The organism is Demequina litoralis, assembly GCF_030418455.1.
Lineage (GTDB): Bacteria > Actinomycetota > Actinomycetes > Actinomycetales > Demequinaceae > Demequina > Demequina litoralis.
The window spans coordinates 113,740-227,022 of the sequence record NZ_JAUHPW010000004.1 but is presented as its reverse complement, the minus strand read 5'-3'; the positions used below and the strand labels follow the sequence as shown (position 1 = coordinate 227,022).

Below are 113,283 nucleotides of genomic sequence, written 5' to 3'. Positions count from 1 at the left end.
CGCGCGCGAGCCGGACTCGATGGCCTCGACGAGCTCGTGGGCCTCCTCGAGGGCGTACGGCGCGAGCGACTCGTGGGTCTGCTCGGCGTCCCACTCGCAGCCGCCGGGAGAGCGGAGGCGATCCATCACCTCCACGAGACGGGCGATGCCGTCCGTCATTCGCCGCCTTCGGTGACGGCCCAGTCACCCGAGGCGCCCTCGAAGGCCGAGACGTCGATGAACGCGGTGAACGAGTAGTTGCCCAGCCCGGCCACCTCGGCGGCGCCGACGGCGGCCTGGGCCGAGTCGACGAGCGCGTCCCCTGACAGCTCGCCCAGGCGCGGGGACACCGCCAGGTCCTCCGGGAGCGCGTCGACCGCGTCGCGCAGGACCGCGCCGGTGGTGTCGATGTAGGTCATGACGTAGAGCGCGAGCACGTTCTGGGTGGACTCGATCACCTCGTCGCTCGGCTCGGGGTTCTCGACGCCGGCGAACTCGAGCCAGGCCGTGGCGAAGGTGCGGGCGACGCCCTCGTTGATGGGCGCATCGTTCTCCGCGGCCACCTCGGCCAGGTCGGGGCCCAGCAGCGTCGCGGTCGCGAGCGCCTGACGGTTCGGCATGATCGCGCCGTCGCTGTCGGCCTCCCATGCCGCGGCGACGGCGTCGAGGTCGGCGATGGTGACCGTCTGGTCCTCGGTCGCGAGCGCGACGCCCGGCGCGGCGGGCTGGCCGGGGACGGCGCAGCCGGCGAGGAGAAGGGACGATGCGGCGAGGACGGCGAGGCGTCGGCGGAACGTCATGCCGGTCATCCTAGTGCGGGCGCGCGGGTGGCCTGGATGACGGTCCTCGCCCAGTCGAGCACCTCGAGCCCCTCGACGGGCCTGCCGCCGATGCGGGCCGTCATCGGCGCCGGGACGAGGACCTGGCGCACCGCCGGCTTGATGAGCGTGCCGGGGAACAGCCGCGTGACGCGCATCGCGGCGGAGTCGGGCAGCTCGAGCGGGCTGAAGCGGATGTACTTGCCCTGCGCGACCACGTCGTGGATCCCGACGGCGCGCAGCTCGAGCCGTAGTCGCGCCACGGCGAGGAGGTTCGCGACCGGCTCGGGCAGCGTGCCGTAGCGGTCGTCCAGCTCCTCCTCGATCGCGGCCAGCACCTCCTCGGTGTCCGCGTCGGCGATCTTGCGGTAGGCCTCGAGGCGTAGCCGCTCGTGCTCGATGTACGTGGTGGGGATGTGCGCGTCGATGGGCACGTCGACCGTCATCGGGGCGCGCTCCTCGACCTCCTCGCCGCGGAAGCCGGCGACGGCCTCGCCGACCATGCGGATGTAGAGGTCGAAGCCGACGCCCTCGATGTGGCCCGACTGCTCGGCGCCGAGCAGGTTGCCGGCACCGCGGATCTCGAGGTCCTTCATGGCGACCGCCATGCCCGAGCCCAGGTCGGTGTTGGCGGCGATGGTCTGGAGGCGGTCGTGCGCGGTCTCGGTGAGCGTGCGGTCCGGCGGGTAGAGGAAGTACGCGTAGGCGCGCTCGCGGCCGCGGCCGACGCGGCCGCGCAGCTGGTGGAGCTGGGACAGGCCGAACGTGTCCGCACGCTCGACGATGAGGGTGTTCGCGTTGGAGATGTCGAGGCCGGTCTCGACGATCGTGGTGCAGACCAGGACGTCGTACTTCTTGTCGTAGTAGTCGACGATGACCTGCTCGAGCTGCTTCTCGCTCATCTGGCCGTGGGCGACGGCGATGCGCGCCTCGGGCACCAGCTCGCCGAGCTTGAGCGCCGCACGCGCGATGGTCTTGACGGAGTTGTGGATGTAGAAGACCTGGCCGTCGCGCAGCAGCTCGCGGCGGATCGCGGCGGTCACCTGCGCGTCCTCGTGCGGGCCCACGTAGGTGAGGATCGGGTGGCGTTCCTCGGGCGGCGTCGCGAGGGTCGACATCTCGCGGATGCCGGTGACGGCCATCTCGAGCGTGCGCGGGATCGGGGTCGCGGACATCGCGAGCACGTCGACGTCGGTGCGAAGCGCCTTGAGGGTCTCCTTGTGCTCGACGCCGAAGCGCTGCTCCTCGTCGATCACGATGAGGCCCAGGTTCTTGAAGCGGACCTGGCCGGTGATGAGGCGGTGCGTGCCGACGACGAGGTCGATGGTGCCTTCGGACAGGCCCTGGATGATCTCCTTGGCCTCCTTGTCCGTCTGGAAGCGCGACAGCGCCGCGACCTTGACGGGGAACTGCGCGAAGCGCTCGGAGAACGTGTCGACGTGCTGCTTCACCAGCAGCGTCGTGGGGCACAGGATCGCGACCTGGGTGCCGTCCTGGATGGCCTTGAAGGCGGCGCGGACCGCGATCTCGGTCTTGCCGAAGCCGACGTCGCCGCACACGAGGCGGTCCATCGGCACGCCCTTCTCCATGTCGCCCTTGACCTCGTCGATGGTCGACAGCTGGTCGGGCGTCTCGACGAACGCGAAGGATTCCTCGAGCTCGCGCTGCCACGGGGTGTCCGGGCCGAACTCGCGGCCCTTCGTCGCCATGCGCGCGCTGTAGAGGCGGATGAGCTCGGCGGCGATCTCCTTGACCGCCTTGCGCGCCTTGCCCTTGGTCTTGGCCCAGTCCGCGCCGCCCATCTTGTTGACCGAGGGGGTCTCGCCGCCCACGTACTTGGTGATGAGGTCGAGCTGGTCGGTGGGGACCGACAGCCGGTCGCCCGGTCCGCCGCGCTTCGAGGGCGCGTACTCGATGACCAGGTACTCGCGCTCGACGCCGCGCACCACGCGCTTGGTGAGCTCGACGAAGCGGCCGACGCCGTGCGCGGAGTGGACCACGAAGTCGCCGGGGCGCAGCTGCAGCGGGTCGACCGCGGTGCGGCGCCGGCTCGGCACCTTGACCTTGGGGCCGGCGGCGGACACCGAGCGGCCGGTGAGGTCGCTCTCGTGGAGCACCATGAGGCGGGCCTCGGGCACCTGGAAGCCGCCGCCGTCGATGCCGGCGAGGACCGCGACCACCCCGGCGTCCGCATCGTCCCCGTGGGCGGCGACGCGGGCGGGCAGGTCGTGCTCGCCGCACTGCTCGACGATGCGGTGCGCGCTGCCGACGCCGGCCGCCGCGATGACGACGCGCCAGCCGTCGCCGAGGCGCGCGCGAACCGCGTCGAGCGCCGCGGCGAGGCGGCCGCGGTGGTCCTCGACCTCGCCGATGGCGGTCTCCACCGCATCGTGCGCGCCGAACGGACCCACGGAGGTCCAGCCGAGATCGCGGTCGGCCGCGGACTCCTGGACGTCCTCGAGGGAGAGGAAGGCGCCCTGCGCCTCAAGGGGCGAGTCGGCGCCGGCGGCGGCGCTCACCCAGGCGGCGGCGAGGAACTCCTGGACGGTGCGCTGGAGGTCCTCGGCGCGGCGGGCGAGGCGCTCGGGCTCGAGGGCGACGATGCGGGTGCCGGCGGGGAGCACGTCCGTCACCGGTTGCAGGCGGGTGAGGAGGGCGGGGATGAGGGACTCCATGCCCTCGACGGCGTGGCCGTCGGCGATGCGGGCGAGCATGTCCGAGGCGGACGGGATCTGGTCCACGAGGCTGGCGGCGCGGGCGCGCACGTCCTCGGTGAGGAGCAGCTCGCGGCACGGGGGCGCCCACAGCCGGTCGACGGGCTGCAGCGAGCGCTGGTCCGCGACGGAGAACGAGCGCAGCGACTCGACCTCGTCGCCGAAGAACTCGACGCGGACCGGGTGCGGCTCGGTGGGCGGGAAGACGTCGACGATGCCGCCGCGCACCGCGAACTCGCCGCGGCGCTCGACCATGTCGACGCGCGTGTACGCGGCGGCCCCGAGCGCGTCGGTGAGGTCGGTGAGGTCGCGCATGTCGCCCACGCGCAGCAGGACGGGCTCGAGGTCGGCGATGCCGGGCACGAGCGGCTGGAGCAGCGCGCGCAGGGGCGCGACGACGACCCGCAGCTCCGGCAGGCCGCTCTCCTCCGCGGCGCGCTCGGGGTGGACCAGGCGGCGCAGCGTCGCGAGGCGGCGCGCGACGGTGTCGGAGCGGGGGCTGAGGCGCTCGTGCGGGAGGGTCTCCCAGCTGGGGAACACGCCCACGGTGCGCGGGTCGAGGTACGCGGAGAGGGCGGCCTCGAGCTTCTCGGCGTCGCCGCCGGTCGCCGTGATCGCCAGCACCGGGCCGCCGTCCTGCTGCGCGGCGCGGGCCAGCAGCGGGGGCGCCGCCACGGACGGCGCGTGGACGTGCGCGACGTCGCCGAGGCGCGCATCGGCCCACTCGCCGAGGACGGTGGACAGCGGCGGGACGGTGCTCACGAGGGGGCCTCCAGGGCATGACGAACGACCGGGAAATCCGGCGGAACCATCCTAGGCACGGGGTGAGACCTCGCCCGCTTCTAGACTTTCCCCCATGATCGACCCCCGCGCGACCGCGGAGCGCATCCTCCGCCGCTTCGCCCGCGACACCAACCTCCTCATCGCCGGACGGCCGGTGCGCGTGAGCGCCGAGGCCGAGGACACCGACACCGCGATCGCCGTCGCGGGCATGGCCCGCGCGCTCGGCGCGATCCTCGTCGAGGACGATGCGACCGGCCCGGACGTCCTCGACATCGAGGTGCGCGGGGACGATGCGGCGCTCGCCCTCGGCGGGCGGCCCCTGGGCCCGCGCGGCGACGCCGGCGGGCGCCTGGACTTCGCGCGCGCGCACATGCCCGTCTCGACGGCGCTCGCGGAGGAGCTCGCCGCGGCGGGCACCGTGCGCGGCCTCCGCATCGGCGTCTCGATGACGCTCGAGCCGAAGACCGCGAACCTCGCGCTGCTGCTCAAGGACGCCGGAGCGGACGTCGCCGTCTACGCGCACCCCGACGAGACCGACCCCGAGGTCGCGGCGGCGCTGCGCGCGCGCGGCGTGCCCGTCGACGCCGACCCGACGCTCTCCGGAGACGCGGAGCGGGAGGCGGCCCTCGCGTGGCTCGACCGGGGCTTCGACGTGGTGGTCGACGACGGCTCGCACCTGGTGCGCCTGGCCCACGAGGCGGCGCCGCACCTCATCGAGCGGTGGATCGGCGTGACCGAGGAGACCACGTCGGGACTGACGCCGCTGCGGCTCATGGCGGCGCAGGGCGTGCTCCGCACCCCCGTGGTCGCGGTGAACGATGCGGCCACCAAGACCGGATTCGACAACCGCTACGGCACCGGGCAGAGCTGCGTGTTCGCGATCGCCGACCTCATCGAGCACGCCGACGCGACCGTGCGCGATCTGCCGGTGCTGGTGATCGGCTACGGCCCGGTGGGCGTGGGCGTGGCGGCGCACCTGCGCGCGCTGGGCGCGCACGTCGCCGTCGCGGAGGTCGACCCGCTGCGCGCGCTGCTCGCCGCGCACGACGGCTACGAGGTGGGACGCGCCGAGGACCTCGCGCAGGGCGCGCTCGTCGTCTCCTGCACCGGCGTGGAGGGCACCGTCACCCGCGAGCTGCTCGAGCTCGGCACGATCGTCGCCGTCGCCGGCGGCGTGCCCGGCGAGGTGGACCTCGACGAGGCGGCGCTCGCCCCCGTGGTCGTGGCGGAGGCGCCGATCCCCCACCTCGACATCGACACCGAGCACGGCACGTTGGTCCTCGACCGCGGCGGCTGCATCAACGTGACCGCAGCCGAGGGCAACCCGATCGAGATCATGGACCTGTCCTTCGCGACCCAGCTCGCCGCCGTCCGCCACCTCGTCGAGACGCGCCCCGGCGTGGGCGTGCACCCGCTGGCCGACGAGGCCGTGGCCCACGTCGCGGAGGTCGCCGCGACCTCCCGGCGCCTCGCGCTCGACCCCGCCGCCGCATCGTCCCCCGCGGACGCGGACTGGCGCTCGCGCCGCTACCGGGGAGCGCGATGACCGGCGTCACGCTCTACTCCGCCGCGCTCGTGGTGCCGGTGACGGCGCCGCCCATCGTCGATGGTGCGATCGCGGTCCAGGACGGCCGGATCCTGCACGTGGGCGAGCGCCGCTGGGTCGCCGGCTCGCTCGCGGAGCGCGGCCTCGACGCGCACCACGTGCACTGGCCCGGCGTCCTCACGCCGGGCCTCGTCAACGCGCACACGCACCTCCAGTACACGGGCATGGCCGAGGTCGGGAGCGGCAGCTACCAGGGATTCCGCGACTGGGTCGCGGCCTTCAACCCGGTCTACGCGCAGCCCCACGACTGGGCGCTGGACTCCGCCGCGGGCGCCCGCATGATGCTCGAGGCGGGCACGACCGCCGTCGCGGACATCGTCACCGACCTCGAGGCGATGCGCGCCCTCCACGACGCGGGGCTGCACGGCATCACGTACTGGGAGGTCATCGACTGGACCAACGAGGCGTGGGTCGAGCGGGGCCGCGCGCAGGTGGAGGCGGCGCTCGACGCGCTCCCCTCCCCGCCCGGCACGGGGCTGTCCCCGCATGCGCCGTACTCGCTCGAGATCGCGCCGCTGCTGGAGATCCCCGACATCGTCCGCGAGCGCGGCAGCCGCATCCACATCCACCTGGGCGAGTCCGCGATCGAGCGCGAGTTCGCGCACGCCTCGACCGAGCCGTGGCAGCTGCGTGGCCTGGCCTCGCTGCACGACCTGCGCCAGGCCGGCTACGGCACCTCCGCGACGGACTACGTCGACCACCTGGGCGTGCTCGGCCCGGACTGCCACATCGCGCACGGCGTGTACATGACCGAGAAGGACCGCGCGATCCTGCGCGCCCGCGGCACCTCGGTCGCGCTGTGCCCGCGCTCGAACGCGGTGATCGGGCTCGACGAGCCGCCCGTCGCGGCCTACCTCGACGAGGGCAGCCCGATCGCGGTGGGCACGGACTCGCTGTCGAGCGCGCCGAGCCTCGACCTCATGGACGACGTCGCCGAGCTCCACCGCATCGCCCGCGCCCAGGGCTACGCGAAGGACGACCTCGCGGAGCGGCTGCTGTCCGCCGCCACCCTGGGCGGGGCGCACGCGATGGGCCTCGACGTGGGGCCCGACCGCACCGGCTACCTGGCGGTCGGCGCGCGCGCCGACCTCGCGTTCTTCGACCTCCCCGTCACGGACGTCGCCGAGACCCTCGCCACGCTCGTCACCGCGGGCGCCGGACGCGCCGCCGCGACGGTCGTGTCGGGCCAGGTCCGCGTCGCACGCCCCTCGTTCACCGAGCACACCGGAGTCACCTCATGACCGACGCCCCCGCGACCCCCGCGACCCCCGCGACCGCCCGCCTGCTGGACCTCGCGCCGCACCCCGAGGGCGGCTGGTTCCGACGCACGTACACGTCGCAGCTGCCGGTCGAGACGCCGGGCGGCCCGCGCCCCGCGGCCACGTGCATCCACTACCTCCTCACCCCCGGCGAGGAGAGCGCGTGGCACGTGGTCACGTCGGACGAGCTGTGGCTGTGGCACGGCCCCGGGACGCTCGAGCTGCGGCTCGGCGGCGAGGGCGAGGCGCCGGACGATGCGCCGGTCACCGTGACGCTGGGCCCCGACCTGGCCGCGGGCCACGTGGCGCAGTGCCTGGTGCCCGCCGGGACGTGGCAGGCGGGGCGGCTCGGGGGCGATGCCGAGGTGCTCGTCAGCTGCATGGTGTCGCCGGGCTTCGACTTCGCCGACTGGCGTCTCGCCTGATGAGACGGCCTGTCTCAGGGCCGCCGCTACACTGTGGCCTCACGGCCATCGTCGGCCGTTCTCCCACCCCCCTTTCTTCTTCCAAGGAGCACCCATGACCAGCACACGTGTGCGCGCCGGCCTGATCGCGACGACCGCCCTCTCCGCGCTGATGATGGCGGGCTGCTCCTCCTCGTCCGAGCCCGAGGCCAGCGAGTCCGCGTCGAGCGCCCCCGAGGCGAGCGAGACCGCGGTCGCGCTCGAGACCCTCACCGAGGGCAAGCTCACCATCGCGACCGGCGAGCCCGCCTACGAGCCGTGGGTCGTGGGCGACGACCCGGAGTCGGGCGAGGGCTTCGAGGCCGCCGTCGCGTACGCGGTCGCCGAGCAGATGGGCTTCGCGGCCGAGGACGTCGTGTGGGTCCGCTCGAGCTTCGACTCGGCCATCGCGCCCGGCGCGAAGGACTGGGACATGAACATCCAGCAGTTCTCCATCACCGAGGAGCGCAAGAACGCGGTCGACTTCTCCTCGCCGTACTACACGACCACCCAGGCGGTCGTGACGGTCGAGGGCTCCGCCGCCGCGGACGCCGCCTCGGTCGCGGACCTCGCGGACCTCCAGGTGGGCGTGCCCTCCGGCACCACCTCGTACACGGTGGCGGCCGAGGTCCTGGGCGACCAGAACCTCGCGGTCTTCAACTCCTCGGAGGACACCGTGGCCGCGCTGACGTCGGGCCAGATCGACGCGTTCGTGATCGACCTCCCGTCGGCCTTCTACCTGGCCGCCGCGGTGCTCGACGGCGGCGTCATCCTCGGCCAGTTCGAGGACGCGACCGGTGGCGACGAGTTCGGCTTCGTGCTCCCCAAGGGCTCGACGCTCACCGAGGCCGTGACGGAGGCGGTCGACGCGCTCCGCGAGGACGGCACGCTCGCCGCGATCGAGACCGAGTGGCTGTCGGACGCCGTCGACGTCCCGGTCCTCAAGTAGCCCTGAGATAGACGGACGATGATGGACCGAGCGGCGGAGACCTGGGCTCCCAGCGAGCTCGAGCTGGAGCGCCGCCTCAGCCGCAAGCGCGCCTCCCGCCGCTCGGTCCTCGTCGCGCTCGCCTCGACGGTCGTCTTCGCGGGTGTCGCGGGCTGGCTGGTCCTCAGCTCTCCCGGCTGGGCGGACGTCCAGCAGTCGTTCTTCAACCCCGAGATCGCACGGGACTCGTTCCCGAAGATCCTCGAGGGCCTGTGGCTCAACATCCGCGTGCTGTTCTTCGCGACGATCGCGGTCGCCGTGGTCGCCACGCTGCTCGCGGTGATGCGGTCCCTGCGCGGGCCCGTGTGGTTCCCGCTGCGCGCCCTCGCCACCGGCTACACGGACCTGTTCCGCGGCCTGCCCGTGCTCATCGTGCTGTACCTCGTGGGCTTCGGCATCCCGGCCCTCAACCCCGAGAGCCGCATCTCCGTCGCGGTGCTCGGCACCATCGCGATCACGCTCTGCTACTCCGCCTACGTGGCCGAGGTGCTGCGCGCCGGCATGGAGGCGGTCCACCCGTCGCAGCGCATCGCCGCCCGGTCGCTCGGCCTGTCGCACGCCAAGACGCTGCGCCTCGTGGTGATCCCGCAGGCGCTGCGCAAGGTGGTGCCGGCCCTCATGAACGACTTCGTGTCGATGCAGAAGGACGTGGGCCTCATCTCCGTGCTCGGCGCCGTCGACGCGGTGCGCGCCGCGCAGATCGCGACGGCGAGCACCTACAACTTCACCCCGTACGTGGTGGCGGGCCTCCTCTTCGTGCTCATGAGCTTCCCGATGATCCGCCTCACCGACCACGTCTCGGCCCGCATGGCCAAGCGCGAGCAGATCGGAGGCACGGTGTGAGCGTCCTCGAGCTGCACGGCGTCCACAAGCTCTTCGGCGACAACCACGTCCTCAAGGGGGTCGACCTCGAGGTCGACGAGCACGAGGTCGTCGTCGTCATCGGCGCCTCGGGGTCCGGCAAGTCCACGCTCATGAGGACCATCAACCTCATCGAGCGCGTCGACGACGGCCGGATCCTGCTGAGCGGCGACGACATCACCGACCCGGCGGTCGACGTCGACAAGGTGCGTGCCCGCATCGGCGTGGTCTTCCAGCACTTCAACCTGTTCCCCCACATGCGCGTGATCGACAACGTCACGCTCGCGGCCCGCAAGGTGCACGGCACCCCCGCCGATGTGGCACGGGACCGGGCCGTGGGGCTGCTCGAGAAGTTCGGCCTCGGCGAGAAGGTCGAGGACTACCCGGACCGCCTCTCCGGCGGGCAGCAGCAGCGCGTCGCGATCGTGCGCGCGATCCTCACGGACCCGGAGCTGCTCCTCCTCGACGAGATCACGTCGGCCCTCGACCCGATGCTCGTGGGCGAGGTGCTCGACCTGGTGCGGGACCTCAAGGCGCAGGGCTCGACCATGCTCATGGCGACGCACGAGATGTCCTTCGCGCGCTCGGTCGCCGACCGCATCGTGTTCATGCACGGCGGCCGTCCGCTCGAGGTGGGCACGCCGGAGCAGATCTTCGAGGACCCTCAGCAGCCGGAGACGCGCGAGTTCCTCGCCCGCATCACGCACCGCTGACGCGCGGCGCGTCAGGGTGGTCCGGCGCGGCTCGCCTCGACCAGTTCCGCCGGGTCGAGCCTGATGCGTACCTGATAGCCGGGTCGGGGTCGCTGGTCGGGGTCGATCGAGGCCGGTGGGATGAACTCGGGGCTGCCCTGGCGGAACCGGATGGCCCACCGGTCGCGATGGATCCAGTGGTGGCAGGTCACGCACAGCATGATGCCGTTGTCGAGGTCGGTCCTGCCGCCGTCGACCCAGTAGCGGATGTGGTGGACGTCGCAGAAGCTCGGCGGCGCTCCGCACCACGCGCAGCCCCGGTCGCGTTGCGCGATCGCCCGCCGTTGGGCGGGCGTGAACAGGCGCTGCGCGTGCCCGTGGTCGAGGACCTCGCCGCACGTGCCCAGCACGGTGGGGATGAGCTCCGCATCCGCCGCATACCAGCCCAACAGAGCCCCCGGCAGTGGACGCCGGATCCCGTCGAGCTCGCCGTAGCCGTCGCCGGTCCGAAGGTCCGCCAGCGAGATGCGGATGTTGACGGCGGTCTTGACGGCGTCGTGGGGCTTGCGGCATCCGTTCGCGTGCCGCCCGAGCCAGCCCAGGGCGTCCGCACGCATCTGGCCCACAGTCGGCTGATCCTCGCCGCCGTCCTCGCGTGCCTCACGGAACTGCTTCTTCATGTACCCGTCCAGCGCCGCGAGCAGCGGGGCGGCGGTCAGCGGGTCCAGCATCGCGACCAGGCGGACCATGCCGTTGGCCTCCTCACGCAACGTCGCCAGCCGTGCCCGGTACAGCTCCTCGTACTGCTCCTCGCCCGTCGACGGCGGCGTCAGCCCCGCCTCGAGCTGCGCGACCAGCGACCGCACCGTCCTCAGCGGTGAGATCACCGCCTTGCCGACCGCCATCTTCTCCACCCGCGCCAACGGCAGCCGCCCCACCGGGGTGGCCCGCACCGCATCGTCCACCGGCAGCCCATCCATGTCACGCGCGTCCGGATGCGTCATCAGCACCTCACGCAGCAGCACGAACTTGTCCGCGCTCAGCCGACCCTCCCTGGCCTCGTACGCGAGATGAGGCAGCACCGACGCACCGCCCGGCGCATCGTCCGGCGTCCCGTACAGCGCCGTGCCCAGGATCCGCAGCCGCTCGGCCTCGGCCACCGTGCCGCCGGTCTCCGACGCGATCAGCTGATCGATCCCCCGGAACCCCTGCCGGCTCGCGATCCCCGCACGCCCCGGCCCGGACCGCACCGCGAGCCTCGCGGCCATCTGCGCGACCACCAGATCCGTCTCACGCCGCCGACCCACCGCCTCCCGCATCAACGCCACCGCATCCCAGTCAGGCAGCCCGCCCGACGCCTCGACACGCACACGCAGCCCGTCGAGGGGATCGGCGACGGTCGACTCGGCCATGTGACAAGTCCACCACCGCCCTCAGACAACGAACCCGACAATCCGGACAGTTGTCCACAGGGGTGGCGGCGCGGGGTGAGCGGGAACGGCGCGCCGCGGGCACCAGGCCGCGGGACGACCCGTCAGTCGATCTCCCCGTCCGCGTCGACCACCGCGGGCAGCGAAGCCGTGACGACCGAGCCGTCCGAGCGCATCGTCCCGTGGAAGGCCGATGCGTCGGGAGCGCCCGGCAGCCGCGGCCCCTGGCCGTCGAGCGGCACGGTGACGTCCTCGCCGCGCAGCACGCTGACGCGCTCGCCGCGCACCATCACGGTGAGACCCTGCCCCTCCTCGACGGTGAAGGCGACCTCGTCCTCGCGCAGCGTCACCAGCAGGCGTGTGCCACGCTGCGTGACCCGGAAGCGCATCTCGGGCCACGAGGGGGGCAGGCGCGGGTCGAAGGACAGCACGCCGCCGTAGTCGCGCATGCCGCCGAAGCCGTGCACGAGGGCCGACCACACGCCGCCCGCGGAGGCGACGTGCACGCCGTCCGCGGTGTTGGCGTGGAGGTTCGCGATGTCGACGCACAGCCCGTCCCAGAAGTACCGCAGCGCGAGCTCGTGGTACCCGACCTCCGCCGCCATGATCGACTGCACCACGCCCGAGAGCGTCGAGTCGCCGGTGGTGATGGGATCGTAGTAGTCGAAGTCGGCCTTCTTCTCCTCCGAGGAGAACTGGTCGCCCTGGAGGAACAGCGCGAGCACCACGTCCGCCTGCTTGAGCACCTGGAAGCGGTAGATCACCAGCGGGTGGAAGTGCAGCAGCAGCGGCCGCTGCTCGGGCGGCGTGTTCTCGAGGTCCCACAGCTCGCGCTCGTGGAACAGCGCGTCCTGCGGGTGGATGCCGAGGTCCTCGTCCCACAGGATCGCCATCGCCTCGGCGGCGGACTCCCACTCGATGACCTCGGCGTCCTCGAGGCCCAGCCGTGCGACCATCTTGCGGTACTGGTCGGGCCACATCGACGCGAGCTTGCGCACCGCGGCCGCCGCGGCGCGCAGGTTGAAGCGCGCCATGACGTTCGTGTAGAGGTTGTCGTTCACGACGGTGGTGTACTCGTCCGGCCCGGTGACGCCGTGGATGCGGAAGCTGGACCCGTCGCCCTTGATGTTGCGCCAGAACCCCAGGTCCGCCCACATGCGCGCCGTCTGCACCAGGATGTCGATGCCCTCGCGTGCGAGGAACTCGTCGTCGCCCGTGGCCTTGACGTACTTGTCGATCGCGAAGGAGATGTCCGCATCGATGTGGTACTGCGCGGTGCCGGCCGCGTAGTACGCGGACGCCTCCTCGCCGTTGATGGTGCGCCACGGGAACAGCGCGCCGTGCTGGGCCAGCTCCCCTGCGCGCTCGATCGCCTTGGGCAGCATCCGGAAGCGGTACCTCAGCGCGTTCCGCGCGATCCCCGGCGACGTGTAGACGAAGAAGGGCACCACGTAGATCTCGGTGTCCCAGAAGTAGTGGCCGCTGTAGCCGGAGCCCGTCACGCCCTTGGCGGCCACGCCCTGACCGTCGCCCCGCGCGGCGGCCTGCGCGAGCTGGAAGAGGTTCCAGCGGATCGCCTGCTGCACGCGGTCGTCGCCGTCGACCTCGACGTCCGAGCGCTTCCAGAAGTCGCCCAGCCACTCCTCCTGGTCCGCGAACTGCTTCTCGACGGTCTCGCTGCGCACGCGCGAGAGCGTGCGGTGGCAGCGGTCGCCGAGCTCGCGCGCGGGCACCATGCGGGACGTGTGATAGGTCACGACCTTGGTGAGGCTGAACGTGCGCCCGGGCTGCGCGTGGAAGCGGAACACCTGCTTCGCGTAGTCCGGCTGGATCTCGGTCTCGGTCTGCACGTCGCCGTCGAAGTCGTACTGGTGCTCCATCGCGACGGCGAGCGTCATCCCGGAGTTGACGCACTGGTAGCCGAGCATGAGGTGGGAGTCGTGCGCGCGGTGGAGGCGGGGCTCGAGCACGCGCTCGTTGAAGTTCTCCGACTTGCGGGGGTCGAAGCCCACGCCGCCGCCGGGTGAGGACCGGTACTCGTCGGCACCCGCCTGGCGGTTGAGCAGCTGCGAGGACACCGCGATGGGGGCCTCCTTGTCGAGCAGCGTCACCTCGAACTGCATGATCGCGAGGTGGCGCTGCTGGAACGACACCATGCGCCGCGAGCGCACGCGGACGCGGTTGCCCGCGGGCGTGCGCCACAGCAGGTCGCGCGTGAGCACGCCGGTGCGCATGTCGAGCGTGCGCGAGTACTCGGGCAGGTCCGCGACGGACAGCAGCAGCGGCTCGTCGTCGACGTAGAGCCGGATGATCTTAGGGTCCGGCACGTTGACGATGGTCTGGCCGGTGCGCGCGAAACCGTACGCCTCCTCGGCGTGCCGGATCCGCCACGTCTCGTGGAAGCCGTTGATGAAGGCGCCGTGCGCGTACGCATCGTGCCCCTCCTCGATGTTGCCGCGCAGGCCCAGGTACCCGTTGCCGAGCGAGAACAGCGTCTCGGTGGTGCCCATGTCCTCGGAGCCGAACTCGGTCTCGACGAGCCGCCATGGGTCGGCCGGGAACCTCAACCGGTCCACGTAGTCCGGCGCGGTCGTGTCGCCGAGCGCGCGCTGCGCCGCCTTCATGCCTGCACCAGCTCCTTCAGGTCCTCGACCACGATGTCCGCGCCGCCCTCGCGCAGCTCGTCCGCCCCCGCGCCGCGGTCCACGCCGACGACCAGCCCGAACGCGCCCGCGCGTCCCGCCTCGACGCCGGACATGGCGTCCTCGACCACGACCGCGCTCTCCTTCGGGATCCCCAGCAGCTCCGCGGCATAGAGATAGGTGTCGGGGGCGGGCTTGCCCGCGATGCCGTGGTCGGCGGCGACCTGGCCGCTCACCACGATCTCGAACCGGTGCGCGAGCCCCGCGGCCTCGAGGACCGCCGGCGCGTTCCTCGACGAGGACACGACCGCCATCGCGCACCCGATGCTCTCGAGGTGGTCGATGAGCGCGACCGACCCCGCGTAGGGCGTCACGCCCTCCTCGCGCAGGATCGCGGCGAAGGCCTCGTTCTTGGTGTTGCCCACGCCGCACACGGTCTCGGTGCCCGGCGCATCGTCCGGCGCGCCCTCCGGGAGGGTGACGCCGCGCGATGCGAGGCAGGAGCGCACGCCGTCGTAGCGCGGCTTGCCGTCGACGTACTGGAAGTAGTCGGCGTCCGTGTACGCCGGGGTGATGCCGTGCGACTCGAAGTAGTCCGTGAACATCCGCCGCCACGCGTCCATGTGCACGTCCGCGGTGGGCGTGAGCACGCCGTCCAGGTCGAACAGTGCGGCTGCGAAGCTCGCGTCGGGCACCTGGGGCAGGTGCCAGGGGGCGGTCTCGATCGTCACGGGGTCTCCCTCCAGCTCGGGGTTCGGTCGGATGCCGTGCACCCGGTCGAACGCGTCCGCCCCGCTGGATGTTTCCTCAGGGGGGCGACGGCCGCGTCCCCTCGATAGTAGCCACCGGCCGGGCGCGGGTGTCGAGGAAGTTCCGGCGCGACCGGGGACGATGCGTGCGCCGGGACATTCCGTAGAGTGGACAGCGTGGATACACAGGCGTTGGAGCCGATGCGGGCCGAGGATCTCGTCCGGGGTGCGGTGCTCGAGCAGCGGCACCTCGACGGCGGCGTGCTGGAGGACCTCGAGGCGCCCGACGTCGAGCTCATGGAGTGCATGTTCAGCGACTGTCAGGGTGGCGAGTGCCGGCTGCCGAACCTGCGCGTGACGGGCAGCACGATGCTCGGCTCGTCGTTCGCGACGCTCGCGCTGCCGGGAGCGACGGTGTTCTCGGGCCGGCTCGAGGGGGTGCGCATCGGCGCGCTGCTGCTCGACGGGTCCGACGTGTCGGTGCACAAGATCGTGGCCTCGCGGATCGACGTGCTGTCGCTGCGCGACGCCAAGGTGCGTCGGCTCGAGATCATCGACTCGCAGATCGGCCTGCTCGACCTGTCCGGGTCGCGGCTGCGCGAGGTGTCGGTGGTGGGCGGCTCGATCGAGGAGCTGGTGCCGTCGCGCGCGGACGTCGACGGCTTCGACGTGTCGCGGACCTCGCTGGGCCGCGTGGTCGAGGCCGCCGGGCTGCGCGGCGTGACCCTCTCGGTGCAGCAGGCGCTCGAGCTGGGGCCCGATCTCGCCCGCCACCTCGGCGCGCACCTCGTGGACTGAGCGGGCTCAGCCCTTCGTGTGGAACCTCATCTGGGCCGCCTCGACGCCGTGCTCGAGGACCGCCTCGACGGCGTCCGCCGCATCGTCCACGAGGAACGGCAGCTCCTTGCGCTCGGCCGCGGAGAACGGCTTGAGCACGAACGTGGCCGCCTCCATGCGGCCAGGCGGGCGGCCGACGCCCACACGCACGCGCACGTAGTCGGGCGTGCCGAGCGCCTTGGTGACGTCCTTGAGGCCGTTGTGGCCGGCGGAGCCGCCGCCGCGCTTGATCTTCACGGTGCCGAAGGGGATGTCGAGCTCGTCGTGGACCACGATCACCTCGGTGGGCGGCACGGAGTGGTACTTCGCGAGCGACGAGGTGGGGCCGCCGGACACGTTCATGTACGACATCGGGCAGCCGATGACGACGGGCCCGCCCGCGAGCCGCACGGTCGCGTTGCGGGTGTGGGTCTTCTTGGAGACGGAGAGGGACGATGCGCCGCGGCGCGCGAGCTCGTCGATCACCATCTGACCGACGTTGTGGCGCGTCTCCGCGTACTCGGGGCCCGGGTTCCCCAGGCCGATGACCAGGCTCGACACTCGCTCCTCCTCCGACTACTCGTGAGACGACGACGCCCGGCCCGCCCACAGTCGGGCGAGCCGGGCGAGCATCGGTGTGAGACTACTCCGCGGCGGTCTCGGCGGCCTCGGCGGCGGGGGCCTCCTCGGCCTCCTCCTCGGCGCCGGCGCCACGCGGGACGGAGATGGTGACGACGGTGATGTCACCGTCGGTCACGAGCGTCGCGCCCTTGGGGAGCTCGACGTCCTTGGCGTGCACGACCGCGCCCTCCTCGAGGCCCTCGATCGAGACCTCGACCGACTCGGGGAGGTGCGTGGCCTCGGCCTCGAGCTGCAGCGACGCGTGCTCGACGACGTGGATGGTGCCCGCGAAGGATTCGCCGGTGACGTGCACGGGCACGTCCACGGTGATCTTCTCGCCCTTCTTCACGAGGAGGAGGTCGACGTGCTCGATGATGCGGCGGACGGGCTCGACCTGCACGTCCTTGGCGATCGCGAGCTCCGACGAGCCGTCGAGCTCGATGGTGAGGAGGGCGTTCGAGTGCTTGAGCGCCATCATGGTCTCGTGGCCCGGGAGGAGCACGTGGACCGGGTCGGTGCCGTGGCCGTAGAGGACCGCGGGGATCTGGTGGGCGGCGCGGGCGCGACGGGCGGCACCCTTGCCGAACTCGGTGCGCGTGGTGGCGGCGAGCGTGAGCTGGTCGGACATTCGATTCTCCTCTGACGTCAGATGGGGCCACGGCAAGGCAGGGCATCTCGCATCTGCCGCGTCGATCACGGAGAGCCCGAGAGCCTCCCTCGCCGAGGAACCGGACAACTATACCTGGCCGGGGGGACGATGCGCCAGCCGAGGAATGCGGCCGCACCGAGGGCGGTTGTGCCTGGCATGACGTCGACATCGAGCAGTCCCCGCTCCGGCACGACAGGCGACATCTGGGAGAAGGCGGCCCGCGCGGGCTACGCGGTCTCCGGAGTCCTCCACGTGATCCTCGGCTTCCTCATCGTGAGGATCGGCCTGGGCGCGAACGCGGAGGCGGACCAGGGTCACGCGCTCGCCAGCCTGGGCCACCAACCCCTCGGCACCGTGGTCCTGTGGGCGGCCGCCGCCGCGTTCCTCGCGCTCGGGCTGTGGCAGGCCGCCGATGCGCTGCGGTCGGACGAGGAGGCGATGGACAGGGCGAAGGCGGCAGGCAAGACGGTGCTGTACGCGGCCCTCGCCTTCACCTCCGCGTCGATCGCCATGGGCTCCGCGGCGGGCAACGGCGACCAGAAGGCGCAGGGCTTCGCCGGCACGCTCATGCAGGCCCCCGCCGGCCGGCTGCTCGTCGGCGCGGTGGGGCTCGGCATCATCGCCGGCGCCGGCTACCACGTGGTCAAGGGAGCGCGTCAGAGATTCCTCGACGACCTGCGGGCGCTGCCCGGCCACGACCACCTCGGCACCGGTGTGAAGGGCCTGGGCACGGTCGGCTACGTCGCCAAGGGCGTCGCGCTCCTCATCGTCGGCGTCCTGTTCGTCTCGGCGGCGATGACCGCGGACCCCGACAAGGCCAAGGGCGTCGATGGCGCGGTCGAGTGGCTGCTCGGCGCGCCCGGCGGCCCGGTGGTCGTGGTGCTCGTGGGGCTCGGCTTCGCCGCGTACGGCCTGTACTCGTTCGCCCGCGCCCGCTACGCGAGGATGTGACGTGGGCCGCGGACCGGGCGCGACGGCGCCCTCACCTCGAGACGTCCCGGGCGGCCTCGCGCGCCGCGTGCTCCTGCCCACCGCGCTGCTGTGGGCCGCCGTCGTCGGCGTCGGATTCCTTCTCGCCGAGGTCCCCGAGAACGGCGTCAACGAGCGCCTCGTCGAGCTGCGCATCCCCGCGCTCGACACGGTCACCGCGTTCGTCTCGGGCTCCGCGTCGACGATGGTCGTGATCGCCACCGCTCTCGTGGTGGCGGCCCTCGTGTGGTGGACGTCGCGGCAGTGGTGGCTCGCGACGGTGCCCCTCGTCGCCCTGGCGCTCGAGGCGGCGGTCTTCCTCACGAGCTCGGCGGTCGTGGGCCGCGACCGTCCCGACGTCGACCAGCTGGACCACGCTCCCCCGACCTCGAGCTTCCCCAGCGGCCACACCGGTGCCTCGACCGCGGTCTACGTCTCGTTCGCGCTGCTCGCCACGCGCATCCGGCACGGGGCCCTGCGTGTCACGGTGATCGTCGTGTGCGCGCTCATGCCGGTCGCGGTGGCGCTCAGCCGCGTCTACCGCGGCATGCATCACCCCACCGACGTCGTCGCGGGCCTCGCGGTGGGCGCGACCTGCGCGCTGATCGCCTGGACCTGGATGCCGGACGGGGCCCGCGCATCGTCCGATGCACAGGCCCCGCGCGGTGTGGAGACCGACCTCACCCGAAGGTGACGACCACCTTCTCGGCGGCGCCGGGCGTCGCCGCCAGCTCGAGCGCCTCGAGCGCCTGGTCGGCGGGCAGCGTGTGGCTCACGATCGGGGCGAAGCGCTCCCAGTGGTTCACGATGTCCTCGGTGACCTCGAAGATCTCGGTCGGGTAGCCCATCGACAGCGCGATCGTGAGCTCGGTGGTGAGCAGTCCGCCGAGGTCGAGCTCGACGGGATTCTTGTGCACCGCGACGATCGACAGGCGGGCGCCCGCCTTGGCCGAGGCCGCGACGGTCGCGATCACCGGCGCCGCACCCGCGGCGTCGATGTAGACGTCCGTGTCGGGGCGGGTGCCGCGCACGAAGCTGCGCGGCGCCTCGCCGTGGAGCTCGATCAGCCGCGCGGTGACGTCCTCGGTGGACGAGTCGATGACCGCGTCGACGCCGATCCTCAGCGCGGTCTCGAGACGGTGCGCCTGGATGTCGACCACGACGACGTGGGCGACGCCCCGCAGCTTGAGGCTGAGCGCGGCACCGAGACCGATGGGGCCGGCGCCGAACACGACGGCCTTCTCCCCCGCCTTCGCGCCCGAGCGGTTGACCGCGTGACGCGCGACGGCCATCGGCTCGTTGAGGGCCGCCACCTCCCACGGGATGTGGTCGGGGATCACCTTGAGCTGCACGCCCTCGCGGGCGCCGGCGACGAGCAGGTAGCCCGACAGCGCGCCTTGGGCGCCGCCCGAGCCGATGATGCCGTCGGCCGAGGCCATCGGGTTGACCACGACGTGGTCGCCCACGGCCAGGCCCTCGACGTCGGCGCCGGCTGCGACGACGACACCCGCGGGCTCGTGGCCGAGCGGCGTCGCTCCCTGGCGCGGCGGGATGCCGCCGTACTGCGTGTACATCGCATCCGAGCCGCAGATGCCGCAGGCCTTGACCTGGACGAGCACGTCCCCGGGACCCGGCTGCGGCACGTCGACCTCGACGAGGCCGAGCTGGCCCGGAGCGGTGACGTGGACGGCGTTCATGGTGCTGGCGATGGTCTCCATCGACCCTCCCTCCGTGCGGCGCCGCGCATCCGGGGGTACGGGCGTGCCACGTCGCACTAATTCGATTTAGTTGCACTGGCTAGCATAGGACCAAGGTCCGGGGAGGGGCACGCGATGGAGACAGCACGCGCGACGATGCGGGACGTCGCCGCCGCCGCGGGGGTCTCGCCCTCGCTCGTGAGCTTCGTGCTCAACGACGCTCCCGGGCAGACCATCCCGGAGGCGACCCGCGCGCGGGTGCGGGAGGCGGCGGAGCGTCTCGGCTACGCGCCCCACGGCGTCGCCCGCGCGCTGCGCGAGGGCGCGGCGCGCATCGTCCTGCTCGACACCGCCGGCCTCCCCCACGGTCCGTCGCTCGAGGCGTTCACCCAGGGCCTCGGGCTGGAGCTCGCCGCCCACGACCACAGCCTGCTCGTGCACTCGGCGGGCCGCGACGACCTCGAGCGGGCCGTGCGCGCGATCGTGCCGCGCGCGGTCGTCGACCTCGCGGGCCTCTACGCGTCGGGCGCGGGCGAGCACGAGGACGGCGGTTGGGCCGATGGCCTGCAGGCCCACGCGGCCGTGCAGATGCGGCACCTCCTGGACGCCGGCCATCGCGGCGTGGCGATCGCGCTGCCCGCCGAGCCCGGCGAGGAGGCCGCACCCCTCGTGCAGCGTCGCGCCGACCAGCTCGCCGCGGTCGCCCGCGACGCGCGGGTCGGCACCGTCGTGCTGCCGGTGGCGGCCGAGGCCGCCGCGGCTGCGGCGGCGCTCGTCGCGTTGCGGGGATCCCACCCCGGCATCACGGCGGTGGCCGCGTTCGACGACGCGACGGCCCTGGCGGTGCTCGCGGCGATGCGCCGATGCGGCCTCGAGGCGCCGCGCGACCTCGCGGTCATGGGCTTCGACGCCACCGAGGCCGCGGGGCTCTGGGACCCGGGCCTCACCACCGTCGAGATCGACGCCGCCGCCTACGGGCGCCGGGCCGGACGGCTCGCCCTCGGGCTCGCGCCCGACCCCGCCGACGTGCCGCGCGTCCGCGTGGTGGTGCGCGGCTCCGCCTGACTCACCCGTCGGGGAACCACCGGCGGACCGCGGTGGCGAAGCGGTCCTCGAACTGCGTGTCGTCGTGGCGTCCGCGCAACCACGCGACGAAGTCGCCGCCGGCCACCGCATCGAGCTCGCGGCGGCAGCCCGCAGGGTCCGTGACGGCCCGCAGCAGGTGCTCCTCGGCCTCGGCAGCGTCGACGTAGAGCAGCGGGTAGCCGTCGGGCAGCAGCGCCCGCGCCCACGGCCGGTCGGGGAACACGCCCACCGCGCCGGCCACCATCGCCTCGACGTACTCGAGGCCGTAGGACTCGTCCCGTGCCGTCGCGAGGAAGGCCGTGGTGCGGGCGAGGCGGTAGTAGTAGTCCTCGCGCGTCGCGGTGAGCGGCCCCACCCAGGCCCAGTCCTTGCGCGACAGCCGGATCGCCCGCTCGGAGATGAGGTGCGACTCCTCGAGCCTCATCTCGACCCGGATGGGCGTCCGCCGCCGCACACGCTCGACGACGTCGAGGAACAGCTGGGGCTGCTTGCGCTCGGACAGCCGGATGGCCGGGTACAGCACCACCGGCACGGCCGGCTCCTCGCGCGGCTGCACGTGGTCGAGCCGGATCCCCAGGTTCGACCACTCGATCCGCGCGCGCTCCGCGAGCTGCGGCACGGTGAGCGCGAAGACGATCTCGCGGACCTCGGTCGCCGTACGCTGCGAGTTGGCGAACGTGGGGAACAGCGCGCACGACAGCGCGAGCGAGGCGCGCTCGACCGGCCGCGTGAACTGCGAGGTGTTCCACCACACGAAGTTCATGATCCGCGGCTCCGCACCGCTCGCGGCGAGCGTGCGCCACACCATGGGCGAGCTCACCACGTCCATGTTCACCACCACGGTCCCGCGCGGGTCGACGAGCTCGAGCGGGACCACGTCGAAGCCGTCGGCGCGCTGGGCGCGCGACCCCACGAGCGCCGACCCGGGGAACAGCCGCTGGAGGCGCCGCACCAGGGTCGCCCCCGCATCGTGCCCCGCGACGCGACCGTCCACGACGGTGAGGCCGTCGTGGACGATCGCGATCGGGTGCATCAGCCGATCCGCTCCGCCGCGCGCGCGGGGGCCGGGGCCTCGGGCACGGGCACCGGCTCCGCCCCCTCGGGCTCGGCCTCGAGCGAGGCCCTGATCCGCATGCCGTAGAAGGACCGGTGGACGAAGAACGCCGAGACCACGAAGAAGCCGGCCGCGAGCGAGTAGACCAGCGCGTGGCTGCCCTGCTCGGCCAGCCCGACGGCGAGCTCGACCGCGAGCAGGCCGAACAGCGTCGTGAACTTGATGACCGGGTTGAGCGCCACCGACGAGGTGTCCTTGTAGGGGTCGCCGACGGTGTCGCCCACGATGGTGGCGTCGTGCAGCGCCGTGCCCTTCGCGTGCAGGTCGACCTCGACGATCTTCTTGGCGTTGTCCCACGCGCCTCCGGCGTTCGCCATGAAGATCGCCTGGTAGAGGCCGAAGAGCGCGATCGAGATGAGGTAGCCGATGAAGAAGTACGGCTCCACGAACGCGAAGGCCAGGGTCGCGAAGAACACCGCGAGGAAGATGTTGAGCATGCCCTGCTGCGCGTACTGCGTGCAGATCTCGACCACGCGACGCGAGTCCTCGGTGGAGGCCTTGGTCTCGCCGTCGAGCCGGATGGTGTCCTTGATGTACTCGACCGCCCGGTACGAGCCGGTGGTGACCGCCTGGATCGAGGCGCCCGTGAACCAGTAGATGGTCGCGCCGCCCGCGATGAGGCCCAGCAGGAACGGCGGGTGGATGAGCGAGAGGTTCTCGATGCCGGTGGTGAGGCCGTCGGTGAGCGCGATGATGATCGAGAAGATCATGGTCGTCGCCCCCACCACCGCCGTGCCGATGAGCACCGGCTTCGCCGTCGCCTTGAACGTGTTGCCCGCGCCGTCGTTCTCCTCCAGCATGCGCTTGGCGCTCTCCCAGCGCGGCGCGAAGCCGAAGCCCTCCTCGATCTCGGCGTCGATGCCCTCGAGCTCCTCGATGACGGACAGCTCGTAGACGCTCTGCGCATTGTCGGTGACCGGGCCGTACGAGTCGACCGCGATGGTGACCGGGCCCATGCCGAGGAAGCCGAAGGCGACCAGGCCGAACGCGAAGACCGCGGGCGCGAGCATGACCTCGTCGAGCCCCATCCCGGAGATCAGGTACGCGGCGCCCATGAGCGCGACGATCGCGATGCCGAGCCAGTAGCCGGAGAAGTTGCCCGCGACCAGGCCGGACAGGATGTTGAGCGACGGGCCGCCCTCGCGCGAGCTCTTCACCACCTCGCGCACGTGGCGGCTGGTGGTCGAGGTGAACACCTTGACCAGCTCGGGGATGAGCGCACCCGCGAGCGTGCCGCAGCTGATGATGGTCGCGAGCTTCCACCACAGGCCGTCGCCGAGGTCGCCGATGAGCCACGCCGCGCTGAGGTAGGTCGCGGCGATCGACACCGCCGAGGTGAGCCACACGAGCGAGGTGAGCGGGCTCTCGAAGTTCATGCGGTCGGCGTCGCGGTAGCGGCGCCGGGCCCACGCATCGTTCGCCACATAGGACAGCGCCGAGGCGATGAGCATGACCGCGCGGACCGCGAAGATCCACACCAGCAGCGTCGCCTGGAGGCCCGGGTCGTGGACCGCGAGCAGCAGGAAGGTGACGAGCGCGACGCCGGTGACGCCGTACGTCTCGAAGCCGTCCGCGGAGGGGCCCACCGAGTCGCCGGCGTTGTCGCCGGTGCAGTCGGCGATGACGCCCGGGTTGCGAGCGTCGTCCTCCTTGATCTTGAAGGCGATCTTCATGAGGTCGGAGCCGATGTCCGCGATCTTGGTGAAGATGCCGCCGGCGATGCGCAGGGCCGCGGCGCCGAGCGACTCGCCGATCGCGAAGCCGATGAAGCACGCGCCCGCGATGTCGCGCGGCAGGAAGAGCAGGATCACCAGCATCATCAGCAGCTCGAGGCTGATGAGCACCATGCCGATGCTCATGCCCGCCTTGAGCGGGATCCGGTGGACCGGCAGCGGCCTGCCCTCGAGCGCCGCGAACGACGTGCGTGAGTTCGCGTACGTGTTGACGCGGATGCCGAACCAGGCCACCGAGTACGAGCCCGCCATGCCGATGAGGCTGAACGCGATCACCACCGCCACGCGCCCCCACGAGAACCCGACGAGCACGCCGTAGTAGAGGACGATCACCGCGGCGATGACGCCCCACAGCGCCAGCAGGAACTTGCCCTGCTGGATCAGGTACGCCTTCGAGGTCGCGTAGATGAGCTCGGACACCTCACGCATCGAGCGGTGCACCGGGAGGCTGCGGATCTGCCGCAGCACCGCCACGCCGAAGACGAGGCCGAGCACCGTCACCAGCAGACCGACCATGAGGAGCGCTGTCCCCGAGAGGCCTCCGCCGACCGTGACGCCCGACAGGTCCGGCAGCTCGAGGCTCGCCTCCCCGCCGTCGATGTGGCCGCCGCAGCCGGACAGTGCGAGCGCGCCGGCGCCGATGAGGCCAGCGCGCGCGACAGTGGACAGGTTCCGCCTTTGGAACATTCGTACCCCTGGAAGATGCCGGTTCTTGGGGGACCTCCTCGCAGGCTAGGGCGAGCGGGTGGCGGTCGCGGGTGACCTTGGGCCTAGGCGCGGGACGATGCGGTGCGGGTGTGAGTTCCCGCACACGCGGGCGTGCGGAGGCGGACGATGCGCGGGAGCCCTGGCAGACTCGCGCCCAACCTTTCGAGGCGTGGCCTCGTTGTGGGGTCATGACTGGGGGTACAGGACGATGACTGTCACGTGGGAGCCGATGCTCCACGAGCTCGCGAGCCAGCGCATGGGCCGGCTGCTCGCGTTCGCGACGATACTCGCCGGGCCTACGCGCGCGGACGACCTCGTGCAGGACGCCGTGGTCGCGGTGTTCTCCAGGACCCGCCGCTTCGACACCCTCGCCCAGGCCGAGCAGTACGTGCGCCGCGCGATCGCCACGAAGTACATCGACTCGCTGCGCAAGGACAAGGCCGACCGCGAACGGATGCGCCGCTACGCCGCCGGCGAGATCCTGCCCGACCCCACCGACCGCATCGTCGCCTCCCACACGGTGGACGATGCGCTGGCCCAGCTGCCGCCCCGGGTGAGGGCCTGCGTGGTGCTGCGCCACCTCGAGGACCTGTCCGTGCGCGAGACCGCCCACACCCTGGGCCTGTCGGAAGGCGCCGTCAAGAGGTACGTCTCCGACGGCCTCAGGACCATGAACGCCTACCTCGGCACCGGCTACCGGGACGTCGAGACCGAGACAGCCACCACGACCGAGAGGAGCGCACGATGAACGAGCTGCGCGACATCCTCCACCAGCGTCACCACGACATGGCCGCGTCCCTGCGCCACGCCCCCGAGTTCGACGAGACCGCCGCCGTGCGCTCCGTCCGCTCTCACCGCCGCGGGCGCGCGATCGTGATGGGCTCCAGCTCCCTCGCCACCGTGACCGTGCTCGCCGCGGGCGCGTGGCTGCTGCTCACGCCCGGCCAGCCCGACGTCGCGCCGGCGATCACGCCCTCGCCGTCGGTGTCGGCGTCGCCGACGCCCGAGGCGTCCGCGTCGGCGACGCCATCGCCCGAGCCCGTCTCGTACGAGGGCCGCAACCCCGGCATGAGCGACGGCGAGGCCTACTACCGGGCCGAGCACCCCGCGACCGGCGAGGTCTGGCTCGACGAGCCCGTCGCGGTCGACGCGCCGGACGGCTTGCAGGGGGACGCAGCATGGTGGGAGGTCGGGACGCGCGCCGGGGCGACCATCCTCGCCGGCGGCTCGTTCGGGGGGTTCATCATGGTCGAGGTCGCCGCGGACGGTGAGATGTCCGAGGTCGTCTCGCCGTTCCCGCACGATCCCGCCGCGAGCGAGGGCTGGACCGACCTGGCCGCAGCCGACACCTACTACGACTCCCTCGCACTTCCCGCCACCTGGACCAGCGCCGACGGCATCGAGCTGGACCTCCGCGACCACGCGAACTACGCCTACGGCATGGGTACGGACCAGCTGAACCTCCTGTGCGACGGCTGCACGGAGCTGGACGTCGAGCGGGTAGCCGCATTCGGCTCCTCCCACGCGGTCCGTGTGGTGGACAGCGGGAGCGGCACCGTGACCGAGGATGACGGTGCCACCTCCTGGGCAGTGGCCAGCGGCGGCAGGGTGGTCGCGGTCGCGTACGCGCTCGAGCTCCCCTTCGGCCCGCTGATGCCGCTGTGGGCCGACCCCGTCGGCACCCAGGCCGCGCTCCGCGCCGTCGCGGAGTACGACGAGTACGGATTCGTGTCCAACGATGTGCCGGTCTACGTGGAGCTCCAGGACCGGTTCTGCGGCCCCGACCTCGACTGGGCGGCCCTCGGCATCGACGAGGACCCGGCGGACTGGGTCGAGACCACGCTCTACGGCGACCTCGCCGTTCACCGCGCGACCGCGGACAACCCGCTGACCGGCCCCTACTACGAGGGCCTGGGCGAGTACTACCCGGCTCGGGTCGAGGGCGTGTCGCTCGACGAGTACGCCTCGGCACCCGCGATCGTGGGCGCCCCCGCGGCGGACGGCTCAGGCTGGTGGATCGAGATCCGCCAGGACTACTCCGTCAGGCTGGGCTGCTAGCCGCGACCACGACGACGGGGCCCGCGCATCGTCCTGATGCGCGGGCCCCGTCCGCGTGAGGCGTGAAGCCGGGAGGGCTCAGACGCCGCCGTCGAACAGCGACGTGACCGAGCCGTCGTCGAAGACCTCGCGGACCGCGCGCGCGATGAGGGGCGCGATCGACAGGATCGTGAGCTTGTCGAACTGCTTCTCCTCGGAGATCGGCAGCGTGTCCGTGATGATGACCTCGGAGACGCCCGACTTCGAGAGGCGGTCGACGGCCGGGCCCGAGAGCAGGCCGTGCGTCGACGCGACGATGACGTCCTTGGCGCCGTTCTCGAACAGCGCCTCGGCGGCCTGGACGATGGTGCCGCCGGTGTCGATCATGTCGTCGACGAGCACACAGGTGCGGCCCTCGACCTCACCGACGAGCTCGTGGACCTTGACCTGGTTGGGGACCGAGGGGTCGCGGCGCTTGTGGATGATCGCGAGCGGGGCGCCCAGGTGGTCCGACCACTGGTCGGCGAGGCGCACGCGGCCGGCGTCCGGCGACACGATGGTGAGGTTGCCCGGCGACGTGCGGCTCTTGACGTAGTCCGCGAGCATCGGCATCGCCCACAGGTGGTCGACGGGGCCGTCGAAGAAGCCCTGGATCTGCGCGGTGTGCAGGTCGACCGACATGACGCGGTCGGCGCCGGCGGTCTTGAACAGGTCCGCCATGAGGCGCGCCGAGATCGGCTCGCGGCCCTTGTGCTTCTTGTCCTGGCGCGCGTAGCCGTAGCTCGGGATGATCACGGTGATGCGCTTGGCCGAGGCGCGCTTCATCGCGTCGACCATGATGAGCTGCTCCATGATCGCCTCGTTGATGGGCGCCGCGTGCGACTGCAGGACGAACGCGTCCGCGCCGCGCACCGACTCCCCGAAGCGCACGTACAGCTCGCCGTTGGCGAAGGTGTACGCGGTGGTCGGCAGGAGGTCGATCCCGAGGTTCTTCGCGACCGCCTCGGCGAGCTCCGGGTGCGCCCGGCCCCCCGCGAGGACGAGACGGCGCTCGCTCGGGTTCGAGATCACGGCATTCATGCTTCTCCCTTGTGGTCGGCGGCCGCGGCCGCGCGCTCCTCCTGTGCCCCCGACGATAGACCGCGGGAGTCGTCTGCGTCCTGTGCAGCACGTGCAGCGGCGGCGGAGGGCGTGCCCGGGCGACGACGCTCGACCCACCCCTCGACCACCTGCTGCGAGACCGCGTTGAGCGCGAGCGCTCCCGCGGGCACGTCGTGACGGATGATCGCGCCGGCGCCCGTGTAGGCGCCGTCGCCGATCTCGACGGGCGCGATCAGCGTGTTGTCGGAGCCGATGCGCACGTGGTCGCCCACGTGCGAGCTCGACTTCGTCACGCCGTCGTAGTTGACGAAGATGGACCCCGCGCCCACGTTGGAGTGCTCGCCGACGATGGCGTCCCCCACGTAGCTGAGGTGCGGCACCTTCGAGTGCGCGCCGATGGTCGCGTTCTTGGTCTCGACGAAGGCGCCGATCTTGCCCTTCTTGCCGAGCACCGTGCCGGGACGGAGGTAGGTGAACGGGCCCACGGTCGCGCCGGGGCCGATCTTCGCGAGCGAGCCGTGCACGCGCGTGACGGTGGCGCCCTCGCCCACCTCGACATCGGTGAGCGTGGTGTCGGGGCCCACGGTGGCGCCGGCGGCGACGTAGGTCGCGCCGTGGAGCTGGGTCCCGGGCAGGACGGTCGCATCGGCCTCGAGCTCGACGTCCGCGTCGATCCACGTGGTGGCCGGGTCGACGACGGTCACGCCCGCGCGCATCCAGCCCTCGACGATGCGGCGGTTGAGCGCCCCTCCCGCCGCGGCGAGCTGGACGCGGTCGTTGACGCCCTCGACGGCGGAGGCGTCGGGCGCGACGAGCGCACCCACGCGGCCGCCGGCCTCGCGGGCGAGGGCGAGCACGTCGGTGAGGTACAGCTCGCCCTGCGCGTTGTCGGTGGTGAGGTGTGCGAGCGCGTCGCGCAGGCCGGCCGCGTCGAAGACGTAGATGCCGGCGTTGATCTCGCGGATCGCGCGGACCTCCGCGGGGGCGTCCTTGTGCTCGACGATGCGCAGCACAGCGCCGTCGGTGCCGCGGACGATGCGGCCGTAGCCGGTCGCGTCCGGCACCTCGGCGGTGAGCACGGTGACGGCGTTGCCCTGCTCCTCGTGCGCGGCGACGAGCGCGCCGAGGAGGGCGCCGTCGACGAGCGGCACGTCGCCGCTGGTGACGACGACCGAGCCCTGGACCTGGTTGTCGAGCACGGCGCGGTCGCCGATCGCTCCTGCCGCGACGGCGGCCGCGACGGTGGTCGCGTCGAGGGTCGACAGCCCGCAGCGGACGGCGCTGCCGGTGCCGGGGACGGCGTCCTGGTCCGCGATGAGCGCGTGCGGCGCGACGTCCGCGATGTGGGAGGCGACGGCCTCGCGCTCGTGACGGACGACGACGACGGTGCGTCCGGGGTCGAGCTCGGCTGCGGCGGCGAGCGCGTGCGCGACGAGCGAGCGGCCGGCGATGCGGTGGAGCACCTTCGGCGTCGCGGACCTCATGCGCGTACCCGCCCCTGCGGCCAGGATCATCACGGCTGCGGGTGGGGTCGGGGTCACCGGTTCTCCTCACACGTGGCGCACCCCGGTCAGGGGGCATGAAGCTTGGACTCGCCAAGTCTAACGTTCGGTGAACGGCCTGATGTGCCCGACTGCCAATGACACATGTGACGCATGTGAACAGGCGTGAAGGGGGCCGGCCGGGCGGGACGATGGGCGTCCCACCAGTCACGTCCCACCAGTCACATGTGTCATTGGCAATCGCCGGGGAGGCGGCTCCGCCCAGAGGATTCGAACCTCTACCGCAGGGCTCCAAAGGCCCGCATGCTGCCGTTACACCAGGGCGGATCGGGGCGGCGGCCGTTCCGGCGCGCCGCGCCCGGGCGTCAAGTCTGCCAGGATTCGCGGCACACTTGAGCCTGTGACCCTCGAACCCCGCCGTAGCCCGCGCTCCCGCATGACCGCCCGCGAGCGTCGTGAGCAGCTGCTCACGGTGGGCCGCGCGCTGTTCGCCGAGAAGGGCTTCGAGGGCACGTCGGTCGAGGAGATCGCGTCCCGCGCCGACGTCTCCAAGCCCGTGGTCTACGAGCACTTCGGCGGCAAGGAGGGCATGTACGCCGTCATCGTCGACCGCGAGGTCGAGGCCCTCCTGGGCGCCCTTACCGGCGCCCTCGCGCAGAGGGCGCACCCCCGCCAGCTCGTCGAGCGCGCCGCGCTCGCGCTGCTCGGCTACATCGAGGACTCCCCCGACGGCTTCCGCATCCTCGCCCGCGACTCGCCGGTCGCGCAGGCCTCCGGCACGTTCTCCTCGCTGCTCGGCGACGTCTCCGCGCAGGTCGAGGGACTGCTGGGCGACCAGTTCCGCAAGCGCGGCCTCGACCCCGCGGTCGCGCCCGTGTACTCGCAGATGCTCGTCGGCATGGTCGCGCTCGCCGGCCAGCACTGGGCGGAGGTGCGCGAGCCTGCCAAGCAGGTGGTCGCCGCGCACCTCGTCAACCTCGCGTGGAACGGCCTGTCCTCCCTCGAGCGTCGCCCGGACCTGCCCTCCGACTGACGCCACCCGCGCATCGTCCCTGGGAATGCCGGCGCGGCCCGCCGCGTCGTAGTGTGCGGAAGGGCGCCCGTGGGGGCGTCCTCAGCGTCTCAGGGGAGGGACAGCCATGCTCAAGGGCTTCAAGGACTTCATCACGCGGGGCAACGTCATCGACCTCGCGGTCGGCATCATCATCGGCGCGGCGTTCACCGCGGTGGTGACGTCGCTCGTGGACAACGTCATCAACCCGCTCATCGCGGCGATCTTCGGCAAGCCGGACCTGTCCGACGTGTGGGTGTGGACCCTCAACAACGGCGGCACGCCGGGCGACACGGCGGACGATGCGGTGCTCAGCATCGGCGCCTTCCTCACCGCGATCATCAACTTCCTCATCATCGCGGCGGCGATCTACTTCGTGATCGTGATGCCGCTCAACAGGCTGGCTGAGCGTCGCAAGGCCGGCGAGCCCGCGCCCGACGAGCCCGTCTCCCCCACCGAGGTCGAGCTGCTCACCGAGATCCGCGACGCGCTCAGGGAGAAGCCGGGCGTCTAAGCAGGACTGCCGGGGGACGATGCGGCGGCGGGCCGATCCCACCCGTCACATGCGTCACCCTCGTCATTGGGAATCGAGGAGCAGCGTGCCCGTCGCGGGGCCCGACGCGGTCACCACCGCGTCGCACGTCTTCGACGCCTTGAGGTGCGCCGCGATCGCGAGGGCGTGCTGACGCGAGCGCGCGAGGGCGGCGACGGTCGGGCCGGAACCGGACACGATCGCCCCGCAGGCCTCGGCCGCCTCGGCCGCGTCGAGGACCTCCTCGAGGCGCGGCATGAGGGCGAGCGCGGGCCCCTCGAGGTCGTTGAGGAGCGACTCGCCGAGCGCGACGGCGTCGCCCGCCATGAGCGCGCGCATGATCGGCCCGTCGATGTCGAGGTCCGAGACGGCCTGCTCGCCGGACTCGATGCGGCGGTCGTACTCCGCGAACACGTCCGGGGTGGACAGCCCGGCCCGCTGCGTCGCGAGCACCCAGTGGAACTCCCCGTGGGACATCGCGGGGGTGAGCTCGTCTCCGCGGCCCATGCCGACGGCGGTGTGCCCGTGCAGGCTGAACGGGACGTCCGCACCCAGGCGCGCGGCGAGCGCGGTGAGCTCGCCGCGCGTGGCGCCGGTGTCCCACGCCTCGGCGCACGCGACGAGCGCGGCCGCGGCGTCCGCCGAGCCGCCCGCCATGCCGCCGGCGACCGGGACGCCCTTGACGATGCGCAGGTCCACGCCGTCCGCGATGCCGAACGTGCGGGCGAGCAGGTCGGCGGCCTTCCACGCGAGGTTGGTCTCGTCGAGGGGGACGCGCGAGGCGTCGATGGGCGAGCCCGCCGCGACGTCGACCGCGAGCGTGATGCGGCCGTCGGTGCGCGGGGTGGCCTCCACGACCTCCCACAGGTCCAGCGCCTGGAACACCGTGACGAGCGGGTGGTAGCCGTCCGCGCGGCGCGGGCCCACGGTGAGCTGAAGGTTCACCTTCGCAGGCGCCTTCGCGCGGACGGTGCGGGTCATGACCCCAGACTGCCAGAGGCGAGGGCCTCGGCGATGGCTGAGAAGTCCTCGATGGTGAGCTGCTCGCCGCGGGTGAGCGGCTCGATGCCCGCCTGACGCAGCGCGGCCTCGGCCGCCGCGGCCGAGCCGGCGATGCCGGAAAGCGCGCCCCGCAGGGCCTTGCGCCTCTGCGCGAACGCGGCGTCGACCACCGCGAAGACCTCCTGGCGGGAGGCGGTCGTGGCGGGCGGCTCGCGCCGCTCCATCAGCACGAGGCGGCTGTCGACGCGCGGCACGGGCCAGAACACGGCGCGGCCCACGTCGCCCGCGCGCCGGACCGCGCAGTACCAGGCCGCCTTCGCGGACGGCACACCGTAGGTGCGCGAGCCCGGGGGCGCGGCGAGCCGGTCGGCGACCTCGGCCTGGACCATGACGAGCACCCGCTCGAGGGTCGGGAAGATCTCGAGGAAGTGCAGGATCACCGGCACCGAGACGTTGTACGGCAGGTTGGCGACGAGCGCCTTCGGCGGCGACGGCAGCGCGTCGACCTTGAGCGCGTCCTGGTGGATCACGTCGAAGCGGTCGGCGTCCTCCGGAGCGCGCTCCGCCACGGTGGCGGGCAGCGCGCCGGCGAGCACCGGGTCGATCTCGACGGCGGTGACGTCCGCGCCCGTCTCGAGCAGCGCGAGCGTGAGCGAGCCGAGCCCGGGACCCACCTCGACGACGCGGTCGCCCGGCCCCACGCCCGACAGGCGCGCGATGCGGCGCACCGTGCCGGCGTCGACGACGAAGTTCTGACCCCACTTCTTGTGGGGAGCGGTGTCGAGCGACTGCGCGAGGTGGCGGATGTCGGTGGGACCCAGGAGGTGCGCCACCGGCGTCAGTACCAGCCCACGGACTCGGAGTGGCCCCACGCGGAGCACGGGGTGCCGTAGCGGCCGCTGATGTAGCCCAGGCCCCAGGTGATCTGCGTCGCGGGGTTGGTCGCCCAGTCCGCGCCGGCGGTCGCCATCTTGGAGCCGGGCAGCGCCTGCGGGATGCCGTGCGCGCCCGAGTACGGGTTATGCGCGTTCGGGTTCCAGCCGGACTCGCGCTGCCACAGCGCGTCGAGGCACGACCACTCGGAGCCGGTCCAGCCGTACATGCTCGCGGCCATCTGCTGGCCGAGCGCACGGGCGGTGCCGGGCGAGACGGACGATGTGGCGGGGACGGAGGTCGACGCGGTGGCCTCCTCGGTCTCCTCCTTGGTGCCGACCGCGATGACCTCGTCGGTGGGCTGCTCGACCGTGAGGGTGAGGGTCTCGACGCGCGAGACCTCCTCGCCGTCCACGTAGGTGACGTCGTAGGTGATGACCCGCGAGCCGGGCTCGCCCTCGGTCACGACCTCCTCGGTGCCCTTCTCGAGGTCCGGGTCGTCCTGCTTCACCGAGCCGGGCTTGATCGCGACCTCCTTGGTCTCCGTCTTGACGACGGCACCGTCGGACTTCTGGGTGGCGATCTCGGGCAGGGCGGCGAGGTCCGCCTGGGTGGCGGCGGGCTGCTCGTCGGTGAGGGCGGGCACGGCGGCGGCGGCGATCGAGCCGACGGCGAACGATGCGACGGCGACTCCGAGGCCGACCTGCGTCAGCACGCGGGTCCGCACGCCGCGCTCGGCGCGGCGCTCACGGCGCCCGCCAGGCATCGGGTTGGAACGTCGATAGCTCACGTGGTCCTCTCGTCTCGCGACCGGTCGGCCGCGCTTCACTGACGACTTTTGTCTCATATTGATAACGACGATGTCCAACCCGGCTTGAGTCAAGGGGTCTGTGGGATTCCCCACACACCGCCATCTACCAGGGGCCGTACAGGTTTTCCGACGTTGAGGAGACGGTCTCGCAGGCGAGGGCCAGATCGACGTCGAGGACGCTCGCGACGGTCCGCATCGTCAGCGGGACGAGGTACGGGGCGTTGGGCGCGCCCCGGTGCGGGTGCGGTGTGAGGAAGGGCGCGTCGGTCTCGACGAGCACCTGCGACAGGGGTGTCACGGCGAGCGCGGCGCGCAGGCCCTCGGCGTTCTTGAAGGTCACGGTCCCGGCGAACGAGAGGTAGTAGCCGCGGTGGGCGCACAGGCGCGCCATCGCGGCGTCTCCGGAGAAGCAGTGGAACACCGTGACGTCGGGCGCGCCGTCGCGCTCGAGCACGTCGAGCACGTCCGCGTGGGCGTCCCGGTCGTGGATCTGCAGCGGCAGCCCCAGCTCCTTCGCGAGCGCGATGTGGTCGCGGAACGACCGCACCTGCGCTTCCCTGCCCTCCTCGGAGGTGCGGAAGTAGTCCAGCCCGGTCTCGCCGATCACCCGGATGCGGTCGTGGCGCGCGAGCGCCGCGATCTCGGCGAGCGCGTCGTCGTAGGAGAGCCCGCTGTCGTGGGTGCCAGCCGCGTGCAGCGGCGCCTCGTTGGGGTGGAGCGCCACCCCGCCGAGCATCGTCGGGTAGCGGTCGACCGCATCGGCCGTCCACCGCGCCGAGTCGAGCTCGCAGCCGATCTGGACCACCCGGTCCACGCCGACGGCGGCCGCGTCCGCGAGCCGCCGCTCGACCGTCAGCTCGGGCTCCCCTGCCGGGAACTCGAGGTGGCAGTGGTTGTCCACCACGGCGACCGGCAGCGCCTCCGGCGCGGTCGGCCAGGCTCCGGCGCGCATCGGCTACTCGTCCGCCATCCGCTCGAGCTCCGCCTCGACCATCTCGTCGTCGAGCTTCTGGAAGATCGGCGACGGGGCCGGGACGGCCGTGCCGGCCACCAGGTCGGTGCGCGCCCAGCCGCCCACGGACGCGTAGTCGCCCTGGATGACCGGGTAGTGGCGGTCCGCGAGGTCGAGATCGGCGACCTCGTTCATCTGCGGCATGGGCGCGAGCACGCCGGTGCCGCCGAGCGCCTCGTGCACCTTCTGCGCGGAGTGCGGCAGGAACGGCGACATCATCGTGTTGGCGTCGGAGACCAGCTGGGCCGCGACCGCGAGGACGGTGCGCATGCGCTCGGGGTCCTCGTTCTTGAGCTTCCACGGCGCGGTGTCGGCAAGGTACTTGTTCGCGTCGCCGATCACGCGCATCGTCTCGCTGATCGCGGCGCGCTGGCGCTGCGTGCGGATGTGCTCGCCCACCGTGGTGAAGGCGGCCTCGGAGGCCGCGAGCGCGGCGCGGTCGATGTCGGCCAGCTCGCCCAGCGCGGGGATCTCGCCCACGTTCTTGTGCAGCAGCGACGCGGTGCGGTTGACCAGGTTGCCCCAGCCGGCGACCAGCTCGTCGTTGTTGCGGCGCTTGAACTCCGCCCACGTGAAGTCCGCGTCCGACGTCTCGGGGCCCGCGACCGCGATGAAGTAGCGCAGCGCGTCGGGCTGGTAGCGCGACAGCATGTCGCGCACGTAGATGACGTGGCCGCGCGACGAGGAGAACTTGGCGGACTCCATGGTGAGGAACTCGCTCGAGACCACCTCGGTGGGCAGCTGGAGGTCGCCGAACTCGCTGAGCGAGCCGCCGCGCGCGCCGCGACCGTTGGCGGCGATGAGCTCGCCGGGCCAGATCTGCGAGTGGAAGGTGATGTTGTCCTTGCCCATGAAGTAGTACGACAGGGCAGCCGGGTCGTTCCACCACTGGCGCCACGCGTCCGGGTCGCCCGAGCGGCGCGCCCACTCGATCGAGGCGCTGAGGTAGCCGATGACCGCGTCGAACCACACGTAGAGGCGCTTGGCAGGGTTGTCCTCCCACCCCTCGAGCGGCACCGGGATACCCCAGTCGATGTCGCGGGTCATCGCGCGCGGACGCACGTCGACGAGCAGGTTCTTGGAGAAGTTCATGACGTTGGGACGCCAGCCCTGGCGCGAGCCGAGCCAGTCGGTGAGCGGCTGCACGAGCGCCGGCAGGTCGAGGAAGAAGTGCTCGGTCTCGACGAACTTGGGGGTCTCGCCGTTGATGCGGGACACCGGGTTCTTGAGGTCGATCGCGTCGAGCTGGTTGCCGCAGTTGTCGCACTGGTCGCCGCGCGCGCCGTCGTAGCCGCAGATGGGGCAGGTGCCCTCGATGTAGCGGTCGGGCAGCGTGCGGCCGGTCGACGGCGAGATGGCGCCACGGGTGGTCTCCGACAGCATGTAGCCGTTCGCGTGCACGGCCTTGAACATGGCCTGCGCGACGGCGTAGTGGTTGCCGGTGGTGGTGCGGGTGAAGAGGTCGTAGGACAGGCCCAGCTGGGTGAGGTCCTCGACGATCACGCGGTTGTAGCGGTCCGCGAGCTCCTGCGGGCTCACGCCCTCGCCCTCGGCCTGCACGAGGATCGGGGTGCCGTGCTCGTCGGTGCCCGACACCATGAGGACGTCGTTGCCGGCGAGGCGCATGTAGCGGCTGAAGACGTCCGAGGGGACGCCGAACCCGGCGACGTGACCGATGTGGCGGGGGCCGTTGGCGTACGGCCAGGCGACCGCGGACAGGATGCGTGACATGGCGTCCATCCTAGTGTTCGCGGTGGGGTCGTCCTCCTGGCCCTGCCCCCTACCGGTAGTCGGGCGCGGGGTCGAGCCCGAAGTACTCCTCGAGCGTCGCGATCCCGCCGTCGTGCATCGCGGCGGCGACCTCGGCTCCGACGTAGCGCAGGTGCCAGGGCTCGTAGATGTACCCGGTGACGGCGTCCGAGCCCGCGGGATAGCGGACGATGTAGCCGTGCTCCCACGCGTGCGCGGCGAGGTACTGCCCCGCCGCGGTGGTCGCGAAGCAGGCCTGCAGCGTGCACACGCCGTTGCTCACGTCCGCCGCGAGCCCCGTCTGATGCTCGGAGTAGCCGGGTCGCGCCGAGAACCGGTCCGCGCCGTCCTGCCCGCGCGAGCGGACGTAGCCCGCATAGAGGGAGGACTGCGTCCCGTAGGCCCGGTAGGCGGTGGAGATCGAGAAGCCCGCGCCGGCCTCGACGGCGGCCTCGTGCAGCGCGGTCATCGCCGCGGCGGCCTCGGCGCGCATCGTCACGCCGTTGGGGATGCCCTCGACCGTGACCAGGTCGTCGGGCACGTGGTCGAGCGGATCGAGCGGGCGCTGCTTGTTGACCACCACGGTGAGCGAGTCGGGGTCGTCGACGTCCGGCGCGGTCACCTCCACCTCGGGGGTGCGCACCGCGGTCGCCTGCGGGTCGGCGGTGATGGCAGCGAGGGACGATGCGCCGGGCACGGGCGTCGCGGAGGCCGTCGGCGTCGGGGCGGCGGCCGTCGCATCGGAGGCGCCCGCGAGCGCGAGCCAGTCGTCGGCGGGCGGGAGCAGCGCGCCCGCCCCGATGCCGAGCCCGAAGCACGAGGCGGCGACGACCGCGGCGTGGACCAGGCGGCGCCGGCGACGCGGCGACGCCGCGCTCACTCGGCGGACCGCGCCGCCAGGACCGCGGCGTAGAGCTCGCGGCTGGGGACCCCTGCTGTCGACGCGACGTCCGCGACCGCGGACTTGGCCCGCTCCCCCGCGGCAACCCTGGCGAGCACCTCGTCGACGAGCGCCGGCACGCCGGGCGCCTCCGCCGCGCGGCCCTCCACCGTCACGACGATCTCGCCGCGCGGCTCCTTCTCCTCGGCCCACGCCGCGAGCTCCGCGAGCGGGCCGCGGCGGGTCTCCTCGTAGGTCTTGGTGAGCTCGCGCGACACGGATGCGCGGCGGTCGCCGCCCCACGCCTCGGCCATCGCCGCGAGCGTCGCGGCCAGCCGGTGCGGCGCCTCGAAGAAGACGAGCGTGCGCTCCTCGGTCGCGAGCGAGGCCAGCCGGGTGGCCCGCTCCCCCGGCTTGCGGGGCAGGAAGCCCTCGAAGGCGAAGCGGTCGGTGGGCAGGCCCGACAGCGCGAGCGCGGCGAGCGCCGCGGACGGGCCCGGCAGCACGGTGACGTCGACGCCGGCCGCGGCGGCCGCCTCGACCACGCGGAAGCCCGGGTCGGACACGGCCGGCATGCCCGCATCGGACACCACGACGACGGTGTCGCCCGCCGCGGCGCGCTCGACGAGGGCGGCGGCGGAGTCGCCCTCGTTGTGGTCGTGGTGCGCGACGGTCTCGCCCTGGATCCGGATCCCGAGCCGGCCCGCGAGGTCCCGCAGACGGCGGGTGTCCTCGGCGGCGACCACGTCCGCGGTCGCCAACGCGTCGCGCAGCCTCTCGGACGCGTCGCCGACGTTCCCGATGGGCGTCGCGGCGAGCACGATCCGTCCGGTCATGCCCCCAGGGTCGCACACGCCGCGGCGCGGCCGGACCGGCGTGGCGCGCGGCTAGGCTTCGCGTGTGAATCTCGCGACGCTGTGGCGCTGGCGCACCACCCTCATGGCCGTCGGCGTGGGCCTCCTCGCGGCGATCCTGCGCCTCGCGTCGCTCGCGGATCCCCACGCGCTCGTGTTCGACGAGGTGTTCTACGCGCGCGGCGGCTACTCGATCACCGAGCTGGGCTACGAGGGCGACTGGACCGGGGACGACCAGGCCTTCGTGTCGGGCGACACCTCGGGCCTCACCACCGACGGCGACTACGTGGTGCACCCGATGGTGGGCAAGCTGCTCATCGCGCTCGGCATCCAGCTCTTCGGCAACGACCCGTTCGGCTGGCGCGTCATCGGGGCGGTGCTCGGCGCGCTCACCGCGGTGCTCGTCGCCCTCGCCGGCCGACGCCTCTTCCGGTCCACCCTGTGGGGCGGCGTCGCGGGCGTGCTGGTCGCGGTCGACGGGCAGGCGATCGTGCTGTCGCGCACCGCGATCCTCGACGGCTACCTCGCGTTCTTCGTCGCGCTCGGCTTCTGGCTGCTCGTGGTCGACCGCGACCGCACCCGGCGGATCCTCGAGGACGGCGTCGCGCGCACCCGCGCCGAGCTGCGCCTGTGGCCGGACGCGCCCGTGCCCGGCCTCGGGCCGCGCACCGGGGTGCGGTGGTGGCGGCTGGCGGCGATCCTGGCCTTCGCCCTCGCGGGCTCGGTGAAGTGGTCCGGCTTCTACTTCGCCGCCGTGCTGCTCGTGCTGTCGGTCGTGTGGGACGCGCTCGCGCGCCGCGACCTCGGATGCGAGCGGTGGTTCGCCGGGGCCTTCGCGCGAGCGGTGCCCGCGGGCCTCGCGACGCTCGTCATCGTGCCGGTCGTGTACGTGGCGACGTGGGCCAACTGGTTCCTCACCGACGGCTCGTACGACCGGCAGTGGGCCGCGGAGCATCCGGGCGAGGGGGCGACCTGGCTGCCGGACGCGCTCAACTCGCTGCTCCACTACCACCTGCAGATGTGGGACTTCCACACCGGGCTGACCACCGAGCACAACTACATGTCCAACCCGTGGCTGTGGCTCGTGCAGTGGCGCCCCACCGCGTTCTACTTCGAGGACGCCCCGGACGCGGACTGCGGCGCCGAGCGCTGCGTGAGCGCGATCCACGCGCTGGGCAACCCGCTGCTGTGGTGGCTGGCGACCGCGGCGCTCGTGTGGGCGCTGTGGCGCGTGGTGCGGCGCGGCGACGTCCTCGCGCTGTCGGTGTCCGCGGGCGTGCTCGCCGGCTGGGTGCCGTGGCTGCCGTACGCCTACCGCACCATCTTCACCTTCTACTCGGTGGCGTTCATGCCGTTCATGGTGCTCACGCTCGTCTGGGCGCTGAGGCGCATCGCGCAGCCCGAGGACCTCGACGGCGGCTGGTCGCGGCGGGGCACCATCGCGGTCGGCTGCATCCTCGCCGCGATCCTGCTGGTATCCGGCCTCTTCATGCCGCTGTGGGTGGGCACGCCCATCCCGTTCCGGTACTGGCAGGCACACATGTGGCTGCCCAGCTGGATCTGAGCCCGCCCCCGGTCAGCCGTCGCGGTGCTCGATGAGCCGCGACAGGATGATCGCGCTGCGGGTCTTGTCCACCTGCGGGGCGAGCCGCACGTGCTCGAGCGCGGCCTCGAGATCCGTCATCGTGGAGGCGCGCAGGCGGACGATCGCGTCCGCCTGGCCCGTCACGGTGAAGGCCTCGACCACGTTGGGGATCGCCTTGAGGATGCGCCGGAGCTCGTCCGGCGCGACGGTGCCCGTGCAGAACACCTCGACGTACGCCTCGGTGCCCGCGCCGTCGAGCTCGGGGTCGAGGCGGACGTGGAAGCCCTGGATGGCGCCGTCGGCCACCATCCGATCGACTCGACGTTTCACCGCCGACGGCGACAGGCCGATGCGCGCGCCCATCTCCGCATAGCTCGCGCGGCCGTCCAGCCGCAGCTCCGCGATGATGCGTCGGTCCAGGTCGTCGAGCGACATGCCTACTCCCCCCTCGCAAGCAACCTGCATCCGAGCGACCATTCTCGCACGCAAGGCGCGCAATGTGCACAAAAGCCTCACCATTACATCGTCAGCACCGGCGTCCGGGCGCCCCGCGGGGATTCCCTCGCGGCGCGCGTCGGCGGCGGTAGCGTGAGACCAGCCGCCACGCGGAGGCGCGGCCGCGAGAGGAGCTCTCATGCAGGAGACCAGGAACATCGGGTTCGAGATGGACGCGCGCGAGCTCACCGCACGCGCGATCACGGCGGTGCGGGTGATGTTCGCCGTGCTGGGCGTCGTCGCGCTCGGCGTGGGCATCGCGCTGATGGTGTGGCCGGGCCACACGCTGAGCGTGGGCGCGGTGCTCATCGGCATCTACTTCGCCGTCGCGGGCGTCGCCCGCATCGCGATGGGCGTGCTCGGCTCGGCCCTCTCCGGCGGCCTGCGGGCGCTGGCGATCATCATGGGCGTGCTCATGCTGCTCGCCGGCGTCATCACGCTGCGCAACCTCGAGGCCTCGGCGGCGGTGCTGCTGCTCGTGGTCGCGATCGCGATCGGCATCGGCTGGATCATCGACGGCATCATGGTGCTGGTCGAGTCCGGGAAGGCGCGCTCGCGCGGCTGGGCGATCGCGTACGGCATCATCAGCATCATCGCCGGCGCGGTCGTGCTCGGCGCACCCGCGATCACCGCCACGGTGCTCGTGTGGATCGCCGCGTTCGTCTTCGTCGTGCTCGGCATCGTCGGCATCGTGCGCGCCTTCACGTTCGGCCGCCACGCGGAGGCGGAGCTGTGACGGCCGACTCGCCGGCGCCCGACACGGAGGAGCTGCCGGAGGAGGTCGCCCGCGCGGCCGCCGAGCAGGCCGCGATGCGTGCGGAGGAGCCCGCGCCGCTGTGGATCGACTCGGTGGTGCGCCGCGCGCTGTGGCGGACGGTCGGCGTGGTCCTCACGGTCATGCTGGGGCTGTGGATCGCGTTCCAGATGCGTCATCTCCTCGGCATCCTCGTGCTGTCGCTCTTCATCGCCCTCGCGATGCTGCCGGGGGTCACCGGCCTGCACCGCCGCTACGGGATGCGGCGTGGCGCCGCGGTCGGCCTCATGTACCTCGCGGCCGTGCTGCTCGTCGTGTTCATGGTCGCGGTCCTCATCCCCGCGATCGCACGCTTCGCGGACGCGGTCCACGACAACCTGCCCGGCTGGACCTCCGCCCTGAGCGAGTGGAGCCGGGACGTCCTCGGGCTGCCGATCGACACGACGGCGACGGACGATGCGCTCACGAGCTTCTCCGACGTCGTCGCGACGTGGGCGGACGAGGTGCTCGGCATCGTGACCTCGGGCATCGGGCTGATCTTCGACCTCTTCACGGTGGCGACCTTCGCGTTCTACATCGCCGCCCAGTGGCCGCAGATCATGCGGGCCCTCATGTCGCGCATGCCCCCGGCCCGCCAGCGCACCTTCGCGTGGATCGCGGACACCTCGATCGAGCAGACCGGCGGCTACTTCTACTCGCGCCTGCTGCTCATGGGCGTGTGCGGCGGCCTCGGCTTCGTGGTGATGCTCCTCGTGGGGCTGCCGCTCGTCTACGCGATCCCGCTCGCGCTGTTCATGGGCTTCGTGTCGGAGTTCATCCCGTTCATCGGCACGTACATCGGCGCCGCGCTGCCCATCATCATCGTGCTCGCGGTGCAGGGCCTCGTGCCCGCGCTCATCCTGCTCGCATGGGTGCTCGTGTACCAGCAGGCGGAGAACTACTGGCTGAGCCCGCGCTTCTCGTCGCAGACGATGGAGCTCAACGGCGCGGTCGCCTTCGGCGGGGCGCTCGCGGGCGGTGCGATCGCCGGCCCGCTGGGCGCGTTCATGGCGCTGCCGGTGGCGGCGCTCATCACCGCGATCGTCAAGAACTCGGGGCGCACCTACGACGTCATCCCGATCGACGAGGCGAGCCCCGCGGCCGAGCCCGCCCGCGCATCGTCCTCCGCCAAGGACGCCGCCGACGACTGACCGCAGCCGCAGACGACGAAGGCCCCCGCCGCGGCGGGGGCCTTCGTGCGTGAGTCGAGCGTCAGCTCGCGGCGAGGATGTCCACCACGAACACCAGCGTCGAGTTCGCCGGGATGGTGTCCGACTCCTGGTCGCCGTACGCGAGGTCCGGCGGGATGACGAGGAGCACCTGGCTGCCGACCGTCTGGCCCGCGAGGCCGTCGACCCAGCCGTCGATGAGCGAGCCCGACGCAAGGGTGAAGGACGTCGCGGCGCCGCGGTCCCACGAGGAGTCGAACTGGTCGCCCTTCCAGATCCAGCCGGTGTAGTGCACCGTGATCTGGTCGCCCTCCTGGACCTTCGCGCCGTCGCCCTCGATGAGGGGCTGGATCACGAGCTCCTCGGGCTTCTTGCCCGCGTCGGAGAAGTCGATGGACGGCATGCCGTCGTCGTCGAGCGTGACGGTCGGGAGGTCCTCGGCCGGCTCGACCGCGGTGCCCTCGGCGCGCTCGAGCGGCGTGACCGCGCTCGAGGCGGTGACGGCCATGACGACCGCCGCGCCGTCCTCGGAGGAGGTGTCGGGGTAGACGTAGAGGAGGTCGGTGCCGACCTTCTGGCCGATGAGCGCGTCGTAGAGGTCCTCGACGACCTGGCCGTCGGCCATGGTGACGACCTCGGGCGTGCCCGCCTCGAACGTCGAGTAGATCTGCGAGGCGTCCGTGCCGGAGTAGACCACGTAGTCGAGGGTGACGTTCTGGCCCTCCTCGATGACCTCGCCGTCGCCGTCGGTGACGTGGCGCGTGGCGATGTCGGTGACGGTCAGCGGGGTGTCGAAGGTCAGCGCCGGGACGCCGTCCGCCTCCTCCCACTCGATGGCCTCGAGCGCGGCGGCGTCGGCGGCCGGGTCGACCGCGACGGCGTCGGTGGCGGCCGAGGCGGACGGCGACGCGTCCGACTCCGAGGCGGGGCTGCACGCGGCCAGGCCGAGCACGGCGATCGAGCCGAGCACGACGGCAGTCAGTGCGTTCTTCTTCATGGATCTCCTCACGGGGGTCGTCCGCATCGATCGCGGCGGCGCGCGGGACAGGGGGTCGACCCGGTAACCGATGGGCCCTCGCGACGGTTCCCGGCCCGACCGCATCTTGACGCGACCGTGACCTCCCGCGCGGGGCACCCGACCAGGGTACTCGCCCATCCTGGGAGGTCGCTGTGAGCCTCCCCCGGGCTCAGGCCTCCCGGTGGACCACCTGGGCCGAGGTCTGCGCCGTCGCGAGCATGAGGATCTGGTCGATGTTGACGTGCTTGGGGCGCGAGGCGACCCAGCGGACCGCGTCCGCGATGTCCTCGGCGCTCATCGGGGTGACGCCCTCGTAGACCTTGGCGGCCTTCTCGGCGTCGCCTCCGAAGCGCACGAGCGAGAACTCGGTCTCGACCATGCCCGGGTCGATCTCGGAGACGCGGACCGGCTGGCCGAGCAGCTCGATGCGCAGCACGCGCGTCATCGCCGCGACCGCGTGCTTGGCGGCGTTGTAGCCGCCGCCGCCCTTGTAGGGCTCGCGCGCCGCGATCGAGCCGATGTTGATGACCTGGCCGTCGCCCGACGCGACGAGCTGGGGCAGCAGCGCCTTCGTGACGCGCAGCGTGCCGAGCACGTTGACGTCGTACATCCACTGCCACTCGTCGACGTCGCCCTCGGCGATCGACGAGGTGCCGAGCGCGCCGCCCGCGTTGTTGAGCAGCAGGTCGCAGGACTCGATCGCGGCGCAGAAGGCGTCCACGGACTCCTGGTCGGTGACGTCGAGGCGCAGCGCGGTGCCGCCGATCTCCTCGGCGAGCGCCTCGAGGCGGTCGACGCGGCGGGCGCCGAGGATCACGTGCCAGCCGTCGGCCGCGAGGGCGCGCGCGCTGGCCGCGCCGATCCCGCTGCTCGCTCCGGTGACGACCGCCGTCCGCTGTGCCATTACTGCTCTCCGTTCTGGTGTGGATGCCTGCCGGGATCCCGGCGGCCTGGGTCCACTATGGCTGGCCGGACCACGGCGGGCCAGGGCCAGTCGACGCCGGGCACCGGGTGCCACAGTGTTTCCCCGGCGTAACGGCTGGCCCCTGGGATCGGCCTCCGGTGGACCTGGCCCGCGCGCGCGGGAGCCAGCAGTATCGGCACATGATGACGAGGCGTGGATGACGGCGGCGGCCTGGCTCGCCGCGGGCGCGGTCGTGGCGCTCGCGACGGTGGTGCAGTCGGCGACCGGCATGGGCTTCGGCATCGTCGCGGTGCCCCTGCTCGTGCTCGTCGCGCCGCAGCTCGGCATCGGCGCGGTCCTCGCGATCACCGTGGTCGTCATGATCGTCGCCGCATGGAGCGAGCGCCGCTGGCTCCACCGGGGCGACCTCATGCGCGCCTCCGTCGCCGCCGTGCCCGGGATCGTCGCCGGCACGCTGATCGCCCACGTCACCCCGGCCGCGGCGACCCAGGTGGTGGTCGGCGCGGTGGTGGTCGCCGCATCGGCCCTGTCCCTGCTGGCGTGGCGCGCGCGGATGACCCCGGCGAGCGTGGCGGTCGCCGGCGGCCTGGGCGGCGCGCTCACCCCGATCGCGGCGCTGCCTGGCCCGCCGATGGCCGTGGTCTACCGCCCGGACGAGGTGAGGACGATGCGCGCGACGCTGTCCGCGTACTTCGCCGTGACGTCGGTGCTGTCGCTGATCTCGCTATCCTTGTCCGCGGGCAGGGCCGGTGCGGGTCCGCTCGGACTCGACGCGCTGGCCGGCCTCGCGCTCGCCCCCGCCGTCATCGTCGGCGCGGTCGCGGCCGCCCCGCTCGTGAGACGGATCCCCGCCGGCGCGGTGCGCACGGCGGCGCTGATCCTGTCGCTCGTGTCCGGCGCGGTGCTCGCCGCACGCGGGATCGTCGCGTGAGGCGCGCCCAGGAGGGACGCATGACCATCGAACGCGACATCGAGACCGACGAGGCCTTCGGCGACCGCGCGCGCCAGTACCTCGACCCCGACAGCCGCGAGCCGCTCTTCCAGCAGGTCCGCCGCTTCCTCGAGCAGTCGCTGCTCGAGGGCCGCTTCAAGCCGCATCGCCCGCTGCCGTCGTCGCGCCACCTCGCGGGCGTGCTCGGGGTGTCGCGCAACACGGTCTCGGCCGCGTACCAGGAGCTCACCGCGCTGGGCCTCATCGAGTCGCGTCCGCGCTCGGGCCTGTACCCCGCCGCCGAGCGGCTCGCGACCGCCCAGCCCGGCGCATCGTCCGCCCCTCAGCCGGCCCGCGCGCCGCACCACCGGTCCGTGCCGACCGGCCAGGTCGACTGGCAGGCACGCCTGCCGCGCCCGCTGGGCGAGGACCTCCACCACGCGGCGGCCCACCCGGACTGGAACCGCTACCCCTTCCCGTTCCTGCCCGGCCAGCCCGAGCTGTCGTCCTTCCCCGCCCGCGCGTGGCTGCGCGCGCTCAACGACGCGCTGGCCGGGCCGCACATGGCGGCCAGCCTCCGCGACTCGGTCGACGCCGACGACGAGCTGCTGGTCAAGGCGATCTGCCGCGAGATCCTGCCGCCGCGCGGCATGTCGGTGAGCCCGTCCGAGGTCATCATCACCAACGGCGCGCAGCAGGCCCTCTCGATGCTCGCGGACCTCCTCATCGAGCCGGGCAACACGGTGAGCGTCGAGAACCCCGGCTACGTCGACGCGTGGCACATCTTCCGCAACGCGGGCGCGACGCTCCACCCGGTCGAGGTCGACGCCTCCGGCGCACGGGTGTCGAAGGCCGATGCGGCACGCTCCGAGTTCGTCTACCTCACCCCCAGCCACCACCACCCGACCTCCGTCACCACGTCCTACTCGCGCCGCGCCGCGATCCTCCGCGCCGCGCAGGCCGAGGACGCGCTCATCATCGAGGACGACTTCGACTCCGAGGTCCGCTTCAAGGGCCGCCCCACGCCGTCGCTCAAGTCGCTCGACCGCACGGGACGCGTCATCTACGTGGGCACGTTCTCGAAGTTCGTGGCGCCGGGCCTGCGGCTCGGCTTCGTGGTGGCCGATGCGGCGCTCATCGCCGCGCTCCGCGAGCGCCGGCGCTACCTCACCAAGCATCCGTCGGGCCACCTGCAGCGCGCGCTCGGGCTCTTCATCGAGTCCGGCGAGTACCACCGCGCGCTGCGCCAGCACCGCCGCCACCTGGTCCGCAAGTGGGAGGTGCTGACCGAGGAGCTCGAGCGGCACCTGCCGTTCCCGCTCGGACCGGTGCCGGCCGGCGGTCTCAGCGTGTGGCTCACGGGCCCCGAGGGCTTCGACGGCACCCGGGCCGCGGCCATCGCGCGCGGCAAGGGCGTCCTCATCGACGCCGGCGAGCGCTTCTTCCTCGAGGGCGCGAAGCGGAACCACATCCGCGTGGGCTTCAACACGATCCCGCTGCAGGCGATCCCGCGCGGCGTCGAGCTGCTGGGCGAGGCGATCCGCGAGCAGCTCGCCGAGTAGCCCGCATTCCCCGGGCACCCCGGTTGCTCCTCCACGCGCCCGAGCCGCTCCCCCACCAGAAGTCCCGATGTGAACGGGCGACATGCCCGGATCGGGCCGCTCCCGCATCGTCCCGCGTGGAGGGATGACCGGGAGAGACGAAGGGAGGGGGCGGTGCTGGGCCCGCCCCCTCCCGGTCTCGCTCCGGCCGTCAGACCAGGGCCGGCTCCCGCACGCCCTCGTAGGCCGCGTCCGCGACCTCGAGCGCCTCGTCGAGGATCGCGAGGCCCTCGCGGGCCTCCTCGTCGGAGAGGTTGCACGGCGGGCACAGGTGGATCCGGTGGAACTGGTTGAACAGCAGCAGGCCGGCCTCGCGCGCCGCCGCCAGGACGCCGGTGACCGCGGGCGCCGCGCCCCCGTACGGGGCGAGCGGCTCCTTGGTCTCGCGGTCCTTGACCAGGTCGAGCGCCCAGAACGCGCCCAGGCCGCGGACCTCGCCGATCGAGGGGTGGCGCTCGGCCATCTCGCGCAGCGCGGGCCCGAAGACCTCCGAGCCGAGCCGGGCCGCGTTCTCCACGACCTGCTCCTCGTGCATCGCCTCGATGGTCGCGACGGCGGCCGCCGCGGCCAGCGGGTGGCCCGAGTAGGTGAGGCCGCCGGGGTAGGCGCGCTCGTCGAACGTCGCGGCGACCTCGTCGCGGATGATGACGCCGCCCATGGGCACGTAGCCGGAGTTCACGCCCTTGGCGAAGGTGATGAGGTCCGGGGTGATGCCGTAGTGGTCGATCGCGAACCACGCGCCGGTGCGGCCGAAGCCGGCCATCACCTCGTCGCAGATCATGAGGATCCCGAAGCGGTCGCACAGCTCGCGCACGCCGGCGAGGTAGCCCGGCGGCGGCGGCATGATGCCGGAGGTGCCGGGGACGGTCTCGAGGACGATCGCCGCGATGGTGCCGGGCCCCTCGAAGGTGATCATCTGCTCGAGGTGCTCGAGCGCGCGGTCGCACTCTTCCTGCTCGGTGGTCGCGTTGAACGCCGAGCGGTAGAGGAACGGCCCGAAGAAGTGGACCGTGCCGGCGGGCACGAACTCGTTCGGGAAGCGGCGCGGGTCGCCCGTCACCTGGATGGCCGTCGCGGTCGAGCCGTGGTAGCTGCGGTACTGGGACATCACCTTGGTGCGCCCGGTGTGCAGCCGCGCCATGCGGATCGCGTTCTCGATGGACTCGGCGCCGCCGTTGGTGAAGAACACCTTGCTCATGCCCTCGGGCGCGAGGTCCGCGATGAGCTTCGCGGCCTTCGACCGCTTGTCGTTCGCGTGCGCCGGCGCGATGGTCGCGAGGGTCGCGGCCTGCTCCTGGATCGCGGCGACGACCTTGGGGTGCTGGTGGCCCACGTTCGTGTAGACGAGCTGCGACGAGAAGTCGAGGTACCGCCTGCCGTCGGCGTCCCAGAGGTAGGACCCCTCGCCGCCGGTGATGACCATCGGGTCGAGCGCCTTCTGCGCGGACCACGAGTGGAAGACGTGCGCGCGGTCGAGCTCGTAGGCCTCGCGGCCGAGCGCGTCGTTGGGGATGGGCACGGTGTGCTCCTCTCTCAGGGTCCGGATCAGACGGTCGCGACGACCGGGGACGGGAAGTGGACGCCGCCGACGACGGTGCCGAGGACGGTGATGTCGCGCAGCTCCTTGGCCTCGGCGACCTCGAACGGGTCACGGTCGAGGACCGCGAAGTCCGCGTACTTGCCGGGGACGATCGAGCCGACCAGGTGGTCGAGCTTGAGCAGGTACGCCGGGCCGATGGTGATGGCCTCGAGGGCCTCCTTCACGGAGATGCGCTCGGCGTCGCCCCACGAGCGGCCGGTCGGGGTGCGGCGCTCGACGGCGTACGAGGCGGTGGCCAGCGGGTCGAGCGGCGTCACCGGGGTGTCGCAGTGGAGCGCGATCTTCACGCCCGAGTCGAGCGCGGTGCGGGCGGCGTTCATGCGCTGGACGCGGTCCGGGCCCACCGTGAGGTCGATGTGCTGGTCGCCCCAGTACCAGATGTGGTTGGAGAAGATGTTGGCGCCCATGCCCAGCTCGGCCATGCGCTTGTACTGCGCGCGGGTGGTGAGCTGCGAGTGGGTGACGGTGTGGCGGTGGTTCCAGCGCGGGGTCTCCGCGAGCACCGACTCGACGGCGTCGCAGAACACCTCGGTCGCCTCGTCGCCGTTGCAGTGCACGTGGATGTTGAGGCCCGCCTTGTGGAAGGCGCTCACCTGCGCGCGGAACGTCTCGGCGTCGGTGTTCCAGATGCCGTCGTCGTGCCCGCACACGTAGCCGGGGTCCTGCAGCTTCGCGGTGTGCTGCTGGATCGAGCCGTCGAGCATGAGCTTGACGGTGCCGAGGTGGAGCTTCGCGTTGCCCTTGTCCTGGATGGACCTCACGAGGGCGGCCATGCCCTCGGCCTCCTCCGCGGACTTTGTCATGCCGCCGAAGGTGGCGGGGACCAGGCGCAGCGAGAAGTCCTCGCGGCTCGTGACCTCGGTGAGCAGGCCCAGCCCGCCGGGGCGGACGGCGTCGAAGCTCGCGAGGTCGGTGGCGGTGGTGCAGCCGTGGTTGCGGGCGTCGGCGGCGAAGTCGTACATGCCCTTCTCGCTCGTCATGCCCTTGGAGAAGTCCATGCCGAGCGCGGCCATCACGGGCATCATCGCGCCCATCTCCTGCAGCTCGCCGGTGGGGAGCCCGTCCTCGCCCTTGACGACGCCCTCGATGTCCGTGTCGGCGCCGTAGCCGGCCTTGTCCAGCAGCACGGAGTTGGCGGTGGCGACGTGCCCGCTCGCGTGGATGACGTAGATGCCGCGCGTGCTGCTCACCGAGTCGAGCGCGTGGCGGTCGAGCGTCTCGCCCGGGTGGAAGAGCATGTCGAGGCCGCGGGCGTTGAGGACCTCGCCCTCGGGCAGCTCCGCGTCCCAGGCCTTGAGGGCGTCGAGCACGCCCTGCCACGACTGGGCGCCGTGCAGCGGGACGCCGTCGGGCGTCATGCGCGGGAAGTAGCCCAGGTAGAACGGGCTGTCCATGCCGGCGCCCATGTGGGAGTGGGCCTCGACGAAGCCGGGGGCGAGCACCTGGTCGGCGTAGCGGTCGTCGACCTCGGCGCCGGGGTAGGTCGCGAGCAGCACCTCGGGGGTGCCGACGGCGAGGATCCGGTCGCCGCGGACGGCGACGGCGGTACCGGTCGGGACGGCATCGTCCAGCGTGCGGACCAGCTTCGCGGTGAGGATGGTGACGGTCTCGGTCATGGTGACGCTCCTTCTGTCAGACGGTGGTGGACGATGCGGGACGGAGGCCGAGGCGCAGCGCCTCCTGGCCCTCGCCGGGACGGTGGCACGCGACGAGGTGGCCGCCGGTGGCGTCCGCGGCGACGTCGGTGTGGACGAGCGGCGGCGCCTCGGTGCGGCACTGCTCGGTGGCGAGCCAGCAGCGGCTCGCGAAGGCGCAGCCGGCGGCGCGCTGGGTGGGGCTCGGCGGGTCGCCCTGAAGGATGATCCGTTCCCGCTTGCCCGCCTCGGGGTCCGGCACCGCGGACAGCAGCGCCGCGGTGTACGGGTGCAGCGGGTCGGCGAGCACCTGCGCCGCCGGGCCCACCTCGACGATGCGGCCCAGGTACATCACCGCGACGCGGTGCGACAGGTGGCGGATCACCGCGAGGTTGTGCGAGATGAACATGTAGGTGAGCTGCTTGCTCTCCTGCAGCTCGAGCAGCAGGTTGAGGATCTGCGCCTGGATCGACACGTCGAGCGCGCTGGTGGGCTCGTCGAGGACCACGAGCTCGGGCTCCGTGGCGATCGCGCGGGCGATCGCGATGCGCTGGCGCTGGCCGCCCGAGAACTCGTGCGGGAAGCGGCCGGCGGCGCCGTCCGGGGCGCCGACGGCCTCGAGCGCGGCGAGCGCCTTGTCCTTGGCCTCGCGCCGCGGCACGCCGGCGGCGAGCAGGGGCTCCATCACGGAGCGGAGCACCTTGTAGCGCGGGTCGAGCGAGTCGTTGGGATCCTGGAAGACCATCTGCGCGCGGCGGCGGTGGGCGCGGAGGCGGCCGCCACGCATGCTCAGCGCATCGGCGCCGTCGAAGCGGATCTCCCCTGCGGTGGGCTTGCGCAGCAGCAGCGCGGCCCGGGCGAGGGTCGACTTGCCGCAGCCCGACTCGCCGACGATGCCGAGCGTCTCGCCGCGCTGCACCTCGAGGGTGACGCCGTCGAGCGCGTGGACGGTGCGCCCGCCGGAGGCCGGGAACTCCTGGCGGATGCCGTTGAGCGTCATGAGCGGCTCCGCCGCCTGCTCGGGGCGGGGGGCGAGGTCGAGCTCCGTGGCGGTCATGCCGTCACCTCCGTGCGGGTCGAGAGTTCCAGCTCGGTGCTGCGCCAGCAGCGGGCCGTGTGGGCGGGTGCCACCTGGACCAGCGGCTGGGGCGCGGCGCACGCCTCGGTGGCGAACGCGCATCGTGCCGCGAACCGGCAGCCCGCGGTCGCGCGGTCGGAGTCGCGGACGCCGCCGGCGATCATCGGCAGGTCCTCGCGCGCCGCGGTCGTGGTGGTGGGGATCGAGGCGACCAGCGCCGCGGTGTACGGGTGCGAGGGGTGCGCGAGCACCTCCGCGGGGACGCCCTCCTCGACGATCTCGCCGGCGTACATCACGACCACGCGGTCGCACGTCTGGGCGATGACGCCGAGGTCGTGGCTGATGAGCAGCACGCCCGCGCCGGTGGTGCGGCGCATCTGGTCCAGCAGGTCGAGGATCTGCGCCTGGACCGTGACGTCGAGGGCGGTGGTGGGCTCGTCGGCGACGAGCAGCTGCGGGTTGGCGGCGAGGGCCATCGCGATGACGATGCGCTGGCGCATGCCGCCGGACATCTGGTGGGGGAACTGCTTGGCGCGCAGCTCGGGCTCGGGCACCTGGACCAGGCGGAGCAGCTCGAGCGCGCGGGCGTGGGCGGCCTCCTTGTCCGCGAGGCCGTGCACCAGCAGCACCTCGGCGATCTGGGCGCCGACCCGCATGCACGGGTTGAGCGCGGACATGGGCTCCTGGAACACCATCGAGGCGACGCGGCCGCGCACCTCGTTCCAGTCCTCCTCGTCGGCGTCGCCCATGGGGCGCGTGCCGACGTCGAGCCGGGCGGCGTCGACGCGGGCGGTGGTGGGCAGGAGGCCCAGCACGGCGAAGCCGATGCTCGACTTCCCGCAGCCGGACTCCCCGATGACGCCCAGGATCTCGCCCGGGCCGACCCGCAGGTCGACGCCGGAGACGACGGGGGTGCCGCCGCCGTAGCTGATGCTGAGGTCCTCGACGGCGAGCGCGTCGGTGGTGGCGATCGTCGCGGTCATGGCGTCCTCCTCTGTGTGGTGCGTGGGTGGATCGGGTGGGTCCCGGCGGGCGGCGCGGGCGCGGGGCCGCGCGCCGCCCGCCGGAGGCCTCAGGAGGTCTTCGCCGTGGCGGCGAGGCCCTCGCGGTAGGTGTACGGGTCGACCTCGTAGCCGGTCACGGTGTCGCCCCAGACCTCGTAGCGCTGCGGACCGGTGTAGGCGACGAGCACGTTGACGTTCTCGGCGACCGCGGCCTCGAGCTGCGCGAGGACCTCGGCGCGCTCGGCCTCGTCGAAGGTCGAGCGGAGCTGCATGTACAGCGCGACCTCGGGCGAGGTCTCGTCGACGGTGGTGACCATGGGCAGGCCCGGGGTGAGGACGGTCGCGAAGTACGCCGACGGGTCCGGCATGTAGACGCCGGGCACGAGGACCAGGTCGGTCCAGGTGCCGCCGATGTAGGACTGCAGCACCTCGGTCCAGGGCTTGCCGACGAGCTCGAGCGTGATGCCCGCCTCGGCGAGCTGCTGCTTGAGGACCTCGACCATCGGCACGTCGAGCGCGAAGGCCGCGTCCGAGGCGTAGGTGAGGGTGATCGTCGGGCTGGCCTGGCCGGCCTCGGCGAGCAGCGCCTTCGCGCCCTCGACGTCGTGCGCGTAGTTCGGCGTCGACTCGTCGGGCGCGATGCCCCACGGGTCGCCGACCGGCACCACGAGGCTGGGCTCGGCCATGCCGCCCATCGCGAAGTCGATGAGGGCCTGGCGGTCCATCGCCTTCGAGACGGCCTGGCGCACCTTGACGTCCGCGAGCGGGCCGTCGGAGGCGTTGACGTACATGGTGAGCGAGCGGGTCGCGGCGTTCTCACCCACGGTGTAGCCCTCGGACTCGAGCGACTGCACCTGGATCGGGTCGCGGAACCAGGCCATGTCGGTGCCCGAGCCCTGACGGAGCTGCGCGGCACGGGCGTTCTCGTCGCCGATGAAGGGGAACTCGAGCGTGTCGACCTCGGGGCCCTCGCCCCAGTAGGACTCGTTGGCGGTGAAGGTCATGGAGACCTGGTCCTGCCACTCGTCGAGCACGAACGGGCCCGTACCGAGCGCGGAGGTCTGGCGGTCCGCCTCCGAGGTGGACTCGTACCAGGCCTGGTTGACGATCGCCATGGCGCGGTACGACAGGATGTTGAGGATCGTCGCGTCGGGGACGAGCGTCGTCAGCTGCACCGTCGTCTCGTCGAGCGCGCTGATCTGGTCCACGGTCGGGAAGTAGCTCGCGCCGGCGGACGAGGCGCGGATCTGCTCGAGCGAGAAGACCACGTCGTCGACGGTGAGCGGGGTGCCGTCCGAGAACGTGACGCCGTCGCGCAGGGTGAAGGTGTAGGTGAGGTCGTCGACCTGCTCCCACGACTCGGCGAGCCACGGGATGATCGTGCCGTCGGCGTCCTTCGCGAGCAGGGGCTCGTAGATCTGGACGAGCGCGTTCGAGTTCGCGAAGGCCTGGGCGACGTAGGGGTCGAGCCCGCCGGCGAGCGGCTGGACGTCGCTCGCGTAGACGAGCGCGCCGCCCTCGACCGCGGGCAGCGCCTCGGCCGACTCGCTCGAGCCGGTCTCGGAGCCGCTCGCGCACGCGGCGAGCGAGAGGCCGAGCACGGCCACGGCGGCCGTGGCGGCGATCCCTCGGGTGATGGTCCTCATGATGCGGGTCTCCTCCTTGGATGGGGTGGGACGGGGCGCGGCGGGTGGGTCAGACCCGGGCCGGGGCCGCCTCGTCCTGGGGGGTGTCGGCGGTCACGGGTGCGTCGCCCGCCTCCACCGTCGTGCCGGAGGCGGCCCTGCCGGCCGCTCCGGACGTCTTCTTGCGGCGACGGCCGCGGGTCGGCACGGCGAGGTTGCCGGCCTTGGGCGAGAGCGCCATCTGGACGCCGTCGGCGAGCAGGTTCCACGCGACCGTGAGCAGCGTGATGAGCACGGCCGGCAGCACGATGAGCAGCGGGTCGAGCTGCATGTAGCGCATCGACTCCGAGATCATGCGGCCCGCGCTCGGGTCGGGAGCCTGCACGCCCTGGCCCAGGAAGCTGAGGCTCGACTCGATGAGCACCGCGAGCGACGCGGTCGAGGCGAAGTTCACGAGCATCGGCGTGGTCGCGTTGGGCAGCAGGTGGCTGAGGGCGATCCAGGGCTTGCGCACGCCCGCGATCTCCGCGGCGACCACGAAGTCGCGGTCGCGCAGCACCAGGATGGGCGAGCGCATGATGCGGGCGAAGCCGGGGGCGCCGATGATCGCCATCGCGATGATGAGCGGCAGGAAGCCCGGCCCGATGATCACGCGGATGACGAGCGCGAAGAGGATCGCGGGGATGGCCATGATGATCTCGGTGCCGCGCATGAGCACGTTGTCGAGACGGCCGCCCGCGTAGCCCGCGATGAGGCCGATGCCCGTGCCGATCACCATGGCGATCACCGAGCTCACGAGCGAGATCACCAGCGCGTAGCGGGTGGCGATCGCGAGGCGGACGAAGTTGTCGCGGCCGATGTTGTCGGTCCCGAGCCAGTGGGTGCCCGACGGGCCCTCGAACGGGCCGCCCGTCGTGAGGTTCGGGTCGTAGCCCCCGACGAGCGGGCCGAGGACGGCGTAGACCGTGAGACCGGCGAGGATCGCGAGGCCGGCGACGAGCGCGCCGTTCTTCTTCAGCTTGATCATGAGGCACGCACCCGGGGGTCGATGACGGGGTAGAGCAGGTCCACCAGCAGGTTGATGAGCACGAAGCACGCGCCCAGCACGAGCACGCAGGCCTGGATGGTCGGGTAGTCCGAGCTGTTGATCGCCTCGATGAGCATCGAGCCCATGCCGGGGATCTGGAAGATGCTCTCGATCACCACGGTGCCGCCGATGAGCGCCGCGAGCTGGATGCCCACCACCGTGGTGACGGGGATGAGCGCGTTCCGGAGCGCGTGCCCGCGGACGATGCGCCCGGTGGGGACGCCCTTCGAGCGGGCCGTGCGGATGTAGTCCTGGGAGAGGGTGTCGAGCACCGTGCCGCGCGAGTAGCGGGAGATCACCGCGGACATCGCGAGCGAGAGCACGAGCGCCGGCACCAGCAGCGACAGGATCGAGGCGACGGGGCCCTTGTCCCACGGCGTGTACCCGATGAGCGGCAGCTTGAACGTGAAGGCGTTCACCATGATGAGGACGGCGCCGATCGCGAAGGCCGGCACGGACAGCGCGATGAACGATCCGCCGCGGATGAGGCCGTCCAGCGGCGTGCCCTGGCGGACCGCCGAGACGACGCCGCTGGGCAGGCCGATGACGAGGCCGACGATGACGGCGATGAGCGCGAGCTGCAGCGACACCGGGAAGCGGTCCCCGAGCATCGTCCCGATCTCCGCCGACTTGGTGAGCGACGTGCCGAAATCCCCGTGGAGGACGCCCCCGAGCCACTCGAGGTACTGCGTGGTCCACGGGCGGTCGAGGCCCAGCTCGGCGCGGACCTCCTCGAGCTGGTTGGGGTCCGGGTTGTCGATGTTCAGGTACTGCAGCGCGGGGTCGCCGGGCATCATGCGCACCATCCCGAAGGACAGCAGGGACAGCGCGAACAGGACGAGCAGTGCCGATCCGAGCCGCTTGGCCAGGTACTTCGCCACGGTCACCTCCTCGGTTCTCGATCGACGTGTGTTGACGTCATCGATCCTTCAAGGAGGCGGCCGTTCCGATAAGAACCACGGGGCCGGGGAAGGTCCGGGCCACCGTTAACCGACGCGACACCTGCGTGTCCCCTGTGTCACGGCGGGGGTGCCAGCGGAAACATGGATGACACACGGTGTCACCTATCCCGCGGGCGCGGGTCAGCGGGCGCGGAGCCTCTGCGTCACGGCGTGGGCCTGCTCGAGCAGCACCCTCCCGATCTCGCCCTGCCGGTCGGCCCCGAACCGCGACTCGACGCCCGTGGCGGACAGCGCCCACGCGGGCCGGCCCGCGGCGTCGAAGACCGCGGCGGCCATGCCCCACGAGCCCTCGACGATGAGCCCGGGATTGACCACGTAGCCGGTCGCGCGGCCCGCGGCAAGGCGCGCGCGCAGCGGGCCGGCCGCGTGGGCCGGACCCCAGCCGTCCACGAGGTCGGCGCGCGCGAGGTACGCCTCGCGCTCCGCGTCCGGCAGCATCGCGAGCATCGCGAGGCCGGCTGACGCGACCCCGAGCGGGAAGCGGATGCCCTCGTACAGCACGTGCGAGCGCAGCGGGAAGGACCCCTCCTCGCGCAGCAGGCACACCGACTCGTCTCCGCGTCGCGCCGACAGGAAGGCGCTCTCCCCCGTCGCGCGGGCCACCTCGCGCACCGCGTCGCGCGCGAGCTCGGTGATGTCGTAGCGGTCGGCCGCGACGGCGCCCAGGATGTACGCCTCGGGCCCCAGCACCCAGCCGCCACCCGCGTCGCGGTCGACCAGGCCCTCGCCCGCGAGCGCCGAGAGGAGACGATGCGCGGTGGGCCGGGTGAGCCCGGTCGCCTGCGCGACCCGCGAGGTGGTCGCCGGCTCGCCCGCGGCCGCGCTGAGCTCGCGCAGCACCGCGCCCACCCGCGCCACCACCTGGGCCCCCTGCTCCGCCACGGCCACCCCCGCATCGTCCACTTTGTGGACACCCTAGCCCCCGATGACCACATCCTGCGCGCCCATTGACCCGAATCGCCCCTCAGGTCTAGCGTCCACTGCATCCACGATGTGGTCAGACAACGGAGTCGGAGGCACCATGGGGAACCTGTACCCCAGCGCCGCGGATGCGGTGCGGGACGTCGTGAGGGACGGGCAGATCATCGCGGTCGGGGGGTTCGGCCTGAGCGGCAACCCCACCGACCTCATCGAGGCGGTGCGCGACACGGGCGCGCGCGACCTCACCATCGTGAGCAACAACATGGGCGTCGACGGCAAGGGGCTCGGCATCCTGCTCGAGTCGGGCCAGGTGCGCAAGGTGGTCGCGTCCTACGTCGGCGAGAACCGGCGCTTCGCGGAGCAGTACCTCGCGGGCGACCTCGAGGTCGAGTTCGCGCCGCAGGGCACGCTCGCCGAGCGGATGCGCGCGGGCGGAGCCGGCATCGCGGGCTTCTACACGCGCACCGGCGTGGGCACCCCGGTCGCCGAGGGCAAGCCCACCGCGACCTTCGACGGCGTCGACTACGTGCTCGAGCGGGGCATCGTCGCGGACGTGGCCCTGGTGAGGGCGCATCGTGCCGACACGGCGGGCAACCTCCGCTACCGGTTCACCGCGCGCAACTTCAACCCGCTCGCGGCGATGTCGGGCCGGATCACGCTGGTCGAGGCCGAGCACGTCGACCCGCACCCGCTCGACCCCGACACGGTCGAGACCCCGGGGATCTTCGTGCAGCGGCTCGTGCGCTCGACGCCGCGGGTCAAGGACATCGAGCAGCGCACCACGAGGGAGGCCTGATCATGGGGTGGACGCGGGACGAGATGGCGGCGATCGCCGCCGAGGAGCTCGAGGACGGCCAGTACGTGAACCTCGGCATCGGCATCCCCACGCTGGTGGCGAACCACCTGCCGCCGGGCGTGACGGTGACGCTGCAGAGCGAGAACGGGATGCTGGGCATGGGCCCGTTCCCGATCGACGGCGACGAGGACGCCGACCTCATCAATGCGGGCAAGCAGACCGTCACGGTCCTGCCGGGCGGCAGCTTCTTCGACTCGGCGACGAGCTTCGCGATGATCCGCGGAGGGCACGTCGACGCCGCGATCCTGGGCGCGCTCCAGGTGTCGCAGCACGGCGACCTCGCCAACTGGACCATCCCCGGCAAGCTCGTCAAGGGCATGGGCGGCGCGATGGACCTGGTCGCGGGCACCAAGCGGGTGGTGGTCATCACGGACCACGTCGCCAAGGACGGCGCCCCCAAGATCGTCGAGGAGTGCACGCTTCCGCTCACGGGCGTCCGCGTGGTCGACCGCATCGTCACCGACCTGTGCGTGCTCGACGTCGACGACCGCGGGCTGGTCCTCAGCCGCCTCGCCCCCGGCGTCACGTTCGAGCAGGTCGCCGAGGCCACCGGCGCGCCGGTCCGCGTGGAGGTGCCCGCGTGAGCGTCGTCGTCGCGGGCTACGCCCGCACCCCCTTCGTCAAGTTCTGCGGGCAGTTCGCCCGCATCCCCGCCACGGCCCTCGGGGCGCATGCCGCCGCGGCCGCGCTCGAGCGGGCCGGCATCGCCGCCGACCGCGTCGACCAGGTGGTCGCGGGCCAGGTGCTCCAGGCCGGTGCGGGCCAGAACCCCGCGCGCCAGACCGCGGTCGCGGCGGGCGTGCCCATGACGGTGCCGGCATCCACGCTCAACGTCGTGTGCCTGTCCGGCACCGAGGCCGTGGCGCACGGCGCGCGCCTCATCGCCGCCGGCGAGGCGGACGTGGTGCTCGCGGTCGGCCAGGAGTCGATGACCCTCGCGCCGCACGCGTACGTGGGGTCGCGCATGGGGGCGCGCTACGGCGCGATCGAGATGCTCGACACGCTGGCCGACGACGGCCTCTCCGACGCCTTCGAGAGGCGCTCGATGGGCGCGTCCACCGAGGAGCACTCCGAGCGCTTCGACCTCACGCGCGAGGAGCAGGACGCGTGGGCCGCCGAGTCGCACCGCCGTCTCGCCGCATCCGCGGACGTCCAGGCCGAGGAGATCGCGCCGCTGACGCCGCCGCGGAGGGACGATGCGGTGGTCGCCGACGACGGCCTCCGCGCCGACACCACGGCCGAGTCGCTCGCGCGGCTGCGCCCCGCCTTCGGCGGCCGCGGCACCATCACCGCGGGCAACGCCTCCCAGATCACCGACGGCGCCGCGGCCATCGTGCTCGCGCGCGAGGGCCTCGCGGAGCGCCCGCTCGCCCGCATCCTCGCGACGGCGCTCGTCGCCGGGCCCGACGTGTCGCTCCACCACCAGCCCGCCGCCGCGGCGGAGGCCGCGCTGGCGAGGGCCGGACGCGCGGCCACCGATCTCGCGACCGCGGAGATCAACGAGGCCTTCGCGGCCGTCGCGATCGCCTCCGCCGCCCGCCTCGGCCTCGACCCGCGCCTCGTCAACCCGCACGGCGGCGCGATCGCGCTGGGCCACCCCATCGGGGCGTCGGGCACGCGCATCGTCGGGCACGCCGCGCGCACGCTCGCGGGCCTCGGTTCGGGGGCGCTCGGCGTCGCCGCGATCTGCGGCGGCGGCGGCCAGGGATCGGCGGTGCTGCTCGAGGCCCTGTAGGCGGGGCGTCGCCGCAGGCGCCATGATGGAAGGGTGGGCCCGTAGGCGGACCAGCACGCAGTCTCCGCACCGGGGCAGCCGGACTGGAGGGCGGTGATCCGGGTGACCAGACCACGAGACGCACGTCGCACGGACCGCTGGCGCCCGGGTCCGACGAAGCGGACGTTGACCGCACCCGAGACGCTCCTCCTGAGCACCTGGCCATGGATCGCATCGAGCCTCGTCGGGGCAGCCGTGCTGATCCAATGGTGGTGGTACGGAACGGATCTCCCGGCATGGGACTGGCTCCTGGTCACCGGCGCCATCCTCTTCGCCGTGCTGTTCCCCGTGTCCGCTGCACTTCCGGAACGCGCCGCGACCTGCGTGAAGCGGCTCGCGGCGGGAGGCGCCCTGCAGGATCAGCGCGGCGCGGCCCCCGAGGCCGAGGCGATCGTCGAGCGGCTGAACGGCTCGGCGCGCGGGTGGGCTCGGGCAGGAGCGACGGTCGCTGCGACGCTGATGACGGTCGCATGGATCTGGTCGGGCAGGATCACGCCGGTCAACGTCGGGCTCTTCGTGCTCGAGCTGCTCGGTGCGACCCTGGCCGGGCTGTTCCTGGGACGCGCGATCGGCTACGGCCGCCTGGGTCGGTCGCTCGCCGCGCAAGGGGTCACCATCAAGGCCCGACCGGGCCACCCGGACGGCGCCGCCGGCCTGCGCCCGGTCGGCGAACTCTTCCTGTTCAGCGCCAGCATCTTCGCAGCGATCGCGATCTACCTGGGCATCTGGCCGCTCACCGATCTCTTCGAGCAGCGATACGAGGCGTGGCGCGGTCCCTACGCCGTCCTGCTCGTCACGGTGGTGGCATTCTCCTTCCTCACGTTCCTGCTCCCGTTCGGCTGGTTCCACGAGCGGATGCGCGAACAGAGGCGCGACGCCGTCGCCCGCGCGGATCACGCTGCCTCCGAGGCGCTGGCGATGCGCGACGCGTCGCGGGCGGCCGGCGACGATGAGACGCGACGCCTGCTCGACGAGCGCTTCGAGGACGTGGCACGCCAGTTCCATGAAGCACAGGCCATGCCGACGTGGCCCTTCGACACACGCATCCGCAAGCGGTTCACGATGAACCAGGTGCTCGCCGTTCTCCCTCTCGCCCTGAAGGCCCTGTCGCTCGACGACACCTGGACCACCTTCTGGACACGCCTGGGCGACGCGCTGCTCGGCGACGGCTCCTGAACGGCTCGGGCGCGGCCGCTCGTGCAGCCTCAGCCCAGGCGGACCCGCTCCCGCACGTCGTCGCGCGGAAGGTCGTCCACGACGGCGCCGACCTCCATCGAGACGAGCTCGACCGGATCGCCGATGGTGGTGAGGAACGCGGTGTCGGCCGCATCGCGACCGGTGGCGATCCGCGCCATCGTCTGTCGCGGCGCGAGGGCGGTCGCATCGACCACCCACCACTCGCCGTCGACGAGCGCCTCCGCGACGGCGTGGAAGTCCATGGGCTCGAGCCCCGGCGCGTACACGGACACCACGCGCGCGGGCACGTCGAGCGTGCGCAGCAACGCCACGACCACGTGCGCGAAGTCGCGGCACACACCCTGACGGGCGAGCACGGTCGCCACGGCGCCATCGGTCGGGCGCGACGATCCGGACACGTAGGCGAGCTGCGTCCCCACCCAGCTCGAGACGAACTCGAGCAGGTCATGGCCCGTGCGGTCCCCCGCCTCGGCGACGGCCATCGGGTGCAGGGTGTCGGACTCGCAGTAGCGGCTGGGCCTCAGGTAACGCAGGTGATCGAGGTCCGTCACGGGCACCGGGTCATGGCGTCCCTCGAGGGTCGCGCGGTAGGAGACGTCGATGCGCCCTCCGTCGACCTCGAGCTCGTGGAGGCGCGAGCCGTGGTCGTCCACGAGCTCGCGCACGGCGACGGGCTCGCCGTCGACCTCGACGGTCAGGGTCTCCTCCTGGGGCCGCGCGCCGGAGGCGGCGACCGAGAGCACCACACGGGCCGGGCCGGAGGCCTCGAGCACGAGCGAGGACTGGAGCGTGCGCAGCATGGCCACATGCTCTCATCGACGCGAGCACCGCCGGCTCCGACGGGAACCCTCGCGACCAGGCGCGGCGCGCGGCTCGCGGCCCGACCCCGCGGAGGCGAGGCGTTCCCTCTGGTAGGGATGCCCGCAGCGCCGTAGCGTCGGCTTATGGACGCCACGTCGATCACCGCGCTGGCGCTGCTCATCGCCGCCTGGGCGTTCGTGTCGGGCGCGCTCTCCCGCCACAACCTCACCGGTCCCATGCTCTTCACGCTCGTCGGGTTCCTGCTCGGCAACCCGTGGTGGGGGCCGCTCGCCATCGACGTCGAGACGCGGTCGGCCCACGCGGTGGCGGAGCTCGCCCTCGCGATGCTGCTGTTCGCCGACGCCTCGCGCATCGACCTGCGCGCGCTGCGGCGCCAGGCGGCCGTGCCGCTGCGCCTGCTCGGCATCGGGCTGCCGCTGGCCATCGTGCTCGGCACCGTCGCGGCCTTCCTCCTCGGCCCGGACATGCCGTGGGCGCTGGCGCTGTTCATCGGGGCGGCCCTCGCGCCCACCGATGCCGCGCTCAGCGCGCCCGTGATCGAGGACCGGCGCATCCCGCTGCTCCTGCGCCGGTCGCTCAACGTCGAGAGCGGCCTCAACGACGGGATCGCGACGCCCGTGGTCACGGTGGGCGTGGTGCTGACCGCGAGCGCGCTGGGCCTCACGTCGGCGACCGAGTCCGTCGCGTTCGCGACCGTGGTCCGCGAGCTCGCGGTGGGCGCGGGCGCGGGCGTGGCCGTCGGGGTGCTGGGCGGCTGGGCCGCCACCGTCGCGACGCGTCGCGGCTGGACCACGCCGGGGGCGCGCCGGATCGCCGTGCTGTCGCTCGCGGTCTGCGCGTTCGGGCTCGCGCAGGCCGCGGGCGCCAACGCCTTCATCGCCGCGTTCACGGCCGGCCTCGCCTTCAGCGCGGTCGCCGCCAAGGACGTCGTGGACACCGAGGCGGACGTGGTGCTGCCGGAGCTCGGCGGCGAGCTCCTCGCGCTGGGGGTGTGGTTCCTGTTCGGCGCCGGCCTGATCCCCGTCATCCTCGCCTACGCGAACGGCTGGACCGTCCTCTACGCGGTGCTCGCGCTCACCGTCCTGCGGATGCTGCCCGTGGCCCTCGCGCTCGTCGGCGCGGGCCTGCCTCCTCGGCACGTGCTCTTCCTGGGGTGGTTCGGCCCACGTGGCCTCGCCTCGGTGGTGTTCGCGCTGATCGCCGTCGAGGAGCTCGCGGAGTCCCAGCACCCCCTGGTCGCGCAGGCCATCGCGGTGGTCGCGCTCACGGTGCTGCTCAGCGTCCTCCTCCACGGCGCGACCGCGGGGCCCGCGGCGGCGCGGTCCTCAGGCGCGCCGGAGCCCGGCGACGCGGATGCGCCGCAGGCGAGGCGCGGGCACCTGCCCGCGGCCGATCGCGGCGCCTCGACGAACCCGTAGGCCGGTCGCTGCCGCCGGACGGCGGCGAGGGCCTCCCGGACATGAAGAAAGGGGCCCGCCTGCCGGCGGGCCCCTTCTCTCTGGTGGAGCTGAGGGGAATCGAACCCCTGACCTTCTCATTGCGAACGAGACGCGCTACCAACTGCGCCACAGCCCCAAGTGCTCGAATAGATTAGCACCTCTCGGGGGCCGGCAAGTACACCCACGGGCCGCCCAGCGGCCGCCGAGGCCCCGCCCGGCCGCCGCATCGTCCCGGCAAAGTCCGGGCAAAAGTTAAAGAGTTCGTCACAATCGCGCAATAACGGTGACATTCGCGCCACCTACCGTCACTCCAAGGCCACACGACGACGTGCGGCCCCCGCTCGTCAGGAGCAGGCTTCGGGAAGGAGGTGCCGCCGTGTACGACGACGTCGATCCGTTCATCGGGACCGAGGCCACCTCGCTCCCCGTGCCCACGGGCATCGCCGCGACCTGGTGGTGGCCGAAGCCCCAGGTCGGCAACACCCACCCGGGGGCCTGCTACCCGCTTGGCATGGTGTCCGCGTGCGCCTACTCGGGCGCCTACCCCACCGGCTACGGCCTGTACGACCTCTCCACCGAGGGCGTGCCGACGCGCCTGCACGACAAGAACGTCGCCTCCGGCTTCACGCACTTCCAGCAGTCCGGCACCGGCGCGATCCGCAAGTACTACAACTACTTCCGCGTCACCCCGATGCTCGAGCCGCTCGACGAGCTCGACCGCTCGTGGGAGATCGTCGACGAGGAGGCCCACCCGGGCTACTACCACGCGGTCATGGAGAACGGCATCGAGGCCGAGCTGGTCGCCGGCCCGAAGTCCGTGGTGCACCGCTACACGTTCCCCGAACACCCGTCGGCCCGCCTGGTGGTCGACTTCTCGCTCGGCGGCCTCGAGATCCCCTACGGCGCGACGCTGCCGCTGCGCGCGCGGCTCGAGTCGGTCGAGCCGGGCGTGGTGCAGGGCGAGATCGTGGTCGAGGGCGTGCCGCTCGCCGTCTACATCGAGTGCGACGCCGAGGACTGGCGCCAGATGCTCTGGTACGACAGCCGGCTCATGCAGGCCGGCACGCGCCTCGACCTCGACTCGATCCGCCCGTCGACGCTGCGTCCCTTCGGCCTCATGTGGATCGGCGCCGCGGCACCCGACCGCACTGTCGAGCTGCGCATCGGCTTCTCGCTGCGCGGCGTCGACCAGGCCCGCCGCAACCTGCGCGCGGACCTCGGCGAGCTCGGCACCTTCTCGAGCCGCCTGGCGGGCACGCGCGAGACGTGGCGCGGGCTGCTCGACGCCGTGAGCGTCGAGACGGAGGACGATGCGCGGCGCGAGGTCTTCGCGACGGCCGTCTACCACTCGCTCATCAAGCCGTGCTTCGCGTCCGACGAGAGCCCTTTCTGGGGGGCCAAGGGACCGTTCGTCTTCGACGTGTCGACGATGTGGGACATCTACCGCACGCAGCTGCCGCTGCTCACCGCGCTCATGCCCGAGCGGGTCGTGGAGTTCGCCAACGCGATGCTCACCATCGCGGAGCAGGAGGGCAACCTGCCCATCGGCTACCGCATGGCGCGCGGCTCGGACCGCTTCAGTCGGCAGGGCAGCGCGCTCGTGCACACGCTGCTCGCCGACCTCGCCCACCTGGGCGTGCACGGCATCGACTGGGACTGGGCGCTGGTCCACATGCAGACGGACCTGCGCCGCGCGTACGGCGAGGAGTTCCTGCTCCAGGGGTACGCGCAGCCCATGAGCCACACGCTCGACCTCGCGTACGGCTACTGGTGCGCCGGCGTGGTCGCGGAGCTGCTGGGCGACCGCGCGCAGCTGGGCGAGGACGTCGAGATGGCGAGCCGGTGGCGCAACGCCTTCGACCCGCACACCGGCCTGCTCCGGGAGTCCACGTACTACGAGGGCACCCGTTACAACTACTCGTTCCGGCTGCTGCACGACATGGCGGCACGCATCGAGCTCGCCGGCGGCGACGACGCGTTCGTGGCGATGCTCGACCGCTTCTTCGGCTACGGCGCGGAGCCCGTCGTGCAGCCCGGCGAGCGCCCCTCCGCGGAGGAGATGGTGGCCGGCTACGGGCTGGGCCGCTTCGAGGGGCTCAACAACGAGCCGGACATGGAGGCCCCGTGGGCCTACCACTACGCCGGCCGGCCGGACCGGACCGCCGAGGTGGTCCACGGCATCGTCCACCAGATGTTCGGCCCGGGCCGCGGAGGACTCCCTGGAAACGACGACTCCGGCGGGTTATCGTCGTGGTACGTCTGGGCCTCCCTGGGCCTCTTCCCCGTCGCGGGGCAGAGCCTCTTCCTGCTCCACCCGCCCGCCTTCGCGTCAGCGAGGATGCGTATGGCGCGCGGCGAACTCCACATCGTGACCGAGGGCTTCATCGAGCCCCGGCCGGGCGGGCCGGTGCAGTACGTCCGGTCCGTCACCCTCGACGGGTCCCCCGTCGAGTCGTCCTGGATCGCAGGCTCCGAGCTCCATCTGGGCGGAGAGCTGCGGTTCGTGCTCGGGGACTCCCCGAGCGACTGGGGGCGCAAGCAGCGTCCGCCGTCCACCCCCCGCCCCACCGTGGGGCTGCTCCCGTGAAGGAGGTGTCATGAACACCGAGGTCAACCGCAGGCTCGTCATCATCGTCCGGGCCGACCCCGTCATCTGCGGCCACTCGGGCGAGGCCCGCAACCTCGCCGAGGTCGCGCTCACCCGAGGCTTCGACGATGTCCGCATCGTCACCTGGCCCCTCGATCGCCTCGAGGAGACAGGATTGCCGCTCAAGCCTCTCGACACCGTCCTCCCGTACTCCCCCGGCATCACCGTCGAGCGCCCGGGGCCCGTGGGCGGCTACAAGATCCCCGACGGCCGCTACCTGGCCGGCATGGTGGGGCGCCTCGTCGAGCTCTTCACGGACGGCGTGCCGACCGTCGCGATGTCGCTGTACCTGCATCCGCACACCACCGCGGTCGCGGACGCCCTGCGGATCGCGCGGTCGACGGGGCTGCCCGTCAACGTCACCACGATCGCGGAGGCGGTCGGCTCGGACATCACCGACGTGGTGCGGTCCGCGGTGGACACCGGCGAGTTCGGGGCGGCGGCCGCGGTGCTGTCGACCTATCTCAGCCAGGACGTGTGCGTCGCGGTGTCGCAGTACACCAAGGACGTCATCGTGGCCTCGGCGGCCGAGCTCGACGCCATGTACGGCACGGCCTTCGCGGCGCAGTGCGAGGAGCGGGTGCGGATCTCGTACCCGGCGATCGACACGTCGGCCTACCTGGCGCTGGACGATGCGGAGACGGACCGGGTGCTCGCCTCCCGCGGGCTGGGGCGAGGCGAGTTCGTGCTCTACCTCTCGCGGCTGCAGAAGGCGAAGGGCGTCGACGACCTCATCCGCGGCTTCGCGGCCTCCGAGGCGTGCGAGTCCCAGACCCTCGTGATCGCGGGCCGCGGCCCGGACCTGCCGTACTTCCGGGAGGTGGCGTCGCGCACCGCGGCGCGCGACCGCATCGTCTTCCTCGAGGACGTGGGCGACGACGAGAAGCCGCACCTCATGGCGGCCTGCAGCGCCTACGCGCTGCCGTCCAAGCCGGCACCGGAGTTCACGGAGACGTTCGGCATCGCGCTCGTCGAGAAGATGCTCGCCGGCGGCGGGCCCGTCATCACGTGCGACACGGGCGGCATCCTCGAGGCGGTGGGCGACACCGCGGTGGTGGTGCCGTCCGGCGACCCGTCTGCGCTCACGGTCGCGCTCAACGTGTGCGCCGCGGGCATGGACGAGGCCGACGCCGAGTGGTGGGAGACCCGCGCACGCGAGCACGCGATGCAGTTCGACCGCGTCAACGTGTTCGACCGGCTCTTCGCCATGCTGCCCGGGGTCGACACCCCGGCGGCGCCGGCGCTCATCGCGAACGGGCGCCGCGTGCGCGTCTGACGCCTGACCGCAGGGACGAGGGCCGGGATCCGCGAGGGTCCCGGCCCTCGTCGCGTGCGGCGGCGCCTGACCTCGGCGGCCGAGTAGCTGACCAGGGCGGCTGAGTGGTACCAATCGCTACGAGTGGGGCCCTGGTCGTCCCGATTGGTACCAATCGCTACGAGTGCGGCCCTGGTCGTCCCGATTGGTACCACCAGGGCGCCCGACGGGGGGCGCCCGGGGGCGAGGGCGGGGACGATGCGCGCCGCAGCTCAGGCCGAGGCGCTGCGGCGGCGGGCCAGGATCGCGTCGAGCGACCCGGTCGCGGGAGCGGCCGGCGCCCCCTCGCCCTCCTCGGCGCGGTACGAGGCCGCGGCGATGTCGCCCGTGTCGAGCGGGCGTGCCTGCGCGGGCCGCACCTCGGCCTTGAGCGTGTAGCTCGGGGCCGGCAGCTCGCGGGGGCTCCACGCCGCGGACTCCTCGGGGGCCGCCGCCTGCGCGACGGGCTCGACCGAGGTGGTGACCTTCGCGAACGGCATCGGCGCGGGGGCCGACAGCGGCGCGAGGTCCGCGGACGTGACGATCTTGATGGCCTGCGTCTCGACGTCGGACGGCTGCGACTCGCGGCCGGCCGCGCGATCCGCGGTGACCTTGCGCAGCGCCTGGGTGGCGGTCGCCGCGGCGCCCACCTCGCGGGCGACGAGCGAGAGCCGCGCGTCGACGCGACGCTGAGCGGCGGCGGCGCGGGCGCCCTGGACGAGGACGCCGGCGAGCAGCGCGGTCACGACCGCGCCCACCACCGCGTGCACCAGGCCGAACGCGACCAGCACCCATGCGGCGGCGGCCAGGACGGTGACGCCGAGCGCGACCCGCGCACGGCGGCGGGCCCGGGCGCGACGCTCGACGAGCGCCGTGGCACGGTCGCTGCGCATCGCGAGGAGCTGACGCTGGGCGGTGGTGGCGGCCTTGTCGATCGGGCCGGCGGGGCGCGACATCGCGTCGGCGCCCAGCGAGGCGATCGAGGCGCGCGCGGCGCCGGTGACGAGCAGGGGCACCTCGCCGGAGTCGGACGAGGCGCGGGTAACGGGGCGCTCGACGCGCGACGCGGTGGTCTTCACGACGCGCATCTCGGCGGAGTACCGGTCCTCGGTCCGCACGAGCGCGTAGTCGGCGCGCTCGCGGATCCGCTGGGGGATGACGTAGGCGAGCACCATGCCGAGGGCGATGATCGCGAGCAGTCCAGCGGGAGGCATGGCACGACGTTACGGCCGCGCCGCCCGCGAGCGACGCAACGCGCCCGGCGTGTCAGCCGCCGACACCCCAATATCGTCCGGTACGAGGGTCGTCTTGAGTGCGTGCGAAGATCGCGTGGTCGCGCCAGCCGCCGTCGATGTAGAGGTACGACCGCCGCCGTCCCTCCTCGACGAAGCCGAGCTTCTCCGCCACCCGCCGGCTCGCCGCGTTCTCGGGCCGGATCGCGATCTCGACGCGGTGCAGCCCCACGCGGAACGCGTGCTCCGTGAGCAGCGCGGCCGCGCGCGGCACGAGCTCGCTACCCGCCCGGTCCCGCGCCACCCAGTACCCGAGCGAACCGGAGCGCTGCGCGCCCCACTGGATCCCGGCGATCACCACGCGGCCCGCGAGCGCGCCGTCGACCTCGATCGCGAGCGGCAGCGCCTCGAGCAGCCGCCGCTGACGCCGCTCCTGACGCACGAAGGCACGGAACGTCATGTCCGCCGCCGCGGCCTCGGGGGGCACTGTCGCCTCCCACGGCCGCAGCCAGTCGCGGTTGTCCGCGCGCAGCGCCATCCACTCGTCCTCGTCCCGCGGCGCGAGGGGGCGCAGCAGCAGCCCGGGCGCCCCGAGGACGAGGTCGCGGCCCATCAGTCGTCCCAGACCGTGCAGCGCAGCACGTCGCCCGCGCGCACCTCCGTGGTCGCGGCGTCGACCCACGCGATGCCGTCCGCGTCGCCGAGCGCGGCGAGCGTGACGTCTCCGGGCTCGCAGGCCGGGCTCGCGGTCACCGTGCCCGAGGGGTCCAGGCCCAGGCGCACCGGCACGGCCTGCGTGATCCCCGGCGGCGACGGCCAGCCGCGGTCGAGCCGCCCGCGCACGCCCGGCCGGACCACCTCGGTGAAGCCGCACATGCGCCGCAGCGCGGGCCGCACGTACGCCTCGAACGCGAGGGCCGCGGCGGCGGGCGCACCCGGCAGCGCGATGGTCGGCACGCGGCGCGCGCCCTCCTCGCCCAGCATCGCGAACGCGTGGTGCGGGCCCGGCTCGAGCGCGAGCCGCACGTCGTCCACGTCGCCCAGGTCCTGCAGCACCTGCGCGACGGTGTCCTGGCCGCCGTCGCTCAGCCCGCCGGTGACGATGAGCAGGTCCGCGCGGACCAGCTGGTCCTCGATCGCGGTGCGGAGCGTGGGCCGGTCGTCGGGCACGGGGCCCACGCGGTAGGCGTGGGCGCCGGCGTTGCGGGCGGCGACGGCGATGAGGTGGCCGGTGGCCTCGGGCACGCCGGCGCGCCCCGAGCCGGGGTCGACCAGCTCGCTCCCGGTCGCGAGCACGACCACGCGCGGCACGGGCCGCACCGTGAGGCGCGGGTGGCCGAGCGACGCCGCGAGCGCGAGCTCCCGGCCGCCCAGGCGCCGGCCCGCGGGCACGACCATCCGCCCGGCCGCCGCATCGGTTCCCGCGCGCCTCACCCCGGCGCCCGCCCGGACGGGGGCGTGGAAGGCGACGCGCGCGACGCCCCGATCGGTCGCGACGAGCGGGACCACCGCATCGGCCCCCGTGGGCACCGGCATGCCGGAGGCGACGCGCGCGGCGGTCCCCGGCAGGTGCGTGCGCGGACCGCGGTCGGCGAACGACACGTCGTGCGCGACGGGGAGCGCGTCGGCGCCGACATCGCCGGCGCGGACCGCGTAGCCGTCCCACGCCGCGACGTCGTGCGCGGGCAGCGGCGCGGCCGCGACGAGCGGCTCCACCAGGGTCGCGCCCGCCGCGTCGCCCACGAGCACCGTGAGCGGCGGGATGGGCGCCAGCGCGTTCGTGACCGCGGCGCGGTGCTCCTCGAGGGTGCGGCTCAGCACGGGCGACCTCCTGCTCGACACATGTGCAGAGCCTAGGGACATGCCCGGAGGTGGAACAAAGATTTACTCACCTTTGGCACAATGGTGCCCATGACGCCGATGTCCGACAGCTCTCTTCGCGCACTCGAACCGGACGAGGCGAAGGCGCACCTGAGGGCGAGCATCCGACGCGACAGGCTCCAACGGAGCGAGAGGCGGCGCCACGAGGCGGCCGCCGCCCTTCGCGACCTCGTGCTCGGCCTGCCGAGCATCCAGGAGGCGCGCTGCGTCTCGGTGTACGCGTCCCGCGCGCACGAGCCCGGCACCGACCTCCTCATCGAGGCGCTCCACCGCCGCGGCGTCAAGGTGCTCATCCCGCTGCTCGGCGACGGCCTCCAGCGCGGCTGGGGCGTCTACCACGGCGTCGAGGACCTGGTCGAGCGTGCCCCGGGCCGCCCGCCGGAGCCCAGCGGCGACTTCCTGCCGTCCGCGACGCTCGCGGAGGCCGACGTCATCGTGGTGCCCGCCCTCGCGGTGGACACCTCGGGCACGCGGCTGGGCCAGGGAGGCGGCTGGTACGACCGCGCGCTCATGGAGGCCCGGCCCGCGGCACCCGTGGTCGCGCTCACCTTCGCGAACGAGGTCCACGATGCGCGCGAGCACCCGCTCCCGCGCGAGCGGCACGACCTCGGCGTGGACATGGTCATCACACCCGAGGGGGCATTCCCGCTCCCCGCGTAGAATGTGCGCATGCCTACGTACTCCTACGCGTGCACCGCGTGCGACCACGCGTTCGATGCGGTCCAGTCCATCCACGATGCGGCGCTGACCGAGTGCCCCGAGTGCACGTCCCCCGTGCGCAAGCGCTTCGGCTCGGTCGGCGTGACCTTCAAGGGTTCGGGCTTCTACCGCACGGACTCGCGCTCGGACGCGAAGACCGCCTCCAGCGCCTCCTGATCGAGGCCCCGCCGCTCACCAGTGCGGCGGGCGCTCCCGCTTGATCTCCTCGTCGCGGCTCGAGCCGCCGTGCGAGCCGCCCCAGCCCTCGTCGAGGTCCTCGCTGGCGCGCGTCGGGATGAGGGGACGGCCGGCCCCGCGCGACGCGGGCCGGATGGGCGGCGGCGAGGGCAGGGACGATGCGTCGGCCGCGGGATCGTCCTCGGTCGCCTCGTCCTCGGCCGCCTCGGGCTCCTGCGCGGGCTCCTCGGGGGTGCCGTCCGCGGGCTCCGCGGCGTCCTGCTCCGGCTCCGTCGTGTCCTCGGTCGGGTCGTCGGTCATGTCCTCATCGTCCGTCGCGGCGTCCGCGCCGTCCAGGTCGAGCTCGGCCTGCACCTGCTGGAGCGCGCGGGTCTCGACCTTGTCGGCGAGGATCTGCTCGGCCAGCATCACGGAGATGCCGAGCGTGACGTCGGGGGCCTCGGGCTCGGCCGGGGGCTCGACGGGCGCGGGCGGCTCCTCGGCGCGCAGCTCGGGGATCGCGCCGGTGACGTCGTCGACCGCGGCGACGTCGAAGACCTCCTCCGCGGGCACGCGGATCTCGGAGGTCTCGACGCCCAGGTCGAGCGCCGGCTGCTCCCACACGAGCGGCGCCTTCTCCCGCTCGACCGCGTCGATGATCGCGGCGACGGCCGCGTCGGGGTCCATGAACACGTCGAGCGTCCACAGCGACACCACGGACCACCCGAGCGCCTCGAGGCTCGCATACTGGTGGCGCATGCGGTCGCGCACGCTCGCCGAGCCGCCCCGCGACGCCTCGTCGGTCACGACGGCGACGCGGTAGCCGCGGTCGTGGCGGCCGCCGACGACCAGCGGGATCGCGTCGGCGCCCGCGCCGTAGCGCACGTGCACGGCGTATCCCTCGGCGCGCACGCGGCCCGCGATGTCCGCGAGCAGCCAGTCGCCCGGCGCCGGCTCGGGACGCTCCGGCGGCACGGGCTCCGAGCCGACCGCGAGCACGAGCTCGCGCAGCCCGTCGATCGCGTCCGCCTCGCCGCCCTCGGCGATCGCCGCGAGGTCGTCGGCGCCGAGCGCGGTCACCACGGTGAGCCGCTCGTGGCTCGCGACGACGGCCTGGGCCAGCGCCTGCGCGCCCCACTCCTCGGACAACGCGCCGAGCCTCGCGGGCAGCGTGCCCGCCGCGTCGCGCGCGTAGCCGAGCGTGAGGATCACCTCGTCGACGTCGAGGCCGGCCGCGTTGCCGACCGTCACCACGGTGACGGCCTCGGCGAGGCGCGTGCCGCGCTCGTCGAGCGTGTCGCGGATGCGGGCCGCGTGGAGCTCGTTGCCCGCGACGATGGCGAGGCTGCGGCGCGGCATCGAGTGGACCACGCGGTCGGCGTGGTCGATGACGGCGGCGACCTCGGCATGCGTGGACTGGACGACGTGCTCGCCCGCGGCGGCCGAGCCGGTGGCGTCGAGCAGCGTCACGTCGAGCGCGTGAGGGATGCCGGCGGACGGCAGCGAGCTGAGCGAGCGGCCGTACGCGAGCGTGCCGAGCACGCCTGTGACGCGCGGGTCGCGCGGCTGCGGCAGGGCGTGCAGGGGTACGCGCGGCAGCATGTGGGCGAAGACGGAGACGGCGCTGCGGGTCGCGGCCTCGGCGTCCCCGACCACCACCACCTGGCGTGCGCGGGCGAGCGTGGGCACGGTCTCGGCGAGCGCGAGGGACTCGGCGCCGAACACGACCGCGACGTCGAGGCAGCGGGTGGGTGGCGCGAGCCGCGACACCTGCTCGGCGGTCGCCAGCGTGATGGGGCGCAGCGCGCTCACGAGCGGCTGGTGGTCGCGCCACAGCTCGCGGTAGGGCGCGTCGGCCCCCTCGACGAGGGTCGCGAAGAGGTCGCGCGCGAAGTCGGGGTGGCGGGCGATCGCGATGCGGCGGCGCTCGGCGACGGCGCGCATGAGCGGTCCCACGCGGGCGTCGGAGAACTCGCGGTCGCGCAGCAGGAACTGCTCGACCACGCGGCCGACGGCGCCCTCCTCGGTGAGGCGCGGGTCCGCCGACACGATCGCGTCGAAGGCGGAGGCCCACCACGCGAACTCGAGGTCGCGGCGCAGCTGCTCGGGCGAGGCGTCGGCCTCGTCGCGCGCGGCGAGCTCCGCCAGCAGCGGGCCGAGGCCCGCGGACTCGAGGTCGCGCTCGACCGGCACCGCCTCGGCGGCCTCGAGCGTGCCGGGCACGCCCTCCGCGAGCCGCTCGAGCACGTCGCGGACGTGCTCCCACGGCTGGTCGAGCAGGTCCTGCTCGCCGGACACCTGCGCGACAGGGCCCGCGAGCCGCGACCACAGGCGCAGCACGTTCTCGATGCGGTCGGCGTAGAGGTCGAAGTCGTCGGGGACGAGCGGCCAGCCGCCGGCCGAGCAGTGCGCGCGCCACCGCAGCGCCTGCGCGTGCGCGGCCACGAGGTTCTCGTGCAGGTCGTCCTTGGTCCGGCCGGGACGCAGCAGCTCGACCGCGCGGCGGCGCAGCGCGCGGCGGTCGCGCCGCGCGAGGGTGCCGGCCTGCGCCGTGCCGGGGGGCGCCGTCGCGGCGACGAGGTCGTGCAGCGAGCGGTGGAACACCGCGGGCGAGAAGATCTCGAGCGTGGCGCGCAGGTCCGTGAAGAGGCCCACCTGGTCCGCCCACGCGGCGATAGTCGGCGCCTCGTCCATGCCGGTCTCGTGCGCCGCGATCTGGGCCTCGGCGCGCATCTTGGGCACGTGGCGGACCACGAGCGTCGCGAGCGCCTCGTCGAGCAGCGCGCCCTCCTCCGCATCGTCCGTCACGTCGGACCACCACGGCACCAGCACGGTGGTCGCCTGCGAGGTCGCGGGCGCGGGCTCCTCGGGCGCCGCGTCGGGCCGCAGCCGCTCGACGAGCGCGTGCGCGACGGAGGCGAAGCCGTGCTCGGCGACCAGCGCGGCGGCCTCCGGCCCCAGCCGCTGCTGCGTCATCGGCGCGGGCGCGGTGGAGATGAGCCGCACGACGGCCTGGACGGCCTCGTACGCGCTCACGTCCCAGGGACGATGCGGGCGGTGCAGCGCGTCGAGACGGGTCTCGAGCTCGTGGCGGGCGGCGAGGAGGCTCTCCCCCGCCGTGCGCAGGGTGTCGTCGTCGATGTCCTCGACGCCCATCGTCATCGACGTGAGCAGGCGCCGGCGGGCGGTCTCGTTCCACGAGGCGACCGCGCCGGACACGTACGCCTCGGACACGCCGACGCGGTCGAGCCGCTTCGCGACGGCGCGCACCGACTGCTCGGTGCCGCCGACCGCCATGACGGCGCGACCCGAGGCCGCCGCATCGGCGACGATCGCCGCGACCGCGCCCACGGGGTCGGACCCGGGAGGGGCCTGGAGGAACACGGACCGGCCGGTCGCGATGAGGTCGAGGGCGGCGAACTCGCCGTCGTCGAGGTCGCCCACGCCGCGCTCGGCGAACGGGTCGCGGTCGCCCACGGGGAAGGCCGGGAGCGGCTGCGCGAGCAGCGCCTGCGCGTCGCGGTCGCCCGCGGTCGCGGCGAGGATGTCGGAGGCGCCGATGACCGGGTCCATGTCGTCGAGGTCGTCGAGGAGCCGCTGCTCGGGGTCGTCGAACGCGCCGACGAACAGCCGGTCCGCGACCTCGATGCCGGGGAACGCCTCGCCGAGCGTGCGCACGTGCTGCCACAGCGGGCGCGGGTCGAACTCGAGACCGGGGCCGGCCTGCGGCAGCACGGCCGCGAGGCCTGCGTCGGCGTCGCGGTCGCGGGCCTCGGTGAGGAAGACCGGGTTGACGGCGACCTGGTCGAGCATGGTGAGCAGCACGTCGCCCTGGCGGGCGGACTCGAAGTGGACGGGCCGCATGACGAGCGGCATCTCGCGACGCCGGCCGTCCTCGTCCCAGGCGACGGTGCCGATGACCATCGCGGCGGTCCAGACGCCGGTGGCGGCCTTGACCCGCTCGGCGGTCTCGCGGATGAGGCGCACGCGGTGGAGCGCCTGGGCGTAGTGCTCGGGGTCGCGGATGAGGACCCCGAGGGAGGTGGCGCGACCGGCGAAGAGGGGGGCCAGCCCGCCGGGATGCGAGCCGCGCAGATCCACCGTGGTCGTCTCGCTCAGCGCGAGGTCGCGCAGCGGTGAGACGGTCGCCAGCTGCTGGAGCTGCTCCCTCCATTCGCGAAGGGCGTCCGCGACGAGCGCGCGCCCGATGTAGTCGACCACCGTCCTACGGTAACGGTCCGGTCACGGCCCTTCCGCGCACCACGCCGCCGCCTCCGAGGCCGCCCGTCCCGCGCATCGTCCACCCATCCCGGACAGACCGGAAAAAGAGACAGTGCGCGCCGACTTATGCAGCCGACACGCACTGTTGTGAGGATTGTGGGACCACGGACGGCCCCCCGTCAAACCCGCGATGTGAACGTCACCATCGTCCCTTTTCAGCGCCTCATCGCAGGCGGCGGAGCGCCTCGCGCAGCGGCGGCACGACGACGCCCGCGGCGGCCATGTCGGCGCGCGCGAGCCGCCGGTTGCGCAGCACGCCCACGATGCCGAGCGCCCACGGGATGAGCAGCGTCGCGAACGCCAGGCGGTACTCGTCGAGCGTGTACGAGGTCGCGCCGTCGGGCGACACGAGCTGCAGCGTGACGCCCACGAGCACGATGCCGAGGATGGTCGACACGAAGCCGCCGACGTTGACGAAGCCCGTCGCGGTGCCCATCGCCTCCTCGGGACCGAACGTGCGCGCGTAGTCGAGCGCGATGAGCGACACGGGCCCGCCCGCGCCGATCACCGCCATGAGCACGCCGAGCTCCCATACCGGGCGCGGCGTGTCGGGGACGAGGATCGCGACCCACGCGACCGCCGTCGCGACCGCCGAGCCGAGCACCAGCCAGCTGCGCCGCAGCGGATGGCGGGCCGTGAACGAGCCGGCGAGCGGGCCGGCCGCCATCTTCGTCAGCGTGATGACCATGAGCAGCGCGCTCGCCTCGCCCAGCGACAGGCCCTGCGTCGACACGAAGAACGGCACCCCCCACAGCAGCGCCACCGTGTTCGCCGAGCACAGCGACAGGAAGTGCGTCCAGAAGCCCAGGCGGGTGCCGGCCGGGCGGGAGGCGAGGCGGATGGACTCGCGGAGGGACGATGCGGGAGCGGCGGGCCGCTCGGGGCCGGCCGAGGTCGCGGGGACCCGGATGCCGCGGACCGCGAGCGCGGCGACCGCCAGCGTCGCGGCGCCGAGCACCGCGAAGGTCGCGCTCCAGCCGAGGTCGTGCAGCAGCCACGCGACCGGGATCGAGGTGGCGAGCTGGCCGGCCTGCCCCACCAGCCCGGTCACCTGGACGAGCACGGGCACGCGGCGCGGCGGGAACCACAGCGGGATGAGTCGGCAGGCGGAGATGAAGATCGGGGCGTCCCCGGCGCCGATGAGCACGCGCGCGAGGATCGCGAGCGGGAGGCTCGTCGTGACGGCGAGCAGCCCTGTGCCGACCGCCATGAGCAGCGCGCCGCCGACCATGAGCCGGCGCGCGCCCCAGCGGTCGAGCAGCGCCCCGGCCGGCAGCTGCAGCGCCGCGTAGGTGGCGACCTGGGCGATCGCGAGGATCGACAGCCACGCGGCCTCGATCCCGAAGCGGTCGAGCGCGGCGACGCCGGCGACCCCGAGTGCGGTGCGGTTGACGATCGCGACGAAGTACAGCGCCATCCCGGAGATCAGCACGAGCCAGGCCGCGCGGGGCGCGCGGGTGCCCGTCGTGGGCGCGGGCGGCTGGGTCACGGGTCCCTCCGAGGGTCGATCCACGCTACGGCGCGGTGCGGCGCCGCGCCGCGGACCTCGGACCTACCCGTGGACCCCTCCACGCGGGTGAGCCACTCCCCCACCACCGCATCGGCGTGTCGACGGCGGATCGCTCCGCGGCGGCCCGTTCGAGCCCGTCGGCGCGAGTGCCCGCGTGGAGAGATTCCCACGGTCTCTACAGCGCGAAGGCCGCCTCGAATCCGGCGTTGATCGCGTCGCCCACCTTGGCGGGCTTGACGCAGTCGCCGACAGCGACGGCGCCGCGCGCCTGGAGCGCCTCGACCAGCGCGGTCGCGGGCCGCACGCCGAACGCGCTCACCACGGTGTCCGCGGCGATCTGGACCGGGCCGTCGGGACCGTCGACCTTGACGCCGGCCGCGTTGACCTCGACCACGCGGTGGCCGGTGAGCAGGGTGACGCCGGCCTCGGCGTGGTCGCGCAGCAGCGTGATGCGGTTGATCATCAGCAGGTCGGGGGCGATGCCGTCGGCCATCTCGACGACGGTGACGTCGTGGCCCTTCTCCTGCATCTCGAGCGCGAAGTCGGCGCCCGAGAGGCCGCCGCCGCAGACCACCATGCGGTGGCCGAGGTCCGCGCCGAGGTGGGCGTCGATGACCTCGACGACGTTGTCCCCGTCGAGGCCCGGGATCGGGGGCGCCACGGGCTCGGTGCCCACCGCGACGATGATGGCGTCGGCGCCGTCGAGCTCGGGCGAGTCCGCGGCGATCTCCGTGCCGAGGTGGACCGTGACGGGCAGGTCCGCGAGCTGGCGCTCCCACCAGAAGATCATGGAGCGCAGCTCCTTCTTGAACTCCGGGGTCGCGGCGGGCCACAGGACGCCGCCCAGCTGCTCGCCCTTCTCGTACACGTCGACGGTGTGGCCGCGCAGGGCCGCGACACGAGCGGCCTCGAGGCCGGCCGGTCCGGCGCCGACGATGGCGACGCGCTTGGGGGTCGCGGCGGGCGTGAGGACGCGCTCGCGCTCCTTGCCCACGGTCGGGTTGACGGCGCAGCCGAGGGGCTGGCCCACGAAGGCGTTGCCGACGCACAGCTGGTTGCAGCGGATGCACGGGCGGATGTCCTCGCGGCGGCCCTCGGCGAGCTTGAGCGCCCACTCGGGGTCCGCGATGAGCGCGCGGCCGATGCCGGCGAAGTCCATCTCGCCGGCGGCGATGGCGGACTCGGCGCGCTCGGGCGTGAGGTTGCCGCAGCCCAGCACGGGGATCGACAGCGCCTCCTTGAACATGCGCACCGAGCCCATCATGCAGTTGTCGCCCAGGTAGTACGGCGGGAAGACGTAGTCCATCGCCTCGTACGAGCCCTCGTCGACCATGAGCAGATCGAGCCCGGCGGCCTCGAGCTGGCGCGCGATCTCGACGGACTCGGCGGGCGTGCGACCGCCCTCGAAGTGGTGGTCGACCGACAGGCGGAAGCTCACCGGCAGGCCGGGCGCGCCCTCCTTGACCGCGGCGATGATCTCCGCGGCGAAGCGGCAGCGGTTCTCGACCGAGCCGCCGTACTCGTCGGTGCGGCGGTTCCACACGGGCGACAGGAACTGGTCGATGACGTAGCCGGTGTGGCCGTGGATGTCGATCGCGTCGATGCCGGCCTGGGCGCAACGCTCGGCGGCCTCCTTGAAGCGCTGGACGATGACCTTGATCTCGTGCGTCTCGAGCGGTCGGCATCGCACGCTCGGGTCGAGCCAGTGGGTGTTGTCGGACGCCGAGATCGGCAGCCGCTCGGGGTCGATGTTGTTGATGTTGCGGCCCAGCCCGGCGGTGAGCTGCACGGACACGGCGCCGCCGCGCGCGTGGAACGCCTCGGCGAGCTTGCGCAGGCCGGGGATCGCGGCGTCGGTGTCGACGCGGCCCAGCCCCTCGTTGATGACCTCGTAGTCGTCGGTCACGGCGTTGATGCCGGTGCACACGAGGCCCGCGCCCGCGGCGCGCTCGGCGTAGTACGCGACCTCGCGGTCGGTGAGGTGGCCGTCGTGGTCGCCCATCTCGGTCCCCATCGGGACCATGATGACGCGGTTGCGCAGCTGCAGGCTGCCGAGGGTGACGGGCTCGAGGACGTGGCTGAAGGCGGTGGCGGGCACGGGTGACTCCTGGGGGGTGTTCGGTCGTCGCTGACACTATTGAACATATGACCAATAGATGTCGGCCGCGAGGGACCAAGGTCACCAGCCCCCGGAGGTCTGCTCCGCACGGGTGGGGTCAGGCGGAGGCGCGCTCCAGGGCCGCCCGGAGGCCCGGGTACACCCGCAGCGCGTTGCCCGCCAGGATCGCCTCGCGATCCCCGTCCGACAGCGACGCGGCCTCGATGTAACGCAGCGTGTCGTCGAAGTAGTGGCCCGTGGTCGGGTCGATGCCGCGCACCGCGCCCACCATCTCGGAGCCGAAGAGGATGTTCTCCGCGGGGATCACCCCGGTGAGCAGGTCGATCCCCGGCTGGTGGTAGACGCACGTGTCGAAGAAGACGTTGCCCATGAGGTGGTCGGCGAGCGCCGGCTTCTTGAGCATGTCCGCGAGGCCGCGGTAGCGGCCCCAGTGGTACGGCACCGCTCCCCCGCCGTGCGGGATGATGAGGCGCAGCGTCGGGAAGTCCGCGAACAGGTCGCCCTGGAGCAGCTGCATGAAGGCCGACGTGTCCGCGTTCATGTAGTGCGCGCCGGTGGCGTGGAAGGCCGGGTTCGACGACGCGGAGACGTGGATCATCGCGGGCACGTCGTGCTCGACCATGCGCTCGTAGACCGGGTACCAGTAGCGGTCGGTGAGCGGCGGCGAGGTCCAGTGGCCGCCGCTGGGGTCGGGGTTGAGGTTGACGCCGACGAACCCCTCAGCGATCCGCCGGTCGAGCTCCCGCACCGCCGCGTCGAGGCCCTCGCCGGCCGCCTGCGGCAGCTGCGCGACGCCCACGAACGTGCCCGGGAAGAGGCCGACCACCCGCGCGATGAGGTCGTTGCAGGCCGCCGTCCACGCGACGGACGTGCCGAGGTCGCCCAGGTGGTGGCCCATCGCGGACGCGCGCGGCGAGAAGATCGTGACGTCCGCGCCCCGCTCGCGGATGAGCCGCAGCTGGTTGGACTCGATCGACTCGCGGATCTCGTCGTCGGAGATCTCGGGGTACGGCGGCGGCGCCTCCCCCGCCTCCCAGGCGGCGAGCTGCGCCTCGCGCCAGTCGCTGTGCGCGGCCGGAGCGGTCGTGTAGTGGCCGTGGCAGTCGATGATCATCCGTCACCCTCCTCGAAAAGTCCTGCGGCGATCCGCACCGCGTCGACCAGCTCCGGGGTGGAGCCCTGCGGCAGCACCTCGCCGAACTGCGCCGCCCAGCGCTGACGCTCGACCGTTGCCGACGCCATCCACGGCGTCACCCCGGCCTCGGCCACCGTCGCGGCGGCCTCCTCCATCTCCTCCGCGCGCCGCACCCCGTGCTCGAGCGACCGGGAGATGAAATAGCCCGCGATGGCCTCCCAGTCCGCCTCGGGCAGGATGTTCGACAGCGACGCGATCACCTCACGGTCGACGCCGTAGTGACGGGCCGCGAGCAGCGACTCCGACAGCAGCGACTCGAGGCCCTTGACCACCACCGACCGGCACAGCTTGGTCGCGGCGGCGACCCCGACCACGGCCGCGCCGACGCGCGCGCCGGTGAGCCCGAAGCCTCCGGCGGCCTCGCCGAAGCGCTGCGCGTGCGGGCCTCCGAGGATGAAGGGCGATGCGAGGCGGCGCGGCTCGATGGGCGACATCAGCGCCGCCTCGACGTAGCGGCCGCCCGCGGCGTGGATCTCCGCGGCGGCCTCCTGCTTGTGGCCGGGCGAGCTCGAGTTGAGGTCGAAGTACCAGGCGGCATGCTGAAGACCCGGGGCGACGGACGATGCGGCGGCCACGCAGTTCATGGCCGTCACCGCGGACACGACGAGGTCGGCCCCCGCCACCGCCGCCGCCGCGTTCGGCGCCGGCGCGAGGCCCAGCTCGCGGGCGTTGCGGGAGGCCTTGCTGCCGGGGTCGGCGAAGGCGGTGTCCCAGGCGGTGATGTCGGCCTGACCGGCGCCGCGGAGGTCCTCGACGAAGACCCGGCCCACCTCGCCGAACCCGATGAGAGCGACCCGGGTCATCGCCGCGCGTCCCCGCTCGGGCGCTTCCCCAGCATCCCGGTGGGCCGGTACGCCTGCGTGTCCTGCCCCTCCATGGGCGGCGTGCCGTGGGTGTGGAACGTCTCGATGGTGCCGAGGCCCCAGGCCTGTCCTCGCTTGCGCTCGGGCTCGGTCCAGGTCACCAGCGGCCAGTCGGGCGCGAGCACGAGGCGCGTGAGCGGGTTGCACATCTCGATGCGGTTGCCGCCGGGCTCGAAGACGTAGAGGAAGAAGGTCTGCTGGATCGCGTGCTTGTGCGGGCCGGTCTCGATGTGGACGCCCTGGTCGAGGCAGAGGTCCGCGGCCCGGAGGATCTCCTCGCGGGTGTCCGTCGCGAACGCGAGGTGGTGGAGGCGGCCGCTGCCGCCCGTCCAGTCCTCGGTGTAGACGACGTCGTACGACTTCTGCCCGAAGGACAGCCACTTCGCCGCGATGCGGCCGTCGTCCATGCGGATCTGCTCGGTGGGTCGCGCGCCCAGCACGTCGATGTGGAAGGCCGCGTTGTCCTCGGGGCGCGCCGCGAGGAAGTTGATGTGGTCGAAGCGCCGCACGCCGATGCCGCGGTTGGGCTTCGCCTGCGCCTGGTTCTTGAGGCCGGCGGCGAGGTCCTCCGGCGCCTCGTACCAGACGGTGTCGTAGTAGAGGGCGAGCTGGTGGCCGTCCGGATCCGTGGTGACGAACGTGCGGCCGCGTCCGGCGATGCCGTCCTCCCAGCGCCCGGGGCGCCCGGCGTCCTGGACGGCGACGGCGCGCTCCTCGAGCGCCCGCTCGCTGGACGCGCGCAGCGCGGTGCGGCGGATGCCGGACGTGGGCGCCTGGCAGGCGATGATCGAGCACTCCTCGTAGTCGTCGTAGGCCCGGAGGAAGGACATGCCGTCGACCCGGCGGGTCTCGGTCATGCCGAGGATGTTCTCGAAGAACCACACGGTCGCGTCGAGGTCCGGGGTGTCGAGCATGGCGTAGCCGAGGTGGGCGACGTGGCCCTGCGGCATCGTCATCGTGGTTCCTCCGTCGCGGTGGTGGGGTAGGTGTGGGGGCGGACGCGGCCGTCCATGATCATCCGGGCGGTACGGATGACGCGGGACTCGCCCACGGCGCCCGGGTCGCCCGGCACGGGGTCGACGTGCAGATCGAGGAAGCCGGTGGGGTGCTCGACCCGCATCGGCGCACCGTCCGCGGGCATGTCGGCGAGGCCGTCCGCGACCGTCCCGGCGAGCCGCACGCCGGCGGCGACGGACGCGGCGCCGAGGACGCCGATCGCCTCGTGGACGCGGAACGGGATGAAGCTGCGGGTGCGGACGGTGCCGCCGGCGGCGGGCGCGGACAGCAGCACGATCTTCGGCGTCGTGGTGGTCTCCGGCGTGCCGTCGATGCCCATGAGGGGGAACGCCGCCGCACGGATCTCGGCCACGCGTCGCACCACCGCCGGGTCGGCCTCGAGCGCGGCGGGGTCCTCCCCGCCCTCGAGGCCGAGGTCCGCGGCGCGGACCAGCACCGACTTCATGCCGTTGTCGATGAGGGTCGCCTCGACGCCGGCGATGGTGTCGATCGGGTTCCCGGTCGGCAGCAGCGCGCCCGCGGCGGGCTCGACCGCCACCTCGACAGGCGCCGCGGACCCGGGCACGCCGGAGATCTCCGCGTCGCCGTCGTACGTGACCTCGCCGCCGGGCGTGCGCACGGTCAGCGCCGCGACGGTGCCGGTGTTGACCATGCGCACCCGCACGACCGTCGCGCCGTCGCGCGCGGGCACGAGCCCGCGCTCGATCGCGAACGGCGCCACCGCCGCGAGGATGTTGCCGCACGTCTGCGAGGTCGACACCACGGGCCGGTCCACCGCGACCTGGAGGAACAGGTAGTCGATGTCCGCCGCATCGTCCCCCGCGACGCTCACCACGCCGACCTTGCTGGTGAGGGGGTGCGCGCCGCCGAGCCCGTCGATCTGACGCACGTCGGGGCTGCCCATGATCCGCAGCAGCAGGTCGTCGCGCGCGGCGGGGTCCGTGGGCAGGTCCTCCGCGAGGAAGATCCCTCCCTTCGAGGTGCCGCCGCGCATGAGCGCGCAGGGGATGCCGCTCATGCGGGGTCCGCGTCGGGGTGACGGCGGTAGGTGACGCCCAGGTCCGCGAGGACGGGGCGCATGCCGTAGCGGTCCAGGCCCAGCTCGCCCTCGAGGAACGAGGCGCGGGTCGCCTCCTCCTTGTCGAGGCGCGCGCGGGACTTGACCAGCGCATCGTCCGCCTCGTCGCGGGGGACGACGACGAGGCCGTCGTCGTCGGCGACGATGATGTCGCCCGCGTCGATGACCTGGCCGCCGACCACGATCGGCACGTTGATCGCGCCCGGCGTGGACTTCACGGTGCCCATGACGTTGATGTGCCGCGACCACACGGGGAAGCCCATGTCGCGCATCTCCTGCGTGTCGCGCACGCCGGCGTCGATGATCGCGCCGACGACGCCGCGCTGCTGGAGCCCCGTCGCGAACAGCTCGCCGAACATGCCGTGCGAGGACGGCTCACGGGTGGTGACGACGAGGATGTCGCCGGGCCCGCACTGCTCGATCGCCGCGTGGATCATGAGGTTGTCGCCCGGCCAGCTCATCACCGTGACAGCGGTGCCGGCCACGCGCACCCCCTGCTGGATGGGGCGCAGCGCGGAGATCGAGCGGGTGCGCCCCATCGCCTCGTGCACGGTCGCGACGCCGATGCTCGAGAACGCCTCGACGGTCTCGCGGGCTGGCCGCGGCGGGTCGGTGAGGATCACGGTCTCCACGTCAGGCCTCCTGGGGGGACGATGCGGCGGGAGCGTCGGGGCGCACGCCTCGCTTGGCCTGCTGGATGAGCTCGTAGACGTGGCCGCGGAGCTCCCCGAAGTGCGGGTCCGAGCGGGTGGTGAGCTGGTCCCGCTCGGCGGGCAGGTCGACGCGCACGTCCTCCATCAGCACCGTGGGCCGGTTGGAGAGCACGATGACGCGCTCGCCCAGGTAGACGGCCTCGTCGATGTCGTGCGTGACGAACAGCACGGTGACGCCGAGGTCCTTCCACAGCTTCCGCACGAGGTCCTCGAGCTCGGCGCGGGTCTGCGCGTCGACGGCGGCGAACGGCTCGTCCATGAGCAGCACGGACGGCTCGAAGGCGATCGCGCGGGCGATCGCGACGCGCTGCTGCATGCCGCCCGAGAGCTGCCACGGGTGCTGCTCCCCGGCCTCGGTGAGCCCCACCTCCTCGAGCGCCCGGTCGATCTTGGCGCGCCGTTCGGCCTTCGCGATGCCCTTCTCCTTGAGCGGCAGCTCGATGTTCTGGCGGACGGTCATCCACGGGAACAGGCTGCGGCCGTACTCCTGGAACACCACGGCCATGCCCTCGGGCGGGCCGGAGACGACCCTGCCGTCGAGCACCACCTCGCCGGCGGTGAGGTCGAGCAGGCCGGCGATCGAGCGCAGCAGCGTGGTCTTGCCGGCGCCCGACGGGCCCACCACGCACACGAGCTCGCCGCGGCGGATGCTGAAGTCGAGGTGACGGATCGCCTCGACCTGGGGGCGGCCGGGGGTGTCGTAGGTCTTCTGGACGCCGCGCAGGTCGAGCGCGACCGCATCGTCCCCCGCACCCGCACCCGCGGCCGGGGCGCCGGCGGCTGCCGACCTCATGCGGACGGTCTGGATGATCGACATCTCTACTCTCCTCGCTCGATCTGGCGCTGCCCGACGTACCAGGCGAGCATCCGGTTCTCGACGACCTTGAAGAGGGCCGCGAGCAGGACTCCGATGAGGCCGAGCAGGATGATGCCGGTCCACATCTGGGGGATGGCGAAGCTCCTCTGGAACTGCACGATGGCCGCGCCGAGGCCGCGGTTGGCCCCGAACAGCTCCGAGATGACCATGAGGATCACGCCGATGGACAGCGCCTGACGGGCGCCGGTGAAGATGCGCGGGCTGGCGCCCGGCAGGACCACGAACACGAGGCGGCGCCACCGGCTGAGGTGGTAGCTGCGGGCCGTGTCGTTGAGGACGGGCTCGAGGCCGCGCACGCCCTCGACCGTGTTGAGCAGGATGGGCCACAGGCACCCGAGCGCGATGGTGACGATCTTGCCGAGCCAGCCGGTGTAGCCGGCGAACAGCGCGATGATCGGCACGAGGACGGGCGGCGGGACCGCGCGGAAGAACTCGAGCACCGGCTCCGAGAGCGCGCGGAGACGCGGCATGAGGCCGATCGCGGTGCCGGCGACGATGCCGACGACCACCGCGAGCGCGTAGCCGATCCCGAGGCGCGCGAGGCTGGGCAGGACGTCGGAGACGATGCGGTCCCACGTCCAGGTCTTCGGGAAGGTCTCGAGGATGGTCTGCAGCGGCGGCCAGAACGGGCTGGTGCTGCTGGCCGAGGCGACCCACCAGAAGGCGAGCAGGATCAACGGCAGGCCCAGCAGCATGAAGGCCCTGCGGGCGAGACGGGCGGCGTTCATGCGACCTCGCTCCTCACGGACGGGTGCCACCAGAGCGCCTTGCGCTCCACGAAGCGGGCGAACAGGTTGACGGCGACGCCGATGAGGCCGACGACGATGACGAGGGCGTAGGTCGCGGGGACGTTGCCCGAGCTCTGCGCGATGCCGATGTCGCGCCCCAGGCCCGGCACGCCGATGACGAGCTCCGCGGTGATCTCGAGGATGAGCGCGACCGCGGCCGCGAGGCGGAAGGCGGTCATGATGTACGGCAGCGCCGTCGGGTAGATGACGGACCGCGCGACGCGCAGAGGGCCGAAGCGGTACGAGCGGGCGGTGTCGCGGGCGACCGGGTCGACGTCGGCGACGCCGTACAGCACCTGGACGAGCACCTGCCAGAAGGCCGCGTAGAGGACCAGCAGGAAGGCCGATGCGGGCTTGGTGCCGAACATCAGCACGACGAGCGGGATGAGCGCGACCGAGGGGATCGGGCGCAGGAACTCGACGGTCGAGCTGGTGAACTCCCGCAGGAAGCGCGACGAGCCGATCACGAAGCCGACGACGATGCCGAGCGCCATGGCGGCCGCGAGGCCGACGGCCCAGCCGCGCACGGTGAGCCACAGCGACTCCCAGAACGAGCCCTCGCCCAGCAGCTGGAACAGCGAGGCGTACATCTCGGTGACGGGGGGCAGGAAGTCGGGGTTGACGATGCCGGTGCGGGAGAGCAGCTCGGCTCCCGCGAGGACGATGAGCACGCCGAGGACGCCGAGCCAGGCGTCGTTGCGCCGGCCGCTCCGTCGGGTGCGGGGGCGGGCCGCGCGGGGTTCGGGCGGGGCCGCCGTGGGGGTGGTGGTCACGGGCTCTCCAGTGTCGAGGGGGTGCCGTCCGGGCCGAGGCGGTGGGCCGCCCCGGCCCGGACGATGCGGGTTCCGCTACGGGAGCAGCGGGGAGAGGTCCGGGACCTCGGTGAGGAAGCCGTCCTCGACCGCGAGGTCGGCGAGCAGCTGCACCGTGTTGGAGTCGATCTCCGACGGCCACGACAGCAGGGTGACCGCCTGCTGGGTCGCCTCGTCCATGTTCGTGTAGTCGGCGAGCACGGCGCGCACGGCGTCGGGGTTCTCGGTCGCGTACTCGAAGGACTTCGTGAGCGCGTTCGCGAAGGCCTCGACCACGTCCGGGTTCTCCTCGGCGTAGGTCGCCGAGGTGAAGTACTCCGCGATCATGAGGTTCGGGTCCGTGGCCGCGTAGTTCGAGCCCAGGTTGACCATGTCCTGACCCTTGGCGATGGTGGCGAAGGGCTCCACGACCTGGCCGGCGTCGACGTCGCCCGAGGCGACGGCCGGGACGATGTCCGGGAACGCGAGCTCGACGTACTCGATGGTCGACGGGTCGCCGCCGTCGTCACGCACCATCTTGTTGATGGTCGAGGTGTTGATGTTGTTGAGCGTGTTGACCGCGACCTTCTTGCCCTCGAGGTCCTTGGGGCTCGAGATGCCCGAGTCGGCGAGGGTCATGACGGCGGCCCAGTCGTTCATGAGGTCGCCGGTGGTCGAGCCGCCGGGGGCGACCGCGACGACGCCGAGGTCGTTGGACTCGGCGAGGATGAGCGACGTGACGTTGCTGAAGCCGAACTGGAACTGGCCGCTCACCACGCCGGGCACGATGGCCGCGCCGCCCTGGGCGAGCTCGGTGGTGATGGTGAGGCCCTCCTCCTCGAAGAAGCCCTCCGAGATGCCGAGGTAGAGCGGGGCGACGTCGAGGATGGGGATCACGCCGACGGTGACGTCGACGGTCTCCATCATCGCGCCGCCGGTCTCGGACTCCATGGGCTCCGCCGACTCGCTGCTGCCGGTGCCACCCCCATCCGAGCTGCAGGCGGTGAGCGCGAGGACGCCGACGGCGGCCACGGCTCCGAGCGCGGTCCTCATGCGGACCGACAGGGACTGAACGTGCATGGGGCTCCTCCTTGAGACCCGCGCCCTCGTCCTTGAGGGCGTGGCAGGACCCACGCTAACAGGATTGTCGACAATCTTGTAGCCGATATTGGCAACGTTTCGGTCACGGACCGTGGACGCCGTGCCGGCGGGGCCTCCGGAGCGGCCCGGGAGCGCCACCCGTCGGGCCGTCGCGTCAGGGCGTCGCGATCGCCCGCAACGCCTCGATCACCGAGGCGATGTGGGCACGCATCGCCGCCTCGGCGGCGTCGCCGTCCCGCGCCACCACGGCGTCGATGATCGCCTGGTGCTGCCACACGGACACCTTGGAGCGCCCCGGCTGGTGCGACAGCGCGAACTGGTGGCGGACCATCTGGCCGTGGAGGTGCGCGATGATGCCGTTCGCCTTCTCGTGGCAGGCGATGTCGCGCAGCGTCGAGTGCAGCCGCGCGTTGAGGTCGCTGTACTCCCCCACCTCGCCTGCGGCCACCGCCGCGTGCATCTCCCGGCCGATCGTCGCGAGCGCCTCCGCCTCGGCGTCGCTCGCACGCTCGGCGGCGCGCCGCGCGATGAGCCCCTCGACCACCTGGCGCACCTCGCTGATCTCGACGGCCTCCTCGATGCCGATCTCGCGGATACGCGCGCCGACGTTGCGCTGGCGCTCGACCAGCCCGTCGGCCTCGAGTGCCTGGAGCGCGGCGCGGACGGCGAAGCGGCTCGCATCGAATCGTTCGCACAGCTCGGCTTCGACGAGGCGCTGCCGCGGCGCGAACTCGCCGCGCAGGATGGCGGCCCTCAGGTCCTCGAGCACCCGTGCATCAGCAGCCATGGGACCCTCCTCCCGCAGGCGGTCCGGCGACGCTGCCGGCCCGCGCTATCGACAATATTGTCGACAATACAGGTCGGCGCGGGCGACGCCCGACAGGCCGCGCCGCCCCCTCGAATCCGCTCCGCACGGAACCCGCTCCGACACGCGGCGTCTGCGAGGGACGATGCGCGGATCGCCCCGCGTGTCGCGCGCCGAACCGTGCGGAGCGGACCCGGCACGGCGCGAGGTTCGGGAATAACCCTGGACCATTCCGTGTCCGAATTGTGACAATTGCTGGGATCCGCCGACGGTGCTGAGGCGTCGCACCCCGCCCCCGACGGAAGGCCCCCTCCATGCCAAGGACACGAATCGCGCTGCTTGCCGCCCTCACCCTCACCGCCGTCGCCGGCATCGTCCCGGCGGCGGCGGCCGACACCCTGGCGGCCCTCCACGGTTCCACGCCCTCCACCTCGAGCGGGGTGGGGCCGATCACCGCCGAGAGCGATGCCGCCTTCGCGCTCGACACCCCCGAGGTCGAGGTCACCGCGGCGCCCGAGCCCGAGCCCGAGCACACGTTCGATGTGCGTCTCACGGGCCACCAGGAGGCGCTCGACCTATGCGCCGGATGGGTGTTCGAGGACTTCATGGCGGGCGATGTCGTGTCCTCGCACAACCACTGCGGCGGCGCCGTCGTCCTCGGCCTCGAGGTGGGCGACACCGTGCGTCTCACCGGCTACGCCGCGGGCGAGTACGAGGTGACGCAGCTGCTCACCGTGCCGAAGCACTCGCCTGCCTCGGTGCTCGCCGGCGGGCTGTGGATGCAGACGTGCCTGTGGGACGACCAGCACATGCGCCTCGCGCGCCTCACCGCCGCCTGACCCCCGATCACCCCTCCACGCGGGCGGGCCGCTCCCCCACCGCAGACGCGGGATGTGAACGGCAACACACCTGGCAAGGGCTCGAATCAGAGCCCGCCGCGTGGAGAGGCCAACGGGCCGGGAGGGGTCAGGCCCCCTCGGCCACCGCATCGTCCCGGCGCACGGCGGGCACCAGGGTCGGGTCGTCGAACATCGGCGTGAGGCCGTGCCGCGCCGCCCCCACGAGCCCCGCGCGCCGCCCGAGCCGCCCGGACTCGATCGCGAGCGGCGCGAGACGCTCGGTGCGCGGCGCGAGCTGCATCTGGATGCCGGGCTCGAGCCAGCGGCGCATGCCCGCGAGGTAGCCGCCGAGGACCAGCGCGGTGGGGTTGACCACGTCGTAGACGGAGCGCATCGCGGCGCCGAGGATGTCGCCCGCGCGCAGGGCCACGTCGACGGCCCGCTTCTCGCCGCGGTCGAGGCGCGCGCGGAGCTCGTCCATCGCGGCCTGCCGGCCCGCCATCTGCGCGAGGTCGGTGAGGCGGGCGGACGTGAGGAGCGCCTCGGGCCCGAGGTACGCCGCCAGGCAGCCGTTCGCCCCGCACGCGCACGACCGGCCGCGCCAGTCCACCGTCACGTGCCCGAGCTCGCCGCCGTAGCCGCGGCCTCCCTCGAGGATGCGGCCGTCCGCGATCACGCCGCCGCCGACCCCGGTCGCGGCAGAGCCCTCGACGTAGAGCATGACCGCGGGCCGCGGCATCGGCAGCGCGGCATGCTCGGCGAGCGCGGCGGCGTTCGCGTCGTTCACCACCTCGACCCGCACGGCCGCCGGCACGCCCGCGGCGTGGATGAGGTCGACCAGCCCGAGGTGCCCCCAGCCGAACTCCGCCGTGTCCGCGATCCGGTTGTCGCTGCCCACCGGCCCGGGCATCGTGACGATGCAGGCGAACAGGACCGCGCCGTGCTCGGCGGCGCGCTGCTGGGCGCGTCCGACGAGCTCCGCGATCGCGTGCGCGACGTCGCCGGGCTGACCCCACGCGAGCGTGACGCCGCGCGAGGACGAGTCGAGCAGGTGACCCGCGCTCGAGTGCAGCTCGCCGGTGACGCGCGTGCGCTCGATGCGGACCGCGAGCGCCAGGCAGCGGTCGGGGACGGCCTCGACCATGACCCGCGGACGGCCCCGGCGCCGCACCTCCGAGCCGCCGCCGCGGACGTCGCGCACGAGCCCGCGGTCGTGGAGGTCCGCGACGAGGTTCGTGACGGAAGCGGGCACCATGCCGGTCGCGTGCTCGATGTCCTTGCGGGAGAGCGTGCCGTGGTCGCGCAGGAGCCGCATGACGATGCCGAGGTTGTGCGAGCGCAGCGACGACGGGTCCGCCGCGGCCTCGCCGGGCAGACGCGCGACCGCGTGGGCCGCGACGTCGCGGCCGGCTCCGGGCACCGTTCCCATGGTGAGCAAGGGTACGCGCGCCGCGGCGCGACCCGGGCCGCCGCTACCGGGAGCGTCGCGACGAGCCGGCGGCGACGACGAGCCCGAGCCGTGGCAGCGGCAGGGTCGCATACAGCCGCAGGTGCTCGGCGGCGGGCAGGTCCTCGTCGAGGAAGGCGAGGATCCGCGGCCCGGGGTTGCGCGTGAGCAGCGCCTCGAGGAAGCCGCGCGCGGCGGCGGGGTCGGTGCGCATCGCCCGCAGCAGCGCGGCGTCCTGGGTGCGCGCCCAGCGACGATGCGGCACGGCCCGGCCCGGGTAGCGCCCCGCCGCGAGGGCCGCGGCGATCGCCGCGCTGTGCCGCTGGATCCGGCCGAACGCGTACCCGGTGGACGGCTTGACCATGCCGGCGCGGGCGCCGATCGGCACCACCGGCCCGTCGGGTCGCGCGGGCGGGCGCAGCACCAGCGGGATGGTGCCGCTCTCGTGGGCGACGATGCGGTGCTCGCCCAGGCCCAGCACGTCGCGCACGTAGGCGGCGAGCCGCGCCTCGTGAGCGTCCGCCGCACCGCCGAGCCCCTCGGGTCCCGCGTAGACCGTGCGCTCGACCAGCGCGGTGCGGGCGGAGGTGGGGAGCACGTACGCGAACGCGACGCCGTCCTCCTGGCCCGTCCGGAAGTCCATGAGGGTGACGGCCGCGGGGTCGAACGCGTCGCGCGCCGTCTCGATGCGGATGCCCGCGACGTCGAGCACGGCATCGGGGTCGGGCACCGGCGCGGCCGCGCCCGGCCCGACCGAGTCGAAGACCCAGCGGGCCCGCACCGCTCGCGCGCGCCCGTCGGGGTCCTCGTACGCGACCTGCACCCCCGCATCGTCCACCGCGAGGCCGCGGGCCGTGCCGGACAGGCGCCGGTAGCCGCGGCGCGTCCGGACGATGCGCGCGACCGCCTCCCCCAGCTCGGGACCGGTGACGACGCGGTAGGCGTACGGGCCGAGCCCGAGCCGGCGCGCCCAGCCCTCCCCCGCGACGTCGGCGACCTCGAACGCGCGGGAGGACGCGCGATCGAGCAGCGCGCCGCCGGTGCTCCACCACGCCCACGCGCGGTCCTCGAGCGGCTGCGCGCCGTCGTCGAGGACCAGGACGTCGTCGCCCCAGCCGATCGCCGCCAGGTGTGCCGCGAGCAACAGCCCGGCGGCCCCGCCGCCGACGATGACGGCGTCGACCGTCGCGGTGCCGGGCACCTCAGCCGCCGTGCGCGGGCACGAGGCTGAAGGCGTCCTCGTCCTCCTGCGCGTTGTGGAGGCGCAGCACCGCGTACAGGCCGTAGAGCAGGCGCCGCAGCTCGACGACGTCCTCGGGGCCGGCCGCGTCGGGACCCTCCCCGACCGAGTCGAGGAGGCGTCGCAGGCGCACGACCTGGTGCTCGATCTCGGCGTGGGAGCGGCTGAGCGCCGCGACGGCGTCGTGGCTGCCGAGCGCGCGCGCCACGAGCGGCACGAGCCTCGCCTCATCCTCCCGCTCGTGCGGCAGCAGCTCGGTCTCGAGGGCGTCGAGGAGGTCGCGCGCGGGGGCGAGGTCGGGGGCCGCGCTCGTGAGGCCGTCCGCGACGGACGCCACCCGCTCGACGAGGGGCGCGAGCCCGTCGTGCTGCTCGCGCAGCGACGCGAGCGTCGCGCGGTCGATCTCCGACAGCGCGGGCGCGCGGTCCCGGCCCGGCAGCACGGCGCGCAGCGCGATCGCGATCGCGAGCAGGTCGATGACCTCCTGGAGCGCCGCGCCGAGCGTCGGCGGAAGGTAGCCCAGCGCGGCGGCGACCATCGCGACGAGCGACAGCCCCATGCCGACGGCGACGGACTGCAGCGCGATGCGGCGGGAGCGGCGGGCGACGCGCATGGCGTCCGCGAGCGCCTCGACCCGGTCGACGGTGAGGACCACGTCGGCGGCCTCGGACGATGCGGTGGCGCCGCGGGCGGCGAGCGCGACGCCGACGTCGGCGGCGGCGAGCGCGGGCGCGTCGTTGATGCCGTCGCCGACCATCACCGTGGAGCCGTGCTCCCGCTCGAGCGCGAGCGCGGCGAGCTTGTCCTCGGGGGTGCACTCGGCGAGCACCTCGTCGACCCCGACGACGCGGCCGACCATCTGGGCGACGTCCGCCCGGTCGCCCGTGGCGAGGACGATGCGGCGCACGCCGGCGGCGCGCAGCGCGCGGACCATGCGGGGCGCGTCCGGGCGCACGGGGTCCTGCAGCAGCACCGCGGCCGCGGGCTCGCCGTCGACCTCGACGAGCACGCTCATCGACCCGTCGAGGTCGGCGCGGCGGCGCACCTGGCGGGCCCAGCGGTCGGGCTCGGGCCCGGTGATCCAGGTGGGCCGGCCGACGCGCACCCGGTGCCCCTCGACGGTGCCGGCCACCCCCTGGCCGTGGACCTCCTCGGAGGCCTCGGGCAGCGTGAGGTCGAGGCCGCGCGCGAGGGCCGCCTCGACGATGGGTCCCGCGAGGACGTGCGCGGAGAGCTGGTCGAGCGAGGCCGCGAGGCGCAGGGCCTCGTCCGCGTCGTGGCCGTCGGCAGCGACGAGGTCGCTGACCGCGGGGCGGCCGCGGGTGAGCGTGCCGGTCTTGTCGACCACCATGGCGCGCCCGACGGCGAGGCGCTCGAGCGCTCCGCCGCCCTTGATGACGACGCCGAGCCTGGCCGCGCGCGACAGGCCCGACACGATCGCGATGGGCGCGGCGAGGAGCAGCGGGCAGGGGGTGGCGACCACGAGGACCGCGACGGCCCGGACCGGGTCCCCCGAGGCCCACCACGCGCCTCCGGCGAGCAGCAGGGTGAGCGGCACGAACGCGACCGCCCACCGGTCGGCGGCGCGCACGAACGGGGCGGAGGCGGCCTGCGCCTCCTCGACCAGGCGCACCAGCGCCGCGTACGTCGAGGTGGCGGCCGTGGTGGTGGTGACGATCTCGACCGGGGAGCCCGCGTTGACCACGCCCGAGCGGACGTCCTCGCCCGCCGATCGCTCGACCAGCACCGACTCGCCCGTGAGCGCCGACTCGTCGAACGTCGCGGCGGCGGTGAGGCGCCCGTCCACCGGGACCACCTCGCCGGGGCGCACGAGCAGGTGGTCCCCGACCTCCGCATCGTCCACCGGCACCTCCTCGAGCCCCGCCGGGGTGAGCCGGCGCGCCGTACGGGGCGCGCGCTCGGTGAGGAGGCTGAGCTCGCGGCGGGCGCGCGCGTCGGCGCGGGCCTCGAGCACCTGGCCCGTGGCGAGCATGAGGGTGATGATGGCGCCCGCGAGGGGCTCGCCGACCCACAGGGCTCCCGCGAGCGCGAGCACCGCGATGACGTCGACCGTGGGGCGACGGCGCAGGGCCGCGGCGACGGTCGCGGGGAGGATGTAGAGGAGGCCGAGGACGGTGCCGGCGACCCACAGCGCGGTCGCGGCGTCGGGGGCGGAGGTCCACCAGGCGACGGCGCCGCCGGCCAGCAGGAGGCCCGAGACGACCAGGACGATCGTCTCGAGATGGCGCCGGACCGTCCCGACCATGTGACCACGTTATGCCCGTCGCGGCGCGCGCGGGCGGGGCCTAGGTCACGGCAGCAGGGTGGCGACCGTGTTGTCGAACGGCGATCCCGAGCTCACGCTCCACCGTCGCGCGCGCGCCGGCGCCAGCACGAGGGCGCAGACCTCTCCCGCGTGCACCCCCGGGGCGTGCCGCGCGACCCACGCGGCGACGGGCGCCGCGTCCCTGACGACGCGGGCGCTCCCCTCCGCCGCGAGCCATCCGCCCGCGACGGGGCCCGCGAGGGTGAACTCGGGCCACAGCTCGAGCTCGGCGGCCTTGCGGGACCGTGCCCCGGTGAGCACGACGAGGTCCGCGTCGCCCTCGTCGGCGAACACCCGCACGGGGCGCGTCCGCATCCCGTCCGCCGCGCGCGTGCCGAGGAGCCACACGCCGGGCTCGGCCGCGAGCAGGTCGCGCAGGGCGCGGAGGGGATCCGCGGCCGCCGTCATCCCGGTCCGCCCCACCGCGGGATCGACTCCACGTGGACGTTGAAGAGGTCGAGCGCGCGAGCGACCGAGTGCGTCACGACGTCGTCGATCGACGTCGGGTTGGCGTACATCGCGGGCACCGGCGGGAAGATCACGGCGCCCGCCTCGGTCGCCGCGGCCATGTTGCGCAGGTGGATGAGGTGCAGCGGGCTCTCCCGCGCCATGAGCACCAGCCGCCGGCGCTCCTTGAGCACGACGTCCGCGGCGCGGCTCACCAGCGACGTCGACACGCCCGACGCGATCTCGGCGAGGGTGCGCATCGAGCAGGGCGCGATGAGCATGCCGCGCGTGACGAACGAGCCGGACGAGATCGCGGCGTCGATGTCCCCGGGACGATGCACGTGGTCGGCGAGCGCCTCGATGTCCTCGCGGACGAGGTCGGACTCGTAGCGTCGCGTGACGTGGGCGGCCTTCGACATCACGAGGTGGGTCTCGATGCCGGCCTCGCGGAGCAGCTCGAGCGCGCGGACGCCGTAGGCCGTCCCCGACGCCCCGGTGATGCCGACGATGATCCGGTCCGTCGTCATCGCGCGCTTCCCGCCGGGGCCGCGTCGTCGAGGTAGGGGAAGCTCAGCCCGGGCGCCCACGGCCGCGGGTCGACGTCCATGAACGCCGCGCGGGCGAACTCGTCGCGCATCGCGAACGGCCCCGTCGCGTCGAAGATCGTCTTGGAGGTGACGCCCGGTGCCGGGATCGCGGGATCGTAGGCGGGCTGCTGCGAGGGGTCGAGCACGTGGCCGGCGACGCCGGGCACGACGACGATGTCGGTGCTGCCCTGCATGCGGGTGGTCATCGCCCACATGACGTCGTCGGTGTCGAACACGTCGACGTCCGCGTCGACGAGGATGACGTTCTTGAGCTCGCGGAACGTCGCGAGCGCGACGAGCGCGGCCTGGCGGGCCATGCCGTCGTCGCGCGGCCCGCGCTTGCGCACCTGCATCACCAGGAGCAGCTTGCCGCCCCCGGCGGTGTGGGCGTGGACCTGGGTGACGAAGCCGGGCATCGAGCGCTCGACGGCCTGCAGCACGGAGGCCTCGGTCGGGATGCCGGCGAGCGAGGTGTGCTCCTCCCCGGGCCCGACGAGGGTCTGGAGGATCGGCCGCTCGCGCGTGGTGACGGCGGTGACGCGCATGACGGGCAACGAGGGGTGGGCCGGGCCCGAGTACCCCGGGAACTCGGGCATCGCGCGCCCGGTGCGCGTGTGCTGGTCCTCGGCGACCCGCACGTGGGGCAGCAGCTCCCCCTCGATGACGATCTCGGCGCGCGCGATCGCGCGCTCCGGGACGGTCACGGCGTCCACCAGCTCGACCGGCGCGCCCCGCAGCCCGCCGGCGACCTGGAGCTCGTCGTAGCCGAGCGGGGTGGTGGGGGCCTCGAAGCAGGCGCCGACGACCACGGCGGGGTCGAGGCCCATGTTGATGGTCACCGGCAGCGGCCTGCCCGCGGCCTCGGCCTTCGCGCGGAACACGTCGATGTGGCGGCCCGGCGAGAAGAAGATCGACAGCTCGTCGCGTCCCTGCACGGCGATGCGGTGGATCGTGACGTCGGACACGCCCGTCTCGGGGTCGCTCGCGAGCAGCAGCCCCATGCAGAAGTACGGTGCGGCGTCCGTAGGCGTGTTGGTGGGCGCGGGCAGGAGGCGGCGGATGTCGAAGCCCGGATCGGAGGCGAGGTGGACGCGCTCCTGGGCGGGCGCCTCGTCGACCACGACCGGTGGGAGGGGCCTGTCGAGCGCCTCCACCAGACGGTGGGCGACGGTGGACGGGGTGGCGCCGAGCATCGTCGCGACCCGGCGACGGTCCGCGAGCAGCCCGACCAGGACGCGCGCGTCCTCGTGACCCGCGACGGACGTGAACATCATCGCGGGACCGCGCCGCGTGGGGCGGGCGACGGTGCCGCCGGCGCCGACATGCCGGTACACGCCGGCGAGCTGCCCCGCGGGGTTCACCGGGTGGGACGTCTCGAGGTACGCGGACGGGTCGTGCGCGATGAGCGCGAGCGCGTCGCGCAGATCGCGCGCGGCCGGGGCCGGAGCGGGGCGAGGCATGGTCGTCGGGGAGGGCGCGGCGGGCGGCCTCAGGCCGCCTGCTCCTCGGGCGCGCCGGTGTTGACGAGCTCGAGCATCGTGCGGGTGGTGATCTGCGGGCCCACGAGCTCGGCGACGGGCCGGCCGCGGTAGAAGACCACGACGCGGTCGCACGCCGCCACGACCTCCTCGAGGTCGGTGGAGCACATCAGCACGACGGAGCCGCCGTTGGACGCTCCCCGCAGCAGGCCGTGGATCTCCGCGCGGGCGCCGACGTCGACGCCGCGCGTCGGGTCGTCGAGCAGCAGCACCGAGGGGGCGTTGTCCAGCCACTTGGCCATGACGACCTTCTGCTGGTTGCCGCCGGACAGCGAGCTCACGTCGTCCTCGAGCGAGCCGACCTTGATGCCGACGCGCGCGACGTGGCCGCGCGCCCGCTCGAGCAGCGCGCCCTTGCGCAGGAAGGCGCCGTCGCGGGACATCCCCATGGAGCGGACCTGCACCATGTTCTCCCAGATGGGCTTCTCCAGCATGAGCCCGTAGCGGCGGCGGTCGCCCGAGACGTAGGCGACGCCCGCGGCGACGTGGGCGCGGTGGCCCTTGGGCGCGGGCCTGCCGCCGGGCAGCGTGACCGTGCCCGCGGTGGGCTTGACGATGCCCGCGAGCGCGCGGAGCACGTCGGTCGGGCCGGAGCCCGCGAGGCCCACGAGCCCCACGATCTCGCCGGGCTTCACGGTGAGGTTGACGTCGTGGACGCCCGAGCCGAGCGCGAGACCGTCCACCACGAGGGCGCCCTCCGCCGTGCCCGCCAGCTCGGCGACGTCGGTGCGCGCCACGGTCTCGGTGGCGACCACCTTGTCCCCGATCATGGCCTTGACCAGCGTGGGGACGGAGTGGTTCGCGATGGGGTCCGCGGACAGCGCCATCGCGCCGTCGCGCAGCACGGTGACCTCGTCGCAGACGCTCATGACCTCCTGGAGGATGTGGCTGACGAACACCACGCCGACGTCGCGGCTGCGCAGCACCCTGAGGATGTCGAGCAGCCGGTCGGTCGCCCCGCCCTCGAGCGCCGAGGTCGGCTCGTCGAGGAGGAGCACGCGCGGCTCGGTGACGAGCGCCTTCGCGATCTCGACCAGCTGGCGGTCCGCCAGCGACAGCTCCTGGACGAGGGTGCCCGGCGCCGCGTCGACGCCCAGCTGGTCGAGGATCGGCTCGGCCCGCCGGAGCATCTCGCGCTTGTCGATGAGCAGCCCCTTGCGGGGCTCGCGCATCGGGAACAGGTTGGACAGCAGGGACAGGTGCGGGAACAGGCTGAGCTCCTGCGACACGACCGCCACGCCGTTCTCGGCCGCCTCCGCCGTGTTGGCGAAGGCGACCTCGCGCCCGTCGAGGCGCAGGACTCCGGAGTCGGGCCGGGTGACCCCGGTCATGATCTTGACCAGGGTCGACTTGCCGGCGCCGTTCTCGCCCAGCAGGGCGTGAACCGAGCCGGGACGGACCGCGAGGCCCACCCCGCGGAGCGCGTGCACCCCGCCGTAGCTCTTCCGGATGTCCTGCGCCTCGAACGCGTGCATGAGAGTGGCTGCCCTACCTTGCTAGTTGATGTAGTCCTGGAAGTTGGCGATCTGCTCGTCGCCGACCGGGGTGAGCGCCTCGCGCATCGCGTCGTCGCTCGCCTGGCGCGCGAGCACCTCGTCGATGTTGTCCGCGTTCACGACGAGGCCGCCGGTGTCCCAGGTGCCGACGGGGATCTCGAAGCCGTCCTCGGCGTGCATCGCGAGGATCTTCGTGGCGATGTAGCCCTTGAGCCAGTGCTCGGGCGACACCAGCGCCGCGATGCGGCCGGTCTTCACCTCGTCGAGCGAGCCGGGCTCGAGGTCCATGCCGCCGGCGAGGAGCTCGACGCCGTTGCGGGTCTGGATCAGGCCGAGCGACACCGCGTCCTGGGCCCCGGGGGCCATGTAGGCGAGGGCGTCGGAGTGCTGGCGCCAGATGCCGTCCCATGCGTCGTAGTTCTCCTGCGGCGATCCGGAGGTGCCGTAGGTCGAGATCGGGCCGACGATCGTCACGTTCGGGAACTCCTGCTCCACGACCTCGATCATGCCGTCGACGCGGGCCATGAGCGGGGGCACCGCCGGGCCGTTGGTGCCGATGACGATCTCGCCGCTGGCGTCCGGGTCGAGGTCCTTGAGGACCTCTCGTGCGAGCATGCGGCCCAGCTCGGTGTTGTCGTTCGTGATGAACAGGTCGACGCCGGCATCCGCGGGCGGCGGGGCGTCGATCGCGATGACCGGGGTGCCGCTGCCGGTGGTGTCGAGCACCGGACGGTAGAACGGGTCCGCGGCGAGCGTCTGGAGGACCACGCCGTCGGTCTGCGTCTGCGCCACCGCCTGGAACAGGGGGAGCAGCTTGGACGGGTCGCCCGAGTCGGGAGCGGTGGACTCGAGGGCGATCGCCGGGTCGTTCGCGGCGACGGCCTCGGAGCCCTTGAGCATGAGCTGGAACGCGTAGGTGATGGTGTCCCAGTAGGCGATGCCGAGCTTGATCGAGCCGGGCTCGAGGGTGGACTCGGCGGCCGGCTCGGTGGCGCCGGTCGCGTCGGCCGAGGTGGTGGTCTCCGAGGCGCTCGAGCTGCAGCCGGCGAGGGCTGCGGCGGCGACCGCGGTGGTGGCCGCGAGGACGCCGATGCGGCCGCGCAGACTGGTCGGGATGGACTTCATTGTCACTTCTCTCCTTCGTTGGGAACTGCTGGTGAACAGGGGGACCGAGAACGCCCGCTAGGTCTCGCGACGGCGCTGCTTGCGACGGGCCATGAGGCCGTTGAGCGACACCGCGAGGATGATGATCGCGCCGGTGGCGAACTGGCTCCAGACCGCCGGGATCGAGAAGTAGACGAGGCCCACGCCGACGGTCTTGAGCAGGATCGCGCCGATCGCGGCGCCGAAGATCGTCGCGGTACCGCCGGTGAGCGGGTTGCCGCCGATGACCGCGCCGGCGACGGCGAACAGCTCGAAGCCGCCTCCGGAGGTCGGGTCTCCGCTGGTGAAGAACGCGAGGCCCAGGAGGCCCGCGAGGCCGGCGAGGCCGCCGCTCAGGAGGAACGCGAGCGTCTTGGTGCGGTTGACCGGGATGCCCGCGAAGCGGGCGGCGTCCTCGTTCGAGCCGATCTCGCGCACCCGGTAGCCGAACGGCGTCGACCGCAGCAGCACCGTCAGCGCGGAGATCACGACGATGAGGATCCACACGGACACCGGCAGCCCCAGGATCTTCTCGCCGCCGAGGATGCGGAAGAACGCATCGTCGACCGGCATGCCGATGATCTGCTTGCCCTCGGACAGCGCCGCCGCCAGGCCGCGCAGCACCCACCCCATCGCGAGCGTCGCGATGAGCGAGTTGATGCCGATCCCCTGCACGATGAGCGCGTTGAGCGCTCCGACGGCGACCGCGCATCCGAGGGCGATCGCGGCCGCGACCCACGTGTTCATGCCGCCCTGGATGAGCATCGAGGCGACGATGCCGGTGAGCACGTAGTTGCCCGCCACCGACAGGTCGACCTCGCCCTGCGTCACCAGGAACGCGATGCCCGCGGCCATCAGCGCGATGTACACGGACTGCTGGACCACGTTGATGAGCTGGGTGGAGTTGAGGAACGCCGGGTTCATCAGGCCGATCACCGCGATCAGCAGCGCGAGCGCGGCGAGGGCGCTGAACCAGTCCGCGCCCGTGAGCGCGCGGATGCGGAGCCCGCTGCGCAGCAGGGAGGACAGCGGGTTGCGCGGCCCCCCTTCGGGCGGCGTGGCAGCTGGCGCGTCGACCTTGACGCGTTGACTCATGACGGTGCCTTTCATCGGTGTGTCCTGGAGGTGGGGTGCGAGAGGGCCGAAGGCATCACCTCGCGGAGGAAGTCGACGGCCTCGTGCACGAAGTCGACGGGGTGAGGATGGCCCTCGAAGACGTGGCCGGCTCCCTCGACGGGGCGCAGCCGGACGTCGGCGCCCGCGGCCTCGAGCGCCGCCGCGAGGTGGATGCTCTGGCCGAACGGCACCAGCCGGTCCCGCACGCCGTGGCGGATGAGGACGGGCGGGCACCCGGGGGCGACATGGGTCGCGGGGTCCGCATCGGAGACGGGGCCGTGCGCGTCCTGCACCGGCGCGCCGACCAGCCGCGACTCGGGCGAGTCGGGCGCATCGTGCACCTGCAGCGCGTCCGGCGGCGCCTGGCGGTCCATCGCGGCGAAGTCCGTCGGTCCGTACCAGTCGACGACGGCCGCCACGGACGGCAGCGGGATGCCGGGCGCCTCGTCGGGATGCGTGGCGTCGCCGCGGAGCCCCGCGCACGCGGCGAGGTGACCGCCTGCGGACTCGCCCCACACCGCGATCGCATGCGTGGCGATGCCGAGCTCGTCGGCGCGGGAGCGCAGCCAGCGGACGGCGGCGCGCACGTCGAGCAGCTGCGCGGGCCAGCGCGCCTCGCTCGACAGGCGGTAGTCGATCGTCGCGACGACGAAGCCGGCCCGCGCGAGCGCCGCGAAGAAGTCGGCCTCCTCGAGGAAGGTCGGCAGCAGGCGCCGCGATCCGAGCATGAAGGCGCCGCCGTGGATCCACACGATCGCGGGGAGGCGCCTCCCCTGCTCCGCGAGGCCGCCGTCGGCCCAGGCGTCGGCAGGGGCGTAGAGGTCCAGCTCGAGCGGGCGGTAGCCGGGCCGGCTCGCGTAGACCGCTCCGCTGATGGTCGCGACATCGTCCTCGACCAGGGGCCGCGGCAGGGCGCTCGAGGCGAGCGGCTCGGCCCAGGGCTCGTCGGTGGGGTCGCCTGAAGGTGTACGTCGTTGCACAGGTTCATCTTCGAGCGTGGAAGACGGTCGAGTCAACGCTTTTCGCGCCTATGTTGGCCTATTCAGATAACGAATTGGTCACAGCACGAGCAGATATCGACTTATTTGAATGATTACCGTCTGAATTCGGCCGCTGGCACCGGCCGGTGACCGCTAGGACGCGGGCGCCGGCTCGAGCGCCGCCGCGCGTCGCGCGCCCAGATGGAGGGCCCCGATCACGGTCGCGTCACGCCCCAGCGACGCCACGCACACCTCCGTCGCCGCGGCGATGGTGGGGCGCGCGTACTCGCGCATGGCCCACGTGACGCCCTCCATGAAGGACTCGTGCGCCATCGCCATCGCGCCGCCGATCACCACGACCTCGGGGTTGAGCAGGTTGGCGGTCTGCGCCACGACCGCGCCGAGCTCGCGACCCGCGTCCTCGAGGATCCGGCGGGTCACCATGTCGACGTCGTCGCCCCTGTCGAAGCCCACGATGGCGCCGTGGTGCGTCGCCGCGATCTGGTCCATCACCGAGGTGATCGAGACGGTCGCCTCGAGGCAGCCGCGCTCGCCGCACCTGCACAGCTCCGAGCGGCCGGGGACCTTCGTGTGGCCGATGTCGCCGGCGAGGCCCGACGCCCCCCGGTACGGCTCGCCGTCGAGCACCAGCCCCGCGCCGATGCCGTGCGAGATCTTGAGGAAGATCACATGGTCCTTGCCCCGCGCCGCCCCGCGGGCGGTCTCGCCGACGGCGCCGAGCAGCGCATCGTTCTCCACGTGGGTCGGGATCCCCGTGCGCCGCTCGAGCTCCTCCGCGGGCGACAGGCCGTCCCAGCTCGAGAGCCCCAGGCTCGCGCGGACCCTGCCCGTGCGCGTCTCGATCGGCAGGGCGATCCCGACGGCGCACGTGACGATGTCGTGCACGTCGAACCGCGACGCGAGGGCCGCCACCAGGCGGGCGGCGACGTCCAGCGCGGCGTGCGCGTCGAGGTCGACGTCCATCTCCCTCGTGGCGGTGTCGAGCGGGGTGCCGTTGTCGTCGGCGATCGCGGCCACGATGCGCGTGTGACCGATGTCGAGCGCGGCCACGTGACGCCCGCGCGGCACGGCGCGCAGCACGCGCCCGGGCCTCCCCCTGCCCGAGCCGGGGCCCTTGGACTCCGGCTCCGCCTCGTACACCGTGCCGGAGCGCAGCAGCGCGCCGATGGCGTGGGTGACGGTGCTCGACGGCAGGCCCGTCATCTCGACCAGGTCGCCGCGCGTGACGCCGTCGCCGGACCGGATGGCCGCGAGCAGCGTCGCCCGGGTCCGGTCACGGGCTGGCAGTCGTTCGGCCGCGTCCGTCACGTGGGTCATCCTACGGGGACGGCGCGTGCCGGTCGGAGGCGCGCGCGGCACCGCGTGTCGAGGCACCTGAACTCGGTGCGCCTGACTGGATTCGAACCAGCGACACCCGCTTTAGGAGAGCGGTGCTCTATCCCCTGAGCTACAGGCGCGTGCGTGGGGTACGCGGACAAGGGTACCGGCTGCACGGGAGGCGACCCGCGCATCGTCCCGCCGCACCGGCACCCGCGCCTGCGCTCAGAACACGTCGTGCACGTGCGCGCGGCAGTACGTCTCGTAGATCTGCTCGAGCCGGTCCATGGTCGCCGCGGGCAGCTCCGGGAACTCCGCCGCCGCGGCGTTCGACTGCGCCTGCGACACCTTGGAGGCGCCGGGGATCATCGTCGCGACGCCCACCTGGGCGAGCCAGCCGAGCGCCATCTGCGCCGTCGTCCAGCCCTCGGGGGTCAGCGCGGCGACCTCGCGCGCCGCGGCCACGCCGACCTCGAACGGGATGCCCGAGAACGTCTCCCCGATGTTCATCTTCGAGCCGTCGCGGTTCCACGTGCGGTGGTCCTCGGGCGCGAAGGTGGTGTGCTCGTCGTACTTGCCGGACAGCAGGCCCGAGGCGAGCGGCAGGCGCGCGATGATGCCCACGCCCCTCTCGGCCGCGAGCGGCAGGACCCGCTCAAGCGGCTTGCGGCGGAAGATGTTGACGATGATCTGGATGGTCGCGAGGTCGGGCTGCTCGAGCGCCGCGAGCGCCTCGTCCACCAGCTCCACGGAGACGCCCCAGCGCGCGATGCGCCCCTCCTGCTGCAGGGTGCGCAGGTCGTCGTAGACGCGGCCGTCCGAGTAGACCGGCGTGGGCGGGCAGTGCAGCTGCACGAGGTCGAGCGTGTCGACGCCGAGGTTCTCGCGCGAGCGGTCCGTCCACCGGCGGAAGCTGTCGAGGGTGTACGCCTCGGGCACGTGCGGTTGCGCGCGCCGTCCCATCTTGGTGAAGACGGTGAAGTCGGCGCGGTCCGCGCGGCCGGCGAGGAAGCGGCCGATCGCCTTCTCGGAGCGGCCGTCGCCGTACACGTCCGCGGTGTCGAACAGGCGGGTGCCGGCGTCCGCGGCGGCGTTGAGCACCTCCTGCGCGGTCTCGTCGCCCACGGTGGCCCAGTCGCCACCCAGCTGCCAGGTCCCCAGGCCCACCAGCGAGATCTCACGTCCCAGGTTCGGCACCATCGTCGTCCTCATGGGACCACCGTAGCCCGGTCGCCGGGGGCGGAAGGACGATGCGGCGGCCAGGCCCGGCGACCCGCGCATCGTGCCCCGAGCGCCCCGGGGCGTCCCGGTGGTACCAATCGGGACGATAGCGGCCGCAGTCGTAGCGAGTGGTACCACCAGGACGGGGGAGGTCAGCCACCGCCCGGGGACGCAGCGAGGGCCGCCACCTTGCGGTGACGGCCCTCGCGACGCGGATGCGATCAGGTGACGCGCACGTAGGTGGGGTTCGACTGCCAGATCGCGCGGAACTGGATGGTCGTGCCCGGGGTGGCGGCGTCGATCTGCAGGTTCGGGCCCGCGTAGATCGAGACGTGGCCCGGGGTGACGATGATGTCGCCCGGCTGCGGCGAGGACACGCGGGTGCCCACGGACCAGTACGAGCTCGACGAGCGCGGCAGCGAGATGCCGAGCTGGCCGTAGACGTACGACACGAAGCCCGAGCAGTCGAAGCCCGACGGGGTCGAGCCGCCGGAGACGTAGGGCACGCCCACGTACTTCGACGCCTCGGCGATCACGGCGGAGCCGGAGATCGCGGCCTGGACGTCGGCCGAGGGGGTGGTGGTCTGGACGCTCGACACGGTGGTGGCGTCGCTCGACGTGGTGCTGTCGGAGGTGGTCGACTCGTAGGTCGTGACCTCCTCGACGACGGGCTCCGGCTCGGGCTCCGGCGGCGGCGGCACCTTGACCTTCACCGTGGGGGTGTCGATCGTGTAGGCGTCCTTCTTGGCTGCCGTGCTGACCTCGGGGATGTCCGCGATGTCGTTGCTGTACGCGGTGTAGGCCGAGGCGTCGAGACGGGCACCGGAGTCGGCGGACTCATCGGTGACCAAGGCTGCAGCGGCGGCCCCGGTGAGGGGGACCACCACGAGCGCTGCGCCCGTGGCGGCGGCCACCGCGCGCGTCTTGGCGCGCATGTATCCGTACTTCACTGTGTTTTCGTTCCTTCCGCGCCCCGTGCGCGTCGTTGTTTCTGCACCCTCAGCGCTCGCGTCATCTTCGAGCGTTTCGTCTTGGTCGGGGCGCCGTGGAGGAGGTCTCCATGCCGTCGTGGCCGTTCGTTGTTATCGAAAATTTATCAAAGTTCGCTAAGAAGGCAAGCCGAAGATGTGGCGCGCCTGATCTCGGCCCAGGATGCCGCGCCTTCCGTCGAGCGTGATCTCGACCGTCTCGGGACCCCCCGCGAGCCCCACCGTCGCTCCTGGCAGGACGCCGTTCTCGACCATCTCGCCGAGCAGCTGGAGGTCGGCCTGCGGGTGCTCCCCGATGCGGGTGAGTGTGACCTGCGCCACACCGTCGTCCACGAGGTCGGTCAGGCGGCGTTCGGCGGACGATGCGCCGGCATCCTCGACGCCGAGCTCGGACAGGCCGGGGATGGGGTTGCCGTAGGGCGACACGGTGGGCGCGTCGAGCACCTCGAGGAGCCGCCTCTCGACCCGCTCGCTCATCACATGCTCCCAGCGGCACGCCTCGTCGTGGACGTGCGCGAGGTCGAGCCCGATCACGTCGGTGAGGAGGCGCTCCGCGAGGCGGTGCTTGCGCATCACCCGCATCGCGAGCGCCTCCCCCTCGGCCGTGAGCTCGAGGTGGCGGTCCTCCGTCACGACGACGAGCCCGTCGCGCTCCATCCGGGCGATCGTCTGGGACACCGTCGGGCCGGCGTGGCCCAGGTGCTCCGCGAGGCGCGCGCGCATGGGCGTCACGCCGTCCTCGATCAGCTCGTAGATGGTGCGGAGGTACATCTCCGTCGTGTCGATGAGGTCCGTCATGACGAGTGGCGCCCCATTCCCAGGTAGCGCCAGCCGGCGTCGATCCACCGCTCGGCGGGCAGGCAGTTGCGGCCGTCGATGACGACCTTGCCGGCGACGAGGTCCGCGACGGCGTGCGGGTCGAGCGAGCGGAACTCCTTCCACTCGGTCGCCACGACGACGACCTCGGCGTCCTTGACCGCCTCCGCGGCGGACTCGGTGAAGGTCAGCGTGGGCCACACCTTGGCGGCGTTGGCCATCGCCTCCGGATCGAAGACGCGCACGTCGGCACCCTTGAGGTGGAGGCGACCGGCCACGTCCAGGGCCGGCGAGTCGCGGATGTCGTCCGACTCGGGCTTGAAGGCGGCGCCCAGCACCGCGACCTTGCCGCCCTGGAGCCGGCCGTTGAGCTCACCCTCGACCAGGCCGATGACGTGCTCACGGCGACGCATGTTGACGTCGTCGACCTCGCGCAGGAAGGTCAGCGCCTGGTCCACGCCCAGCTCGCCCGCACGCGCCATGAAGGCACGGATGTCCTTGGGCAGGCAGCCGCCGCCGAAGCCCAGGCCCGCGCCCAGGAACTTGCGGCCGATGCGCGCGTCGTGACCGATCGCGTCCGCCAGCTCGACCACGTCCGCACCGGTGGCCTCGCACACCTCCGCGATCGCGTTGATGAACGAGATCTTGGTCGCCAGGAACGCGTTGGCGGACACCTTGACCAGCTCCGCGGTCGCGAGGTCCGTCACGAGGAACGGCGTGTCACGCGAGATCGCGTCCGCGTAGACCTCGCGCGCGACCTCCTCGATGCGACCCGGACGGTCCTTGTCGACGCCGATGACGAGACGGTCGGGACGCAGCGTGTCCTCGACCGCGAAGCCCTCGCGCAGGAACTCGGGGTTCCAGCCCAGCTGCGCGTCGTCGCCCACCGGCGACAGCTCCCGCACCCGCGCGGCCAGGCGCGCCGCGGTGCCCACCGGCACCGTCGACTTGCCCAGGATCACCGCGGGACGCGTGATCAGCGGCGCGAGGGTCTCGATGACCGAGTCGACGAACGTCATGTCCGCCGCATACGACCCCTTCTTCTGCGGCGTGCCCACCCCGATGAAGTGGACGTCGGCGAACTCGGCCGCCTCGGCCGCATCGGTCGTGAACCGCAGCCGGCCCGACTCGACGTGCTTCCTCAGGAGCTCGGGCAGCCCGGGCTCGTAGAAGGGGACCTCGCCGCGCGAGAGACGCTCGATCTTGGCCGGGTCGATGTCGACACCGACCACCTCGTGACCGAGCTCCGCCATACCGGCCGCGTGCGTGGCCCCCAGATAACCGGTACCGAAAACGGAGATGCGAAGTGACATGCGCCCCAGGCTAGTGGAGTCCTAGACCTCGGTTGTAGGCACTTCGACCACGAACGTCGACCCGACCGCGTCGACCACGAGACGCCCGTCGCCGTGGGGCACGAACACGGCCTCGCCGCGCGACAGCGACACCGAGCCGCGCTCGCCGTGGACCGACGCGGTGCCGTCCACCGCGAGGACGATGCGCGGGCCGGGAGCGAAGGCCGCGGTGCCGCGCTCGACCATCGACAGGGCGAACTCGTCGACCGGCGTGGGGAAGCGCGTGACCGCGCCCTCGCGCTCGACGATCACCCGCGGCGGCGGGGTGGGCGTGCCGTCGGTGAGGTCGACGAGCAGGTCGATGTCGACGGGCTTGGGCGTGAGGCCCGCGCGCACCACGTTGTCGGAGTTCGCCATGATCTCGACGCCCACGCCCGACTGGTACGAGTGGATGACGCCCGCCGTGGTGAAGCACGCCTGGCCGGGCGTGAGGCGGACCACGTTGAGCGCGATGGCGACGAGCGCGCCCGGGTCGCCGGGGAACTCGAGCGCGGCCGCGGACGCGACGGCGAGGGACTCGGGCACGCCCGAGCGGCCGCCGACCTCGACAAGCGCCTCGAGCGCCGCCGGGGCCTCGGGGTCGCGCAGCACCTTCTGGATGTACTCGCCCAGCGCGACCGTCGGCTCGGTGGCGTTCGCGAGCTCCTCGGCCCAGCGCCGCGTGCAGGGCTGGCCCAGCCACACGAGGTCCTGCGCGACCGCGTTCGCGGGCCGGAAGCCGGCGAGCAGCGTCATCGGCGTGAGCGCGACGATCATCTCGGGCTTGTGCGAGCGGTCCTTGAAGGTGCGGGTGGGCGCGTCCGCGGGCACGCCGCGCGCGTCCTCGTCCTTGAAGCCCGCCTCGGCCTGGTCCAGCGTGGGGTGCACCTGGAGCGACAGCGGCTTCGCGATCGCGAGCACCTTGAGCAGGTACGGCAGGCGCTCCCAGCGGCCGGCGAGGTCCGGGCCGAGCATCGTCTCGGGGATCCGCGAGATGAGCTCGTCGAGCGGGAGCGCGTCGCCCGCGTGCAGGCCCGCCTCGTCGGCGCCGTCGTGGTGCGCGGCGGTCGCGAGCGCGGGGGCGGACGCGTGCGCGCCCCACCAGGCCTCGGCGACGGGCGCGCCGGAGCGCGGGCGGCCGACCAGGTCCTCGAGGACCTCGGTCATCCCCCACGCGTAGTTCTGAAGGGCAGGCTGAAGGCGGTACACGCCCGTAATGATGCCAGCAGGCCGCCATTACAGTGATGCCATGACGGAGATCATCACCATCCCCGCGGCCCTGCTGCCCCGCGACGGGCGCTTCGGCTCGGGCCCCTCGAAGGTGAGCGACGCCCAGCTGAAGGCCCTGGTGGACAGCCAGCCGGGCGTGCTCGGCACCTCGCACCGGCAGGCACCGGTCAAGGGCCTCGTGCGGGACGTCCGGGCGATGCTCGCCGAGCTCTACGCGCTCCCCGAGGGCTACGAGGTGATCCTCGGCAACGGCGGCTCGACGATGTTCTGGGACGCCGCGGCCTTCTCCCTCGTGCGCGAGCGCGCCCAGCACTGCGCGTTCGGCGAGTTCGGCTCGAAGTTCGCGAAGGCGACGGACCTCGCTCCCCACCTCGCCGCATCGTCCATCCGCACCGCCCCGGGCGGCGAGGCCGTGCTGCCCGAGGCCGAGGACGGCATCGACGTCTACGCGTGGCCGCACAACGAGACCTCGACGGGCGTCGCGGTGCCGGTCCTGCGCCCCGCCGGGATCGGCGACGCGCTGACCGTGGTGGACGCGACGTCCGCGGCCGGCGGCATCGAGGTCGACATCGCGCAGGCAGACGTCTACTACTTCGCGCCGCAGAAGAGCTTCGCGTCGGACGGCGGCCTGTGGTTCGCGATCATCTCCCCCGCCGCGATCGCGCGCATCGAGCAGATCGCGGCGAGCGGCCGGTGGATCCCGGAGTCGCTGTCGCTCAAGGTCGCACTCGACAACTCGCGCGCCGACCAGACGCTCAACACGCCCGCCGTCGCGACGCTCGTGATGATGCGGGCGCAGCTCGCCTGGATGCTCGCCGGCGGCGGGCTGGGCTTCGCGGCCGGCCGCTCGGCGCGGTCGTCGGGGACCCTCTACGACTGGGCCGCGGGGAGGGACTGGGCTGAGGCCTTCGTCACAGACCCTGGCCTGCGCTCCCCCGTGGTGGCGACCATCGATCTGCACCCGCGCGTCGACAGCGCCGAGCTCCGCCGACACCTCCGCGCTCAAGGGGTTGTCGATATTGACCCGTACAGGAAGCTCGGACGGAACCAGGTCCGCGTCGGCGTCTACCCGGCCGTGGATCCCGAGGACGTCGAGTCGCTGGTGCAGTGCATGGACTACCTCGTGGAGAGATTGCTGACATGACCGAAGAGCAGGAGGTGCTGGAGCGCACCCGCCGACGTCGTCGACGCGCTCCAGCCCTCCTGCTCGGCGGACTCCCGGTGCTTGTCGCATCCACCGCCCTCGCCGGGGCGTACTCGTTCGTCCCCGCGACCGCGTCCTACGCGCAGGACGCCTCCCCCGTCGTCGAGCCCGTCCGGGCCGAGCCCGTCGCGTCGATCCACGCGTCCGGCACCGCCGCGGACGCCTCGGACCTCCGCCGGGTAACGGTCACGGTCCCGCCGCCCGAGCCGGAGCCCGCGCCCGTGGCGGCCCCCGCATCGTCCACCACCACCGTGACGGGAGACGATGCGCCGGCAGCGCCCGCGACCTCGTCGCCGGCGGCCGCCCCCACCGTGAGCTTCACCTCGTACTGCGCGAACCCGCAGGCGCCCTCGTCCGCGTCGAGCGTGAGCGGGCTGCTCGCCGCGACCAACGCCGAGCGCGCCAAGCTGGGCATCGCGCCCCTCACGTGGGCGTCGGACCTCGCATCCGCGGCCACGAGCTGGTCGCAGCAGATGGCGGCGCAGGACTCGGGCACGTCCGCCCTGGCCGACGCCCTCACGCACAACCCCGGCCGCCCCGGCGCGGAGAACGTGGGCGTCGTCTACCGCTCGACCGGGCTCGCCGAGTCGAGCGCGATGGGCAAGCTCCACGTCAACTGGGTGTACTCGCCCGGGCACTGCGCCAACCTCATGAACCCCGCCTACACGCAGATGGGCGCCGGCGCCGCGGTGACCGAGGACGGCACCACCTGGTACGCGACGGAGAACTTCCGCTAGTCCACCTGGTGCTGGTGCGCGGGCCGCACGCGCGGCACCCACGCGAGGAAGCCGCCCGTGGTGCCGAGCCCGATCCCGCCGACCGCGAAGAAACCCACCGGCAGCGCGATCACCGCGCCCAGCGACACGAGCGCCGGCCCGGCCAGCCCGCCCACGTCCTGAAGGATCATCCAGATGCCGGTGAAGACGGAGCGCCCGCGCTCGGGGGCGACGTCGGCGCCGAGCGTCATGATGAGGCCCGACCCCCAGCCGTTGCCGATGCCCAGGATCAGCGCGGCGGCGGTCACCTGCGCGACGCCGTCGGTGAACGGCAGGGCGATGAAGCCTGCCGCGAGCAGCAGCGACGACGGGATCGCGGTCCACAGGCGCCCACGGCGGTCCATCGTCAGGCCGGCCGGGTAGAAGAGCAGCATGTCGATGCCGGCCGAGATCGAGAACACGAGCGTCGCGACCTCGGGGCTGAGGCCCACGTGCGTGGCCCACAGCGGGATGACCGCGATCCGGGCCTGCCGCAGCGCTCCCGTCGCGACCACCGTGACGCCGAGCGTGGTGAGGACGTGGCGCTGCTCGCGGGCCATCTGCGCGAGGGAGACGCGGTGGTCGGGGCGGACGATGCGGCGGTCGCCCCGCATGCCGACGGCCCCGAGGACGGCCATCGCCACCAGGATGCAGGCGGTGCCGAGCCAGTAGATGGCGTCGACGCCCCAGATCGCGATGAGCCCCGCGCCGAGGAGCGGGCCCACGAAGTTGGAGATGCGCCACACCCCCGCGAGCGAGGTGAGCGAGCGCGCGATGTAGCCGCTCGAGATGACGCCGAGGATCTGGTCCTGGCGGGCCACGTGGTACGACGCGTGGCCCAGCCCCACGAGCACCGCGCCGAGCATGAACACCGCGAGGTCGGGCGCGAGAGCCGCGACGGTCGAGCCCAGCGCGATCACGCCGTGCGTGACGAGCGCGGCGTGCGCGGAGCCGATGCGGTGGGCGAGGCCGCCGCCGAGCGCCGAGCCGGGCATGCGGCCCAGCTGGTACGCGACCACGGCGAGCGAGCCGAACGCGGCCGTGTGGCCCATGTCGATCACGCTGAGCGCGAGCACGGGCAGCATCGCGCCGATGCCGATCTCCGCGATGAAGGTGGGGACGTAGACGCGCGCCGCGAGGGCGCGCGCCGCCCGTCTCCGTGACGCCGGGGCGTCGGCCTCAGTCAGCCTGGCGCTCCTCCGCGGCGGGGTCCGCCTCCGTGGGCGCCTCGTCCATGGCGGTCTCGGCAGGCGCCTCGTCGGCGGGGGCGTCATCGACGACCTCCTCCGCGGGGGCCTCCTCGACCGCGACCTCCTCGGCGACCGGCTCGGCGACGTCCTCCGCGGGGGTCTCGGCGACCTCGTCCGCCGGCGCAGCCTCGGCCTTGGCCTCAGCCTCAGCCTCAGGCTCGACGTTCTCGGCCGCTGCCTCCACCTCGGGGGCCTCGTCGGCCTCAGCCTCCGGCTCCGGCTCGGCCGTGAGATCCATCTCGACCGCGACGTCATTCTCGAAGACGGGGTCCACGGCGGGCCACTGCGTGGCGCCGCGCTCGACGTCGGTCTCGGAGTGCGCGCCGCAGCCGTGGTCGACGCTCACCACCCGGCCATCGTCCGGCGACCACTCGTTCGAGCACGCGCCGAAGCGCATGCGCATCGAGCCCGCGAGCGGGATGAAGAAGGCGCAGGTCGAGCACGGCGAGGTCGACGCGATCGCGGACGCCGCGGTGGGGCCGTGCGAGCCGCGGTACCAGCGGTCGGCGACGTCGGCGCGGCCGTCGGGGCCGAGCACGCGCGGCCGGCCCAGGCCGAGCTCCCAGTTCGCGAGCCGGTCCTCGTCCTCGTCGCCGGCCGACTCGAAGCCCTGCACGAGGCGGGCGTCGTCCGGGATGTACGGCAGCACCATCGAGGGCTCGAGGTCGCCGGGGCGGACGCGGTCGGCCCACGGCACCCACGCGGGGGCGAGCAGCGCATCGTCCGCGGGCACGAGGTGCGCCTCGCACACGCTCGCGGCCTTCTGGCGCGGCGCGCGCGCGACGGTGACGGACCAGACCCAGCCGCGGTAGCCGGGCATGGTGCACGCGAAGAGGTGCGTGACGAGGCGGTCCTCCTCGACGACGGCGCGGAGGTGGTCGCCGACGAGAGCCTCGTCGCCGGCCGTCTCCACGGCGGCGTCGCGGGCGGTCTCGACGGCTTCGAGCAGCACGGCGTCCTTGGCCATCAGACGTCCAGCTGGTCCGCGACGGCGCGCAGCACGGCGGCGACCTGCTTGCCCTTGGCGGGCTCCGGGTACCGGCCCTTGCGGAGCGTGTTGGACACGCCGTCGAGCATCTTGATGAGGTCCTCGACAATCACGGTCATCTGGTCGGCGGGCTTGCGCATGTTCGCCGCGACCGACGGCGCCGGCTCGAGCACGGTGACGTTGAGGGCGGAGGGACCGCGGCGGCCGTCCGCCACCGAGTAGTCGACCTTCGCGCCCGGCTTCACGGTGGTGCCGGCGGGCAGGGCCGACGCGTGGAGGAAGACCTCCGAGCCGTCCTCGCTCGCGATGAATCCGAACCCCTTGTCGGAGTCGAACCACTTCACCTTTCCAGTGGGCACATCTACCTCGTTCGTCATGCGGGCACCGCGGTTCGGCGCCCCGCACGATTCTAGCCGGACCCTGCGACGGCGGGCCCCGGCGCACGGCCGCGGCGCCGCATCGTGCCGCGGGACGATGCGCCGTTTGGCGGGCGTTCACACGCGGACGATGCGCGGCTCCGGGAACGCTCCCGGCCGTTCTTTGCGCACGGAGGGGTGTTGTGGGCAGACTGGTGGGGTTGGGAGTCCCCGAACCGGTCGAGGTGAGAATGTCCACGGCTACGACGCCAGCCTGGCTGCTACCCGCGTTCGTGCGCGAGGCGGTCGCGGTGGGTGCTGCCGCGCCCGAGGACGACATCGCCGAGGCGGGCTCGCGCCTGCTGCGGCGGTGGGAGAACCCGGCCCGCCGCTTCCACGACGTCCGTCACCTGGTCGAGCTGCTCCAGCGCGTCGACGAGCTCCAGCAGGAGACCCGCCTGCCGCACTGCGTGCGGCTCGCGGCCTGGTACCACGGCGCGGTGTTCTCCTCCGACTCCGAGGCCGCCTACGCGCAGCGCGGCGGCGAGGACGAGGACGCGAGCGCCGAGTTCGCGCGGCTCGAGCTCCGCGACCTCGGCGTGCCCGACGCGAAGATCGACGCAGTCGCGGAGATGGTCAAGGGCCTCTCGCGGCACGCGGCCACCCCCGACACGCCGGACGCGCAGGTGCTGTCCGACGCGGACCTCGCGATCCTCGCCGCCGATCCGCAGCGCTACAAGGCCTACCTGGCGGACGTGCGCGAGGAGTATGCCGAGGTCCCCGACGACCGCTTCATGCGCAGCCGCCGCGCGATCGTGGGCAAGCTGCTCGCGCGCAACCGGCTCTACACGACGCCGCTCGGCGCGACGTGGGAGTCGCAGGCACGACAGAACCTCGCCGCCGAGGCCGCGCGCCTCGACAAGAAGATCGCGGCGATGTCCCCGGCCACGGACGCGGGCTGAGCCCTCCCCGGCCTCGCGGGAGGCGCCCCCGCGCGCTGCGCCCGCCTGCCTAGCCTCGGTGCACCGGTCGGACCGCCGGTCCGGCCCTCGCCACCGAGGAGGAAGCATGCAGTATCACGTCGACGCGGCCGAGGTCGCGGCCGCCTCCGCCCGCGCCGCCCGCTCGGCGGACGCGATCCGAGCCGAGGTCGCGGCGCTCATGGGGCAGCTGGCGGGCCTCGACTCCACGTGGCAGGGCTCCGCCGCCGCGGCATTCGCGGACGTGCGCGAGCAGTGGCGCGGCGCCCAGACCCATGTGGAGACCGCGCTCGACGCGATCACCACGGCGCTCGCGCACGC

Annotated in this window: 100 protein-coding genes and 3 tRNA genes (2 of these 103 cut by a window edge); 33 read left to right on the top strand and 70 right to left on the bottom strand. The window is 73.0% G+C overall.

All coding sequences use genetic code 11. The features are described 5' to 3' along the window. The 3 genes in view from QQX09_RS06985 to mfd are tightly spaced (at most 5 nt apart) and all read right to left on the bottom strand, a layout consistent with a single transcriptional unit that may run on beyond the window. Positions 1 to 159 carry the 5' end (the start) of a nucleoside triphosphate pyrophosphohydrolase gene (locus QQX09_RS06985; RefSeq protein ID WP_301132792.1) on the bottom strand. The gene continues 486 nt to the left of window position 1, outside the view, so only the first 159 of its 645 coding nucleotides appear in the window; its start codon is at positions 157 to 159; its stop codon lies beyond the left edge, outside the window. Continuing rightward, a complete protein-coding gene (locus QQX09_RS06980; protein ID WP_301132790.1) occupies positions 156 to 779 on the bottom strand; it encodes a hypothetical protein in 624 nt (207 codons plus the stop codon). The genes QQX09_RS06985 and QQX09_RS06980 overlap by 4 nt, the downstream gene beginning before the upstream one ends. 5 nt (positions 780 to 784) lie before the next feature. Then, positions 785 to 4,273, bottom strand: a complete 3,489-nt coding sequence (gene mfd / locus QQX09_RS06975) for a transcription-repair coupling factor (protein WP_301132789.1) — start codon at positions 4,271 to 4,273, stop codon at positions 785 to 787. 94 nt (positions 4,274 to 4,367) lie between these two features. On the opposite strand from mfd, the gene QQX09_RS06970 reads away from it, so the two are divergent. The 6 genes from QQX09_RS06970 to QQX09_RS06945 all read left to right on the top strand — a co-directional run bounded on the left by QQX09_RS06970 (position 4,368) and on the right by QQX09_RS06945 (position 10,164). Continuing rightward, on the top strand, positions 4,368 to 5,840 hold the full coding sequence (locus tag QQX09_RS06970) for an adenosylhomocysteinase (RefSeq protein WP_301132788.1): 1,473 nt from the start codon (positions 4,368 to 4,370) through the stop codon (positions 5,838 to 5,840). After that, a complete protein-coding gene (locus tag QQX09_RS06965; protein WP_301132786.1) occupies positions 5,837 to 7,141 on the top strand; it encodes an amidohydrolase family protein in 1,305 nt (434 codons plus the stop codon). Before QQX09_RS06970 ends, QQX09_RS06965 begins: the two co-directional genes overlap by 4 nt. Further along, positions 7,138 to 7,584: a cupin domain-containing protein gene (locus QQX09_RS06960; RefSeq protein ID WP_301132783.1), complete on the top strand. Its 447-nt coding sequence runs from the start codon at positions 7,138 to 7,140 to the stop codon at positions 7,582 to 7,584. The genes QQX09_RS06965 and QQX09_RS06960 overlap by 4 nt, the downstream gene beginning before the upstream one ends. Before the next feature lie 94 nt (positions 7,585 to 7,678). Then, on the top strand, positions 7,679 to 8,551 hold the full coding sequence (locus QQX09_RS06955) for an ABC transporter substrate-binding protein (protein WP_301132781.1): 873 nt from the start codon (positions 7,679 to 7,681) through the stop codon (positions 8,549 to 8,551). A gap of 21 nt (positions 8,552 to 8,572) precedes the next feature. After that, a complete protein-coding gene (locus tag QQX09_RS06950; protein WP_301132779.1) occupies positions 8,573 to 9,433 on the top strand; it encodes an amino acid ABC transporter permease in 861 nt (286 codons plus the stop codon). Continuing rightward, complete coding sequence (locus QQX09_RS06945; protein WP_301132778.1) at positions 9,430 to 10,164, top strand: amino acid ABC transporter ATP-binding protein; 735 nt, start codon at positions 9,430 to 9,432, stop codon at positions 10,162 to 10,164. Before QQX09_RS06950 ends, QQX09_RS06945 begins: the two co-directional genes overlap by 4 nt. Before the next feature lie 11 nt (positions 10,165 to 10,175). Here the strand turns inward: QQX09_RS06945 and QQX09_RS06940 are convergent, their stop codons facing one another. The 3 genes from QQX09_RS06940 to QQX09_RS06930 form a co-directional block, all read right to left on the bottom strand. Further along, positions 10,176 to 11,555 carry an HNH endonuclease gene (locus QQX09_RS06940; protein ID WP_301132776.1) on the bottom strand — a complete coding sequence of 460 codons (1,380 nt, stop codon included), beginning with the start codon at positions 11,553 to 11,555 and terminating at the stop codon, positions 10,176 to 10,178. A 122-nt stretch (positions 11,556 to 11,677) separates the two neighbouring features. Then, the gene (locus tag QQX09_RS06935) at positions 11,678 to 14,197 is read right to left on the bottom strand and encodes a glycoside hydrolase family 65 protein (protein ID WP_301132774.1); all 2,520 of its coding nucleotides are present in this window, start codon (positions 14,195 to 14,197) and stop codon (positions 11,678 to 11,680) included. After that, positions 14,194 to 14,946: an HAD family hydrolase gene (locus tag QQX09_RS06930; protein WP_301132773.1), complete on the bottom strand. Its 753-nt coding sequence runs from the start codon at positions 14,944 to 14,946 to the stop codon at positions 14,194 to 14,196. The genes QQX09_RS06935 and QQX09_RS06930 overlap by 4 nt, the downstream gene beginning before the upstream one ends. Before the next feature lie 195 nt (positions 14,947 to 15,141). Here QQX09_RS06930 and QQX09_RS06925 point away from each other — a divergent pair, with 195 nt between their 5' ends. Then, the gene (locus QQX09_RS06925; protein ID WP_301132772.1) at positions 15,142 to 15,762 is read left to right on the top strand and encodes a pentapeptide repeat-containing protein; all 621 of its coding nucleotides are present in this window, start codon (positions 15,142 to 15,144) and stop codon (positions 15,760 to 15,762) included. Positions 15,763 to 15,768: 6 nt separating this feature from the next. Here QQX09_RS06925 and pth read toward each other — a convergent pair whose 3' ends face one another. Both pth and QQX09_RS06915 read right to left on the bottom strand, forming a co-directional pair. Next, positions 15,769 to 16,341, bottom strand: coding sequence for an aminoacyl-tRNA hydrolase (gene pth / locus QQX09_RS06920; protein ID WP_301132771.1), 573 nt, complete (start codon positions 16,339 to 16,341; stop codon positions 15,769 to 15,771). 82 nt (positions 16,342 to 16,423) lie between these two features. Continuing rightward, a complete protein-coding gene (locus QQX09_RS06915; RefSeq protein WP_301132770.1) occupies positions 16,424 to 17,029 on the bottom strand; it encodes a 50S ribosomal protein L25/general stress protein Ctc in 606 nt (201 codons plus the stop codon). Positions 17,030 to 17,206: 177 nt separating this feature from the next. On the opposite strand from QQX09_RS06915, the gene QQX09_RS06910 reads away from it, so the two are divergent. Beyond that, on the top strand, positions 17,207 to 18,001 hold the full coding sequence (locus tag QQX09_RS06910; RefSeq protein WP_301132769.1) for a DUF1206 domain-containing protein: 795 nt from the start codon (positions 17,207 to 17,209) through the stop codon (positions 17,999 to 18,001). Position 18,002: 1 nt separating this feature from the next. Then, positions 18,003 to 18,713: a phosphatase PAP2 family protein gene (locus QQX09_RS06905; RefSeq protein ID WP_301132768.1), complete on the top strand. Its 711-nt coding sequence runs from the start codon at positions 18,003 to 18,005 to the stop codon at positions 18,711 to 18,713. On the opposite strand, the gene QQX09_RS06900 is transcribed toward QQX09_RS06905, so the two are convergent. Beyond that, positions 18,700 to 19,737: a zinc-dependent alcohol dehydrogenase gene (locus QQX09_RS06900; protein ID WP_301132767.1), complete on the bottom strand. Its 1,038-nt coding sequence runs from the start codon at positions 19,735 to 19,737 to the stop codon at positions 18,700 to 18,702. The two genes, QQX09_RS06905 and QQX09_RS06900, sit on opposite strands and share 14 nt — an antisense overlap. Before the next feature lie 114 nt (positions 19,738 to 19,851). On the opposite strand from QQX09_RS06900, the gene QQX09_RS06895 reads away from it, so the two are divergent. Next, positions 19,852 to 20,781: a LacI family DNA-binding transcriptional regulator gene (locus QQX09_RS06895; RefSeq protein WP_301132766.1), complete on the top strand. Its 930-nt coding sequence runs from the start codon at positions 19,852 to 19,854 to the stop codon at positions 20,779 to 20,781. A gap of 1 nt (position 20,782) precedes the next feature. Here QQX09_RS06895 and QQX09_RS06890 read toward each other — a convergent pair whose 3' ends face one another. Together QQX09_RS06890 and QQX09_RS06885 are read right to left on the bottom strand one after the other, a co-directional pair. After that, on the bottom strand, positions 20,783 to 21,835 hold the full coding sequence (locus QQX09_RS06890) for a glycosyltransferase family protein (protein ID WP_301132765.1): 1,053 nt from the start codon (positions 21,833 to 21,835) through the stop codon (positions 20,783 to 20,785). Continuing rightward, complete coding sequence (locus tag QQX09_RS06885) at positions 21,835 to 24,336, bottom strand: sodium-translocating pyrophosphatase (RefSeq protein ID WP_301132764.1); 2,502 nt, start codon at positions 24,334 to 24,336, stop codon at positions 21,835 to 21,837. The genes QQX09_RS06890 and QQX09_RS06885 overlap by 1 nt, the downstream gene beginning before the upstream one ends. 229 nt (positions 24,337 to 24,565) lie before the next feature. On the opposite strand from QQX09_RS06885, the gene QQX09_RS06880 reads away from it, so the two are divergent. Both QQX09_RS06880 and QQX09_RS06875 read left to right on the top strand, forming a co-directional pair. After that, on the top strand, positions 24,566 to 25,105 hold the full coding sequence (locus QQX09_RS06880) for a sigma-70 family RNA polymerase sigma factor (RefSeq protein ID WP_301132762.1): 540 nt from the start codon (positions 24,566 to 24,568) through the stop codon (positions 25,103 to 25,105). Next, positions 25,102 to 26,415, top strand: a complete 1,314-nt coding sequence (locus QQX09_RS06875) for a hypothetical protein (protein WP_301132760.1) — start codon at positions 25,102 to 25,104, stop codon at positions 26,413 to 26,415. The genes QQX09_RS06880 and QQX09_RS06875 overlap by 4 nt, the downstream gene beginning before the upstream one ends. Before the next feature lie 78 nt (positions 26,416 to 26,493). On the opposite strand, the gene QQX09_RS06870 is transcribed toward QQX09_RS06875, so the two are convergent. The 3 genes from QQX09_RS06870 to QQX09_RS06860 all read right to left on the bottom strand — a co-directional run bounded on the left by QQX09_RS06870 (position 26,494) and on the right by QQX09_RS06860 (position 29,324). Continuing rightward, a complete protein-coding gene (locus tag QQX09_RS06870) occupies positions 26,494 to 27,474 on the bottom strand; it encodes a ribose-phosphate diphosphokinase (protein WP_301132758.1) in 981 nt (326 codons plus the stop codon). Then, positions 27,471 to 29,009: a bifunctional UDP-N-acetylglucosamine diphosphorylase/glucosamine-1-phosphate N-acetyltransferase GlmU gene (gene glmU, locus QQX09_RS06865; RefSeq protein WP_436969054.1), complete on the bottom strand. Its 1,539-nt coding sequence runs from the start codon at positions 29,007 to 29,009 to the stop codon at positions 27,471 to 27,473. Before glmU ends, QQX09_RS06870 begins: the two co-directional genes overlap by 4 nt. Positions 29,010 to 29,252: 243 nt before the next feature. After that, positions 29,253 to 29,324 (bottom strand) — tRNA-Gln (locus QQX09_RS06860). Between the two features lie 109 nt (positions 29,325 to 29,433). Here QQX09_RS06860 and QQX09_RS06855 point away from each other — a divergent pair. Then, the gene (locus QQX09_RS06855) at positions 29,434 to 30,030 is read left to right on the top strand and encodes a TetR/AcrR family transcriptional regulator (protein WP_301132950.1); all 597 of its coding nucleotides are present in this window, start codon (positions 29,434 to 29,436) and stop codon (positions 30,028 to 30,030) included. Between the two features lie 106 nt (positions 30,031 to 30,136). Further along, positions 30,137 to 30,562 (top strand): large conductance mechanosensitive channel protein MscL, encoded by a 426-nt coding sequence (gene mscL, locus QQX09_RS06850; RefSeq protein ID WP_301132755.1) that lies wholly within the window; start codon positions 30,137 to 30,139, stop codon positions 30,560 to 30,562. A gap of 63 nt (positions 30,563 to 30,625) precedes the next feature. Here mscL and QQX09_RS06845 read toward each other — a convergent pair whose 3' ends face one another. From QQX09_RS06845 to rsmI, 7 genes are all read right to left on the bottom strand, one after another. Then, positions 30,626 to 31,561 carry a 4-(cytidine 5'-diphospho)-2-C-methyl-D-erythritol kinase gene (locus QQX09_RS06845; protein WP_301132754.1) on the bottom strand — a complete coding sequence of 312 codons (936 nt, stop codon included), beginning with the start codon at positions 31,559 to 31,561 and terminating at the stop codon, positions 30,626 to 30,628. Next, on the bottom strand, positions 31,558 to 32,415 hold the full coding sequence (gene rsmA, locus QQX09_RS06840) for a 16S rRNA (adenine(1518)-N(6)/adenine(1519)-N(6))-dimethyltransferase RsmA (RefSeq protein WP_301132753.1): 858 nt from the start codon (positions 32,413 to 32,415) through the stop codon (positions 31,558 to 31,560). The genes QQX09_RS06845 and rsmA overlap by 4 nt, the downstream gene beginning before the upstream one ends. 5 nt (positions 32,416 to 32,420) lie before the next feature. Continuing rightward, positions 32,421 to 33,245 carry an aggregation-promoting factor C-terminal-like domain-containing protein gene (locus tag QQX09_RS06835; RefSeq protein WP_301132751.1) on the bottom strand — a complete coding sequence of 275 codons (825 nt, stop codon included), beginning with the start codon at positions 33,243 to 33,245 and terminating at the stop codon, positions 32,421 to 32,423. 124 nt (positions 33,246 to 33,369) lie between these two features. After that, entirely contained in the window at positions 33,370 to 34,218 is an 849-nt protein-coding gene (locus QQX09_RS06830; RefSeq protein WP_301132749.1) for a TatD family hydrolase, read from the bottom strand. A gap of 3 nt (positions 34,219 to 34,221) precedes the next feature. Next, a complete protein-coding gene (gene metG / locus QQX09_RS06825) occupies positions 34,222 to 36,009 on the bottom strand; it encodes a methionine--tRNA ligase (protein ID WP_301132748.1) in 1,788 nt (595 codons plus the stop codon). Between the two features lie 49 nt (positions 36,010 to 36,058). Then, positions 36,059 to 36,907: a M15 family metallopeptidase gene (locus QQX09_RS06820; protein WP_301132746.1), complete on the bottom strand. Its 849-nt coding sequence runs from the start codon at positions 36,905 to 36,907 to the stop codon at positions 36,059 to 36,061. Beyond that, positions 36,904 to 37,743 carry a 16S rRNA (cytidine(1402)-2'-O)-methyltransferase gene (gene rsmI / locus QQX09_RS06815; RefSeq protein ID WP_301132745.1) on the bottom strand — a complete coding sequence of 280 codons (840 nt, stop codon included), beginning with the start codon at positions 37,741 to 37,743 and terminating at the stop codon, positions 36,904 to 36,906. The genes QQX09_RS06820 and rsmI overlap by 4 nt, the downstream gene beginning before the upstream one ends. 64 nt (positions 37,744 to 37,807) lie before the next feature. Between rsmI and QQX09_RS06810 the strand changes: the two genes are divergently transcribed. Then, positions 37,808 to 39,325: a dolichyl-phosphate-mannose--protein mannosyltransferase gene (locus QQX09_RS06810; RefSeq protein WP_301132744.1), complete on the top strand. Its 1,518-nt coding sequence runs from the start codon at positions 37,808 to 37,810 to the stop codon at positions 39,323 to 39,325. Between the two features lie 12 nt (positions 39,326 to 39,337). On the opposite strand, the gene QQX09_RS06805 is transcribed toward QQX09_RS06810, so the two are convergent. Further along, on the bottom strand, positions 39,338 to 39,781 hold the full coding sequence (locus tag QQX09_RS06805) for an Lrp/AsnC family transcriptional regulator (protein ID WP_301132742.1): 444 nt from the start codon (positions 39,779 to 39,781) through the stop codon (positions 39,338 to 39,340). Between the two features lie 199 nt (positions 39,782 to 39,980). On the opposite strand from QQX09_RS06805, the gene QQX09_RS06800 reads away from it, so the two are divergent. Together QQX09_RS06800 and QQX09_RS06795 are read left to right on the top strand one after the other, a co-directional pair. Beyond that, entirely contained in the window at positions 39,981 to 40,577 is a 597-nt protein-coding gene (locus tag QQX09_RS06800) for an HdeD family acid-resistance protein (RefSeq protein WP_301132740.1), read from the top strand. After that, positions 40,574 to 41,785 carry an AI-2E family transporter gene (locus QQX09_RS06795; protein WP_301132739.1) on the top strand — a complete coding sequence of 404 codons (1,212 nt, stop codon included), beginning with the start codon at positions 40,574 to 40,576 and terminating at the stop codon, positions 41,783 to 41,785. The genes QQX09_RS06800 and QQX09_RS06795 overlap by 4 nt, the downstream gene beginning before the upstream one ends. A gap of 61 nt (positions 41,786 to 41,846) precedes the next feature. On the opposite strand, the gene QQX09_RS06790 is transcribed toward QQX09_RS06795, so the two are convergent. Both QQX09_RS06790 and QQX09_RS06785 read right to left on the bottom strand, forming a co-directional pair. After that, positions 41,847 to 42,800 (bottom strand): FKBP-type peptidyl-prolyl cis-trans isomerase, encoded by a 954-nt coding sequence (locus QQX09_RS06790; RefSeq protein ID WP_301132737.1) that lies wholly within the window; start codon positions 42,798 to 42,800, stop codon positions 41,847 to 41,849. Between the two features lie 190 nt (positions 42,801 to 42,990). After that, complete coding sequence (locus QQX09_RS06785) at positions 42,991 to 43,725, bottom strand: SDR family NAD(P)-dependent oxidoreductase (protein WP_301132735.1); 735 nt, start codon at positions 43,723 to 43,725, stop codon at positions 42,991 to 42,993. A 217-nt stretch (positions 43,726 to 43,942) separates the two neighbouring features. Between QQX09_RS06785 and QQX09_RS06780 the strand changes: the two genes are divergently transcribed. Further along, the gene (locus QQX09_RS06780) at positions 43,943 to 44,677 is read left to right on the top strand and encodes a TSUP family transporter (protein ID WP_301132733.1); all 735 of its coding nucleotides are present in this window, start codon (positions 43,943 to 43,945) and stop codon (positions 44,675 to 44,677) included. 20 nt (positions 44,678 to 44,697) lie between these two features. Further along, positions 44,698 to 46,239: a MocR-like pyridoxine biosynthesis transcription factor PdxR gene (gene pdxR, locus QQX09_RS06775; protein ID WP_301132731.1), complete on the top strand. Its 1,542-nt coding sequence runs from the start codon at positions 44,698 to 44,700 to the stop codon at positions 46,237 to 46,239. 190 nt (positions 46,240 to 46,429) lie between these two features. Here pdxR and QQX09_RS06770 read toward each other — a convergent pair whose 3' ends face one another. The 8 genes from QQX09_RS06770 to QQX09_RS06735 form a co-directional block, all read right to left on the bottom strand. After that, a complete protein-coding gene (locus QQX09_RS06770; protein ID WP_301132729.1) occupies positions 46,430 to 47,797 on the bottom strand; it encodes an aspartate aminotransferase family protein in 1,368 nt (455 codons plus the stop codon). Between the two features lie 26 nt (positions 47,798 to 47,823). Further along, entirely contained in the window at positions 47,824 to 49,494 is a 1,671-nt protein-coding gene (locus QQX09_RS06765) for an amidohydrolase (protein WP_301132727.1), read from the bottom strand. Between the two features lie 16 nt (positions 49,495 to 49,510). Continuing rightward, positions 49,511 to 50,569 carry an ABC transporter ATP-binding protein gene (locus tag QQX09_RS06760; protein WP_301132725.1) on the bottom strand — a complete coding sequence of 353 codons (1,059 nt, stop codon included), beginning with the start codon at positions 50,567 to 50,569 and terminating at the stop codon, positions 49,511 to 49,513. Beyond that, entirely contained in the window at positions 50,566 to 51,573 is a 1,008-nt protein-coding gene (locus QQX09_RS06755; protein ID WP_301132723.1) for an ABC transporter ATP-binding protein, read from the bottom strand. The genes QQX09_RS06760 and QQX09_RS06755 overlap by 4 nt, the downstream gene beginning before the upstream one ends. Before the next feature lie 89 nt (positions 51,574 to 51,662). Continuing rightward, the gene (locus tag QQX09_RS06750) at positions 51,663 to 53,240 is read right to left on the bottom strand and encodes an ABC transporter substrate-binding protein (protein ID WP_301132721.1); all 1,578 of its coding nucleotides are present in this window, start codon (positions 53,238 to 53,240) and stop codon (positions 51,663 to 51,665) included. Positions 53,241 to 53,289: 49 nt separating this feature from the next. After that, complete coding sequence (locus QQX09_RS06745) at positions 53,290 to 54,246, bottom strand: ABC transporter permease (protein WP_301132719.1); 957 nt, start codon at positions 54,244 to 54,246, stop codon at positions 53,290 to 53,292. Further along, positions 54,243 to 55,187, bottom strand: a complete 945-nt coding sequence (locus QQX09_RS06740) for an ABC transporter permease (protein WP_301132717.1) — start codon at positions 55,185 to 55,187, stop codon at positions 54,243 to 54,245. The genes QQX09_RS06745 and QQX09_RS06740 overlap by 4 nt, the downstream gene beginning before the upstream one ends. Before the next feature lie 201 nt (positions 55,188 to 55,388). Further along, positions 55,389 to 56,150, bottom strand: a complete 762-nt coding sequence (locus tag QQX09_RS06735) for an IclR family transcriptional regulator (RefSeq protein WP_301132716.1) — start codon at positions 56,148 to 56,150, stop codon at positions 55,389 to 55,391. 139 nt (positions 56,151 to 56,289) lie between these two features. On the opposite strand from QQX09_RS06735, the gene QQX09_RS06730 reads away from it, so the two are divergent. From QQX09_RS06730 to QQX09_RS06715, 4 genes are all read left to right on the top strand, one after another. After that, entirely contained in the window at positions 56,290 to 56,985 is a 696-nt protein-coding gene (locus QQX09_RS06730; protein ID WP_301132714.1) for a CoA transferase subunit A, read from the top strand. A gap of 2 nt (positions 56,986 to 56,987) precedes the next feature. Next, positions 56,988 to 57,629 carry a CoA transferase subunit B gene (locus QQX09_RS06725; RefSeq protein ID WP_301132712.1) on the top strand — a complete coding sequence of 214 codons (642 nt, stop codon included), beginning with the start codon at positions 56,988 to 56,990 and terminating at the stop codon, positions 57,627 to 57,629. Beyond that, complete coding sequence (locus QQX09_RS06720) at positions 57,626 to 58,780, top strand: acetyl-CoA C-acyltransferase (RefSeq protein WP_301132710.1); 1,155 nt, start codon at positions 57,626 to 57,628, stop codon at positions 58,778 to 58,780. Before QQX09_RS06725 ends, QQX09_RS06720 begins: the two co-directional genes overlap by 4 nt. Positions 58,781 to 58,945: 165 nt before the next feature. Continuing rightward, positions 58,946 to 59,995: a hypothetical protein gene (locus QQX09_RS06715; protein ID WP_301132709.1), complete on the top strand. Its 1,050-nt coding sequence runs from the start codon at positions 58,946 to 58,948 to the stop codon at positions 59,993 to 59,995. A 29-nt stretch (positions 59,996 to 60,024) separates the two neighbouring features. Here the strand turns inward: QQX09_RS06715 and QQX09_RS06710 are convergent, their stop codons facing one another. Further along, the gene (locus tag QQX09_RS06710; protein WP_301132708.1) at positions 60,025 to 60,816 is read right to left on the bottom strand and encodes a transglutaminase-like domain-containing protein; all 792 of its coding nucleotides are present in this window, start codon (positions 60,814 to 60,816) and stop codon (positions 60,025 to 60,027) included. A gap of 144 nt (positions 60,817 to 60,960) precedes the next feature. Here QQX09_RS06710 and QQX09_RS06705 point away from each other — a divergent pair, with 144 nt between their 5' ends. After that, the gene (locus tag QQX09_RS06705; protein ID WP_301132706.1) at positions 60,961 to 62,256 is read left to right on the top strand and encodes a cation:proton antiporter; all 1,296 of its coding nucleotides are present in this window, start codon (positions 60,961 to 60,963) and stop codon (positions 62,254 to 62,256) included. Between the two features lie 81 nt (positions 62,257 to 62,337). Here the strand turns inward: QQX09_RS06705 and QQX09_RS06700 are convergent. Beyond that, positions 62,338 to 62,413: transfer RNA gene (locus tag QQX09_RS06700), tRNA-Ala, on the bottom strand. A gap of 240 nt (positions 62,414 to 62,653) precedes the next feature. Here QQX09_RS06700 and QQX09_RS06695 point away from each other — a divergent pair. After that, complete coding sequence (locus tag QQX09_RS06695) at positions 62,654 to 64,864, top strand: glycoside hydrolase domain-containing protein (RefSeq protein WP_301132703.1); 2,211 nt, start codon at positions 62,654 to 62,656, stop codon at positions 64,862 to 64,864. A gap of 10 nt (positions 64,865 to 64,874) precedes the next feature. Continuing rightward, positions 64,875 to 66,200, top strand: coding sequence for a glycosyltransferase (locus QQX09_RS06690; RefSeq protein WP_301132701.1), 1,326 nt, complete (start codon positions 64,875 to 64,877; stop codon positions 66,198 to 66,200). Between the two features lie 251 nt (positions 66,201 to 66,451). On the opposite strand, the gene QQX09_RS06685 is transcribed toward QQX09_RS06690, so the two are convergent. Genes QQX09_RS06685 through QQX09_RS06675 form a run of 3 tightly spaced genes read right to left on the bottom strand, consistent with a single transcriptional unit; the run spans position 66,452 to position 69,271 of the window. After that, positions 66,452 to 67,432: a hypothetical protein gene (locus tag QQX09_RS06685; protein WP_301132698.1), complete on the bottom strand. Its 981-nt coding sequence runs from the start codon at positions 67,430 to 67,432 to the stop codon at positions 66,452 to 66,454. A 52-nt stretch (positions 67,433 to 67,484) separates the two neighbouring features. Next, positions 67,485 to 68,063, bottom strand: coding sequence for a GNAT family N-acetyltransferase (locus tag QQX09_RS06680; protein WP_301132696.1), 579 nt, complete (start codon positions 68,061 to 68,063; stop codon positions 67,485 to 67,487). Further along, positions 68,063 to 69,271, bottom strand: coding sequence for a molybdopterin molybdotransferase MoeA (locus QQX09_RS06675; protein ID WP_301132694.1), 1,209 nt, complete (start codon positions 69,269 to 69,271; stop codon positions 68,063 to 68,065). Before QQX09_RS06675 ends, QQX09_RS06680 begins: the two co-directional genes overlap by 1 nt. Positions 69,272 to 69,361: 90 nt before the next feature. On the opposite strand from QQX09_RS06675, the gene QQX09_RS06670 reads away from it, so the two are divergent. Beyond that, positions 69,362 to 69,991, top strand: a complete 630-nt coding sequence (locus tag QQX09_RS06670; protein ID WP_301132690.1) for a 5-formyltetrahydrofolate cyclo-ligase — start codon at positions 69,362 to 69,364, stop codon at positions 69,989 to 69,991. 9 nt (positions 69,992 to 70,000) lie between these two features. Continuing rightward, positions 70,001 to 70,207 carry an FmdB family zinc ribbon protein gene (locus QQX09_RS06665; RefSeq protein ID WP_301132688.1) on the top strand — a complete coding sequence of 69 codons (207 nt, stop codon included), beginning with the start codon at positions 70,001 to 70,003 and terminating at the stop codon, positions 70,205 to 70,207. A 15-nt stretch (positions 70,208 to 70,222) separates the two neighbouring features. Here the strand turns inward: QQX09_RS06665 and QQX09_RS06660 are convergent, their stop codons facing one another. The 13 genes from QQX09_RS06660 to QQX09_RS06600 form a co-directional block, all read right to left on the bottom strand. Continuing rightward, positions 70,223 to 74,428 carry a PDDEXK-like endonuclease domain-containing protein gene (locus QQX09_RS06660; RefSeq protein WP_301132686.1) on the bottom strand — a complete coding sequence of 1,402 codons (4,206 nt, stop codon included), beginning with the start codon at positions 74,426 to 74,428 and terminating at the stop codon, positions 70,223 to 70,225. Between the two features lie 223 nt (positions 74,429 to 74,651). After that, positions 74,652 to 75,977 (bottom strand): MFS transporter, encoded by a 1,326-nt coding sequence (locus tag QQX09_RS06655; protein WP_301132684.1) that lies wholly within the window; start codon positions 75,975 to 75,977, stop codon positions 74,652 to 74,654. Positions 75,978 to 76,173: 196 nt separating this feature from the next. Beyond that, entirely contained in the window at positions 76,174 to 78,096 is a 1,923-nt protein-coding gene (locus QQX09_RS06650; protein ID WP_301132681.1) for an oxidoreductase, read from the bottom strand. A gap of 118 nt (positions 78,097 to 78,214) precedes the next feature. After that, the gene (locus QQX09_RS06645) at positions 78,215 to 79,231 is read right to left on the bottom strand and encodes an amidohydrolase family protein (RefSeq protein ID WP_301132680.1); all 1,017 of its coding nucleotides are present in this window, start codon (positions 79,229 to 79,231) and stop codon (positions 78,215 to 78,217) included. Further along, on the bottom strand, positions 79,228 to 80,115 hold the full coding sequence (locus QQX09_RS06640) for an NAD(P)-dependent oxidoreductase (RefSeq protein WP_301132679.1): 888 nt from the start codon (positions 80,113 to 80,115) through the stop codon (positions 79,228 to 79,230). Before QQX09_RS06640 ends, QQX09_RS06645 begins: the two co-directional genes overlap by 4 nt. Next, positions 80,112 to 81,131, bottom strand: a complete 1,020-nt coding sequence (locus QQX09_RS06635; protein WP_301132678.1) for a VOC family protein — start codon at positions 81,129 to 81,131, stop codon at positions 80,112 to 80,114. The genes QQX09_RS06640 and QQX09_RS06635 overlap by 4 nt, the downstream gene beginning before the upstream one ends. Continuing rightward, positions 81,128 to 82,210, bottom strand: coding sequence for a PrpF domain-containing protein (locus QQX09_RS06630; protein WP_301132676.1), 1,083 nt, complete (start codon positions 82,208 to 82,210; stop codon positions 81,128 to 81,130). The genes QQX09_RS06635 and QQX09_RS06630 overlap by 4 nt, the downstream gene beginning before the upstream one ends. Then, positions 82,207 to 82,902 carry a 4-carboxy-4-hydroxy-2-oxoadipate aldolase/oxaloacetate decarboxylase gene (locus tag QQX09_RS06625; protein WP_301132672.1) on the bottom strand — a complete coding sequence of 232 codons (696 nt, stop codon included), beginning with the start codon at positions 82,900 to 82,902 and terminating at the stop codon, positions 82,207 to 82,209. The genes QQX09_RS06630 and QQX09_RS06625 overlap by 4 nt, the downstream gene beginning before the upstream one ends. A 1-nt stretch (position 82,903) precedes the next feature. Beyond that, on the bottom strand, positions 82,904 to 83,800 hold the full coding sequence (locus QQX09_RS06620) for an ABC transporter ATP-binding protein (protein ID WP_301132667.1): 897 nt from the start codon (positions 83,798 to 83,800) through the stop codon (positions 82,904 to 82,906). A 2-nt stretch (positions 83,801 to 83,802) separates the two neighbouring features. Further along, a complete protein-coding gene (locus QQX09_RS06615) occupies positions 83,803 to 84,588 on the bottom strand; it encodes an ABC transporter permease (protein ID WP_301132666.1) in 786 nt (261 codons plus the stop codon). Further along, a complete protein-coding gene (locus QQX09_RS06610) occupies positions 84,585 to 85,421 on the bottom strand; it encodes an ABC transporter permease (protein WP_301132663.1) in 837 nt (278 codons plus the stop codon). Before QQX09_RS06610 ends, QQX09_RS06615 begins: the two co-directional genes overlap by 4 nt. A 75-nt stretch (positions 85,422 to 85,496) precedes the next feature. Beyond that, positions 85,497 to 86,519 carry an ABC transporter substrate-binding protein gene (locus QQX09_RS06605; RefSeq protein WP_301132662.1) on the bottom strand — a complete coding sequence of 341 codons (1,023 nt, stop codon included), beginning with the start codon at positions 86,517 to 86,519 and terminating at the stop codon, positions 85,497 to 85,499. A 175-nt stretch (positions 86,520 to 86,694) separates the two neighbouring features. Continuing rightward, the gene (locus QQX09_RS06600) at positions 86,695 to 87,327 is read right to left on the bottom strand and encodes a GntR family transcriptional regulator (protein ID WP_301132660.1); all 633 of its coding nucleotides are present in this window, start codon (positions 87,325 to 87,327) and stop codon (positions 86,695 to 86,697) included. A gap of 332 nt (positions 87,328 to 87,659) precedes the next feature. On the opposite strand from QQX09_RS06600, the gene QQX09_RS06595 reads away from it, so the two are divergent. Next, positions 87,660 to 88,184, top strand: coding sequence for a hypothetical protein (locus QQX09_RS06595; protein ID WP_301132658.1), 525 nt, complete (start codon positions 87,660 to 87,662; stop codon positions 88,182 to 88,184). A 127-nt stretch (positions 88,185 to 88,311) separates the two neighbouring features. Here the strand turns inward: QQX09_RS06595 and QQX09_RS06590 are convergent, their stop codons facing one another. The 17 genes from QQX09_RS06590 to manA all read right to left on the bottom strand — a co-directional run bounded on the left by QQX09_RS06590 (position 88,312) and on the right by manA (position 107,408). Further along, positions 88,312 to 89,613 carry an ROK family protein gene (locus QQX09_RS06590; RefSeq protein WP_301132656.1) on the bottom strand — a complete coding sequence of 434 codons (1,302 nt, stop codon included), beginning with the start codon at positions 89,611 to 89,613 and terminating at the stop codon, positions 88,312 to 88,314. Positions 89,614 to 89,656: 43 nt separating this feature from the next. After that, on the bottom strand, positions 89,657 to 90,832 hold the full coding sequence (locus tag QQX09_RS06585) for a lycopene cyclase family protein (RefSeq protein ID WP_301132654.1): 1,176 nt from the start codon (positions 90,830 to 90,832) through the stop codon (positions 89,657 to 89,659). Position 90,833: 1 nt separating this feature from the next. Then, on the bottom strand, positions 90,834 to 93,137 hold the full coding sequence (locus QQX09_RS06580; protein ID WP_301132652.1) for a heavy metal translocating P-type ATPase: 2,304 nt from the start codon (positions 93,135 to 93,137) through the stop codon (positions 90,834 to 90,836). Between the two features lie 45 nt (positions 93,138 to 93,182). Beyond that, positions 93,183 to 93,605, bottom strand: coding sequence for a pyridoxamine 5'-phosphate oxidase family protein (locus QQX09_RS06575; RefSeq protein ID WP_301132650.1), 423 nt, complete (start codon positions 93,603 to 93,605; stop codon positions 93,183 to 93,185). After that, positions 93,602 to 94,171, bottom strand: a complete 570-nt coding sequence (locus QQX09_RS06570) for a UbiX family flavin prenyltransferase (protein WP_301132645.1) — start codon at positions 94,169 to 94,171, stop codon at positions 93,602 to 93,604. The genes QQX09_RS06575 and QQX09_RS06570 overlap by 4 nt, the downstream gene beginning before the upstream one ends. After that, on the bottom strand, positions 94,168 to 95,691 hold the full coding sequence (locus QQX09_RS06565) for a UbiD family decarboxylase (RefSeq protein WP_301132641.1): 1,524 nt from the start codon (positions 95,689 to 95,691) through the stop codon (positions 94,168 to 94,170). The genes QQX09_RS06570 and QQX09_RS06565 overlap by 4 nt, the downstream gene beginning before the upstream one ends. Positions 95,692 to 95,720: 29 nt before the next feature. Further along, positions 95,721 to 97,244, bottom strand: a complete 1,524-nt coding sequence (locus QQX09_RS06560; RefSeq protein WP_301132632.1) for a sugar ABC transporter ATP-binding protein — start codon at positions 97,242 to 97,244, stop codon at positions 95,721 to 95,723. 21 nt (positions 97,245 to 97,265) lie between these two features. Next, positions 97,266 to 98,390 (bottom strand): sugar ABC transporter substrate-binding protein, encoded by a 1,125-nt coding sequence (locus QQX09_RS06555; RefSeq protein WP_301132630.1) that lies wholly within the window; start codon positions 98,388 to 98,390, stop codon positions 97,266 to 97,268. Positions 98,391 to 98,447: 57 nt separating this feature from the next. Further along, positions 98,448 to 99,518 carry an ABC transporter permease gene (locus QQX09_RS06550; RefSeq protein ID WP_301132628.1) on the bottom strand — a complete coding sequence of 357 codons (1,071 nt, stop codon included), beginning with the start codon at positions 99,516 to 99,518 and terminating at the stop codon, positions 98,448 to 98,450. Then, entirely contained in the window at positions 99,515 to 100,504 is a 990-nt protein-coding gene (locus tag QQX09_RS06545; RefSeq protein WP_301132625.1) for an alpha/beta hydrolase, read from the bottom strand. The genes QQX09_RS06550 and QQX09_RS06545 overlap by 4 nt, the downstream gene beginning before the upstream one ends. 153 nt (positions 100,505 to 100,657) lie before the next feature. Continuing rightward, a complete protein-coding gene (locus QQX09_RS06540) occupies positions 100,658 to 101,833 on the bottom strand; it encodes an ROK family protein (protein WP_301132620.1) in 1,176 nt (391 codons plus the stop codon). 76 nt (positions 101,834 to 101,909) lie between these two features. Further along, positions 101,910 to 101,982, bottom strand: a tRNA-Arg gene (locus QQX09_RS06535). A gap of 85 nt (positions 101,983 to 102,067) precedes the next feature. After that, positions 102,068 to 103,054, bottom strand: a complete 987-nt coding sequence (locus tag QQX09_RS06530) for an aldo/keto reductase (RefSeq protein ID WP_301132615.1) — start codon at positions 103,052 to 103,054, stop codon at positions 102,068 to 102,070. A gap of 230 nt (positions 103,055 to 103,284) precedes the next feature. Further along, entirely contained in the window at positions 103,285 to 104,013 is a 729-nt protein-coding gene (locus QQX09_RS06525) for a C40 family peptidase (RefSeq protein ID WP_301132614.1), read from the bottom strand. Positions 104,014 to 104,169: 156 nt separating this feature from the next. Continuing rightward, a complete protein-coding gene (locus QQX09_RS06520; protein WP_301132612.1) occupies positions 104,170 to 104,850 on the bottom strand; it encodes a metal-dependent transcriptional regulator in 681 nt (226 codons plus the stop codon). Continuing rightward, a complete protein-coding gene (locus QQX09_RS06515) occupies positions 104,847 to 106,181 on the bottom strand; it encodes a UDP-glucose dehydrogenase family protein (protein ID WP_301132610.1) in 1,335 nt (444 codons plus the stop codon). The genes QQX09_RS06520 and QQX09_RS06515 overlap by 4 nt, the downstream gene beginning before the upstream one ends. Positions 106,182 to 106,202: 21 nt before the next feature. Then, positions 106,203 to 107,408: a mannose-6-phosphate isomerase, class I gene (gene manA / locus QQX09_RS06510; protein WP_301132608.1), complete on the bottom strand. Its 1,206-nt coding sequence runs from the start codon at positions 107,406 to 107,408 to the stop codon at positions 106,203 to 106,205. 40 nt (positions 107,409 to 107,448) lie between these two features. Here manA and serC point away from each other — a divergent pair, with 40 nt between their 5' ends. Beyond that, the gene (serC, locus tag QQX09_RS06505) at positions 107,449 to 108,573 is read left to right on the top strand and encodes a phosphoserine transaminase (protein WP_301132606.1); all 1,125 of its coding nucleotides are present in this window, start codon (positions 107,449 to 107,451) and stop codon (positions 108,571 to 108,573) included. Continuing rightward, positions 108,570 to 109,370 (top strand): CAP domain-containing protein, encoded by an 801-nt coding sequence (locus tag QQX09_RS06500; protein ID WP_301132599.1) that lies wholly within the window; start codon positions 108,570 to 108,572, stop codon positions 109,368 to 109,370. Before serC ends, QQX09_RS06500 begins: the two co-directional genes overlap by 4 nt. On the opposite strand, the gene QQX09_RS06495 is transcribed toward QQX09_RS06500, so the two are convergent. The 3 genes from QQX09_RS06495 to QQX09_RS06485 are packed head-to-tail and all read right to left on the bottom strand — an operon-like array spanning position 109,367 to position 111,985. After that, positions 109,367 to 110,662, bottom strand: coding sequence for an MFS transporter (locus QQX09_RS06495; protein WP_367307550.1), 1,296 nt, complete (start codon positions 110,660 to 110,662; stop codon positions 109,367 to 109,369). The genes QQX09_RS06500 and QQX09_RS06495 overlap by 4 nt on opposite strands. Continuing rightward, positions 110,568 to 111,605: a DUF3027 domain-containing protein gene (locus QQX09_RS06490; protein ID WP_301132588.1), complete on the bottom strand. Its 1,038-nt coding sequence runs from the start codon at positions 111,603 to 111,605 to the stop codon at positions 110,568 to 110,570. The genes QQX09_RS06495 and QQX09_RS06490 overlap by 95 nt, the downstream gene beginning before the upstream one ends. Then, entirely contained in the window at positions 111,605 to 111,985 is a 381-nt protein-coding gene (locus QQX09_RS06485) for a cold-shock protein (protein ID WP_301132948.1), read from the bottom strand. Before QQX09_RS06485 ends, QQX09_RS06490 begins: the two co-directional genes overlap by 1 nt. A 248-nt stretch (positions 111,986 to 112,233) precedes the next feature. Here QQX09_RS06485 and QQX09_RS06480 point away from each other — a divergent pair, with 248 nt between their 5' ends. Then, positions 112,234 to 112,944, top strand: coding sequence for an HD domain-containing protein (locus QQX09_RS06480; RefSeq protein ID WP_301132585.1), 711 nt, complete (start codon positions 112,234 to 112,236; stop codon positions 112,942 to 112,944). A gap of 106 nt (positions 112,945 to 113,050) precedes the next feature. Continuing rightward, a protein-coding gene (locus QQX09_RS06475) for a WXG100 family type VII secretion target (RefSeq protein WP_301132582.1) crosses the window boundary here: on the top strand, positions 113,051 to 113,283 show its 5' portion. Its footprint extends 55 nt past the window's final position; 233 of the gene's 288 nt are visible here — the first part of the coding sequence; the start codon lies at positions 113,051 to 113,053; its stop codon lies off the right edge, out of view.

Excerpts from the sequence above, each read along its gene's own strand:
- metG (WP_301132748.1), bottom strand. The coding sequence starts at position 36,009 with ATGTCACGCATCCTGTCCGCGGTCGCCTGGCCGTACGCCAACGGCCCC.
- QQX09_RS06680 (WP_301132696.1), bottom strand. The coding sequence starts at position 68,063 with ATGGGCCGCGACCTCGTCCTCGGGGCGCCCGGGCTGCTGCTGCGCCCC.
- QQX09_RS06765 (WP_301132727.1), bottom strand. The coding sequence starts at position 49,494 with ATGACCGAGACCGTCACCATCCTCACCGCGAAGCTGGTCCGCACGCTG.
- QQX09_RS06800 (WP_301132740.1), top strand. The coding sequence starts at position 39,981 with ATGCAGGAGACCAGGAACATCGGGTTCGAGATGGACGCGCGCGAGCTC.
- QQX09_RS06600 (WP_301132660.1), bottom strand. The coding sequence starts at position 87,327 with ATGGCTGCTGATGCACGGGTGCTCGAGGACCTGAGGGCCGCCATCCTG.
- QQX09_RS06750 (WP_301132721.1), bottom strand. The coding sequence starts at position 53,240 with ATGAGGACCATCACCCGAGGGATCGCCGCCACGGCCGCCGTGGCCGTG.
- QQX09_RS06790 (WP_301132737.1), bottom strand. The coding sequence starts at position 42,800 with ATGAAGAAGAACGCACTGACTGCCGTCGTGCTCGGCTCGATCGCCGTG.
- QQX09_RS06805 (WP_301132742.1), bottom strand. The coding sequence starts at position 39,781 with ATGTCGCTCGACGACCTGGACCGACGCATCATCGCGGAGCTGCGGCTG.
- QQX09_RS06855 (WP_301132950.1), top strand. The coding sequence starts at position 29,434 with ATGACCGCCCGCGAGCGTCGTGAGCAGCTGCTCACGGTGGGCCGCGCG.
- QQX09_RS06915 (WP_301132770.1), bottom strand. The coding sequence starts at position 17,029 with ATGTCCGACCAGCTCACGCTCGCCGCCACCACGCGCACCGAGTTCGGC.
- QQX09_RS06615 (WP_301132666.1), bottom strand. The coding sequence starts at position 84,588 with ATGAACGCCGCCCGTCTCGCCCGCAGGGCCTTCATGCTGCTGGGCCTG.
- QQX09_RS06845 (WP_301132754.1), bottom strand. The coding sequence starts at position 31,561 with ATGACCCGCACCGTCCGCGCGAAGGCGCCTGCGAAGGTGAACCTTCAG.
- glmU (WP_436969054.1), bottom strand. The coding sequence starts at position 29,009 with ATGATCCTGGCCGCAGGGGCGGGTACGCGCATGAGGTCCGCGACGCCG.
- QQX09_RS06570 (WP_301132645.1), bottom strand. The coding sequence starts at position 94,171 with ATGACGACGGACCGGATCATCGTCGGCATCACCGGGGCGTCGGGGACG.
- QQX09_RS06965 (WP_301132786.1), top strand. The coding sequence starts at position 5,837 with ATGACCGGCGTCACGCTCTACTCCGCCGCGCTCGTGGTGCCGGTGACG.
- QQX09_RS06530 (WP_301132615.1), bottom strand. The coding sequence starts at position 103,054 with ATGAGGACGACGATGGTGCCGAACCTGGGACGTGAGATCTCGCTGGTG.
- QQX09_RS06630 (WP_301132676.1), bottom strand. The coding sequence starts at position 82,210 with ATGAGCGGCATCCCCTGCGCGCTCATGCGCGGCGGCACCTCGAAGGGA.
- QQX09_RS06550 (WP_301132628.1), bottom strand. The coding sequence starts at position 99,518 with ATGAAAGGCACCGTCATGAGTCAACGCGTCAAGGTCGACGCGCCAGCT.
- QQX09_RS06520 (WP_301132612.1), bottom strand. The coding sequence starts at position 104,850 with ATGACGGACCTCATCGACACGACGGAGATGTACCTCCGCACCATCTAC.
- QQX09_RS06480 (WP_301132585.1), top strand. The coding sequence starts at position 112,234 with ATGTCCACGGCTACGACGCCAGCCTGGCTGCTACCCGCGTTCGTGCGC.
- QQX09_RS06515 (WP_301132610.1), bottom strand. The coding sequence starts at position 106,181 with ATGTCACTTCGCATCTCCGTTTTCGGTACCGGTTATCTGGGGGCCACG.
- QQX09_RS06620 (WP_301132667.1), bottom strand. The coding sequence starts at position 83,800 with ATGTCGATCATCCAGACCGTCCGCATGAGGTCGGCAGCCGCCGGCGCC.
- QQX09_RS06705 (WP_301132706.1), top strand. The coding sequence starts at position 60,961 with ATGGACGCCACGTCGATCACCGCGCTGGCGCTGCTCATCGCCGCCTGG.
- QQX09_RS06590 (WP_301132656.1), bottom strand. The coding sequence starts at position 89,613 with ATGGGAACGGTGCCCGGAGCCGGCCGCGACGTCGCGGCCCACGCGGTC.
- QQX09_RS06940 (WP_301132776.1), bottom strand. The coding sequence starts at position 11,555 with ATGGCCGAGTCGACCGTCGCCGATCCCCTCGACGGGCTGCGTGTGCGT.
- QQX09_RS06690 (WP_301132701.1), top strand. The coding sequence starts at position 64,875 with ATGAACACCGAGGTCAACCGCAGGCTCGTCATCATCGTCCGGGCCGAC.
- QQX09_RS06710 (WP_301132708.1), bottom strand. The coding sequence starts at position 60,816 with ATGCTGCGCACGCTCCAGTCCTCGCTCGTGCTCGAGGCCTCCGGCCCG.
- QQX09_RS06875 (WP_301132760.1), top strand. The coding sequence starts at position 25,102 with ATGAACGAGCTGCGCGACATCCTCCACCAGCGTCACCACGACATGGCC.
- QQX09_RS06880 (WP_301132762.1), top strand. The coding sequence starts at position 24,566 with ATGACTGTCACGTGGGAGCCGATGCTCCACGAGCTCGCGAGCCAGCGC.
- QQX09_RS06665 (WP_301132688.1), top strand. The coding sequence starts at position 70,001 with ATGCCTACGTACTCCTACGCGTGCACCGCGTGCGACCACGCGTTCGAT.
- QQX09_RS06580 (WP_301132652.1), bottom strand. The coding sequence starts at position 93,137 with ATGGTCGGGACGGTCCGGCGCCATCTCGAGACGATCGTCCTGGTCGTC.
- QQX09_RS06575 (WP_301132650.1), bottom strand. The coding sequence starts at position 93,605 with ATGACGGCGGCCGCGGATCCCCTCCGCGCCCTGCGCGACCTGCTCGCG.
- QQX09_RS06785 (WP_301132735.1), bottom strand. The coding sequence starts at position 43,725 with ATGGCACAGCGGACGGCGGTCGTCACCGGAGCGAGCAGCGGGATCGGC.
- serC (WP_301132606.1), top strand. The coding sequence starts at position 107,449 with ATGACGGAGATCATCACCATCCCCGCGGCCCTGCTGCCCCGCGACGGG.
- QQX09_RS06755 (WP_301132723.1), bottom strand. The coding sequence starts at position 51,573 with ATGACCGCGACGATCGCCACCACCGACGCGCTCGCCGTCGAGGACCTC.
- QQX09_RS06670 (WP_301132690.1), top strand. The coding sequence starts at position 69,362 with ATGACGCCGATGTCCGACAGCTCTCTTCGCGCACTCGAACCGGACGAG.
- QQX09_RS06635 (WP_301132678.1), bottom strand. The coding sequence starts at position 81,131 with ATGACGATGCCGCAGGGCCACGTCGCCCACCTCGGCTACGCCATGCTC.
- QQX09_RS06955 (WP_301132781.1), top strand. The coding sequence starts at position 7,679 with ATGACCAGCACACGTGTGCGCGCCGGCCTGATCGCGACGACCGCCCTC.
- QQX09_RS06495 (WP_367307550.1), bottom strand. The coding sequence starts at position 110,662 with ATGACGCCCCCGCCGACGAGGCGCCTGCCGAGACCGCCATGGACGAGG.
- mscL (WP_301132755.1), top strand. The coding sequence starts at position 30,137 with ATGCTCAAGGGCTTCAAGGACTTCATCACGCGGGGCAACGTCATCGAC.
- QQX09_RS06830 (WP_301132749.1), bottom strand. The coding sequence starts at position 34,218 with ATGCGCGCCGGAGCCTGGCCGACCGCGCCGGAGGCGCTGCCGGTCGCC.
- QQX09_RS06960 (WP_301132783.1), top strand. The coding sequence starts at position 7,138 with ATGACCGACGCCCCCGCGACCCCCGCGACCCCCGCGACCGCCCGCCTG.
- QQX09_RS06560 (WP_301132632.1), bottom strand. The coding sequence starts at position 97,244 with ATGCACGCGTTCGAGGCGCAGGACATCCGGAAGAGCTACGGCGGGGTG.
- pdxR (WP_301132731.1), top strand. The coding sequence starts at position 44,698 with ATGACCATCGAACGCGACATCGAGACCGACGAGGCCTTCGGCGACCGC.
- QQX09_RS06555 (WP_301132630.1), bottom strand. The coding sequence starts at position 98,390 with ATGAAGTCCATCCCGACCAGTCTGCGCGGCCGCATCGGCGTCCTCGCG.
- QQX09_RS06565 (WP_301132641.1), bottom strand. The coding sequence starts at position 95,691 with ATGCCTCGCCCCGCTCCGGCCCCGGCCGCGCGCGATCTGCGCGACGCG.
- QQX09_RS06730 (WP_301132714.1), top strand. The coding sequence starts at position 56,290 with ATGGGGAACCTGTACCCCAGCGCCGCGGATGCGGTGCGGGACGTCGTG.
- QQX09_RS06780 (WP_301132733.1), top strand. The coding sequence starts at position 43,943 with ATGACGGCGGCGGCCTGGCTCGCCGCGGGCGCGGTCGTGGCGCTCGCG.
- QQX09_RS06870 (WP_301132758.1), bottom strand. The coding sequence starts at position 27,474 with ATGAATGCCGTGATCTCGAACCCGAGCGAGCGCCGTCTCGTCCTCGCG.
- QQX09_RS06910 (WP_301132769.1), top strand. The coding sequence starts at position 17,207 with ATGACGTCGACATCGAGCAGTCCCCGCTCCGGCACGACAGGCGACATC.
- QQX09_RS06885 (WP_301132764.1), bottom strand. The coding sequence starts at position 24,336 with ATGTTCCAAAGGCGGAACCTGTCCACTGTCGCGCGCGCTGGCCTCATC.
- QQX09_RS06490 (WP_301132588.1), bottom strand. The coding sequence starts at position 111,605 with ATGGCCAAGGACGCCGTGCTGCTCGAAGCCGTCGAGACCGCCCGCGAC.
- QQX09_RS06760 (WP_301132725.1), bottom strand. The coding sequence starts at position 50,569 with ATGACCGCCACGGAGCTCGACCTCGCCCCCCGCCCCGAGCAGGCGGCG.
- QQX09_RS06595 (WP_301132658.1), top strand. The coding sequence starts at position 87,660 with ATGCCAAGGACACGAATCGCGCTGCTTGCCGCCCTCACCCTCACCGCC.
- QQX09_RS06605 (WP_301132662.1), bottom strand. The coding sequence starts at position 86,519 with ATGCACGTTCAGTCCCTGTCGGTCCGCATGAGGACCGCGCTCGGAGCC.
- QQX09_RS06745 (WP_301132719.1), bottom strand. The coding sequence starts at position 54,246 with ATGATCAAGCTGAAGAAGAACGGCGCGCTCGTCGCCGGCCTCGCGATC.
- QQX09_RS06640 (WP_301132679.1), bottom strand. The coding sequence starts at position 80,115 with ATGACCCGGGTCGCTCTCATCGGGTTCGGCGAGGTGGGCCGGGTCTTC.
- rsmI (WP_301132745.1), bottom strand. The coding sequence starts at position 37,743 with ATGACCGGACGGATCGTGCTCGCCGCGACGCCCATCGGGAACGTCGGC.
- QQX09_RS06935 (WP_301132774.1), bottom strand. The coding sequence starts at position 14,197 with ATGAAGGCGGCGCAGCGCGCGCTCGGCGACACGACCGCGCCGGACTAC.
- QQX09_RS06900 (WP_301132767.1), bottom strand. The coding sequence starts at position 19,737 with ATGGAGACCATCGCCAGCACCATGAACGCCGTCCACGTCACCGCTCCG.
- QQX09_RS06645 (WP_301132680.1), bottom strand. The coding sequence starts at position 79,231 with ATGATCATCGACTGCCACGGCCACTACACGACCGCTCCGGCCGCGCAC.
- QQX09_RS06500 (WP_301132599.1), top strand. The coding sequence starts at position 108,570 with ATGACCGAAGAGCAGGAGGTGCTGGAGCGCACCCGCCGACGTCGTCGA.
- QQX09_RS06685 (WP_301132698.1), bottom strand. The coding sequence starts at position 67,432 with ATGCCTCCCGCTGGACTGCTCGCGATCATCGCCCTCGGCATGGTGCTC.
- QQX09_RS06980 (WP_301132790.1), bottom strand. The coding sequence starts at position 779 with ATGACGTTCCGCCGACGCCTCGCCGTCCTCGCCGCATCGTCCCTTCTC.
- QQX09_RS06895 (WP_301132766.1), top strand. The coding sequence starts at position 19,852 with ATGGAGACAGCACGCGCGACGATGCGGGACGTCGCCGCCGCCGCGGGG.
- QQX09_RS06890 (WP_301132765.1), bottom strand. The coding sequence starts at position 21,835 with ATGCACCCGATCGCGATCGTCCACGACGGCCTCACCGTCGTGGACGGT.
- QQX09_RS06950 (WP_301132779.1), top strand. The coding sequence starts at position 8,573 with ATGGACCGAGCGGCGGAGACCTGGGCTCCCAGCGAGCTCGAGCTGGAG.
- QQX09_RS06970 (WP_301132788.1), top strand. The coding sequence starts at position 4,368 with ATGATCGACCCCCGCGCGACCGCGGAGCGCATCCTCCGCCGCTTCGCC.
- QQX09_RS06725 (WP_301132712.1), top strand. The coding sequence starts at position 56,988 with ATGGGGTGGACGCGGGACGAGATGGCGGCGATCGCCGCCGAGGAGCTC.